General features: G+C 66.2%; 93 protein-coding genes and 1 riboswitch (2 of these 94 cut by a window edge). Of the genes, 35 read left to right on the forward strand and 58 right to left on the reverse strand.

The annotated features are described in order from the left end of the window. Positions 1-2,854, reverse strand: the 5' portion of a protein-coding gene (locus tag ACNR9O_RS20215) for a putative Ig domain-containing protein (RefSeq protein WP_473700680.1). 2,756 nt of this gene lie to the left of the window's left edge; only the first 2,854 of its 5,610 coding nucleotides appear in the window; its start codon is at positions 2,852-2,854; the stop codon falls past the left edge of the window. 284 nt (positions 2,855-3,138) lie between these two features. On the opposite strand from ACNR9O_RS20215, the gene ACNR9O_RS20220 reads away from it, so the two are divergent. From ACNR9O_RS20220 to ACNR9O_RS20235, 4 genes are read left to right on the forward strand one after another with little or no spacing between them, the layout of a single operon-like run. Next, positions 3,139-3,642: a phage tail protein gene (locus ACNR9O_RS20220; protein WP_473685421.1), complete on the forward strand. Its 504-nt coding sequence runs from the start codon at positions 3,139-3,141 to the stop codon at positions 3,640-3,642. A 14-nt stretch (positions 3,643-3,656) separates the two neighbouring features. After that, positions 3,657-4,187, forward strand: a complete 531-nt coding sequence (locus ACNR9O_RS20225) for a phage tail protein (protein WP_473685419.1) — start codon at positions 3,657-3,659, stop codon at positions 4,185-4,187. Positions 4,188-4,218: 31 nt separating this feature from the next. Next, positions 4,219-4,752, forward strand: a complete 534-nt coding sequence (locus ACNR9O_RS20230; RefSeq protein ID WP_473685417.1) for a phage tail protein — start codon at positions 4,219-4,221, stop codon at positions 4,750-4,752. Beyond that, on the forward strand, positions 4,749-5,312 hold the full coding sequence (locus ACNR9O_RS20235; protein WP_473685415.1) for a GNAT family N-acetyltransferase: 564 nt from the start codon (positions 4,749-4,751) through the stop codon (positions 5,310-5,312). Before ACNR9O_RS20230 ends, ACNR9O_RS20235 begins: the two co-directional genes overlap by 4 nt. Here ACNR9O_RS20235 and ACNR9O_RS20240 read toward each other — a convergent pair. From ACNR9O_RS20240 to ACNR9O_RS20255, 4 genes are all read right to left on the reverse strand, one after another. Then, complete coding sequence (locus tag ACNR9O_RS20240; protein WP_473685413.1) at positions 5,305-5,601, reverse strand: DUF6916 family protein; 297 nt, start codon at positions 5,599-5,601, stop codon at positions 5,305-5,307. The two genes, ACNR9O_RS20235 and ACNR9O_RS20240, sit on opposite strands and share 8 nt — an antisense overlap. Positions 5,602-5,678: 77 nt before the next feature. Further along, the gene (locus ACNR9O_RS20245) at positions 5,679-5,933 is read right to left on the reverse strand and encodes a hypothetical protein (RefSeq protein ID WP_473685411.1); all 255 of its coding nucleotides are present in this window, start codon (positions 5,931-5,933) and stop codon (positions 5,679-5,681) included. A 12-nt stretch (positions 5,934-5,945) separates the two neighbouring features. Then, complete coding sequence (locus ACNR9O_RS20250) at positions 5,946-6,563, reverse strand: glutathione S-transferase family protein (protein WP_473685409.1); 618 nt, start codon at positions 6,561-6,563, stop codon at positions 5,946-5,948. 22 nt (positions 6,564-6,585) lie between these two features. Next, positions 6,586-7,536, reverse strand: coding sequence for a threonine ammonia-lyase (locus tag ACNR9O_RS20255; protein ID WP_473685407.1), 951 nt, complete (start codon positions 7,534-7,536; stop codon positions 6,586-6,588). A 118-nt stretch (positions 7,537-7,654) separates the two neighbouring features. Between ACNR9O_RS20255 and ACNR9O_RS20260 the strand changes: the two genes are divergently transcribed. After that, on the forward strand, positions 7,655-8,125 hold the full coding sequence (locus ACNR9O_RS20260; RefSeq protein WP_473685405.1) for an Lrp/AsnC family transcriptional regulator: 471 nt from the start codon (positions 7,655-7,657) through the stop codon (positions 8,123-8,125). Between the two features lie 64 nt (positions 8,126-8,189). Here ACNR9O_RS20260 and ACNR9O_RS20265 read toward each other — a convergent pair whose 3' ends face one another. From ACNR9O_RS20265 to ACNR9O_RS20315, 11 genes are all read right to left on the reverse strand, one after another. After that, positions 8,190-8,708 carry a Dps family protein gene (locus tag ACNR9O_RS20265; protein ID WP_473685403.1) on the reverse strand — a complete coding sequence of 173 codons (519 nt, stop codon included), beginning with the start codon at positions 8,706-8,708 and terminating at the stop codon, positions 8,190-8,192. A gap of 73 nt (positions 8,709-8,781) precedes the next feature. Then, positions 8,782-9,456 (reverse strand): YoaK family protein, encoded by a 675-nt coding sequence (locus ACNR9O_RS20270; RefSeq protein ID WP_473685401.1) that lies wholly within the window; start codon positions 9,454-9,456, stop codon positions 8,782-8,784. A gap of 26 nt (positions 9,457-9,482) precedes the next feature. After that, on the reverse strand, positions 9,483-10,862 hold the full coding sequence (locus ACNR9O_RS20275) for an alginate export family protein (protein WP_473688349.1): 1,380 nt from the start codon (positions 10,860-10,862) through the stop codon (positions 9,483-9,485). Positions 10,863-10,873: 11 nt separating this feature from the next. Beyond that, positions 10,874-11,776 carry a VOC family protein gene (locus ACNR9O_RS20280; RefSeq protein ID WP_473685399.1) on the reverse strand — a complete coding sequence of 301 codons (903 nt, stop codon included), beginning with the start codon at positions 11,774-11,776 and terminating at the stop codon, positions 10,874-10,876. A gap of 29 nt (positions 11,777-11,805) precedes the next feature. Further along, positions 11,806-12,225, reverse strand: coding sequence for a DoxX family protein (locus tag ACNR9O_RS20285; protein WP_473685397.1), 420 nt, complete (start codon positions 12,223-12,225; stop codon positions 11,806-11,808). Beyond that, positions 12,210-14,093, reverse strand: a complete 1,884-nt coding sequence (locus ACNR9O_RS20290; RefSeq protein ID WP_473685395.1) for an amidohydrolase — start codon at positions 14,091-14,093, stop codon at positions 12,210-12,212. Before ACNR9O_RS20290 ends, ACNR9O_RS20285 begins: the two co-directional genes overlap by 16 nt. Then, the gene (locus ACNR9O_RS20295) at positions 14,090-14,368 is read right to left on the reverse strand and encodes a XapX domain-containing protein (protein ID WP_473685393.1); all 279 of its coding nucleotides are present in this window, start codon (positions 14,366-14,368) and stop codon (positions 14,090-14,092) included. Before ACNR9O_RS20295 ends, ACNR9O_RS20290 begins: the two co-directional genes overlap by 4 nt. Positions 14,369-14,424: 56 nt before the next feature. Further along, entirely contained in the window at positions 14,425-15,078 is a 654-nt protein-coding gene (locus tag ACNR9O_RS20300) for a hydrolase (RefSeq protein ID WP_473685391.1), read from the reverse strand. A gap of 187 nt (positions 15,079-15,265) precedes the next feature. Further along, complete coding sequence (locus ACNR9O_RS20305) at positions 15,266-16,249, reverse strand: alpha/beta fold hydrolase (RefSeq protein WP_473685389.1); 984 nt, start codon at positions 16,247-16,249, stop codon at positions 15,266-15,268. A 249-nt stretch (positions 16,250-16,498) separates the two neighbouring features. Then, on the reverse strand, positions 16,499-17,104 hold the full coding sequence (locus tag ACNR9O_RS20310) for a response regulator transcription factor (RefSeq protein WP_473700822.1): 606 nt from the start codon (positions 17,102-17,104) through the stop codon (positions 16,499-16,501). 302 nt (positions 17,105-17,406) lie between these two features. After that, on the reverse strand, positions 17,407-18,108 hold the full coding sequence (locus ACNR9O_RS20315; protein WP_473685385.1) for a pirin family protein: 702 nt from the start codon (positions 18,106-18,108) through the stop codon (positions 17,407-17,409). Between the two features lie 173 nt (positions 18,109-18,281). On the opposite strand from ACNR9O_RS20315, the gene ACNR9O_RS20320 reads away from it, so the two are divergent. The 3 genes from ACNR9O_RS20320 (at position 18,282) to ACNR9O_RS20330 (ending at position 20,810) form a co-directional block, all read left to right on the forward strand. Continuing rightward, the gene (locus ACNR9O_RS20320; protein ID WP_473700823.1) at positions 18,282-19,193 is read left to right on the forward strand and encodes a LysR substrate-binding domain-containing protein; all 912 of its coding nucleotides are present in this window, start codon (positions 18,282-18,284) and stop codon (positions 19,191-19,193) included. Positions 19,194-19,219: 26 nt separating this feature from the next. Then, positions 19,220-19,750 carry a helix-turn-helix transcriptional regulator gene (locus ACNR9O_RS20325; protein WP_473685381.1) on the forward strand — a complete coding sequence of 177 codons (531 nt, stop codon included), beginning with the start codon at positions 19,220-19,222 and terminating at the stop codon, positions 19,748-19,750. A gap of 76 nt (positions 19,751-19,826) precedes the next feature. After that, positions 19,827-20,810: an NAD-dependent epimerase/dehydratase family protein gene (locus ACNR9O_RS20330; protein WP_473685379.1), complete on the forward strand. Its 984-nt coding sequence runs from the start codon at positions 19,827-19,829 to the stop codon at positions 20,808-20,810. 9 nt (positions 20,811-20,819) lie between these two features. On the opposite strand, the gene ACNR9O_RS20335 is transcribed toward ACNR9O_RS20330, so the two are convergent. The 3 genes from ACNR9O_RS20335 to ACNR9O_RS20345 form a co-directional block, all read right to left on the reverse strand. Next, positions 20,820-21,458 (reverse strand): c-type cytochrome, encoded by a 639-nt coding sequence (locus tag ACNR9O_RS20335; RefSeq protein ID WP_473685377.1) that lies wholly within the window; start codon positions 21,456-21,458, stop codon positions 20,820-20,822. A 1-nt stretch (position 21,459) separates the two neighbouring features. Next, complete coding sequence (locus ACNR9O_RS20340) at positions 21,460-22,854, reverse strand: hypothetical protein (protein ID WP_473685375.1); 1,395 nt, start codon at positions 22,852-22,854, stop codon at positions 21,460-21,462. A gap of 161 nt (positions 22,855-23,015) precedes the next feature. After that, positions 23,016-23,840, reverse strand: a complete 825-nt coding sequence (locus ACNR9O_RS20345) for a DUF6597 domain-containing transcriptional factor (protein WP_473685373.1) — start codon at positions 23,838-23,840, stop codon at positions 23,016-23,018. Positions 23,841-23,978: 138 nt separating this feature from the next. Between ACNR9O_RS20345 and ACNR9O_RS20350 the strand changes: the two genes are divergently transcribed. Continuing rightward, entirely contained in the window at positions 23,979-24,431 is a 453-nt protein-coding gene (locus ACNR9O_RS20350) for a DUF3224 domain-containing protein (RefSeq protein ID WP_473685371.1), read from the forward strand. Between the two features lie 12 nt (positions 24,432-24,443). Here the strand turns inward: ACNR9O_RS20350 and ACNR9O_RS20355 are convergent, their stop codons facing one another. Then, complete coding sequence (locus ACNR9O_RS20355; protein ID WP_473685369.1) at positions 24,444-25,079, reverse strand: LysE family translocator; 636 nt, start codon at positions 25,077-25,079, stop codon at positions 24,444-24,446. 74 nt (positions 25,080-25,153) lie between these two features. On the opposite strand from ACNR9O_RS20355, the gene ACNR9O_RS20360 reads away from it, so the two are divergent. Both ACNR9O_RS20360 and ACNR9O_RS20365 read left to right on the forward strand, forming a co-directional pair. Further along, positions 25,154-26,143, forward strand: coding sequence for a helix-turn-helix transcriptional regulator (locus ACNR9O_RS20360; RefSeq protein WP_473688347.1), 990 nt, complete (start codon positions 25,154-25,156; stop codon positions 26,141-26,143). A gap of 140 nt (positions 26,144-26,283) precedes the next feature. Beyond that, positions 26,284-26,601 carry an EF-hand domain-containing protein gene (locus ACNR9O_RS20365; RefSeq protein WP_473685367.1) on the forward strand — a complete coding sequence of 106 codons (318 nt, stop codon included), beginning with the start codon at positions 26,284-26,286 and terminating at the stop codon, positions 26,599-26,601. Positions 26,602-26,619: 18 nt separating this feature from the next. Here the strand turns inward: ACNR9O_RS20365 and ACNR9O_RS20370 are convergent, their stop codons facing one another. The 3 genes from ACNR9O_RS20370 to ACNR9O_RS20380 form a co-directional block, all read right to left on the reverse strand. After that, positions 26,620-27,468: a lysophospholipase gene (locus ACNR9O_RS20370; protein WP_473685365.1), complete on the reverse strand. Its 849-nt coding sequence runs from the start codon at positions 27,466-27,468 to the stop codon at positions 26,620-26,622. 7 nt (positions 27,469-27,475) lie between these two features. Continuing rightward, entirely contained in the window at positions 27,476-29,476 is a 2,001-nt protein-coding gene (locus ACNR9O_RS20375) for a S1 family peptidase (protein WP_473685363.1), read from the reverse strand. 297 nt (positions 29,477-29,773) lie between these two features. Continuing rightward, on the reverse strand, positions 29,774-32,020 hold the full coding sequence (locus ACNR9O_RS20380) for a TonB-dependent receptor (RefSeq protein ID WP_473685361.1): 2,247 nt from the start codon (positions 32,018-32,020) through the stop codon (positions 29,774-29,776). 186 nt (positions 32,021-32,206) lie between these two features. Here ACNR9O_RS20380 and ACNR9O_RS20385 point away from each other — a divergent pair, with 186 nt between their 5' ends. Next, positions 32,207-36,697, forward strand: coding sequence for a DEAD/DEAH box helicase (locus tag ACNR9O_RS20385; protein ID WP_473685359.1), 4,491 nt, complete (start codon positions 32,207-32,209; stop codon positions 36,695-36,697). Positions 36,698-36,704: 7 nt separating this feature from the next. Here the strand turns inward: ACNR9O_RS20385 and ACNR9O_RS20390 are convergent, their stop codons facing one another. The 3 genes from ACNR9O_RS20390 to ACNR9O_RS20400 form a co-directional block, all read right to left on the reverse strand. Next, a complete protein-coding gene (locus tag ACNR9O_RS20390; protein WP_473685357.1) occupies positions 36,705-37,388 on the reverse strand; it encodes an HAD family hydrolase in 684 nt (227 codons plus the stop codon). Between the two features lie 7 nt (positions 37,389-37,395). Next, positions 37,396-37,770 carry a nuclear transport factor 2 family protein gene (locus ACNR9O_RS20395; protein WP_473685355.1) on the reverse strand — a complete coding sequence of 125 codons (375 nt, stop codon included), beginning with the start codon at positions 37,768-37,770 and terminating at the stop codon, positions 37,396-37,398. 82 nt (positions 37,771-37,852) lie between these two features. Next, on the reverse strand, positions 37,853-39,454 hold the full coding sequence (locus tag ACNR9O_RS20400) for a S10 family peptidase (RefSeq protein WP_473685353.1): 1,602 nt from the start codon (positions 39,452-39,454) through the stop codon (positions 37,853-37,855). 353 nt (positions 39,455-39,807) lie between these two features. Here ACNR9O_RS20400 and proP point away from each other — a divergent pair, with 353 nt between their 5' ends. Then, positions 39,808-41,304, forward strand: a complete 1,497-nt coding sequence (gene proP, locus ACNR9O_RS20405; protein WP_473685351.1) for a glycine betaine/L-proline transporter ProP — start codon at positions 39,808-39,810, stop codon at positions 41,302-41,304. 40 nt (positions 41,305-41,344) lie between these two features. On the opposite strand, the gene ACNR9O_RS20410 is transcribed toward proP, so the two are convergent. Beyond that, the gene (locus ACNR9O_RS20410; RefSeq protein ID WP_473685349.1) at positions 41,345-42,199 is read right to left on the reverse strand and encodes an EamA family transporter; all 855 of its coding nucleotides are present in this window, start codon (positions 42,197-42,199) and stop codon (positions 41,345-41,347) included. Between the two features lie 68 nt (positions 42,200-42,267). Then, positions 42,268-43,266, reverse strand: coding sequence for a transcriptional regulator FtrA (ftrA, locus tag ACNR9O_RS20415; RefSeq protein ID WP_473685347.1), 999 nt, complete (start codon positions 43,264-43,266; stop codon positions 42,268-42,270). 80 nt (positions 43,267-43,346) lie between these two features. On the opposite strand from ftrA, the gene ACNR9O_RS20420 reads away from it, so the two are divergent. Further along, positions 43,347-43,745, forward strand: coding sequence for a rhodanese-like domain-containing protein (locus ACNR9O_RS20420; protein ID WP_473685345.1), 399 nt, complete (start codon positions 43,347-43,349; stop codon positions 43,743-43,745). Between the two features lie 300 nt (positions 43,746-44,045). Here ACNR9O_RS20420 and ACNR9O_RS20425 read toward each other — a convergent pair whose 3' ends face one another. The 4 genes from ACNR9O_RS20425 to zwf all read right to left on the reverse strand — a co-directional run bounded on the left by ACNR9O_RS20425 (position 44,046) and on the right by zwf (position 48,921). Beyond that, positions 44,046-44,696 carry a bifunctional 4-hydroxy-2-oxoglutarate aldolase/2-dehydro-3-deoxy-phosphogluconate aldolase gene (locus ACNR9O_RS20425; protein WP_473685343.1) on the reverse strand — a complete coding sequence of 217 codons (651 nt, stop codon included), beginning with the start codon at positions 44,694-44,696 and terminating at the stop codon, positions 44,046-44,048. 25 nt (positions 44,697-44,721) lie between these two features. Beyond that, positions 44,722-46,542: a phosphogluconate dehydratase gene (edd, locus tag ACNR9O_RS20430; protein WP_473685341.1), complete on the reverse strand. Its 1,821-nt coding sequence runs from the start codon at positions 46,540-46,542 to the stop codon at positions 44,722-44,724. 93 nt (positions 46,543-46,635) lie between these two features. Continuing rightward, complete coding sequence (gene pgl, locus ACNR9O_RS20435; RefSeq protein WP_473685339.1) at positions 46,636-47,349, reverse strand: 6-phosphogluconolactonase; 714 nt, start codon at positions 47,347-47,349, stop codon at positions 46,636-46,638. Positions 47,350-47,451: 102 nt separating this feature from the next. Beyond that, positions 47,452-48,921, reverse strand: a complete 1,470-nt coding sequence (zwf, locus tag ACNR9O_RS20440) for a glucose-6-phosphate dehydrogenase (RefSeq protein WP_473685337.1) — start codon at positions 48,919-48,921, stop codon at positions 47,452-47,454. A gap of 218 nt (positions 48,922-49,139) precedes the next feature. Here zwf and ACNR9O_RS20445 point away from each other — a divergent pair, with 218 nt between their 5' ends. Continuing rightward, complete coding sequence (locus ACNR9O_RS20445; RefSeq protein WP_167253761.1) at positions 49,140-49,892, forward strand: GntR family transcriptional regulator; 753 nt, start codon at positions 49,140-49,142, stop codon at positions 49,890-49,892. A gap of 77 nt (positions 49,893-49,969) precedes the next feature. Here the strand turns inward: ACNR9O_RS20445 and ACNR9O_RS20450 are convergent, their stop codons facing one another. The 4 genes from ACNR9O_RS20450 to ACNR9O_RS20465 all read right to left on the reverse strand — a co-directional run bounded on the left by ACNR9O_RS20450 (position 49,970) and on the right by ACNR9O_RS20465 (position 63,344). Continuing rightward, positions 49,970-52,990, reverse strand: coding sequence for a TonB-dependent receptor (locus tag ACNR9O_RS20450; protein WP_473685334.1), 3,021 nt, complete (start codon positions 52,988-52,990; stop codon positions 49,970-49,972). Positions 52,991-53,396: 406 nt separating this feature from the next. After that, positions 53,397-56,426, reverse strand: coding sequence for a TonB-dependent receptor (locus tag ACNR9O_RS20455; protein ID WP_473685332.1), 3,030 nt, complete (start codon positions 56,424-56,426; stop codon positions 53,397-53,399). A gap of 465 nt (positions 56,427-56,891) precedes the next feature. Continuing rightward, a complete protein-coding gene (locus tag ACNR9O_RS20460) occupies positions 56,892-59,900 on the reverse strand; it encodes a TonB-dependent receptor (RefSeq protein ID WP_473685330.1) in 3,009 nt (1,002 codons plus the stop codon). A gap of 432 nt (positions 59,901-60,332) precedes the next feature. Beyond that, entirely contained in the window at positions 60,333-63,344 is a 3,012-nt protein-coding gene (locus ACNR9O_RS20465; protein WP_473685329.1) for a TonB-dependent receptor, read from the reverse strand. Between the two features lie 395 nt (positions 63,345-63,739). Continuing rightward, positions 63,740-63,960, forward strand: a riboswitch (cobalamin riboswitch). A 136-nt stretch (positions 63,961-64,096) separates the two neighbouring features. Between ACNR9O_RS20465 and btuB the strand changes: the two genes are divergently transcribed. The 3 genes from btuB (at position 64,097) to ACNR9O_RS20480 (ending at position 72,623) form a co-directional block, all read left to right on the forward strand. After that, positions 64,097-65,977: a TonB-dependent vitamin B12 receptor gene (btuB, locus tag ACNR9O_RS20470; protein ID WP_473685327.1), complete on the forward strand. Its 1,881-nt coding sequence runs from the start codon at positions 64,097-64,099 to the stop codon at positions 65,975-65,977. A 143-nt stretch (positions 65,978-66,120) separates the two neighbouring features. Beyond that, on the forward strand, positions 66,121-69,276 hold the full coding sequence (locus ACNR9O_RS20475; protein ID WP_473685325.1) for an efflux RND transporter permease subunit: 3,156 nt from the start codon (positions 66,121-66,123) through the stop codon (positions 69,274-69,276). A gap of 188 nt (positions 69,277-69,464) precedes the next feature. Further along, positions 69,465-72,623, forward strand: a complete 3,159-nt coding sequence (locus tag ACNR9O_RS20480; RefSeq protein ID WP_473685323.1) for an efflux RND transporter permease subunit — start codon at positions 69,465-69,467, stop codon at positions 72,621-72,623. A gap of 13 nt (positions 72,624-72,636) precedes the next feature. Here ACNR9O_RS20480 and ACNR9O_RS20485 read toward each other — a convergent pair whose 3' ends face one another. The 5 genes from ACNR9O_RS20485 to ACNR9O_RS20505 form a co-directional block, all read right to left on the reverse strand. Beyond that, positions 72,637-73,074 carry a DUF3617 domain-containing protein gene (locus ACNR9O_RS20485; protein ID WP_473685321.1) on the reverse strand — a complete coding sequence of 146 codons (438 nt, stop codon included), beginning with the start codon at positions 73,072-73,074 and terminating at the stop codon, positions 72,637-72,639. 107 nt (positions 73,075-73,181) lie between these two features. Further along, positions 73,182-75,230 (reverse strand): alkaline phosphatase family protein, encoded by a 2,049-nt coding sequence (locus ACNR9O_RS20490; RefSeq protein ID WP_473685319.1) that lies wholly within the window; start codon positions 75,228-75,230, stop codon positions 73,182-73,184. Between the two features lie 196 nt (positions 75,231-75,426). Then, entirely contained in the window at positions 75,427-77,064 is a 1,638-nt protein-coding gene (locus ACNR9O_RS20495; protein ID WP_473685317.1) for a multicopper oxidase family protein, read from the reverse strand. A 95-nt stretch (positions 77,065-77,159) separates the two neighbouring features. Then, entirely contained in the window at positions 77,160-78,608 is a 1,449-nt protein-coding gene (locus ACNR9O_RS20500; RefSeq protein WP_473685315.1) for an MATE family efflux transporter, read from the reverse strand. Between the two features lie 215 nt (positions 78,609-78,823). Then, complete coding sequence (locus ACNR9O_RS20505) at positions 78,824-79,405, reverse strand: DUF2239 family protein (RefSeq protein ID WP_473685313.1); 582 nt, start codon at positions 79,403-79,405, stop codon at positions 78,824-78,826. Between the two features lie 200 nt (positions 79,406-79,605). Between ACNR9O_RS20505 and ACNR9O_RS20510 the strand changes: the two genes are divergently transcribed. Beyond that, positions 79,606-80,136 carry a hypothetical protein gene (locus ACNR9O_RS20510; protein WP_473685311.1) on the forward strand — a complete coding sequence of 177 codons (531 nt, stop codon included), beginning with the start codon at positions 79,606-79,608 and terminating at the stop codon, positions 80,134-80,136. 60 nt (positions 80,137-80,196) lie between these two features. Here the strand turns inward: ACNR9O_RS20510 and ACNR9O_RS20515 are convergent, their stop codons facing one another. The 5 genes from ACNR9O_RS20515 to ACNR9O_RS20535 form a co-directional block, all read right to left on the reverse strand. Next, on the reverse strand, positions 80,197-81,783 hold the full coding sequence (locus ACNR9O_RS20515) for a DHA2 family efflux MFS transporter permease subunit (protein ID WP_473700681.1): 1,587 nt from the start codon (positions 81,781-81,783) through the stop codon (positions 80,197-80,199). A 15-nt stretch (positions 81,784-81,798) separates the two neighbouring features. Next, positions 81,799-82,989, reverse strand: coding sequence for a hypothetical protein (locus ACNR9O_RS20520; protein ID WP_473685306.1), 1,191 nt, complete (start codon positions 82,987-82,989; stop codon positions 81,799-81,801). 12 nt (positions 82,990-83,001) lie between these two features. After that, positions 83,002-84,477, reverse strand: a complete 1,476-nt coding sequence (locus ACNR9O_RS20525) for an efflux transporter outer membrane subunit (RefSeq protein WP_473685304.1) — start codon at positions 84,475-84,477, stop codon at positions 83,002-83,004. A gap of 29 nt (positions 84,478-84,506) precedes the next feature. Beyond that, a complete protein-coding gene (locus ACNR9O_RS20530; protein ID WP_473685302.1) occupies positions 84,507-84,974 on the reverse strand; it encodes a MarR family winged helix-turn-helix transcriptional regulator in 468 nt (155 codons plus the stop codon). Between the two features lie 75 nt (positions 84,975-85,049). Then, a complete protein-coding gene (locus ACNR9O_RS20535) occupies positions 85,050-85,322 on the reverse strand; it encodes a hypothetical protein (RefSeq protein ID WP_473685300.1) in 273 nt (90 codons plus the stop codon). Between the two features lie 191 nt (positions 85,323-85,513). Between ACNR9O_RS20535 and ACNR9O_RS20540 the strand changes: the two genes are divergently transcribed. Then, entirely contained in the window at positions 85,514-86,335 is an 822-nt protein-coding gene (locus ACNR9O_RS20540) for an AraC family transcriptional regulator (protein ID WP_473685298.1), read from the forward strand. A 10-nt stretch (positions 86,336-86,345) separates the two neighbouring features. Here ACNR9O_RS20540 and ACNR9O_RS20545 read toward each other — a convergent pair whose 3' ends face one another. Both ACNR9O_RS20545 and ACNR9O_RS20550 read right to left on the reverse strand, forming a co-directional pair. After that, a complete protein-coding gene (locus ACNR9O_RS20545; protein ID WP_473685296.1) occupies positions 86,346-86,615 on the reverse strand; it encodes a hypothetical protein in 270 nt (89 codons plus the stop codon). A gap of 44 nt (positions 86,616-86,659) precedes the next feature. Continuing rightward, a complete protein-coding gene (locus ACNR9O_RS20550; RefSeq protein ID WP_473685294.1) occupies positions 86,660-87,181 on the reverse strand; it encodes a DinB family protein in 522 nt (173 codons plus the stop codon). Between the two features lie 552 nt (positions 87,182-87,733). Here ACNR9O_RS20550 and ACNR9O_RS20555 point away from each other — a divergent pair. After that, on the forward strand, positions 87,734-89,320 hold the full coding sequence (locus tag ACNR9O_RS20555) for an MASE1 domain-containing protein (RefSeq protein WP_473685292.1): 1,587 nt from the start codon (positions 87,734-87,736) through the stop codon (positions 89,318-89,320). Positions 89,321-89,413: 93 nt separating this feature from the next. Here ACNR9O_RS20555 and ACNR9O_RS20560 read toward each other — a convergent pair whose 3' ends face one another. Both ACNR9O_RS20560 and ACNR9O_RS20565 read right to left on the reverse strand, forming a co-directional pair. After that, positions 89,414-89,887: a hypothetical protein gene (locus ACNR9O_RS20560; RefSeq protein WP_473685290.1), complete on the reverse strand. Its 474-nt coding sequence runs from the start codon at positions 89,885-89,887 to the stop codon at positions 89,414-89,416. Positions 89,888-90,014: 127 nt separating this feature from the next. Then, entirely contained in the window at positions 90,015-92,462 is a 2,448-nt protein-coding gene (locus ACNR9O_RS20565; protein WP_473685288.1) for a S9 family peptidase, read from the reverse strand. Positions 92,463-92,784: 322 nt separating this feature from the next. Here ACNR9O_RS20565 and ACNR9O_RS20570 point away from each other — a divergent pair, with 322 nt between their 5' ends. From ACNR9O_RS20570 to hemC, 4 genes are all read left to right on the forward strand, one after another. Continuing rightward, positions 92,785-93,450, forward strand: a complete 666-nt coding sequence (locus ACNR9O_RS20570) for an alpha/beta hydrolase (protein WP_473685286.1) — start codon at positions 92,785-92,787, stop codon at positions 93,448-93,450. 46 nt (positions 93,451-93,496) lie between these two features. Then, positions 93,497-94,549 carry a sensor histidine kinase gene (locus ACNR9O_RS20575; protein WP_473685283.1) on the forward strand — a complete coding sequence of 351 codons (1,053 nt, stop codon included), beginning with the start codon at positions 93,497-93,499 and terminating at the stop codon, positions 94,547-94,549. Then, complete coding sequence (locus ACNR9O_RS20580; RefSeq protein WP_473685280.1) at positions 94,530-95,231, forward strand: LytR/AlgR family response regulator transcription factor; 702 nt, start codon at positions 94,530-94,532, stop codon at positions 95,229-95,231. Before ACNR9O_RS20575 ends, ACNR9O_RS20580 begins: the two co-directional genes overlap by 20 nt. 77 nt (positions 95,232-95,308) lie before the next feature. Continuing rightward, complete coding sequence (gene hemC / locus ACNR9O_RS20585) at positions 95,309-96,235, forward strand: hydroxymethylbilane synthase (protein ID WP_473685278.1); 927 nt, start codon at positions 95,309-95,311, stop codon at positions 96,233-96,235. A 55-nt stretch (positions 96,236-96,290) separates the two neighbouring features. On the opposite strand, the gene ACNR9O_RS20590 is transcribed toward hemC, so the two are convergent. Together ACNR9O_RS20590 and ACNR9O_RS20595 are read right to left on the reverse strand one after the other, a co-directional pair. After that, positions 96,291-97,121, reverse strand: a complete 831-nt coding sequence (locus ACNR9O_RS20590) for a DUF481 domain-containing protein (protein ID WP_473685276.1) — start codon at positions 97,119-97,121, stop codon at positions 96,291-96,293. Between the two features lie 105 nt (positions 97,122-97,226). Next, a complete protein-coding gene (locus tag ACNR9O_RS20595) occupies positions 97,227-98,012 on the reverse strand; it encodes a hypothetical protein (RefSeq protein ID WP_473685274.1) in 786 nt (261 codons plus the stop codon). Positions 98,013-98,221: 209 nt separating this feature from the next. Between ACNR9O_RS20595 and ACNR9O_RS20600 the strand changes: the two genes are divergently transcribed. Both ACNR9O_RS20600 and ACNR9O_RS20605 read left to right on the forward strand, forming a co-directional pair. Next, positions 98,222-99,205 carry a helix-turn-helix transcriptional regulator gene (locus ACNR9O_RS20600; RefSeq protein WP_473700824.1) on the forward strand — a complete coding sequence of 328 codons (984 nt, stop codon included), beginning with the start codon at positions 98,222-98,224 and terminating at the stop codon, positions 99,203-99,205. Positions 99,206-99,233: 28 nt separating this feature from the next. Further along, positions 99,234-100,208: a patatin-like phospholipase family protein gene (locus tag ACNR9O_RS20605; RefSeq protein ID WP_473685270.1), complete on the forward strand. Its 975-nt coding sequence runs from the start codon at positions 99,234-99,236 to the stop codon at positions 100,206-100,208. Here ACNR9O_RS20605 and ACNR9O_RS20610 read toward each other — a convergent pair. The 6 genes from ACNR9O_RS20610 to ACNR9O_RS20635 all read right to left on the reverse strand — a co-directional run bounded on the left by ACNR9O_RS20610 (position 100,186) and on the right by ACNR9O_RS20635 (position 104,533). Beyond that, the gene (locus ACNR9O_RS20610) at positions 100,186-100,554 is read right to left on the reverse strand and encodes a DUF488 domain-containing protein (RefSeq protein ID WP_473685268.1); all 369 of its coding nucleotides are present in this window, start codon (positions 100,552-100,554) and stop codon (positions 100,186-100,188) included. The genes ACNR9O_RS20605 and ACNR9O_RS20610 overlap by 23 nt on opposite strands. Positions 100,555-100,641: 87 nt before the next feature. Next, positions 100,642-101,358 (reverse strand): glycosyltransferase, encoded by a 717-nt coding sequence (locus tag ACNR9O_RS20615; protein WP_473685266.1) that lies wholly within the window; start codon positions 101,356-101,358, stop codon positions 100,642-100,644. A gap of 120 nt (positions 101,359-101,478) precedes the next feature. Continuing rightward, positions 101,479-102,348 carry a ParB/RepB/Spo0J family partition protein gene (locus tag ACNR9O_RS20620; RefSeq protein WP_473685264.1) on the reverse strand — a complete coding sequence of 290 codons (870 nt, stop codon included), beginning with the start codon at positions 102,346-102,348 and terminating at the stop codon, positions 101,479-101,481. Between the two features lie 2 nt (positions 102,349-102,350). Then, positions 102,351-103,205, reverse strand: coding sequence for a ParA family protein (locus ACNR9O_RS20625; RefSeq protein WP_473685262.1), 855 nt, complete (start codon positions 103,203-103,205; stop codon positions 102,351-102,353). 76 nt (positions 103,206-103,281) lie between these two features. Continuing rightward, complete coding sequence (gene rsmG / locus ACNR9O_RS20630) at positions 103,282-103,911, reverse strand: 16S rRNA (guanine(527)-N(7))-methyltransferase RsmG (protein ID WP_473685260.1); 630 nt, start codon at positions 103,909-103,911, stop codon at positions 103,282-103,284. A 163-nt stretch (positions 103,912-104,074) separates the two neighbouring features. Next, on the reverse strand, positions 104,075-104,533 hold the full coding sequence (locus tag ACNR9O_RS20635; RefSeq protein ID WP_473685258.1) for an SPFH domain-containing protein: 459 nt from the start codon (positions 104,531-104,533) through the stop codon (positions 104,075-104,077). Between the two features lie 405 nt (positions 104,534-104,938). Between ACNR9O_RS20635 and ACNR9O_RS20640 the strand changes: the two genes are divergently transcribed. From ACNR9O_RS20640 to ACNR9O_RS20675, 8 genes are all read left to right on the forward strand, one after another. Then, positions 104,939-105,967: a LacI family DNA-binding transcriptional regulator gene (locus tag ACNR9O_RS20640; protein ID WP_473685256.1), complete on the forward strand. Its 1,029-nt coding sequence runs from the start codon at positions 104,939-104,941 to the stop codon at positions 105,965-105,967. Between the two features lie 127 nt (positions 105,968-106,094). Further along, positions 106,095-108,938: a TonB-dependent receptor gene (locus ACNR9O_RS20645; protein WP_473685254.1), complete on the forward strand. Its 2,844-nt coding sequence runs from the start codon at positions 106,095-106,097 to the stop codon at positions 108,936-108,938. A 51-nt stretch (positions 108,939-108,989) separates the two neighbouring features. Beyond that, positions 108,990-109,451, forward strand: coding sequence for a hypothetical protein (locus tag ACNR9O_RS20650; RefSeq protein ID WP_473685253.1), 462 nt, complete (start codon positions 108,990-108,992; stop codon positions 109,449-109,451). 177 nt (positions 109,452-109,628) lie between these two features. Next, positions 109,629-111,104 carry a glucoamylase family protein gene (locus ACNR9O_RS20655; RefSeq protein ID WP_473685251.1) on the forward strand — a complete coding sequence of 492 codons (1,476 nt, stop codon included), beginning with the start codon at positions 109,629-109,631 and terminating at the stop codon, positions 111,102-111,104. After that, positions 111,101-112,420, forward strand: coding sequence for a sugar ABC transporter substrate-binding protein (locus ACNR9O_RS20660; protein WP_473685249.1), 1,320 nt, complete (start codon positions 111,101-111,103; stop codon positions 112,418-112,420). Before ACNR9O_RS20655 ends, ACNR9O_RS20660 begins: the two co-directional genes overlap by 4 nt. Before the next feature lie 13 nt (positions 112,421-112,433). After that, positions 112,434-113,318, forward strand: coding sequence for a carbohydrate ABC transporter permease (locus ACNR9O_RS20665; RefSeq protein WP_473685247.1), 885 nt, complete (start codon positions 112,434-112,436; stop codon positions 113,316-113,318). Further along, the gene (locus ACNR9O_RS20670; protein WP_473685245.1) at positions 113,315-114,136 is read left to right on the forward strand and encodes a carbohydrate ABC transporter permease; all 822 of its coding nucleotides are present in this window, start codon (positions 113,315-113,317) and stop codon (positions 114,134-114,136) included. The genes ACNR9O_RS20665 and ACNR9O_RS20670 overlap by 4 nt, the downstream gene beginning before the upstream one ends. A gap of 4 nt (positions 114,137-114,140) precedes the next feature. Further along, positions 114,141-115,343, forward strand: partial view of a discoidin domain-containing protein gene (locus tag ACNR9O_RS20675; protein WP_473685243.1) — the 5' portion only. It continues 1,959 nt past the right edge of the window; only the first 1,203 of its 3,162 coding nucleotides appear in the window; it begins with the start codon at positions 114,141-114,143; its stop codon lies off the right edge, out of view.

A 115,343-nucleotide genomic window follows, 5' to 3' on the forward strand; every position in this document is an offset into this window, starting at 1 on the left:
AGTACGACTGCGTCGCAGTGAACGGCGCGCCTGCGCCGGTGCTGCTATCGGTGGCCTTGATGGTGAAGTGGAAGGGACCAGCCGCCGTCGCCGAGCCGGAAAGCACGCCCGTCGACGAGAACGTCATGCCCGGCGGTATCGAGCCCGATTCCAGCGAATAGACGTAAGGCGACGTGCCGCCGCTCGCGGCGAAGGTGTAGGTATAGGGAGATTCCGCCGTCGCGTTGGCCAGCGTGGCAGGGCCGAGCACCACATTGGCGCCACCGACGAGGCCGCTGTAGGTACCGCTGCCGGGGAAGCCCAGGCTGTCCGTCGCGGTGATGGTGAAGTTGTAGTTCACGGCGCCGGTGGGTGTACCGCTGAGCACGCCGGTGTTGCCGTCCAGCGTAAGGCCGGGCGGCAGCACGCCGCTGTATGTGTAATGGAACGTCGTCGGCGCACTTTCCGATGCGGTGAACGTCTGGCTGTAAGGGACGCCGACGGTCGGCACCGGCAGCACGCCGGGCGACACCGTAATGGTGGGCGCCACAATCGCCAGGGTGTAGTGACCTGTAGCGTGATAAGGCGCGCCGGTGCCGGCGGTGGTGTCATTGGCAACGATGTCGAAGCCCACCGTGTTGGCCGTGGTCGGCGTACCCGACAGCGTGCCGGTGGCATGGTCGAAGTTCAGGCCGCCGGGCATCGTGCCCGACGTGACGGTCAGCGAGTAGGTGTACGGCCCGTTGCCGCCGCTGGCGACGAACGACTGGCTGAATGCAGCGGTCGCGGTGCCGTTGAAGCTGCCCGATGCCGGCGCCAGCACGATCTGCGGATCGTCGACCACGATGTTGTACGTCGCCGTTCCGGTGTAAGGCCCGGTGCCGCCGGAACTGTCGGTCGCGGTCACGGTGAGGGTGGAGGCGACGGTACTCGTCGGCGTACCCGACAGCGAGCCGGTGGCAGAGTCGAAGCTCATGCCGGCCGGTGGCGTGCCGCTGTAGGAGAGGTGCAAAGGCGCCGTGCCGCCAGACGCCGAGATCACCTGGCTGTAGGCGACGCCGGCACGCGGATGCGGCAACGCACCGGGCGCAGGGCTGAGCGTGATCGTGGGCTGGTTGACGTTGAGCGTGAGCTGGGCGCTGGTGGCGCTGTACTGCGTGCCGGTGCTGTGGTCGGTCGCCGTCACACTGAAATTGAAAGGACCGCCCTGCGTGGGCGTACCCGACAACGTGCCGTCGGCACCGAGCGTCATGCCCAGGGGAATGCTGCCGGAGGCAAGCGTGTACGTGTACGGCGCGATGCCGCCACTGGCGCCCGCCAACGACTGGCTATAGGGCACGCCTACCGTTGCCGCCACCGGGCTGGACGGCGCGTAGGCGATGGTCGGCTGGGCGATCACCAGCGTGAGCTGCGCGCTGGGCGCAGAGTGGAACGGTCCCGTGCCGGTGCTGCTGTCGGTGGCCTGCACGGTGAAGTGGAAGGTACCGGCCTCCGTCGGCGTACCCGCAAGCGTGCCGTTGTCGGCAAGCGTGATGCCCGCGGGCAGTGTGCCGGTGGCAGCGTAGTGGTACGGCGCCGCTCCACCGCTGGCGCTCGCGAGCGACTGGCTGTAAGCCACGCCATCGGTGCCCGCCGCGGGGCTGGACGGCGTGTAGAGGATGGTCGGCGGCGACACCGTGATGGTCGCCGTTGCCGGCGACGACGTGCCGCCACTGTTGGTAGCCGTATAGGTGAAGCTGTCCGGACCGGCATAGCCCGCTGTCGGCGTGTAGGTGATCGTCGTGCCGCTGGCGGTGGCGACGCCGTGCGCGGCCTGCGTGCCGACCGCGACGGAAGCCGGCGTGCCGCCGGTGATGTTGAGGGTGATCGGATCGTTGGTGCTGTCGTACGCGACTGTCGCGCTCACCGGATTGGCGATCGGCGGCGGCAGGTTCTGTACGGTGATGGACAGGTTGTTGGCGGAGAAGAACGGCGTCGGCGAGCTGCTGTCCGTGACACGCACAGTGAAGTTGGTGGTGCCCAGGGTGGTGGGCGTGCCGCTGATCGTACCGTCACTCGCGAGTACCAGGCCGGGCGGCGGCGTGGTGCCGCCGTCCAGCGTGAAGGTGTACGGCGGCGTGCCTCCGGATGCGGTCAGCGTAAAGCTGTAGGGCGTGCTGATGGCCGCAGCGGTGGGCGTGTTCGTAACAGTGATGTTCGGCGCGCCGATGGTTACCGAGTAACTCGCCGTGCCGGTGACAGGGGTACTGGCGCTATCCGTGGCTGTAATCGCGAACGAAAACGTGCCTTGCGTGGTGGGCGTGCCGGAGACCGTGTTGGCGCTGAGTGTCAAGCCGGGCGGCAAGGCGCCGCTACTGACCGCGAAACTGTAAGGTGCTGTGCCGCCGGTTGCGCTGAGGGTGGCTCCAGAGTAGGCGATCGCCACCGTACCGGAAGGCATCGTCGACGGCGAAATGGTAATGGGCGAAGTCGTCGGGGCAATGTAGACCGTCACCAGCACACTGTGGGTGCCAGAACCATCATCGAAGGCGAATGTGTCCGTCGTAGCACCGTCACCATTGTTGCTGTAGGAGATGGTTCCGCTGGAGCCGCTCGTGACCGTCGCCGTGCCGTGCTGGGCGGGGCTGGTGATGCCGTTGATGCCGTATCCGGGCGCAGCCTCACATGACAAGACACTAAAGCCGATCGTGCTGCCGGCGGCCATCGGCGAACCAGGGCTCGCATTGGATGGCGTGAATGTCGTACAGGTCGCATGCGAAAGACCTGGCATGGCCAGCATGACGCATAACAGCAGGAACGTTATCCAATGGCCGAATGCGCTACGGCCGAGCCCATGGCGCATCGCGTCGCGATGCTTCGACTCCGTATGCCACATGACTTGTCCCCTGGTGCCCGCTTTCCCGACGGGCGGCGCCTGGCGGCGCATATGTGAAAGCTGCCGTGGCTCGTAACGAGCAGCCCCGGTACCGGACCCCTCCGCCGGCGGCCTAAGCCTCACCTGGCGGTCCCGCACCTTCCCCTGGACCCGCCCCCGTCTTGGGCAGGCATCGCAATATTTTGATATCCGTCACGAAGTGCTTGTCAAGCTACTGGCCTTGCGCAAGAGTTATAAGTGATCCGGCCAGGGGCCATTCGCCGGCACAACCAGGGGGAAAACTTATGTCTCAACCCTTTCTCGGGCAGGTGATGCCCGTGGCGTTCAATTTCGCGCCCAAGGGATTCGCTTTCTGCAATGGACAGCTGCTGCCCATCAACCAGAACCAGGCGCTGTTCGCCTTGCTGGGTACCTACTACGGCGGCAATGGCACCACGAATTTCCAGCTGCCTGACCTGCGCAGCCGCACACCGGTGGGCTCCTCCAACGGCACCGACATCGGCCAGATCGGCGGCGCGGAGACCGTGACGCTGCAGACGGCGCAGATTCCCACGCACAACCACACCTACAGCGCGACCACGACCGTCGGCATCACGCGCATTCCTGCCGGCAATGTCTTGCTCGGCACGGCCGGTACACAAAAGGTCTATGGCGCATCCGGTGGCGCGCAGATTCCGCTCAACGCGCTCGACAACGCGGGCCAGACGCAGCCGCACCCAAACCTGCAGCCATACACGGTGCTGAATTTCTGCATCGCGCTCACTGGCGTCTTCCCCTCGCGCGGCTGACCGGAGCTCCTGCCATGACTCAACCTTACGTTGGTGAGATCCGCCTTTTTCCCTACAACTTCGCACCGAACGGCTGGTTCGACTGCGACGGCCGCCTGCTCTCGATCTCGGATTACGAGGTTTTGTACACCCTGCTCGGCACGACCTACGGCGGCGACGGCGTGAACACGTTCGCTCTGCCCAACCTGTGCGGCCGCGTGCCGATCCATCAGGGCACCGGCCTGGGACTGGGAACCTATGTGCTGGGACAGATGGCCGGCAATGAGCAGATCACGCTGCTCTCCAGCCAGATGCCTGCTCATACGCACGCGTTCAATGCGGTGGATTCGGCGGCCAGTTCGGCCGGGCCAGCCGCCAATTTGCAGCTGGGCTCCGTCAGCGGCGACACGCTTTACACGAACAGCATCGCGGGCATCGTCAGCGGCAACCTGGCTCCGTCCGCCGTCAGCACTGCCGGAGGCAACCTGCCTCACGACAACACCATGCCCTCGCTGGTCGCGCGCTTCTGCATCGCGTGGGCCGGCGTCTTCCCCTCGCAGGGTTGACGGTCATCGACCGATTACAAGGACCAATATCATGAGCGATCCCTTCATCGGCGAGATCCAGATCTACGGCTTCAATTTCGCACCCTACAACTGGGCGATGTGCCAGGGGCAGTTGATGCCGATCCAGCAAAACACGGCGCTGTTTTCCCTGCTGGGCACGCAGTTCGGCGGCAACGGCACGTCCAATTACCAGTTGCCCAACTACATCGGCAACGCGGCCTGCGGCCAGGGCCAAGGGCTCGGTCTGACGCTACGCACGGTGGGTGAAACGTTTGGCTCCGACACTGTCACGCTGCTATCCGGCGAGATGCCGGTGCACACGCATGGAGCGCGTATCTACAACCAGCCCACGACGGCCAATCGCAGCGGTATACCGGCCAGCGGCGATGCCGTCATCACGCCGGAGTCAACGCCTATCCTGGCCACCACCACCACGGCCAATACGATTTTCCCGCCTCAGACGATTGGCCCCGCGGGCAGCTCACAAGCGCATGAGAACCAGCAGCCGTACCTGACACTGAACTTCTGCATTTCCCTCGCGGGCACCTTTCCCCAGCGCCCGTGAGCGCATCCGGAACACTGAGCTTTCCCAGGGCGCGGGCGGCCTGGCTGCCCGCGCCAACGGAAGATCTACTGCCAGGACTGGGCTGGCGCGACGCGACCGACGAAGATCTGCCGTTCTTCCGCCATCTCTATGCCGATACACGCGCTGGCGAGCTAGCGGCGGTGCCATGGTCCGATGCCATGCGGCAGGCTTTTCTCGACAGCCAGTTCACGCTGCAGCACAGGCATTACACCACTCGCTACCAGCCGGCGGATTATCTGGTGGTCGAGGACATGAGGGCGCCCATCGGCCGCCTGTACGTCCATTGCGATGGACACGAGGCGAACCTGATCGACATCGCTCTGCTAGAGACCATGCGCGGGCGTGGCATCGGCTCGGCGCTGCTGCGCCAAGTGCAGCGCACTGCGCTTCGCAATGGCCTGTCCAGCGTGATGCTGCATGTGGAACAGCGCAACGCCGGCGCGCGCCGGCTTTACGAACGCATGGGCTTCGATGTCGAGGAGGACATCGGCAGCCATTTGCGCATGCGCTGGATGGCCGCCCCGGGCGAATTCAGTTGAACAGCGCCTGGTAGATGAACCCGTCGCGATCCCGTGCGACCGGCACCAGGAAGATGCCGAACTCGCCGATCGCCGCGTGCTTCATCTGGTAGATTTTCTGCGGGAACACGATCGCCGCTTCGTGACGGAATAACAGCGAGAAGGGTGAACGCACCATGCCGTTGTAGGCCTGCACCGGCAGCGGCCGTGCCTCCACCAGCGCGAACGGCGCGTTGCCGTCGTGATCCAGGGCGACCGTGAAAGTCTCGCCTACATGCCCCGCGAAATGTTCCAAAGCGAAGAATTGCATCGCGCGCCCCCTACGTCGTCGATGGCAGGGCGCCGAGTTTCGCATAGTTGCGTGGCCAGTTCGCGTCCCCGTGCACGCTATTGCATGTGCACGAGTCCGCCACCGATGCCCTGGCACAGACGCAGCGAAAGGCGGCGGCCGTGGTCGAGCAGGCGGCGCATGGCTTCGCCGTGGGTGACCGGCCCGGCCTCGCGTGGACAAGTCGCTGGCGCGGCGGTCGTTTCCGCCACCAGCTGCCGGGCGAAGTGCGGATCGGCGACGTAGCCGTGCAGGAACAACAGGGCGGCCCAGAGCGAAGGCTCGCCGTCTGCGGAGGGCGTTTTCGATGTCATGGATGGCCTCGATCAATCGTGCGTCGCGCCGCTCAACGCCGTGGCGCGCATCGAGGGGCGCGTCTCGAAACGCTCGTACCACGCGGCCAGGCGCGGGCGGCCCGCGCGGAAGTCGTGAACGCCGCGGAACGCGATCCAGCTCAGCGCCGTGGCCAGCGCAATCGTGCCAAGGTCCGGCGCCGCATCGGGGTCCAGCTCGCGCTCTGCGTAGTCGCAGGAAGCGGCGACTTTGTCCAGATAGGCATCGCGCAGCAACGGCCAGCGCAGCGCTTCGGGCCGGCGCTCGATATCCCAGCGCGCCGCAATGCCCGCGTCCGCTACGCCCTGCGCCAGCGCCTGCATGCGTAGCACGCGCAGGCGCGCGGCAGCATCGGCGGGGATCAGCCTCGGCCCGTCGTGCAAGCCGTCGAGGTATTCGCAGATGACATTCGAATCGAACAGCGCCGTGCCGTCATCCAGCACCAGTACGGGCACCTTGCCCAGAGGATTGAGCGCGTACACCGCTTCGTTGCGGCGTGTAGGGCTGGTTTCGTGATGGATCACCTCCATGCGACCGGCCAGGCCGGTTTCGTGGGCGGCGACGAGGACTTTGCGGGCGTAGGGCGAGTGGGTCTGGTAGAGGAGTTTCATGAGGGGCCGATGGCAAAAGGAATCAGGCGAACAGCTGCTGGCGCAGGTCCGGATGGATGTTCCGGCCGCACAGCACGGTGGCGACGCGGCGCCCGGCGTAGCGTTTGGGTTCGGCGAGGATCGCGGCCACGCCCGCGGCGCCCGAGGGTTCCACGATCAGGCCCAGATGCGCATGGATCAGGCGCATCGCACGGAGCAGGTGTTCTTCGCTCACCGCCACGACACAATCGCAGCATGCGCGCAGCTGCGGCAGGCGCGAGGCGATCGGCACGCGCACGGCAATGCCGTCGGCGATGGTGTCCACGCCGGAGGTTTCGATGGGACGCTCGCCTTCCAGCGACAGCTTCATGGCCGGCGCGCCGGCGGCAACCACGGCAACGATCCCCGTCGACGGTTGGCGCGCGCGCACCACCGAACCGATGCCTTCCAGCAAGGCGCCATTGCCCAGCGGTACCAGCACGATGGACGGTTGCACGGCGTCGAGCAGTTCTTCGGCAATGGTGCCGGCGCCCTGCGCGATGGCCGGCTCGGCGCCGTCCTCGACGAAGCGCAGGCCGTGCGCCGCGGCATACTGGCGCGCGGCGGTCTTGGCAGCGTCGAAATCCGCGCCGGCAAGGCGTACATCTGCGCCCAGCGCGCGCATGGCATCGAGCTTCGCCGGGTTCGCCGTTTCCGCCGCGAACACCACGCAGGCGTGACCGCGACGTACCGCGGCGCGCGCCATGCCCTGGCCGAAGTTGCCGGCGGAAGCGCAGACGATGACTTCACCGGGACGCAACGCGGTCGCGGCGAACAGCTCCGTGCCGCGGCCCTTGAAGGAGCCGATCGGATTGTCCGTCTCGTCCTTGGCCACCAGGCGGCAGCCCAGCACCGCATTGAGGCCCGCGTCCGCACGCAGCGGGCTGCGCAGGAACACCGGATCGATCAGGGCCTCGGCAAAGGGGTGGACGGCGAGGTCGGGCAGAGCGGTCATGCGCGGGACTCGTGCAGTGGCGACGGCGGACCATGCTAGGGTGGCGCCGCGCGGCCGGGCCGCGTCCGCTTCGGGGATGGCGGGGTATCTCCCCGTTCTTGGAAAGAGCCACGCGGCCATGCCGACTGAACTGGACCGATTCGACCGCCGCATCCTGGCGATCCTGCAAGTGGATGCGCGCCGTTCCGCCGAACTGATCGGCGCGCAGATCGGCCTGTCCGCCTCCGCAGTGCAACGGCGCATCGCTCGCCTGCGCGAGGAGGGCGTGATCGTCGCCGAGGTGGCCGTGGTCGACGCCAAGCGCACCGGTCGGCCGCTGACCTTGATCGTGGACGTGGAAGTGGAGCGCGAGCGCCCGGAACTGCTGGCCAGCCTCAAGCAATGGATCGCCGCGGAACCGGCGGTGCAGGAGGCGTGGTACGTGACCGGCGCAGGCGATTACGTGCTGGTGGTGAGCGCGCGCGACGTGGAGGACTACGACGCGCTAATGCAGCGGATGGTGGCGGAGAACGCTAACGTGCGGAAGTTCACTACGCGAGTAGCGCTGGGGACCTTGAAGCGAGGCTTGCTGGTGCCGGTAGACGAATAGCAAACCAGGCAGGTTGGGCTTCGCCGGCGGCTCGCCCCAACCTGCGTCGGCTTGAGCGCTTGCGTCAGCCGGTTCGCCCTGCTTCGAACAGGAACCACACGCGACGCTCCGTCTCGTCGATCCAGTTCTCCAGCAGGCTGGCCGTGGCGACGTCGCCGTACTTGTCGCACACCTCATGCACCTGGCGCATTTCGGTCGCCACTTTCAGGTTGTCTTCGCGCAGCTCGGCGAGCATGTCCTGCGCGGTGACGAAATCCGCGTCGTTGTCGGGAATGCGCTGCAGGCGCGCGATGTGGCCGATCGAACGCAGCGTGGTGCCGCCGAGCTTGCGCACGCGTTCGGCGATGGGATCGAGCGTGGCGTAGATGCTGTCCGCCTGCTCGTCCAGCAGCAGGTGGTAGTCGCGGAAGTACGGGCCGGACATGTGCCAATGGAAGTTCTTCGTCTTCACATACAGCGCGAAGAAGTCCGCCAGCAGCACGTTGAGTTCGGCGCCGATGTCGCGGCGCGCATCTTCGCCGAGCGCGCTGGGCGTGGTCAGGGGCGCCTTGCGCAGTTGCTTGGCTTTGGTCTTGTCTTTCATCGTCTGCGTCCTCCGGTAGGGATCAGGCCGTCCGGCCATGCTGGCACGGCGGGTGCGAAAAGAGAGTTACTGCTCAAGCATCGCCAGCCGTGTCGCCATGGCACAGCGCGGCCAGCACCAGCACGGGCGGCACCACGAAGCACCACATGCCGACGAAGCGATAGCCCACCGCGGCCACCGCGCAGCCCAGCGCGAAGATCAGCACGGCGCCGCCCATGCGCGCCATGCGGCCGCGCGCGGCGGCGCGCTGCTCATCCGGCACGCCATGCAGCAGGTCGGCGACGTCCAGCATCAGCTGGGTGGTGGTGCCGGTCATCATGGTGGTGGGTGGCGCGCTGCCCAGGTGCACGCGCTGCAGCGCGTTCTGCACGGCCATGCCGGCCACCATCGACAGGCCGGCGAGCATCGCCAGCGGCGGATCGTTGCGGCCGAACGGACCGAAGCCGATCGCCACCGCGCCGCCCAGCACCAGCAGCGCGAGCTGGATCGCCAGCAAGGTGCGGAACACCGGCCGGCCGGCGGCGACCAGGCGATAGCGCAGCAGCCGCGCCAGGATCACCATCGCGCAGAACGTGGGCAGCGCCAGCAGCTTGGTGACGATGCCGGACGTGCCCAGCACCAGGGCCGCGCCGATGGTGACGAAGTTGCCGGTCACGTGGGCGGTGAACAGGCCGTTCAAGGCCATGAAACCGGCGGTGTCGATGTAGCCGGCGGCGAAGCTGAGCAGGGTCGGTACGGTGATTTTCATGATCGTTTTTCCGTGGTGTGCCGCCGCTACCAGACGAACTTCAGTTCGGCGCCAAGATAGTCGCTGTCGCGTCCGCCGGCGTGCCGCACGGCGTCGCTCACGTTGAAGCGCACCAGCTCCAGCGCCGCCGCCACGTGGCGGTTGACGGCATAGTCCGCGCGCAGCTGGCCGTAGGTACCGGTGCGGCGTCCGCCGTGCCCGGCGGTGTTCGGCACGGGAATGTTCGGCTGCGCATAGACGGCGTCGCCGGTCATCTGGCGCCACTGCAAACCCAGCGCCGCGGTCAGCGACAGGCCGGCGGCAGGCTTCACGGTGATCGACGGCTTGACGTGGATGAAGTTGGCATACCCGGTATAGCCGGCCAGCGTGACGTAGTAACCGTTGGGGAACAGCGGATTGAACGTGCCCAGCGTGCCGTCGCCGCGGCGGCGGTCGCCGGAGGCGGCATCCAGTTGCAGACCCAGGCGCGGCGTCCACGGCAGCGGTGCAAAGGTATAGCCGCCGCGCGTGCCGATGGCCCAGGCGCGAATCCGCTTGCCGCCGACGGAACCGCGCTGCGCCATGGCTTCCAGGTCCCAATCGATGCCGTTGGCGGAACCGGCATAGCGCGTGTCGAACACGCTGCGCGATTCGCGTCCGGCGGCGTCGATGAAGCGCGCGTTGTCGCGCTGGTAGATCGCCGCGTACGCGGACAGCTCGTGCTTGCCGTCGATCAGCCGCTCGACGCGCAACATGTGGAAGCGCAGATGGCGATCGGAGGTGTCGTCGAAATGGCTGGCGTCCTTGTACTGGACCGGCTGGGTGAGCAGGCCGATGAAACGCCAGCGGCCGTTCTCCCAATCCGCCCATACCGCATCGAACGCCTGCCGCACATTCGGGCCGTCGCGCAGCGAGACGAAGCGCTGCAGGTCGAAGGCGAATTCCTGCCGGCCCACGCGGGCCTTGAACGTGCCGGCATCGAACGCATGCACGTACGCCAGGAAAGCCAGGCGCAGATCCACCGCATTGCGATCCGCCGCGGTGAGGTTGCGCTTGCCGTAGGCGCGCGCATCTTCCAGTTGCACGAAGGCCTGCCAATGACTGCCGAAGCGTGCATCGGCGTGAACCTGCGCGCGCTGGATCACGTAGCTGTCGCCACGCGCGCCGCCGGCACCGAAACCGGCGGCATCGTTGCTTTCGAAACGCTCGCGCAGGTTGGCGCCCAGCGACAGGTAGCTGGCCGGATCGGCTTCATCCAGCGCGATGTACTTCAAGGTATCGCCGAGCTCGGTGCGCCGGGCGGGATCGGCCAGCGGCGACCAGACCTCCTGCCAGCGGTTGGATGCGAAGGCCGGGCGCGCGGGCGCGTCGGCGTCCTGCGCGAGGGCGGCGCGCGCCAAGGCGAGCGCCGCTACCGCGAAGGGCATCCAGCGCACGGTCAGCCGCCCGACTTCGCGTGGATCTCGGCGACGTAGCCGCCAGGGAAAGACACCATCGCGATGCGACGGCCGCCGGCCTCGTACGGTTCCACCAGCACTTTCGCGCCGCTGGCGGTGGCCTTGGCGAGCGTGGCCGTCAGGTCCGCCACCTCATAGCCGGTCAGCTCGCGGCCGTAAGGCCACGGCAGCTGACCATCGGTGACCTGCACCGACATCTTGCCGAAGTCCGATTCGATGCGGATGCGGCGGAAGCTTTCGCCCTTGCGGCCGATCTCGATGCCCGGCGCCTGCTTGTCGTCGGAGACGACCTTGCCGTGCGAGAAGGCGAGGAAGGCATGCACGAAGGCATCGACGCGATCCGGCGATACGTACACGCGGTTTTCCGGCACCGTGTCGAACGCCTTGTAGTTCGGCGTGGTGGTGTGCCAGTACAGCTGCATGTTCACGCCGCCGGGCCACTGGATGACCGCGTCGCGGCCGATCGGATCGGGAAACGGTGCCACCAGCACGTCGGCGCCGGCGGCGCGTGCGGCGCGGATCGCCACGTCCATGTCCTTGACCAGATAGCCCGTGCGCTCGGCACCGAACGGATACGGCACCGGCGTGCGGAAGCCGAACAGCGAGACGGTGCCCGCCGGCGTCTGCAAGAGCTGCGAGCTGGTCTGGCTGGGCGTGGGCGTGACCTGCACGACGACCTGCTTGGTGCTCTGTCCGCCGAAGGTGGCGGTGAAGCTCTGCACGAAACGGTCGACGTCGGCAGGATCGACGTAGACATGGGTGGTGTCGTACTGCGGCGCGACCGCAACCTGCGGCAGCGCGGGTGCGTTGCGTGCGCCCGCCGGCGATGCCGCCAGCAGGCCGAGCGATAACGCCAGAGCGGAAAAGAACGAAGCCGTACGCATGGGGAAGCTCCTGTGCGGAAAGAGTCGGATCAGCGAGCGCCGTAGCGCTCGCGCCAGTCGTGCCAGGCCACCAGCAGGAAACCGCCGGCAAGTCCCAGATGTTCGAAAAAGGTGTTGGCCGCGGGCAGGCGCTGCGGCGGCGGCAGTTCCCAGAAACGCACCGCGACGAAAGTCGCGCCGAGCGTGAACAGCGCCAGCGCCACCGCACCCGCCCAGCGCAGCACGCCGCTGAGAATGGCCAGCGACGCGCCCAGCTCCAGCACGATCACCAGCGCCGCGAACAACGCCGGTGGCGCCAGACCGAAATGCGCCATCTCGGCGATGGCGCCGGGAAAATCCAGCACCTTGTCGATGCTGCCCTGCAGATACGCGGCGCACAGCAGCAGCAGTGCGATCCAGCGTGCCGCCCGCCAGCCGGTGGAAGGCGGCGCGCTCACAGCGCCCAGCACGCGCAACCCAGCGCGCCCCAGAAGGATTTCAGATCGGCGATCGGCAGCTTGCTGGACCACGCGGTGGCGTGATCATGACCATGGATGCCGCAAGCATGCGCGCAACCGCAAGGTGCCGGCGCGGCGACGCGCGCCTGCGCCTGACCGTTGGCAGCCCACGCGCCGTAACCGCCGTAGCGATTGACCGGCGACCAGTCCGGCATCGCCGGCGGCAACGAGCCTTCATCGAGACTGGCGAAGCGGCCGGCACCGTACACGATCTTGCCGCCCACCATGGTCAGTTCCGAAGTCATGTCGGCGATTTCGCTCTCGGCGCAGGCGAAGAAGTCGCGGTCCGGCACGATCAGGTCGGCCAGCTGGCCCGCCTGGATGCGGCCCTTCTTGCCTTCCTCGTTGGAAAACCAGGTGACGTTCTCCGTCCACATGCGCAGTGCGGTTTCGCGGTCCAGGCAGTGACGCTGCGGATAGAGGCGCAGGCCACCCACGGTGCGGCCGGTGATCAGCCATGCCAGCGAGACCCACGGGTTGTACGAGGCGACACGCGTGGCGTCGGTGCCTGCGGACACGCGCGCGCCCTTTTCCAGCATGCGCGCTACCGGCGGGGTGGCTTCGGCCGCGCCCGGGCCGTAGCGCTCGACGAAGTACTCGCCCTGGTAGGCCATGCGGTGCTGCACGGCGATGCCGCCGCCGAGCGCGGCGATGCGGTCGATCGACTGTTCCGAGATGGTCTCGGCATGATCGAAGAACCAGTTCAGGCCTTGCAGCGGGATGTCCTGGTTCACCCGTTCGAACACGTCCAGCGCGCGGCTGATCGTTTCGTCGTAGGTGGCGTGCATGCGCCACGGCCAGCGGTTCTCGGCCAGGATGCGCACCACGCCTTCGAGATCGCCTTCCATCTCGGCCGGCATGTCCGGACGCGGCTGGCGGAAGTCCTCGAAGTCCGCGGCGGAGAACACCAGCATTTCGCCGGCACCGTTATGGCGGAAGTAGTCGTCACCCTGCTTGTACTTGGAGGTCTTCGTCCAATGGAGGAAGTCGTCCTTCTCTGCCTTGGGTTTCTGCGTGAACAGGTTGTAGGCGAGGCGAATGGTGAGCTGGCCATCGTCGGCCAGTTTCTGGATCACCGCGTAGTCGTCGGGGTAGTTCTGCGAACCGCCGCCGGCATCGATCGCGCCGGTGACGCCGAGGCGATTCAGTTCGCGCATGAAGTGGCGCGTGGAATTGAGCTGGTAGTCGAACGGCAGCCGGGGGCCCTTGCCCAGCGTGGCGTAGAGGATCGATGCATTGGGCTTGGCCAGCAGCAAACCCGTCGGGTTGCCGTCGCTGTCGCGCACGATCTGGCCGCCGGGCGGCTCCGGCGTGTCGCGCGTGTAGCCGACGGCACGCAGCGCGGCGGCGTTGAGCAGCGCGCGGTCGTACAGATGCAGCAGGAACACCGGCGTGTCCGGCGCGACCGCGTTGAGTTCGTCGATGGTGGGCAGGCGCTTCTCGGCGAACTGGTGTTCGGTGAAGCCGCCGACCACGCGCACCCACTGCGGCGGCGGCGTGATCGCCACCTGCGCCTTGAGCATCGCCATCGCGTCGGACAGCGAGCGAACGCCGTCCCAGCGCAGCTCCATGTTGTAGTTGAGGCCGCCGCGGATGATGTGCAGGTGGTTGTCGATCAGGCCCGGCAGCACGCGACGGCCATGCAAATCGATCACGCGCGTAGCGGGGCCGGCCAGCGCCATCACTTCGGCGTCATTGCCGACCGCGATGAAGCGGCCATCGGCGATGGCGACCGCGCTGGCGGCGGGGCGCGCGCGATCGAGCGTGGTGATCAGGCCGTGGTGCAGGATCAGGTCGGGCGTCTGGGTCGCAGCATTCATGCGTTCGGCTCCGAGGTGTTCTTGTCGCGCGTGGTGTGGGGGCCTTGCGGGAGCTGGCCGAACACATGGGGACTTACCTGTCCGCGCAACCAGGTGGTCTGCGCGCTGTCGCGATGGAACAGCTGCTTGACCAGTGGCGGGACCTGCTCGCCGATCAGGATGCCGAGCAGGCCGACCAGGGCGATGACCGGCGGGGCCGGAGAGCGCACTTTGAGAAGGGCATAGACGATGCCTACCAGCAGGCCGGCGGCGAGGGAAAGGACGTAGGGCTTCATCGGTGCCTCCTCCGGCAGTGAGGGCGACCGCACCATGCGGTCGCCCATGCGGGGCCTCAGCCCTCGTGCGCGCCAAACATGGTCTTGGCGTAGGTCACGCCCAGGCCATACGAACCGCCGTTGGTCCTGGCGATGCCGGTGGTGCTCTCATAGGTCTCGCCACGCGCCCAGTCGCGCTGCAGTTCCAGCAGGTATTGCAGCGAGGTCATCGGGCGGGCGCCGGCCTGCACCATGCGATCCATCGCGCGGTTGTGCGCTTCGGCGGAAACGTCGCCGCAGGCATCGGCGATCACGTACACCTCGAAGCCCTGGTCCAGCGCCGACAGCGCGGGGCCGACGATGCACACCGAGGTCCACAGGCCGGCGAGCACGATGCGACCCTTGCCGATCTCGTTGACCTTGGCGATCACCGCGGCGTCTTCCCAGGTGTTCATGGAGGTGCGGTCGAGCAGCGCCTGGCCCGGGAAGGGCTCGGTGACTTCAGTGAACATCGGGCCGGAGAAGCTCTTCTCCGCCACCGTGGTGAGGATGGTCGGCACCTTGAAGCTGGCGGCGGCCTTGGCCACCAGGCCGGCGTTGTTGCGCAGATTGACCGCGTCGATCGAGTGCGTGGCGAAAGCCATCTGCGACTGGAAGTCGATCATGATCAGGGCATGATCCTTCGGCGTGAGCAGCAGCTTGCCGGGGGTGGGCGTGGCGGTGGCGGACATGGGAATTCCTCGCGGCGGCGGGTGAAATGGGTGTGTCATGTGCGAATAAATCGATGCGCCGTGGCGGTGGATTTCTTCGCGACGGGCGGCAGTATCTGCGCTGTGCATCAGCGCAAAAAGCGGAAAGCTTGCCGCCCTAGCATCGAATTATTCGAATGCTGTTCGGCAAGCCTTCCACCTGTCGTCGTCAGCTCTTGATGAAGGCCAGCAGATCGCTGTTGAGCTGGTCCTGGTGCGTCACGGCCAAGCCGTGCGGCGCGCCCGGGTAGACCTTGAGCGTGGCGTTCTTCACCAGCTTGGCGGTGAGGCGCGCGGCGCCGTCGATCGGCACGATCTGGTCGTCGTCGCCGTGCACGACGAGGGTGGGCACGTCGATCTTCTTCAGGTCCTCGGTGAAGTCGGTTTCCGAGAACTGCTTGATGCAGTCGTACTGACCGGCGATGCCGCCGAGCATGCCCTGCAGCCAGAACGAATCGCGCGCACCCTGCGAGACTTTCGCGCCGGGGCGGTTGTAGCCGAAGAACGGCATCGTCAGGTCCTTGTAGAACTGCGAGCGATCGTCGAACACGCCCTTGCGGATGCCATCGAACACCTCCATCGGCAGACCGTTGGGGTGGCTCGCGGTCTTGAGCATGATCGGTGGCACCGCGCCGATCAGCACCATCTTGGCGACGCGCTTGGTGCCGTGGCGGCCGACGTAGCGGGTGATCTCGCCGCCGCCGGTGGAGTGGCCGACCAGCACCACGTCGTGCAGGTCGAGCTTCTCGATCAGCTCGGCCAGGTCATCGGCGTACTGGTCCATGTGGTTGCCTTCCCACGGCTGGCCGGAACGGCCGTGGCCGCGGCGATCGTGCGCGATCACGCGGTAACCGTGCTGACCGAGGAACAGCATCTGGCCGTCCCATGCGTCGGCCGACAGCGGCCAGCCGTGCGAGAACACCACCGGCTGCCCGTTGCCCCAGTCCTTGTAGAAGATCTCGGTGCCGTCCTTGGTGGAGAAGCGCGAGCCGGGCACCTTGCCCGGATGGTTGGACGCGGTGGCGCCCTTGGCGGCGCCTGCCGCGGCGCTGATCGCCGGCATGGCCATCATGGCGGTGGAGGCGAGCGCGGCGTGGCCGAGCAGGGCGCGGCGGCTATGGCTGACGTCGGAAGCGGATTTGGGCTGGGACATGGCGGGTTTCCTCGAGGAAAGCGGGCGATCGGGAGGGCCGGCCGGCGATGGCCCGGCGCGGCGTTCGAATCAATGCGGTCATGCGAACGACGGCGCGCCGAAAACGATGCGCCGGACCGCCACTGTGCCCGTGCGACGCATCGCGGCACACCCCGGTTTGGGCATAGTCGATTTACCCGAACGAGGGATCGCCGATACTCGCGCGCAGAGCGAAGATGATGCGTTTCGCCGGTGCGTCGAATACGCCGCTCAGGCGTCGAGGAAACCGCGGCGTATCGCGATCGTGACCGCATGCGTGCGGTCGGAAGCGCCAAGCTTGGCGGCGATGTTCTTGAGCCGCGCCTTCACCGTGTCTTCGGACACGCACAGCACCTGCGCGATGCGACGGTTACCCTGGCCGGTGGCGACCAGGCGCAACACGGCCAGCTCCTTCGCGGTGAGCATGTCGGCATCGACGTGCGAAGCCACTTCGCGTGCGATCTCGCCGACGACGACGCGGCGGCCGAGCGCGGCGCCGCGGATCGCCTGCAGGATGTCGTCACGGTTAGAGGTCTTCAGCAGATAGGCCATCGCACCCAGTACCAGCGCCTGTTTCACGCGCGCATCGCCAGGGTAGGTCGTGAGAATCACCAGGCGCGCGTCGGGAAACTCCTCGCGGATCGCGGCGATGGCTTGCAGGCCATCCATGCGCGGCATCTGCAAGTCGAGCAGGGCCACGTCCGGACGGTGCGCGCGGAAGCCTTCTATCGCGTCGCGCCCGTCGACGGCTTCGCCGACCACGCTCATGTCCGGTGCGCTATCGATCGCCGCGCGCAGGCCATCGCGCATGACCGGGTGGTCGTCGGCGATGAGCACTCTGAGCGCAGGAGTGTTGTGGTTCACGCGGCGAAGGTCGGCACAGTACGGCGGAGCACTATGATTGATCGTGGGACGGGGCGGCAATGCCTGAATGGGTGAATGAAGGTCTTCATGGTGCTGCCCTTCTCCCCTCCGGGGAGAAGGTGCCCCACAGGGGCGGATGAGGGGCGGGTGCTCGAGAAGGAGGTGCTACGAAGCGCGGCGTGCTTTTAGCTTCCCGCTTCTACGCTCCGTAGGTCCCCCTCACCCCAGCCCTCTCCCCGGAAGGGGAGAGGGATCTGTGAACGGGAGAGGGGCATTCAACGTGGCAGGTCGAATACCAGCACTTCCGCGTCGCCGGTGCCTTCCAGCTCCACCGCCGCCACATCCGCCAGCTTCACCGCATCGCCCGCGTTCAACACGGTGCTGTTGACGGTGACGCTGCCGCGCGCCACGTGCACATAGCCGAGGCGGCCTGCCGCCAGCGCATGCGAAAGCTTGTCGCCGGCGGCGAGGATCGAGGCGTACAGGGACGCGTCCTGGTTCATGCGCAGCGAGCCGTCGCGGCCGTCGGGCGAGACGATCAGGCGCAGCTGGCCGCGCTTGGAAGCCTCGTCGAAGTGCTTCTCTTCATAGCTCGGCTCGACGCCACCGCGCTCCGGCATGATCCAGATCTGCAGGAAATGCACGGTCTCTTTGGCATCGTGGTTGAACTCGCTGTGGCGCACGCCGGTGCCCGCGCTCATGCGTTGCACGTCGCCGTAACGCAGTACCGAGCCGGTGCCCAGGCTGTCCTTATGCTCCAGCGCGCCGCCGAGCACGTAGGAAATGATCTCCATGTCGCGATGGCCGTGCGTGCCGAAACCCTGGCCGCCGATCACGCGGTCCTCGTTGATCACGCGCAGCGGGCCGAAACCCATGTGGCGCGGGTCGTGGTACTCGGCGAAGGAGAAGGTGTGGCGCGAGGACAGCCAGCCGTGCTCGGCGTGACCACGATCCTGGCTCTTGCGGACTTCCAACATGGTGCCTCCTGGGCTTTCATATGCAATGAAATCGATGACTGGCTGGAGGAGGCCACCCGGCCCGACAACCACCTGTTTCGCTTGCCATCGATGCTTGATGGGCACAGTATGAGCGCCTTCGCCGGCGTGCAAAAGCGAGTGGATTGCCGGCCTATCATCGAGAATTTCGAATGCTGCGACTGAGCCTCGACGCCCTGCAGATCCTGGACGCCATCGACCGCCGCGGCTCCTTCGCCGCGGCCGGCAAGGAGCTGCACAAGGTGCCGTCCACCATCTCCTACACGGTCGCCAAGCTGGAGGAGGAATTGGGCGTGCAGCTGTTCGAGCGTGCCGGGCCGCGCGCCGACCTGACCGAGGCCGGCCGGGTGCTGCTGAAGGAGGGCCGGCACCTGCTGCGCGCGGCGCAGGACCTGGAATCGCGCGTGCGCCGCGTCGCCTCGGGCTGGGAGACGGAATTCGCCATCGAGATCGACTCGCTGTTCGCGCCGATCGCGCTGCGCGAGGACATCGAGGCGTTCTGCATCGCGGCCGACCGCACGCGCCTGCGCATCGGACAGGAAGCCTTGTCGGGCACCTGGGAGGCGCTGCTGGAACGGCGCGCCGACCTCCTGATCGGCGCCGCTGGCGAAGGACCGTCAGGCGGCGGCTACCTGGCCGAGCCGATGGGCTCGATGCCGTTCGTCTTCGCGGTGGCCCCGGCGCATCCCCTGGCACGGATCGACCGTCCGCTGGGCAAGCTGGACCTGCAGCAGCATCGCGCCATCGCGGTGGCGGACAGCGCGCGCAAGCTGATGTCGCGCACGGTCGGGCTCGCTTTCGGCCAGGAGACCGTGACCGTGCCGGACATCCGCAGCAAGCTCGCCTTTCAGCGCGCCGGCCTGGGCTTCGGCTTCCTGCCGGAGCCGTATGCGCGTGCCGCCATCCGGGCCGGCGAGCTGGTCGTCAAAGAGGTGGAGGAACCCAAGCCGGCGGAGACCTTCTACCTGGCCTGGCGCAGCGGCGAGGAAGGTGCCGCGCTGCGCTGGTGGATCGAGCGCGCGCGCCAACCCGGCATGCTGGACCGGATGTTGGCGTTATCCTGCTGACAGGTTTACGGGTGGAGAAGACGACCATGGCACCCTTCGGGCAAGCGCTGCGACGACTGCGCCAGTTGCGCGGCATGAAACAGAGCCATCTGGCGGAACTCCTCGGCGTGACGCAGTCCACCGTGTCGCGCTGGGAACGCGGCGATCTCGACCTGTCGTCGGCGCAGCGGCTGGCGGTGCAGCGGCTGCTGGAGGCGCGTCCCGCGCCGGCGCAGGACGCGGCGTTGAAGCGGCTGGTCGAGACGTCCACCCTGAAAGTGCATCTGGTGTGCGATCGCACGCATCGCCTGCTCGCCGTGTCGCCGCCGCGCAGGGCCGACTGGCGTCGCTCGCCCTCGGAGCTGCTGGGTACCTGCATGCTGGTGTACGCCACGCCGGAGATCCTTGCCGCCGAAGCGTCGCTGGATCGCCGTGGCTGGTACGAGGACCGGCACGGTGCGCTGCGCATCGATACCGGTACCAATGCGGAGCTGCCGATCCGTCCCGGCAGCGCGCTGTGGGAGCGCATCCCGCTGGCGGACGGAAGCATGGGGCGGTTGGTCACGGCACTGGAATGAGCCGCGCATAATTTATGCGTGGCCGCGTCGCGCATCGCTGGCTAGGCTTGCCTTTCAGCAGCGAGGAATACGAGCCATGACCATCCTGGTGACGGGCAGCGCCGGCCATCTCGGCGAAGCCCTGATGCGCAGCCTGCATGCCACCTCGCAGGAGGCCGTGGGCATCGACCGCAAGCCTTCGGCGTTCACCCGGCGCGTGGGCGATATCACCGACCGCGCCTTCGTGCGCAGCGCCATGCACGGCGTGCGCGCGGTGATCCACGCCGCCACCCTGCACAAGCCGCACGTGGCCACGCATGCGGCGCAGGATTTCATCGACACCAATATCAGCGGCACGCTGGCTCTGCTGGAGGAAGCGGTAGCCGCGGGCGTGCGCGCCTTCGTGTTCACCAGCACCACCAGCGTGTTCGGCGCCGCGCTGACGCCAGGGCCGGATGCGCCCGCGGCGTGGGTCACCGAAGACGTGACACCCGTGCCGAAGAACATCTACGGCACCACCAAGCTCGCCGCCGAGCAGCTGTGCGAGCTGTTCCACCGGCGTCATCACCTGCCGGTGCTGATCCTGCGCACCGCGCGCTTCTTTCCCGAGGCGGATGACGATGCGGCCGTGCGCGCCGCCTACGACCTGGCCAACGCACAGGCCAACGAACTGCTGTATCGCCGTGCGGATATCGCGGACGTAGCGGACGCGCATCTGCGCGCCGTCGAGCGCGCGCCCGCGCTGGGCTTCGGCCGCTACATCGTGTCGGCGACGACACCGTTCGTGCCGGACGACCTGGCCTTGCTGCATCGGGACGCGCCGGCGGTCGTGCGTCGCCTGTTTCCTTCCTTCGAGGCGCAGTACAACGCGCTCGGCTGGCGCATGTTCCCGCGCATCGACCGCGTCTACGTCAATGCGCGGGCGCGCCGCGACCTCGCCTGGCAGCCAAGGCATCACTTCGCTCACGTGCTGGCCTCGCTCGCCGCCGGCCACGACTTCCGCAGTCCGCTCGCCGGCGAGGTGGGCGCCAAGGGATATCACGCCGCCGCCTTCGACGACATGCCTTACCCGGTGATGTGAGGCGCGCCGTCAGATCGACTGCAGATAGGCCGCCACCGCGTCCATGTCTTCCGGCTTGAGGTTGGTGATGATGCCGTGCATGACCGGCGAGTTGCGCAGATTGCCCTGGATCACCTTCAGCTGGCGCACGATGTACGCCGCGTGCTGGCCGGCGAGGCGCGGAAAGATGGTCGCGCCCTCGGCATGTGCGCCGTGGCAACTGGCACAGGCGACCACCTTGCCTTGCTCACCCTGCTCGAACAGACGCTTCCCCCTGGCGATCAAGGCCGCATCGCCGCCGCGCCCGGGCGACGCGGGCTGGCGGGCGTAGTAGCGGGCCAGCGCGGCGGCAGTGTCGTCGTCGATCAGCGTCGTCATGCCGAGCATGTAGTCGTGCGCTTCCTGCTCGCCGCGACTGCCGTTCCGGAAGTTGCCGATCTGCGCGACGAGGTAGGCCTGCTGCTGCGCGGCCAGCTTGGGAAAGGTCGGCGACGTACTGTCCCCGCCGGGGCCGTGGCAGCTGGAACACACGTGCGTCGCCAGCTTGGCCGCCGCGTCGTCGCCGGCCGACGGCGTCTGCGCGCGGCCTGGCGGCGCGATGGCAAGAAGGAGGAGCGCGGCGATGACGGCGGCCGCGGACGGAGCGGGACGAACGGATGTCGTGCGCATGTCAGTACACCACCCAGATGTTGGCGAACAGGGTGTTGTTGTCGCCGGCGCGTCGGCCTGAGCCGTCGTAGTTCGAGCGCGCGCCGTTGAACTTGCCGTAGCCGTAGTACTGCAACATCAGGCGCACGTTCTGCACCGGCAGGTAGTCGAGTTCCACGATGTAGCCGCGGGTATCGGGCTTGCCGTTGGCGCTGCCGCCGACCGACCCTGGCGCATACAGGCCGGCGTCGGCCGTGCCATGAGTGCGGAACAGCGCCAGCGTCGCGCCGTATTTGCGCTCGAAGTAATACGTCGCCTTGAGCTTGTCGGTGACCAGCGTGTCGCGCGCATTGGCGGGCGCGGGGCCGACGCCGATCGGCGCGCCGGCGAGCGTGGCCGGGTAGCTGGCGCGATAGTCCTGCTTCTCGTGGATATGCGTGAACTGGAAGGTATAGGTGTGCGGGTCGTCGATATGCTGGAACTGCGCGTCGAAGGCCACGTCAGTGAAGCGGTCGGTGCCGGTGAAGGGCATGGTGTTGTCCGGATAGATGCGGAACACCGCGCCATACGTACCGACCATCAGCGAATTGCTGCGCCAGTCGCGGGTGTAGGCCAGCCGCCAATAGGGGTCGATGCCGCTGAGCCGGTTGACGCCGCCGGGTGTGTGGATGTCCTGGCCCTTGCGCAGCGGCGAGAAGAAACCGTCGGCGGTGCGGTAGCCGGTGACTTCCGCATAGATGGTGCGGTTCCACAACACGTAGCCGCCCACGCCGGCCACTTGTTGCGCCAGACGCCCGTCCAGCGCGGTGGTCGCCGCCTGTCCGATACCGTTGGGCGGCAACGTGAAGGGGAACCCGAAGGCGGGCGTGCTGTTCCACACGTCCTGCACGGTGGGGTTGTTGTGCACGGTCAGGCCGTACAGCCAGCGCAGGTCGGTATGGGACGGATCGGTGGAGCTGCCGGTCACTCGCAGGTCGGTGTTGTCGATGCCGCTGTGGCCGACCGTGGTATTGGCGCTGGTCGTGGCGAGGTTGTTGTAGGTCCACTGGATCCAGCCGCCGATGTGGTCGTTGACCTTGCCGGCGATGAACACGCTGGCGCCGGAGAACGCGGGCTGGTTGGTCTTGGGCACGATCTTCTGGCCCTGGTCGTCGCGATTGTTGCGCACGCTGGTCCAGCCCAGCTGGGCCATGAGTGCCACCGGCAACTTCTGGCGGGTGCCGATGGTGTAGCCGCTGAGCTTGAACATCCGGCCGTATGGCGTCAGCTCCGGAAAGCTCACGTGGCAGGCCACGCAAGCCTGGCCGGTCTGCCGGGCATAGGCGGGCACCGCCCGCGCGTCGGGCGCGAGGATGGCCAGGCCCGTCCACGCCAGGCACAGCCACAGGCCGAATCGGAAGAAACCGCTGTTGCGCATACCCCCCCCCCCTTCGCCGGATTCACGGGCGTGGCGGCATGCGCCACGCCCGTGCCGGCCCCTCGTTAACCGGTACGACCACTGGGTGATCGGATACCGGCTTGCCTAGACAGCGTCGAGGGCATTGGGCGCCGCGGCCCGGCGCTCGATGTTGATCCGGATCAAGCGCCGGTGTGGTCCGGCTTGGCGACCGCGCGCGCATAAGCCATCGGCGTGCACCCGATCAGGCCGCGGAAGTCGCGGATGAAGTGAGCCTGGTCGAAGTAGCCCAGGGTCAGCGCCAGATCAGCCCAGTCGACGTGCCCGCCCGCCTGCAGGATCGCCACCGCTTCATGCAGGCGGTAGCGCTTGACCACCCATTTGGGGCTCACCCCCACGTAGGCACGGAACAGGCGCTGGAGTGCGCGCATGCCCAGGCCCGTGCGCTCGCACAGATGCTCCACGGCCGTGATCCGCCGGTCCTGCGCCACCATCGCCACGATGGCGCCCGCCCGCTCGGCCAGCGGATCGGCGCACGGCAAGCGGCCCAGCAACAGGCGTTCCGCCGCTCCCGCCATGGCATCCATCCCGGAAGCGCCGAAGACATCGGTCTGGAAATGCCGGACCGCGTCCGTGCCGAACACCTCGGCCGGATCGCAGGAACGGTCCATGAGCAGGTGCACGTCCCGGTCGAAGAAGCCCCTGAATCCGCCGGGCTGGAACTTGATGCCGAAGACGCGCCCTTCGCCTTCCAGCACGCGCACGAAGCGTCCGCGATGTACGCCATAGATCCGCGCGGCCGGCGGCTCCACCACCAGATGCACGCTGGGGTGCGGCAGGGTTTCCTGCGTTTGCGACGGCAGGCCGCGCACATCCCAGGCAACGAACCAGTAGTGCTCGACCAGCCGCGACAGCGCCGCGCAAGGCTGGCGCCGCTCGTGATGGAAACGGCCGTGTTCGAAGCGCGGTCGCAACACGCCGCGCGGCTCGTTGACGCCGGCGGTCATGCGATGCGCGTCCGCGGTCGCGTTTTTCCAATCATCTCCCTCGCCTCTGCGCTTCAATGCATCCCCATCGCGGCGACGTGCCGCGCCACACGGCGGGACCGATCCATGACTTTCCGTTGCCCACTCGCGGTTGCGATCATGGCCGGCCTCGGCGTCATGCTCGCGCCACATCCCGCTTTATCCAAGGAGACACCCACCATGCACGCCATCGGGACGTTCGAGGTCAAGCTCGTGCCCCAGCCGGCCACGCCCGGCATCGAGGCGGCCAGTATCGGCCGCCAGACCATCGACAAACAGATCCATGGCGATCTGGACGCCACCACGCAGGGCGAGATGATGGCGTACATGACGGCGACGAAGGGATCCGGCGCCTATGTCGCGCTGGAAAAGGTGACCGGGACGCTGCACGGCAGGCAGGGCAGCTTCGTGCTGATGCACCGCGCGACGATGACGCGCGGTGCGCCGTCGATGTCCATCACGGTGGTGCCGGATTCGGGGACCGACGAACTGACCGGATTGACGGGCGACTTCGTGATTCAGATCGATGCGAAGGGCGGGCACTCGTATACGTTCGACTACACGCTGCCCTGAGGCCTGCATGGGCTACCAGAGTCGGCGCAGACCTTCGGCCATCGTCGCCAGTGCGATGCCCATCAGCAGCAGGCCCACGCCGCGCCCGACCAGACGCGCGTAACCCGGCCGCTCGGCCAGCCACTCGCGCGCGCCGCCGGCCACGCAGGCCAACGCGCCGTACACCAGCAGCTGCGTTGCCACGATCACCACGCCCAGCAGCGCGGCCTGCGGCAGCAGCGCGCCGTTCTCGCGCCGCATGAATTGCGGGAACACCGCGAGCATGAACAAGTAGGCCTTGGGATTGAGCAGGCAGGTCACCACGCCGCGGCGGAAGGTCAGCCAGCGCGAGCGCCGTTCGGCCGCCTCGGGCAGGAAGGCGCCGTCGCTGCACCAGATCGCGTAGCCGATCCATGCCACGTACGCAGCCCCGGCCCACAACATCAAGTTGAACGCAGCAGGCCACACCTGCAGCAGCACACCGATGCCGACGGCCGCCATGAGCACGTGACAAACCCCGCCGGCCATGATGCCGCCGACCGCCGCCAGACCGCCGCGACGGCCGCCGGTGAGAGCGCTGCCCAGGACGTAGGCCATGTCCAGGCCGGGCAGCACGATCACGCCCAGCACCAGCAGGAAGAACAGGCACAACTGCGCGAAAGGAATCATGGGAACGCCTCGGCAAGGAAACCGGGCCGCAGGCTAGGTCGCAATCAGGACGAATCCAGTCCTGTTTGTTGGCTATGCTCCGCACCATGCCCAGCGGCGCCACCTATCACCCCACCACCCGCGTGCTGGCGGTTCTCGAACTGCTGCAGACGCATCGGCGCATCAGCGGCGCCGAAATCGCGCGACGCCTGGGCGTGGATACGCGGACGGTGCGCCGCTACATCGCCACCCTGGAGGAGATCGGCATACCCATCACCGCCGAGCGCGGGCGTCATGGCGCCTATCTGCTGGTGTCGGGCTTCAAGCTGCCGCCGATGATGTTTACCGACGACGAGGCACTGGCCCTGTCGGTTGGTCTGCTAGCCGCGCGCAGCCTCGGACTGACCGAGGCTTCCGCCGCGGTGGCCAGCGCACAGGCCAAGCTGGAACGGGTGATGCCGGATCGGCTGAAGGGCCGCACGCGCGCCGTCACCGACACGGTGATGCTGGATCTGTCGCGCTCCTCGGCCGCGGGCGCCAGCGACGTGCTGTTCACGCTGAGCACCGCCGCGCAGCAGTACCGGCGCGTGCATCTGCGCTATCGCTCCGCCGATGGGGCGGACAGCGAGCGCGAGTTCGATCCCTATGGCCTCGCTCACCGCGGCGGGCAATGGTACGTCGTAGGCATGTGCCATCTGCGCAACGGGCTGCGCTCCTTTCGGCTGGACCGGGTGACGTCCGCGCAGCCGCGCGAGGACGCGTTCGAGCGGCCAGCCAATTTCGACGCTGTGGCACACCTGACTTTCAGCATTGCCACCTTGCCCCGCTCGATCACTGCGGAAGTACTGCTGCACACCACGCTGCACGACGCGCTCGAACGCCTGGGCGGCAGCATGGGGTTGTTCGAACCGGTGGAAGGTGGCGTACTGCTGCGCGCTCAGGTCGACGAACTGGACTGGTTTGCTCGTCAGCTGGCGCGGCTGCCGTTCGATTTCACCGTACGCGAGCCAACGGCGCTGCGTGACGAACTGCGCACACTGTCGCGACGGCTGCACGCGCTGGCGGAACATCCTGTCGCGCATTGAAAGACATGCCGGCTCATGGTCATCGAAATTTATGCGGCGGAATTTTCGATGCCTCCCTCGTGAGCAAGGCTGTGGCGCATTTTTGACGCAAGGAGACGCATAATCCGCCGCACGCTCTATCGTCACTAAGGACCGACATCATGCGCGCCTCCCGCTTCGCTCTCGCTGCAGCACTCAGCCTCGCCGTCGCCGGCCCCGCCATGGCCCAGACCGGCCTGGGCTACCTCGCCAGCAAGATCGACGTGGCCGTCAAGAATTTCGAAGCCGCCGACCGTAACCACGACGGCCTGCTCAGCAAGGAAGAAGCGCAGGCGGGCAAGACGCCGTTCATCGCCAAGCATTTCGATCAGATCGACCGCGAACACCGCGGCCAGGTGTCCAAGGACGACGTGGCCGCCTATCTGAAGTCGCTGCAACGCCCCGCGCCGGCCGGCGCAGCGTCGTCCGCCAAGCCCTGAGGCGACGTACAGCCCGGCTCAGTCCAGCCGGTCGAGCCAGTCCGCCAGTTGCTTCAGCACCTGCCCGCGCGCTGGCTCGGCCTCATTGAAAAGCTCGTGATAGAGCGTGTCGAAGAAGCGCGTCGTGAGCGCCTTGCCGGCCCAGGCGCCGGCGGCGAAATCGCGGCTGCCTGCGGGATCCATCAGGCCATCCTGGCCGGCCACCAGTAGCAGAGTAGGTACGCCTAGATCCGGCGCATCCGCGATGCAGGCGGCACCGGCACTGAAAATGAAATCGGCCAGGCGCGGCGTGACGCGTCGATGGCATAGCCCGTCCGCGCGATAAGCGGCGAGCACCGCCGGATCATGCGAAAGCTGGTCGAGCCGCAAGCCATTGCTCAAGGGCAGGTTCGGCGTCAGTTTCGCCAGCAGCTTCGCCAGCCGGCGCAGCGCGGGCGATTCGCGGCTGCGCAGCGCCGGCGACGAAAGCGCCAGCGCCGGTGGCGTGATCCGCCTGTCGAGCACCGCGCGCACCGCTACCAGTCCGCCCATGCTGTGCCCGAGCAGCAATGGCGGAAACGACAGCGCCGCCGTGTAGTCGCGGTACACCACGGCAAGGTCGTCGAGCAGATCGTCCGGTGCATTCAATGCGCCGCGCGCGCCGCCGCTCAGCCCGTGGCCGCGCTGGTCGTAGCACCGCGCCGCGTAGCCGCGCTGCCTGAACCACGCCGCCAGCGCTTCGTAGCGGCCGCCATGCTCGCCCAATCCGTGCACGAACAGCACGGCGCGCCGCGCGCCGGGCAGCGACCAGTCGCGAAACGCCAGGGCGGTGCCGTCGCGAGCCGTGAGGCTGCCGCACGTCGCGGCGCTGTCGCTGGAGTCCTTCATGCGTTGCTCAGGGCTCGATGACGCGCAGACGGCTGGTAAGCAGGTCGAGTCTGGCCTTCATCGCATCCTGAGGCTGCGATCCCGCGGCCGCATAGAACGCGGCGTACAGCACCTTTGGTTTGCCGGTGTCCTTTTGCCCCACGGGCGTGGCGATATTGGTTTCGCCATCGGTCGTATAGGCCATGCCCTCGTAGGGATGGCGCCGATTGACCAGCTTGTCCCAGTAGCTCTTGAAGTTGTCGTCCAGATCGGCCGGCGGCACGACGTTGCGCTCGATGTGCAGGCGCTCGGGTTCCTGGGGGTTGGCGCGCAGCGACAGGCCGTTGACGTCCCACACCACGTTGCCGCCATCCGGCAGCCAGCCCATGCCGAGCGTAAGCACGCTATCGGCCTCGATCTTCTGCAGCTGCGGCGTGATCTCGAATGCGAAGCGCTTGGAGGTGTAGGCGAAACGCTTCTGGTAGTCCGCCTCGATAGCGACATTCTTGATCGCATCCGGCAGCAGCTTGCCGTTCTGCAGGAACTCCTTCCACTGCGCCAGTGTGCCCTCGTAGCCCACGGAAACGTAGTCGACCAGCGCACGCATGTCGGCGAGGCTGTCGTAGCTTTCTTCGGCGCCGGCGAAGCGCAGCAGGATGGCGTAGCCATCCGGCACCGGCAGCGCGTAGGTAATGATCCGCGTGTTGGCAAACGGCAGCGCCCACACGCGTACCTGCCAGCGGCGCTGCGCATGGTCGACGTGCACGGTGTCGCTCAGCGGCTTGCCCAGCGAGGTGATGCGTACCTGCTCGGAGCCGACCGGACGAATGAACAGCCCGAGCTTGCACAGCTGCTCGGCCAGCACCACCGGGTCGCTGTACAGCTTGGCCGCCGGCAGCGTATCCGGGCGGCGCAGGTGCATGAGGAAATTGTGGCCCGACACGCTGGCCTGCAGGTAACCGTTCGCGGCCAGCGACATGCGGTTGCCTTCCTTCTGCATCAGGCCCCAGTCGCCGGCGCTGTTGCGCACGATCAGGGCGGGCACGGTGTTCATCCACGATGCGCCATACAGCAACTGGTTGGAACCGTCTCCGCGCGGGAACAGTTTGTCCGCATCCTTGGCCAGGATTTCCTTGAGCTGGCTATCTACATAGCCATTGAACACCGATTCGTAGCGCTGGAAGAACTCGGACAAGCCCAGCGGCAGGGCGAACTGGCCCTTGAGGCTATTGCTCAGCGTCGTGCTGAAGATGTCGAAGCGATAGGGCACGCGCTTGTCGATCACCGCCTGCCTGGACGCAGCGAGTACGTCGCCGATCTGCAGCGCGTAGTTGAGGTTCTCGTTGGCCGATTTCATCAGCACCACGCCGATGACCTTGCCTTCCTTGTCGAGCAGAGGGCCGCCGCTGTTGCCTGGCGAAGCGGCAGCGGAGAAGCGCATCCACTTCCACGCGCCGTCCTGCTGCTCCGGCGTATCGGAGGTGTACAGGCCGTCGCGGATCACTACGCCGGTACCCAGCGCATTGCCGACTGCGTAGACCTCCTGGTTGAGCGCCGGCTTGGTGTTGACCTCGAGGGTCGCCGGGCCAGGATTGCCCGCCACGCTGAACACGACGAAGTCCTTGCGCAGATCGAACTTCTCGATCTTGTCGATCGCATAGACGTGGCCGGCGGCGTCGCGCAGCGAAGGGGTGCCCCAGAGACTGTCGACGCCGGTAAGCAGCACGTGGCCGGCAGTGACGAACTGGTTCGGACCGACGGCGAAGGCGGTGCCGATGGAGTGGTACTTGTCGATACGCTCCTGGTACGGCAGCAGATCCAGCGGCAGGGGCTTTTCGTAAGCGAGCGGATCGTCCGCGGGCTTGGCGGCGACCACTTCGAAGGTGGCGCCCTGGATCTTCGGCAGCAGCGCCGCATCCAGGCTGGCGGCGGAGGCCGCTCCCGCACCGGCCAGCCACAGGGCCAGGCCATACATCAGTACCTGGGCGAATCCCTTGCCGCCCATCCACGACCGCATCGCTGCTTGCATACGTATCCCGCGCATGTGATCCGCCGCCGGCACCCCCTGCGGGCCTCCCGCTCGCGACGGATTGGCGCGCATAGTGACATGGCGCCATCGCGAAAGGCATCCGACCAGGAGTCCTCCTCCCCTCTGGGGAGAAGGTGCCGGTCCCACGGGACTCCCTTCGGTCGCAACGGATGAGGGGCGGGTGCTCGCCGGAGGGCTCGACGAAGCGAGGCGTGCTTTTGCCTTTCCGCTTCTACGCTCCGTAGGTCCCCTCACCCTGACCCTCTCCCCGGAGGGGAGAGGAGAGGGAGCAAGGCCTTACAGCTCGGTGCGGAACTCCACACCCACTACGCGCGGATCGTTCACGAACGCGGTGCGGTTGTTGAAGTCGATCGCGCCGGTGATGACCTTCTTGTTGGTCACGTTGCGCGCGTACAGCGCCACTTCGCGCTTGCCGAAGTCCCAGTTGTAGCCCAGGCGCAGGCCGCCTTCGAGGAACGGCTTGCTCTGGAACTCCTTCGACTCATACAGGAAGAAGTTCACGTCGCTGCGGTAGTTCCAGTCGGTGTAGACGAAGAACTCGCCGCTGTCGCCATAGGGGATGCCGTAGCGGGCGGTGAAGGTGCCGATCCACTTCGGTGCGTTCGGCAGCACGTTGCCATTGACCAGCGCGTTGCCGTCGGCATTGCGCGGATCGAGCACGGTGCAGCCGGAGCCGCACGGCGCCACAGCCAGAGTCGGGTCTTTAAGCTCCGTGTGGTTGTAGCTGCCGCCGGCGGTGACGATGAAGTTCGGCGTGAGGTAAGCCTCCAGGTCGAACTCCGCACCGTAGCCCTCGGTCTTCTTCGCGTTGAGCAGGCGGGTGATGTTGATGTCGCCGCCCACCGCGGTGAGCTGCTGGTTGTGCATGGTGTAGCTGTACACGTCCGCGTTGAAGCGCACGCGGTTGTTCATGCCGGTAGTCTTGATGCCCAGCTCGTAGGAGGTGATCGTCTCCGGCTTGGCCTGCGAAATGAAGTCGGCGAACAGCACGCGGCCCTGCACGCTCGGCGCACGGAAGCCGTTGGCGACGCGGGCGTACACGTTGACGTTCGGGTCCAGCGTCCAGGTAGCGGTCACATCGCCGCTCCAGCGCGAGTCGTGCGGCTCGGCACCCAGCGTCAGCGGACCGCCGCCGATCGGCGAGAGCAGGCGATCGACGCGGAACGTGCGCGAGTCGTGCGAATAGCGCGCGCCGGCGCGCACGTCGAAGTCGTCAGTGATGCGATAGTCGGCCGAACCGAACGCGGCCCACGCCTTGGTGCGCTGCGTCTGCCTGGCATAGCCGTCCAGCGCGTGGTTGTTGAGCGTCGCGTAGTCGTAATTGTTGATCGCGATGTCTTCGTGGAAGTAGTACGTGCCAACCTGCCAGTTCAAGCGATCCTGCGGATTACTGGCCAGGCGGAATTCCTGAGTGATCTGGCGATCGTGCGGCAGGGCGTCGGCAGTCTCCGACGGGAACGGCGTCACCGCCTTCTGCTGGCTCGGGTCGTGCGGGATGGCGATGCCGCCGTCCACGTCGCCAAGGCTGTAGGTGGTGGCCTTCTCGAAGCCGGTGATCGAGGTGAAGGTGTAGTCGCCGAGCTTCCAGTTCAGGTGCAGGTTGCTGCCCCAGGTAAACAGATGCTGGCGATTGCGGCCGTCCTGATACACCGTGTCGCGGCTGAAGCCGGGTACGAAGCTGTTTTCACCCAGCCCGATGGCGTTGGCGCGATTGACCATGGCGCTGCCGTCGAGCCAGCGTGCGTGCGTGTTGATCAGCGCGTTGAAATTGCCGTTCTCGTACAGCGCCTGCAGGCGCACGGCGCGGTCGTTGTAGCCGCCCAGCGCGTCCTTCTTGCCGGTGTAGGCGTTGTCGATCCAGCCGTCGCGGTGCTGTGCCAGCGCCGACACGCGGCCGGACCAGTGCGAGCTCAGCGCGCCGCCCAGCGCCGCTTCGGCATTGGCGGTGCCCAGCGTGCCGTAGGAGACGCGGGCATAGCCGCTGGTTTCCTGGCTGGGCTTGCGCGATTCGAACTTGATCACGCCGGCCGGCGAATTGCGGCCGAACAGCGTGCCCTGCGGACCGCGCAGTACTTCCACCTGCTCCAGGTCGAACAGCGGGAAGCCCTTGAGGATCGGGTTCTCCTGCACGATGTCGTCGTACACCATCGACACCGGCTGCGAGCCATTGAGGTCGAAGTCGCTGTTACCCAGGCCGCGGATATAGAAGCGCGGGAACTCGCGACCGTACGAGGTCTCGGCGTACACGCTGGGCGCGCGCGAAGCGAGCTGGAGCACGCCGTCGCCGGCCTGGCCGAAGGCTTCGAGCTTCTCCGACGTCAGGACGGTCATGGAGATCGGCACCTTCTGCAGGTTCTCCACGCGCTTCTCGGCGGTCACGGTCACCGCCTGCAGTTCGACCGGCTTTTTCTTGCCGCCGGCGGGCTGGTTGTCGGCGTCTTGGGCCTGGACGGCGGCAGCCGACAAGGCGAGGGCAATGGCAACGGCGAGCGCGGCGAACCGCGACGGTTGAGCAACAGACATGGGTTTTCCCTGGGAGTTGGCAACGGTGAGCGGTGCCCGGCGTACGCCGGCGCATTGCTGTGCCGCAATATTGTCATCCAAAGCTGCTAAGCGCGGAAGCGCAAATGCTTGCGCAGCCTTGCCGACCTGCTGACGCGCCCCCATCTAGAATGGCCTTCCCGCCCGGCTCCAGGCGAGCCCAAGCCCATGTCTCTGCAAGCATTTCACCCGGCCGTCCGGCAGTGGTTCGAGCGCAGCTTCCCGGCGCCTACCGCGGCGCAGCTGGCCGCCTGGCCGTCTATCCGCGAAGGCCGTCACACCCTGGTGGCGGCGCCGACCGGCTCGGGCAAAACGCTGACCGCCTTCCTGGCCGCCATCGACGGCCTGGTCCGCGAGGGCCTGGCGCACGATGGCGCCCTGCCGGACGCGACCACGGTGGTCTACGTGTCGCCGCTGAAGGCACTGTCCAACGACATCCACATCAATCTGGAAGCGCCGCTGGAAGGCATCCGCGCCGAACTCGAGGCGCTTGGGCTACCCGACGTGGCGATCCGCACTGCCGTGCGCACCGGCGACACGCCGCAGGCGGAGCGCACGTTGATGCGGCGCCAGCCGCCGCACATCCTGGTGACCACGCCCGAATCGCTGTACATCCTGCTCGGCTCCGCCTCCGGCCGCGACATGCTCGCGGCTACGCGCACGGTCATCGTCGACGAGATCCATGCGATGGCGTCGACCAAGCGCGGCTCGCACCTGGCGCTGTCGCTGGAGCGGCTGGAGGCGTTGTGCCAGCGGCCGCTGCTGCGGATCGGCTTGTCGGCGACGCAGAAACCGATCGAGGAGGTGGCGAAGTTCCTGGTAGGCGAGGGAAACGACGACGCTGCTCTTGCTCCCTCTCCCCTGCGGGGAGAGGGCCGGGGTGAGGGGGACCTGCGGAGCGTAGAAGCGGGAGCGGCAGAGCATGCGACGCTTCGTCGATCCTCCGCGAGCACCCGCCCCTCATCCGTCCTTTCGGGCCACCTTCTCCCCAAAGGGGAGAAGGAAAAGCGGTGCAACATCATCGACGTCGGCCACACGCGCGAACGCGACCTCGCCATCGAAGTCCCGCCGGTGCCGCTCGAAGCGGTGATGTCCAACGATGCCTGGGAACTGGTCTATAACCGCCTCGCTGCGCTCGCCGAGAGCCATCGCACCACCCTCGTGTTCGTCAACACGCGACGCATGGCCGAGCGCGTGGCGAGGCATCTATCCGAGCGCATGGGCAAGGAGGCGGTGGCCGCGCATCACGGCAGCCTTGCGCGCGAGCAGCGACTGGACGCCGAGCAGCGCCTCAAGCGCGGCGAGCTGAAGGTGCTGGTGGCGACCGCCTCGCTCGAACTGGGCATCGACATCGGCGACGTGGACCTGGTCTGCCAGCTGGCCTCGCCACGTTCCATCGCGGCCTTCCTGCAACGCGCGGGCCGCTCCGGCCACGCCGTCAACGGCACGCCGAAGGCACGCCTGTTTCCCAGTTCCCGGGACGACCTCGCCGAATGCGCGGCACTGCTGGATTGCGTACGGCGCGGCGAACTGGACACGCTGACGATCCCGCCGCGCCCACTGGACGTGCTGGCCCAGCAGATCGTGGCCGAAGTGGCCTGCCAGGAGTGGGACGAAGACGCGCTGTTCGCGCTGGTACGCCGCGCCCATCCCTATCGCGACCTGCCACGCGCGCAGTTCGATGCCATCGTGCGCATGCTTGCCGACGGCTTCACCACGCGCCGCGGCGCCCGGGCCGCCTATGTGCACCGCGATGCGGTCAACAAGCAGCTGCGCGCACGGCGCGGCGCGCGCCTCACGGCGGTGACATCGGGTGGCGCCATTCCCGACACCGCCGATTATCTGGTGGTGCTGGAACCGCAGGCCACGGTGATCGGCTCCGTACATGAAGACTTCGCGGTGGAAAGCCTCGCCGGCGATATCTTCCAGCTGGGCAACACCAGCTACCGCATCCTGCGCGTGGAGCGCGATCGCCTGCGCGTGGAAGACGCCCACGGCGTGCCGCCGAGCATTCCGTTCTGGCTGGGCGAGGCACCCGGACGCAGCGACGAGCTCTCGCACGGCGTCTCGCGCCTGCGCGAGGAGATCGCCGCGCGCCTCGACGATGGCGGCGTACCGGCCGCGCTCGCGTGGCTGCGCGACACATTAGGCTTGAGCGAAGCGGCCGCGCAGCAACTGGCCGACTACCTGGCCAAGGCCAGGGCCGCGCTCGGCGTGCTGCCGACCCAGCACACGCTGGTGTTCGAGCGCTTCTTCGACGAATCCGGCGGCACCCAGCTGGTGATCCACACGCCCTGGGGCAGCCGCATCAACCGTGCCTGGGGTTTGGCGCTGCGCAAGCGTTTCTGCCGCCAGTTCAACTTCGAGCTGCAAGCGGCGGCGACTGAAGATGCCATCGTGCTGTCGCTGTCCACCAGCCACAGTTTTCCGCTGATCGAGGTGGCCCGGTACCTGCACTCCAACACTGCCGAGCACGTACTGGTGCAGGCGCTGCTGGATGCGCCGCTGTTCCCGGTGCGCTGGCGCTGGAATGCCACCACGTCGCTGGCATTGCCGCGTTTCCAGGGGGGCCGCAAGGTTGCGCCGCAGATCCAGCGCATGCGCAGCGAGGATCTGCTCGCGACGGTATTTCCCGATCAGGTGGCTTGCCTGGAGAACATCGTCGGCGAGCGGCAGATTCCGGATCACCCGCTGGTCGAGCAAACGCTCTACGACTGCCTCCGCGAGGCGATGGACGTAGACGGCCTGCTGCGCATCCTGCGCGGCCTGGAGAGCGGCGAGATTACCGTGGTGGCACGCGACCTCACCGCCGCCAGTCCGCTCGCCGCCGAGGTGCTCACCGCCGCGCCATACGCCTACCTCGACGATGCGCCGCTGGAGGAACGCCGCACGCAGGCGGTGCAGACGCGCCGCTGGAACGACGTGGACGACGCGGGGGACCTGGGCAAGCTCGATCCGGAAGCGATCGACGCCGTGCGCGGCGAAGCGTGGCCCGAAGTGCGCAGCGCGGACGAGATGCACGAAGCGCTGAGCGTGCTCGGCTTCGTCACCGCCGCCGAGGCAGCGGACAACGGCTGGGAGAACTGGCTGCAGGCACTGGCCAAGGCGCACCGCGCCACTGCCCTGAGCCTTGCCGCGCAGCCTGGCTGGTGCGTGTGGGTGGCGGCCGAAAAGCTGCCGCTGTGGCAGGCGATCCATGCCGGAACGACGATGCGGCCGCCCATCGAGGCGCCGGCCGAATTCCGCGCCCAGACCTGGAGCCGCGAAGACGCACTGCTAGACATGGTGCGCGGCCGCCTGGTCGGCCTGGGCCCGGTGACCGTGGCGCAGCTGGCGGATTCGCTCGCGGTCGAAAGCACCGATGTGGAGCTGGCGCTGATCCGCCTGCAATCGGAAGGCTACGTCATGCAGGGCTTGTTCACGCCAGCGGCGAGCGTGACCGAATGGTGCGAGCGCCATCTGCTGGCGCGCATCCACCGCTACACCATCGGCCGCCTGCGCCGCGAGATCGAACCGGTGAGCCGGCGCGACTTCATGCGCTTCCTGTTCGATTGGCAGCATGTGGCGCCGGGCGCGCGGCTGAGCGGCCCGGATGCGCTGCCTGCGGCGATCATGCAGCTGGAAGGCTACGAAGCCGCTGCCGGCGCGTGGGAAACCGAGCTGCTGCCGGCACGCATCGACGACTACGCCATCACCTGGCTGGACGACCTGTGCCGCGCCGGCCGTGTCGGCTGGAACCGGCTGCGCGGCGCCACCGGCGGCAGCAGCCCCGTGCGCGCCACGCCGATCGTGCTGCTGCCGCGCAAGGAGATGACGCGATGGAACGGCATCGCCGGCGCCGCCCAGCCGCAGGAGCTGCTGTTGTCGTCACGCGCCCAGGCCGTGGCCGATGCACTGCGCGAGCATGGCGCGCTGTTCTTCGACGAACTGATGGGTATCGTCCATCTGCTGCGCACCGAGCTGGAGGATGCGCTGGGCGAGCTGGTCGCCGCCGGGCGCGTCACCGCCGACAGTTTCGCGGGCCTGCGCGCCCTGTTGCTGCCCGCCGCCAAGCGCGACGCACACCGTCACCGCCGGCTGCGCCGCCACATGCTCAGCGGCATCGAGGATGCCGGCCGCTGGTCGCTGGTGAAACCGCCGCTGGCGCTGGACGCCAACAGCGGCACCGCGCGCGGCGATGCCGTCGAACACGTTGCCCGCACGCTGCTGCGCCGCTACGGCGTGGTGTTCTGGAAACTGCTGGAACGCGAAGCCGGCTGGCTGCCGACCTGGCGCGAACTGCTGCGCGTGTACCACCGCCTGGAGGCGCGCGGTGAGATCCGCGGCGGCCGTTTCGTGGAGGGGCTGGTCGGCGAGCAGTTCGCCTTGCCCGAAGCGATCGGCAAGCTGCGTGAGATCCGCCAGCGACCGAACGATGACCAGCATGTTTGCCTGAGCGGCTGCGATCCGCTCAACCTGGTCGGCACCGTGCTCAGCGGCAACCGCCTCCCTGCGGTCATCGGCACGCGCGTGCTGTACGAGGACGGCATGGCGGTCGCCGCGCTGGTGGCGAACAAGCCGCAATGGCTGGTGGAGGCCGATACCGCGCAGCAGCAGCGGTGGAAGAACGCCTTGTTGCGGCGGGCCGAAGCGGATCCGGCGCTGGCTCGCGCGCTCTAGGCGCCGCCTAGGCGATCGCCCATGCGGCGAGCAGATCCGGCAGCACACGCATGTCGCGGAAGACATGCGTCACCCCGGTATCCAGCAAGGCCGCCGCGCTGGCATGCCCAGGCTGGTGCGGGCTGTAACCGAACACGGTCGCGCCGGCAGCGATACCCGCGGTGGCGCCGGTCACCGTGTCTTCGATCACCGCGCAACGGCGCGGATCCACACCCAACGCGGCAGCAGCGGCCAGATAGACATCCGGATGCGGCTTGCCGCGCGGAAGATCCTGGCCGCTGAACATGCGGCCGGCGAAATAGTCCGACAGGCCCACCTTGGCCAGCTGCAGTTCCACCTTGGGCAGATCGGCGCCGGACGCGACGGCGATACGGCCATCCAGCGCACGATGCAAGGTGCGCACGGCGATGGAAGCGCCAGGAATCTCCACCAGCTCGCGCTCCAGCGCGTCGTTGCGTCGCTGCCGGAACAGCGCCATCCACGCTTCGGTGACCGCGGTGCCGGTACGCTCCTCGATCAACGCGGCTTCATCCATCACCGATTTGCCAAGGAAGATGTGCATCGTTTCGGCAGGCGTGATCGCCCAGCCGCGCTCGATCAGCATCTGCGTGAGCACCCGATTGGTGATCGCCTCCGAGTCGACCAGCACGCCGTCGCAGTCGAACAGCACGGCGTCGAAGGGCAACGCCATCGGGTCGTCACTCACTGAAGTCGGCGATATAGATCAGCTTGCCTTCGCCGATGCGGTATTCGCTGCGCCCGGTCAACGCAATGCTTTGCCCGGCGCGCACGCCATTGGGCAGATCGATGGCGAAGGTGCCCTCGAACAGGATGTCCGCGGTGGCGGCATCTCCCCCATGCTCGCGGAACGCGGTGATGATCTGACGGCGCGCCGAGAACAGGTGCAGCGAGCTCTCCGCCAGGTGGCGCAGCTCCGCCGCGCCCTGGGTGCGCACGCTCAAGATGCCCTTGGTGTAGTTCTCGAACACCACGCCGGCATGCATCGTGGCGAGCATGCCGGGCACGTCCATGCGGTTGTAGGCGTCGAGGTAGCGATCGATCAGGTCGCGCATGGAAGAATCCGGAGTCGGTGTGGGGATGGCGGGCGCCGGTGTCCGCCAAGCATACCAACTCGCGCGGACGCCCGGCGGCGCCTTACTTGACGTTGTCGGTCTCGCCGATGAAGCGCGCGACGTTGTCGTGCAGTTTCTTCAGCGAATCCTCGTGGGCATAGACCATGTGCCCAGATGGGTACCAGTCGTAGCTGATGTTGTTCTGCAGTGAGGCGGGAACCGGCAGGTGGCGCATCTCGTAATCGGCCGCGAAGTACGGCGTGGCCAGATCGTAGTACCCGCCGTGCAGCGACACCTTGAGATTGGGATTGGTCTTCATCGCCATGGCCAGGTCGGGCATGACATTGGTGGACTGCTGCAGCGCCTCGCTGTTGGCGCCCGGCGGCTTGTGCGCGAAATCCCAATGATCGATCGAGGCGAACAGCCGGTACGGCTGGCCTTCGCCGTACTTGAGCTGCTTGCGCACGTAATCGTTGAACGCCGCGACATAGGCGGAGCTGATCGCGGAGGACTGCGGGTCGTACTCGGCGTCCTTGCTCAACGGATCCAGCGACGGACCGGAGAAGCGGCTGTCGAGGCGACCGGTGGTGACCCCACCGTCCCCCTGCAGCTCGTGCTCGAACATGCCACCGGTGACGCGCAGATCCGCCTTGAGCAGGTAAGCCACAGGCAGGCCGGTGTACTGATGCAGCTTCTCCGCGACAGCCTGCTTGTGCGCGGTATCGAGACGGCTGCCGGCCATCAGCGCCTGCGCATAGTCGGTCAGTGCGTACTGCTCTACCTCGCGCAGGAACGGCTCCAGCGCCGCCGGCTGCTGCGGCAGGCGATGATGGTAGAAGGCCGTCGCGGCGAAGGTGGGCAAGGCCACGACGTAGGGCAGGTCCACGCCGGGGTTGAACTGCGGTCCGTCGATGCTGCTGTCGAAGCTGAGGATCTGCGACAGCAGGATCACGCCATTGAGATCCACGCTGGCTTCGTTCTCCAGAATGTTCGCCAGCACCGCCGAGCGCGTGGTGCCGTAGCTCTCGCCGAACAGGTACTTGGGTGAGTTCCATCGGCCATACCTGGACAGGAACTGGGTAATGAACTGCGCGAACGCATGCCCGTCGCCATCGACGCTGTAGATCTCCTTGCGACGCTCCTTCATCTGCTCGTCGCGCTTGCTCTTGTCTTCGTCCGCCGCGATCAGGCGACTGAAACCGGCGCCCGGCGCATCGATGAACACCAGATCGGATGCGTCCAGCAGGCTGTAGTCGTTGTTGACCAGACGGTAGGGCGCCGCCGGCGTGTGGCTGTCGTCGGCGGTGACCACGCGCCTGGGGCCGAACGCGCCCATGTGCAGCCAGACCGTGGCCGAGCCGGGGCCGCCGTTGTAGATGAAGGTGATCGGGCGCTTGCCCGCATCCGCGCCTTTCTTCAAGTACGCGGTATAGAACATGCTCACTTGCGGCTCGTGCTCCTTGTCGCCGCTGCCGTGCAGCACCAAGGTACCGGCCACCGCCTTGTAGTCGACGCTCTTGCCTTCGACGCGCACGGAACCGGTGGTCTCGGATGTCTGAGGCTGCACCAGCGCCGCATCGGGCTTGCTTTCCTCCGGCTTCTCTTTCTCGTGCTTGTCGGCGGCATGCACGGTCACGGCGAACAGCAGCGGCGCGATGGCGGCGGCCAGCGGAAGCTTGCGCATCGGTTTTCCTCGGAGCGTGGTGATCGGGCAGCTTAGGTGCGGCGCAGTCCTACTTTCACACGCCATAAGTCATGCCTGGCCGTGCCGAAACCCTTGGCACGGCTGAGTTGCGCAGCTCGTCACGCGATGCGTTCGGTAGTTTTCTTAGTCGCCACTTTGCGAAATCTTGACACTCGTCCGTTACGATGGACGAGTTCGATGCCACAGCATCGCTTTCGCGAATCCACCGCTGGCACGCCATTGCGCGCCGCACCTTCCGGACTCGCCTCATCTCGATCCAGGGTCGCCACGAGCGACCGCCCCTGCGTACCGCATGCATGCGGTGCGTCCGTCTGCGCCACAGGGAGAGCTGCATGCCGCCTCGTCATCCTTATCGTTCCCACTTCGGCTGGTTCAAGCGTCCGCGCCAGATGCGCATGGACGACATCACCATCGTCGATCAGCCCATGGTGCGTCGCGCGGTCGGTGCCGCTGCGCTCGGCAATGCGATGGAATGGTTCGACTTCGGCGTGTACGGCTATATCGCCGTCACGCTGGGTAAGGTGTTTTTTCCCGAAGGCAATGCCACGGCGCAGTTGCTGGCCACGTTCGCCACCTTCGCCGTGGCGTTTCTGGTGCGCCCGATCGGCGGCGCGGTGTTCGGCCCGCTCGGCGACCGCTACGGCCGTCAGAAAGTGCTGGCGGCGACGATGATTCTGATGGCCGCCGGCACGTTTTCCATCGGCCTCATTCCCAGCTACGAACGCATCGGCCTGTGGGCGCCGGCACTGCTGCTCGTCGCGCGCCTGGTGCAAGGCTTTTCCACCGGCGGCGAGTACGGCGGCGCGGCGACCTTCATCGCCGAGTACGCGCCGGATCGTCGGCGCGGCATGCTTGGCAGCTGGCTGGAATTCGGCACGCTCGGCGGCTATATCGCCGGTGCCGGCGTGGTAACCCTGCTTACCACGCTGCTCAGCGAAGCAGACATGCTGGCCTGGGGTTGGCGCGTGCCGTTCCTGGTGGCCGGGCCACTCGGCCTGGTCGGCCTGTATCTGCGCCTGAAGCTGGAAGAGACCCCGGCGTTCCAGGCCTACGCGGACGAGCTGGACCGGCGCGAGCGCGAGAAGCCCGCCAGCGGTCTGCGCGAACTCATCGCGGTGCATTGGCGCCAGCTGCTGAAGTGCATGTGCCTGGTGCTGGTGTTCAACGTCACCGACTACATGCTGCTCACCTACATGCCCAGCTACCTGTCGGTGACGCTGGGCTATCCGGAAGCCAAGGGACTGCTGCTGATCCTGCTGGTGATGGCAGTGATGATGCCGCTCAACATCGCGGGCGGTTATCTCAGCGACCGGCTCGGCCGCCGGCCGATGATCATCGGCGCCTGCGCGGCATTGCTGCTCCTGTCAATGCCTTGCATGCTGCTGGTGGACAGCGGCAACACCATCTGGGTGTTCACCGGCCTGATGGTGATGGGCGTGGCGCTGACCTGTTTCACCAGCTCGATGCCCTCTACGTTGCCCGCGCTGTTCTATACGCCGGTGCGCTACAGCGCGTTGTCGATCGCCTTCAACGTGTCGGTTTCGCTGTTTGGCGGCACCACGCCGCTGATCGCGGCGTGGCTGGTCCAGCGCACCGGCGACACCATGGTGCCGGCCTACTATCTGATGGCCGCCGCCGCTATCGGCCTGGTCACCATGCTGTTCGTGCGCGAAACGGCCAATCGCCCGCTGCGCGGTTCGCCGCCGTCGGTGAGTTCCGCGCGGGAAGCGCGCGAGCTGCTTGCCGGCACCGAACCAGTCACCGTGGATCCGGTGCTGCCGGGCACCGACGTGCCGGTACCCGCCACGCCGGAACAGGAGCCGGCCTGACCGCCGGTCAGGTGCGGCGCCGGCGCCGCACCTGACTCGTTCAACCGCGCGCGGCCAGCGCGATCGCCGCGATCGCCAGCGCGACGCCGGCCAGGTTCAACCGGCTCAGCTTCTCGCGGAATACCAGCGTGCCCACGAGCGCGCCCAACGCCACCACGCCCAGGTTCATGCCGGCGAACACCAGCGACGGGCGGTCCGCCAAGGCCTGGTGTGCGCGCACGTAGAACACAATGTTGCCGAAGTTGATCAGCCCCAGCAGCAGGCCGGCGAGCGCGTCGCGCACGGTAAAGCGCGTCCTGCCCGTGAGGTGCCGCCCCAGCTGCACGGCGAAAGCCACTACCAGGGCCAGCGCGAACGCTGCCTGCAACGACGCCGCGAACGGTGCGCCGGCCTGCGCGACACGCTTGAACAGAATGTCGATCGCGGCGAAGCCGCCGAACACCGCCAGCGGCCACAGCCAGGCCCGGCGAGCGTCGGTCGCCGCCGCCTCGCTCCGCCACACCATGCAGACCAGGGCGATCAGACCCAGGGCGATGGCGGCGAGCTTGAGCGGGCTCAGCGTTTCGCCGAACAACAGGAACGCCGACAGCAACGAGATCACGAGCGACAGACGCTGCGCCGCATCGCTGCGCACGATGCCCGCATGCCGCACTGAGGCGGCGAGCGCGAAGAAGATCAGCGGCAACAGCAGTCCCAGCCCGATGAAGCCAAGCCACGGCGCATCCGCCCGTTGCAGCGCCGCCAACGGCGGCCGGAACACCAGCCAGGTCAGCACGCTGGTCGCCACATAGTTCCAGGCGATCGCCTGGCCGACGTCGATGCCCTGGCGACGCGCGAGCTTCAGCATCACCGAGACGAGCACGCTGCACAGGATGGCGAGAAGGATGAAGAGCATGGCGGCCAGGATGAGGGGAACGGGGACGGAGCTTAGCCGCGTGGCGGCGTCTTCACTACGCCAGAGGGTCAGGCGACGACGCCCGCGTGCGCGAAACGCTCCCGATAGCGCGCCGGGCTGAGCTTCAGCGCGCGACGGAAGTGATGACGCAGGGTATCGGCGCTGCCGAAGCCGCAGCGATCGGCGACCTGCTCCACCGCCAGGTCGCTGCCTTCCAGCAGCTCACGCGCGCGGGCCAGCCGCTCGTGCACCAGCCATTGCTTGGGCGAGTGGCCTGTCGCCGCCTCGAAGCGGCGCAGCAGGGTGCGCTCGCTCATGCGCGCGCGGCTGGCGAGATCGCCGATCGTCAATGGCTGGTCGAGATGGCGGCGCATCCATTCCAGCAGCTTGCCCAGCGCCTCGCCCTGCTCGGGCAGCGGCGCGGGAATGAACTGGGCCTGCCCGCCATCGCGGTGCGTCGGCACCACGGCGCGGCGCGCCACCTGGTTGGCGATGCGCGGGCCGTAATCGCGGCGGATCAGATGCAGGGACAGGTCGATCGCGGCTGCGCTGCCGGCAGAGGTCATCACCTGGCCCTCATCCACGTAGAGCACGTCCGGCTGCAACCGGATGCGCGGATGACGCGCCGCCAGCGTGTCGACATAGCGCCAGTGCGTGGTCGCGGCACGTTCGTCGAGCAGGCCCGCCGCCGCCAGCACGAACACGCCGGAACAGAACGACAGCAGGCGCGCACCGCGCCGGTGTGCCGCGCGCAGAGCCTCCAGCAGCGCCGGCGGCGGCAGCGCATCGGCGCCGCGCCAGCCCGGCACGATGATGGTGCCGGCACGCGCCAGCCCTTCCAGTCCCGTATCGGCATGCACGCGCAATCCACCGGCGGCACGCATCGGGCCGCGGTCCACCGCGCAGGAGGTGAAGCGGTACCAGTCATCCATCTCCGGTCGCGCAATGCCGAACATCTCTACGGCGATGCCGTTCTCGAAGGTGCACAGGCCGTCGTAGACCAGGGTTGCCACCTCGCGATTGGCGGGGCCGGATAATGCGCGGAATCGCTTTGGCGGTTTTTTCATGGTGCCTGGCATTCTCGCCAATAGCCACGCGCGCCGCCAGTGCCCAGACTTTGCCCTGCCCGCCACCAAGGAGTCCGCACATGAGCAGTGTCGTCCAACGCGTTCCCGCCGCCGCCAGTCCCGAAGCGCTGGCGCATTTTCAGGCCCGTCTCGCCTTCGAGACCGATTGCGCCGACGTGTATTACGCCTCCAACCACGAGACCAGGGACTTCGTGCTGCTCGACGTGCGCACGCCCACGCTGTACGCCGCCGGCCATGTACCGGGCGCGCTCAACCTGCCGACGCGCACCATCAGCGAGCAGCGCCTGGCGGAGTATCCGACCGACACATTGTTCGTGGTGTATTGCGCCGGCCCGCACTGCAATGGCGCCAACAAGGCCGCGGTGAAGCTCGCGCAGCTAGGACGTCCGGTGAAGGAAATGATCGGCGGACTCACCGGCTGGATCGACGAGGGTTTCGGGCTCGAACGCGGCGCCTGAGCGAGCGGCTGCAAGCGCGACTTGCGTGCACCTGCCGTGGATTTTCTTGCGAGGCATGCGGCGCTCTTGCGATGGCTGCCTGGAGAGGATGACCGCCCTCAGGGGTTCTTGCACAAGGGCGCCACCGGCCACGCAGTACGCCGGCGTGGAGCGCGGTCAACGTCAACTGATGCATCGCACCGCTTCAGTAAAAAGGCCGGCCCTTCATGGGTCGGCCTTTATATGGGCGATGAAACGGAAGCTTGAACGCTTCATTGGTCCTCTGTTCCTTTCCCTCTCGGCGGAGAAAGGAAGCGCTCGTCAGCGCGCCTTGAGCCCCGCGGCCTCACGTGCCAAAGCCTCGATACCCGCCCAGTCGCCGGCTTTCAGCTTGTCCGCCGGCGTCAGCCAGGAACCGCCCACGCACACCACGTTAGGCAGCGACAGGAAGTCCGGCGCGCTGGCCAGGCTGATGCCGCCGGTCGGGCAGAAGCGGATCTGCGGCAGCGGACTGGCCCACGCACCGAGCAGCTTGTGGCCGCCGGCCGGCACTGCGGGGAAGAACTTCAGGTGCCGGTAGCCGCGCTCCAGCAGATGCATCGCTTCCGAAGCCGTCGCCACGCCGGGCAGCAAAGGCAGGTCGCTGTCATCGGCCGCAGCGAGCAGCTTGGGCGACACGCCGGGCGACACCGCGAAGCGCGCACCCGCTGCGCGCGCATTCTGCAGATCCTGCGGCGTCAGCACCGTGCCGACACCCACCACCGCGCCCTCGACTTCCGCCGCGATCGCGCGGATCGCCTCCAGCGCCGCCGGCGTGCGCAGCGTCACTTCGATGGCCGGGATGCCACCGGCGACCAGCGCGCGTGCCATCGGCACGGCGGCCTTGGCGTCGTCGATGATCACCACCGGCACGACCGGGGCCAGGCGCAGGGTGGCTTCGACGTGCTGCTGCTTGGTTTCGATGTTGCTCATGGGAAGTCCTGGCACGAAAGAGAGGTCAGAGCACGCCGGCGCCGAGGTCGGCCTCGGTCGCCGCCGCACGGAACAGGCCGAACAGTTCGCGACCCATGCCGACGTGATGCGACGAAAGATCCGCGGTCGCCGGTTCGCGCGCGGCGAACTCGGCGGCATCCACCAGCACGTCCAGCGTGCCGTTGGTCGCATCGAGGCGGATGATGTCGCCGTCGCGAATGCGGCCGATCGCGCCCTGCGCAGCCGCTTCCGGAGTGACATGGATGGCCGCGGGCACGCGGCCCGACGCACCGGACATGCGACCATCGGTCAGCAGCGCGATGCGATAGCCGCGATCCTGCAGCACGCCGAGTGTCGGCGTGAGCTTGTGCAACTCCGGCATGCCGATCGCCTTGGGGCCCTGGAAGCGCACCACGGCGATGAAGTCGCGATTGAGCTCGCCGCGTTCGAACGCCTTGCGCACCGCATCCTGGTCGTGGAACACCACGGCCGGTGCTTCGATCAGCTGGCGGTCTTCCGGCACCGAGGACACCTTGATGACCGCGCGTCCCAGATTGCCGGACAACAGGCGCAGGCCACCATCGGCGCGGAACGGTTCGGCCGCACCGCGCAGCACGCCGCGGTTGCCGCTTTCCTTCGCCACCGGCTGCCAGCGCAGCGCGCCAGTGGCGTCCAGCTCCGGCACCTGCGCGTAGCCATCCAGGCCGGTGCCGAACACGGTGCGCACGTCGGCATGCAGCAGGCCCGCGTCCAGCAGCTGGTCGATCAGGAAGGCCATGCCGCCGGCCTCGTGGAACTGATTCACGTCGGCATAGCCGTTCGGATACACGCGCGCCAGCAACGGCACAACCGAGGACAGCGCATCGAAATCGTCCCAGCGCAGCTCGATGCCGGCGGCACGCGCCATCGCAACCAGGTGCAGCAGGTGGTTGGTGGAACCGCCGGTGGCATGCAGTCCCACCACGCCGTTGACGATGGCACGCTCGTCGACGATATGGCCCAGCGGCGTATGCGCCTGGCCATGCGCGCTGAGCGCGGCCACGCGGCGCACGGCTTCCGCGGTCAGTGCATCGCGCAGCGGCGTATCGGGGGCTACGAAGCTGGCACCGGGCAGGTGCAGCCCCATGATCTCCATCAGCATCTGATTGGAGTTGGCAGTGCCGTAAAAGGTGCAGGTGCCGGGCGCGTGGTACGCGGCCGCTTCGGCCTCGAGCAGTTCGCTGCGCGTGGCCTTGCCTTCGGCATAGGCCTGGCGGACTTTGGATTTCTGTTCGTTGGTGATGCCGCTGGGCATCGGGCCGCTGGGTATGAACACGCCCGGCAGGTGGCCGAAGCTGAGCGCGCCGATCAACAGGCCCGGCACGATCTTGTCGCAGATACCCAGGTACAGCGCACCGTCGAACATGTCGTGCGACAGCGACACCGCCGTGGCCATGGCGATCAGGTCGCGCGAGAACAGCGACAGCTCCATGCCTTCGCGGCCCTGCGTGACGCCGTCGCACATCGCCGGCACGCCGCCGGCCACCTGCGCGGTGATGCCGGCCTCGCGCGCGATCTCGCGAATCAGCGCCGGATATCGCTCGTACGGCTGGTGCGCCGAAAGCATGTCGTTGTATGCGGTGACGATGCCGAGGTTCGGCGTGTGGCCTTCGCGCAGCAGCGCCTTGTCGTGTGTACCGCAGGCGGCGAAGCCGTGCGCGAGGTTGCCGCAGGAAAGCCGCTCGCGATGCGTCCCCGCGGTGCCGGCGGCATCGATGCGCGCGAGATAAGCGGCGCGCGTGTCGCGGCTGCGCTCGCGCAGGCGTTCGGTGACTTCGGCGACGACGGGATGCAGTGGCGTGCTCATGCTTTCAATCCGGGAACTTTCTTTCCGAGGGAAGGGGAGAAGCGGGAAACGGGCGTTGAGGGTCGCCCGTCCCCCGCTCCTGGCGTCCGGTGCTCAGGGGCACCAGTACACGGCAACCGGCACGCGCGCCTGGGTCAGCACACTGCGTACCGGATAGTCCTTGCCCGCGCCCAGGCCGAGCCGTGCGTCCGCCAGCAGCTGGCGCTTGGGCTCGCCCTCGATATGCAGATACAGCGACTGCGTATCGAGCAGGGCAGGCAGGGTGAAGGTGATGCGCGGCTCGCCCGCGCCGGCCGCGCGCATCGGCAGCACGCGGGCGCTGCCGCTGAGGTCCAGCGCTTCGGCGAGGCGGTCGCCGCCAGGGAAGAACGAGGCCGTGTGCCCGTCCGTGCCCATACCCAGCACCACCGCGTCGAACGGATAAGGCAACGCCGCCATCCGCGCACGCACCGCGGCCATGCCCGCCTCGGGCGTCGGCGCATCCATATAGAACGGCACGAATTGCGCATCGGCGGCCGCATGCTGCAGCAATTCGGCCTTCACCATGCGCGCGTTGGACCGCTCGTGGCTTTCCGGCACCCAGCGCTCGTCCACCAGCACCACCTGCACTTTCGGCCAATCCAGCTCCGCGCGCGACAGCTGACGGAAGAAATGCACGGGCGTGCTGCCCCCGGATACGGCCAGCAGCGCCTGGCCGCGTCGCGCGATGCCCTCGCGCAGGCGCTCGGCGACGCGCTCGGCCAAGGCGCGGGCGAGCGCGTGGCAATCGGTGAAGCTGTGCGTGGTGACGTCGGCGTGGTCGGACATGGCGGTGGGAGAAAGAAATCTGCGGCTCGGGGGAATGGTCGAGTGTAGGCGCGCGCGTGCAATGCGACGGTGAAGCGGCGGTTTGCCGTCGCTGTGAGAGGCTTACTCGCTGTCCTCGTTCCAGGTGCGGCCATCGCGCTCGATCAGCGCGACGGCTGCGCTCGGTCCCCAGGTGCCGGCGGTGTACGGACGCGGCGGCTCGCCGCTGGCGCCCCAGGCATCGAGGATCGGGCCGGCCCAGCGCCAGGCCGCCTCGACCTCGTCACGACGCATGAACAGCGTCGGATTGCCGCGCACCACGTCCAGCAACAGGCGCTCGTACGCATCCGGCTGCTGCACGCCGAAGGCCTCGGCGAAACTCATGTCCAGCGGCACGTGGCGCAGGCGCAGGCCACCGGGACCGGGGTGCTTGATGGTCAGCCACAGCTTCACGCCTTCATCCGGCTGCAGGCGCAGCACCAGGCGGTTCTGCGTGAGCGGGCCGGCCGACGGATCGAAGATCGAATGCGGCACCGACTTGAACACCACGACGATTTCGGACACCCGCTCCGGCAGACGCTTGCCGGTGCGCAGATAGAACGGCACGCCGGCCCAGCGCCAGTTTTCGATCTCGGTCTTCAGCGCGACGAAGCTTTCGGTATTGGACTTGGTGCCGCCACCGAGTTCGTCGAGGTAGCCCGGCACGCTCTGCCCTTCGGCGGCGCCGGCGCGGTACTGGCCGCGCACGGTGAATTGTGCGGCATTGGATTCGTCGATCGGCTTGAGCGAACGCAGCACCTTGAGCTTCTCGTCGCGCACCGCATCCGGTGACAGCGACGACGGCGGCTCCATTGCCACCATGCACAACAGCTGCAGGATGTGGTTCTGCACCATGTCGCGCAGCGCGCCGGCACGATCGTAGTACGCCCCGCGACCGCCGACGCCCAGGGTCTCGGCCACGGTGATCTGCACGTGATCGATGTGGTCGGCGTTCCACAGCGGCTCGAACAAGGCGTTGCCGAAGCGCAGCGCCAGCAGGTTCTGCACCGTTTCCTTGCCGAGGTAATGGTCGATGCGATAGGTCTGCGATTCGTCGAAGACGCGGCCGACCGCGTCGTTGATCTGGTTGGCGCTGGCCAGGTCGCGGCCGATCGGCTTTTCCAGCACGACGCGCGACTTGCCGCGATTGAGCCCGTACTGGCCCAGGCGGTCGCAGATGTCGACGAACAGTTCCGGCGAGGTCGACAGATAGAACACGCGCACGTGTTCGGGCTGTTCGCCGATCAGCGCGGCGAACGCGTCCCAGCCTTCGTCCTTGCGCGCGTCGAGCGGGCGGTAGGCGACCTGCTGCAGGAAGGCATCGATCTTGCCTTTATCGCCGCCGGCTTCGAGCAGCGCCTTGCGGATGTTGCCGCGATAGCCGTCGTCGTCGAGCCCCTCGCGGGCGATGCCGATGATGCGGCTTCCAGCCGGGATCTGGCCGTCGAGGAAGCGATGGAACAGGGCGGGCAGCAGCTTGCGCAAGGCAAGGTCACCCGTGCCGCCGAAAATCACCAGGTCGAACGCGTCGACCAGGGGAGCAGAAGCCGTCACTTCGATCACCTCGGGGTATGGCGTGGTCGGGGGCCGGGGATTTATCCGACCCGTTCGGTACATCCTAACGTACCAGTCAAATACCAGACAACACCACTTCGCCGGAACCGCCGCCGGCCGACGTTTGTCACCTCAAAAGAGGGCAACTGGTAACCCTCGCAAGGCCCGGTTTCAACGCGCGCTTGTAGAATTGGTATGGTCATTGGTATGTTGATCGCATGGAAACCGCCCTGGTCAACGAATACTTCCGCCTGAGCCGCGACGCGGCCACCCATCAGCCGCTGGCTTATCTGCGGCTGCGCCGTGCGATCCGCAATGTGGTGGAACACCGCGATATTGAACCCGGACAGGCGCTACCCAGCGAGCGCGACCTGTCGCGCGCACTGAGCCTTTCGCGCGTCACCGTGCGCAAGGCCATTGCCGGCCTGGTCGAGGAAGGCATCCTGACCCAGCGTCATGGCGCCGGCACCTTCGTGGCCGAGCGCATCATCAAGCCGATGTCGCGCCTCACCAGCTTCACCGAAGATTTGCGTGCGCGCGGCCTCAATCCGCGTTCGGAGTTCTTCGAGCGTGGCATCGGCGAAGTGACACCTGAAGAATCCATGGCGATGAACCTGTCGCCCGGCGTGCAGGTGGCTCGCCTGCATCGCGTGCGCTATGCGCGCGAGGAGCCGTTGGCCATCGAGCGCACCGTGGTGCCTGCGAGCGTGCTGCCCGATCCGCTGATCGTGCACGACTCGCTCTATGAGGTGCTGGAAAGCCTCGGCTGCCGGCCGCGCCGTGCGCTGCAGCGCCTGCGCGCGGTATCGCTCGGCGCACAGCAGGCGCGCCTGTTGCATGTGCCCACCGGAAGTGCGGGACTCAATATCGAGCGGCGCAGCTTCCTCGATGACGGGCGCGTAGTGGAGTTCACCGTGTCGTGGTATCGCGGCGATATCTACGACTTCGTGGCGGAACTGCACACGGACTGACGCCGCAAAAAAAGGGGCCGTCGAATCGATGGACGGCCCACGGGGAAGAGGCGCCGGACGAGCCGGCGCCGAGGGATTTACATGGAGAAGTCGTAGCGCACGCCGAACTGAAAGTAGCGCGGCGACTGGAACGCCACCGGACGCAGGTAGTTCACGCTGCGCACCGGCTTGCCGGCGTCGTCTAGCGAGCTCTCGCCCACTTCGATCACCGCCAGTTCCTTCTGCTTGGAGAACAGGTTGAACACGTTGGCGGTGAAAGCCAGCGGCTGGTTCGAGCCTGCCCACATCGGCCGGTACTCGGCATTCAAGTCCAGCGACCAGGTCCAGGGCAGACGACCCTTGGAGCCGCGCGGGCTGGGCTTGAAGTTGCACTCGAAGTAGGAGGCGTCGTAATGGATCGCGTCGACCGGATCGAAGCCGATGCAGTTCTTCGGACGGCCGGAGGCCACCGCGAGGTTGGCACCGAACAGCCATTCCTTGGTCGCCTGGAAGTAGCCGTACGCCTTCAGCTGGTGCGTACGGTCGTTGGGCAGCGGACCGTTGGTGAACTGCATGATTTCTGGCGCATCCCAGTCCTGCGTCACTGACGGATCGAGCTGGCCGATATCGGACTTCAGCTGGCCTTCCGAGTTGCCGTAGCTGCGCGAGAAGGTGTAATCCACGCGACCGTACCACTGCTGGTTGAACTGGTGCTCCAGGTACAGATCCAGCGAGTAGTACTTGCGCTTCAGGTCGGGGAACGGCACGTTGCCCGGCGCCGGCGTGGTGAAATCTTCCTTGGTCAGCTTGAACGGCACGAAGTTGCCCTGGCCGGTGGTGTCCACCAGGAAGGTGTTCGACTCGCCCGGATTGAACAGGTAGCAGCCTGCGATGCGCGCGTTGCTGATATCGATGTTGTTGCGCGCGGCGTACTTCTCGAACGGGCGAGAATCGCAGAAGTCGTCGATTGAGCTCTTCAGCTTGCGCAGGGTGGCCTTGGCGCCGAAGCTCCAGCTGTCGTTGATCGCCTTGTCGAAGCCGAGGATGTACTCGTCCTGGTAATAGGCCTTGATCTTCTGCGCCGCGACGCTGCGCGTATCGGGCGTGGTGCCGTCCTCGCCGTTGAGGTAGCCGCGCGAACCGATCTGGGTAAGGCCGGTGGGTTCGCCGTTCGGCGCCACGCCGGTGAAGGTGTAGTACTCGCTGTAGTAGTTGGATGCCGATGCGCCGCGGATCGCCACGTTGGACGGAATCGCCAGGTGGTAACGGCCCGCGTTGGCATACACCTTGAAGCTCGAATCACCGAACACGTCCCAAGTGACGCCCAGGCGCGGCGCGAGCTGATGGCGCTGCTTGACGTACACCTGGCCGGCGCCGTTGAGGTTCTTGAACTGCTCGTTGCGCAGGCCCAGATAGACCAGCCAGCGATCGGTGGCCTGCCAGCGGTCTTCGATGAACTGCGCTTCCTGCTCCACCTTGACGTTGGCGCCGGTCTGGAACAAACGCTTTTCGACCCACGAGGTCGTGCCCGGCGGCGGCACCACGTCGGGACGACCGGTCACCGGACCTGCATCGCGGTACACCCAGCGGTAGCCGCCTTCGTAGATGTTGCCCGCGCGCGATTCCAGCGTCTGGTTGTCCACGCCCGCGCGCAGGTCATGCGAGCCGAGGCGATATTCCACGTCCAGGCGCCAGCCGTGCGTCTTGTCCTGCGCGCCCTTGCCGAGCACGGTGCCGTTGACCAGACCGCAGCCGACGATCGGATTGGCGACGTCATTGCGGTTGTCGAGAACCCACGGGCAGTTCGGGTTGGAGGCGTACGACAGATCGCGCACGTGTTCGGTCTTGCTGCGGCCGTACAGCGCGTTCACGGTCAGGTTGTCGGTGATGTAGCCGGTGTATTTGCCGATGTACACGTCGCCACCCGGCTGCGAGCCCGGTCCAGAATCGAAGTTCTTGGTCTTGTCCGTGCCGAGGAAATTTGTCGCCTGGAACGACTTGTAGTCGTAGGCGTAGACCTGCTTGGTGGTGCTGGTCTTGTCGGACAGCCCGGTCAGTTCGAGCAGGTGGTTATCGGTGATGTTCCAGTCAATCTTGGCCAGCCACTTGGTGGCCTTGCTGTCTTCGTTGGTCTTCTGCGGCGTGGTGACCGGCAGCACGGTGTGGCCCGAGGACTTGGTGAAATCACCGGCTGCGTACAAGAACAGCTTGTCTTTGATCAGAGGACCGCTGACGTAGCCGGTGTACTGCATCGACGAAAATTTGTTGTCGCCGCGGTATTGGTACAGCGTGCCGTTGGTGCGATAGATGCTGCGCGGGGAATCGCGGAAGTACTGCGGGATCACGTACATGCCCACGCCGCCCTTCCAGGTGTTGCCGCCACGCTTAGTTACCACGTTGATCACGCCGCCTGTGGAGCGGCCGTACTCGGCGCCATAGCCGCCGGTGTAGATCTGCTGCTGGTCGATCGCGTCATACGGCAGGCTGGTGAAGCCCAGGCCGGTGAGCGCATTGGTTACGGCATAGCCGTTGATGTAGTACTGGTTCTCCGACGCCGACGAACCGCCGAACGAAGCCACGTTGCCGTAACGCGAGTCGCCCGACACCACACCCGGCGCCAGCAGCGCGGCCGCCGTGACGTTGCGCGCCAGCGGCAGCTTCTGCAGCTGCTCGGAGGTCAGCACGGTGCGCGAGTCGACCGACGACACGTCGATCGCCGGCAGCGCATTGCCGACCACCTGGATGCCTTCCAGCGTCTGGGCGCCGGTTGCGGAGGCGCCGCCGGCGAATGAAACGTCCACGCCGCTGCCCAGCGCGACCTGTACGTTGTCGCGGCTTTCCAGCGTCTTGCCGTCTTTCTGCACGGTCACTTTGTAGCGGCCCACCGGCAGCGAGCCGGCGCGGTAGCGGCCGTCGGCGTCCACTGCGATGTCGCGGGCGAAACCGGTGTCCAGGTTCTCGATATGGATGGTGCTGCCGGCTTCGGCGGTACGGCCAAAGATCACGCCCGAGGCGTTGGACTGCGCCAGCGCCGTGCCGGCGAAGCTCATGCCCAGGGCGATGGCCAGGGCGGTACGACGGCAGGTCGCCGCGTAACGGGATGGACGGTACGTCTGCATGGTGGATCTCCCCGAAAATTCCAAAAGGACGGGCGAAAAGTCGCCCTAAAAGCGCTGCGGGAAATCGCGGCAGACCGTTCTCAAAGCAGGTCCGCAACAAGCGGCGGGCGACCCCTCGCCCGGCGCGCTTCGCAACTTCTCGCGGGTCGCTTGCCGACCTTAGAAGGGGGTCCGAAGGGGAGTCAACAAAAACTTAAGACTTTTTCTTAGGCTGGAGCGCTACTTGAGCGTCGCCCCAAGCTCATGATTTCATGCGGAATTCGCAAAATCGCCCGGCAAGAAAAAACGTGAATCAATGCTTAACGTGACCTTGCGCGAAGCCATCGAATAAAAAAATGCCGCCGGAAGGTATCCGGCGGCTACAGGGGAGATCCGCGCCGGGTGGCCCGGCGCTCGTTCTGCCTGCTTATAGCGAGAAGTCGTAGCGGGCGCCGAAGCGCACTGTGCGTGGTGCGGTGTAGCTCAGGATGCGGCCGTAAGTGCCGCTTCTTGCGCCGCTGTTGAGCTGGTAAGTCTCGATGCGGTTCTGCGCCTTCTGCTGATTGAACACATTGAAGATGTCCATCGAGAACGCCAGCTTGTGGTCTGCCCAGGCCGGACGCCATTCACCGCTCAGGTTCAGCACGTACGACCACGGCATGTTGCCCTGGCTGCCGCGCGGAGCGGTCTGGCCGTTGCAGTAGAAGTACGAAGAGCCGTACTGGTAGGGATCGGTGGGATAGATGCCCTGACAGTTCTTCGGGCGGCCCGAAGCTACCAGCAGGCTGCTGCCCACCAGCCACTCCGGCGTGATCTGGTAGAAACCATAAGCCTTCAACTGGTGGCGGCGATCGTTCGGCAGGTTGCCGCTGGAGCCGTACATCAGTTCCGGGAAGTCCCAGGCTTGGGTCACCGAGGGATCCTGCTGGCCGATATCCGACAGCAGCAGACCTTCGGAGTTGCCGAAGTTGTGCGACCACACGTACTCCACCTTGGCGTACCACTTCTGGTCGAACTGGTGCTCCAGGTACAGATTCAACGCGAGGTATTTGCGCTTCAGGTCCGGGAAGCCGAGCTCTTCCTTCGTCAGCGTGATGTTCTTGAGCGTGCCGTTGCCGTCGTGGTCGACGGTGAAGGTACCGCCCTTGCCCGGATTGAACAGGAGGCAAGGCGCGCCGTCGGTTTCCCAGTTGGTGAAGGCGGGATTAGTGATCGGCGTGCCGGCCTTGGCTTCGTGCGCAAGGAACGGACGGGCATCGCAGAAGTCGTCGATGATGCTCTTCAGGTTGCGATAGATGCCCTTGGCGCCGACGGTCCAGTTCGGCGCGATCTCCTTGTCGAAGCCCAGAATGTACTCGTCCTGGTAATAGGCGCTGATGCCCTTCTTGGCCAGCGTTACCGGATTGGGCGCCTGGCCGTTCGCACCGTTGGCGAAGAACACTGAGCTGATCGGCGTGGGATTGATCGGCGCATTGGTCACCGGATCGACGCCGCTGTACACGAAGTACTGGTTCTCGAAGCGCTGCGGACCGGCGCCGCGGATGGCGACGTTGGACGGCACGGCCAGATGGAAGCGGCCGGCGTTGGCGTAGATCTTGAAGCTGGAATCGCCGTTGACATCCCAGGTCACGCCCAGGCGCGGCGCCAGCTGGTGGCGCTGCTTCAGGAACACCACGCCATCGGTGTTGAAGTTCTTGAACTGCTCGTTGCGCAGGCCGATCTGCGCCATCCAGCGATCGGAAATCTGCCACCGATCCTCGATGAACTGCGCCTGCTGCTCCACCTTCACGTTGCCTGCAGCGCTGAAGATGGTGCGCTGGGCAACTTCGGTCGCGCCGGGCGGGATATGCATGCCAGGAACGGTGGAGAAATTGCCGCTCGCATCGTAATAGGTCCAGAGCGCACCGCCCTGAGTCGCCAGGCCGGAGAACGACTCCAGCGTCTGGTTATCCAGACCACCACGCAGTGTATGCGAGCCCAGGTGATACTCGATGTCGAAACGCCAGGCGTGCGTCTTGTCGTTCGCACCCGGTACCCGCAGATTTCCGCCTACCGGTGCGCAGCTGGTGCGGCTCGGGCGGCTCCGGCTGTCGGTGATGTTGGGACACACCACGCCGGCGGCTCCGACCACATTGTCGACATGATCCGCCGTACTGCGGCCGTACAACGCATTAATGGTGAGACTGTCGGTGATGTAGCCCGTGTACTTGCCGACATAGACCTGGCCGCCGGGCGTCGAGTTGGCGGTGCCCTGGTTCTTCTGATGCTCGGTACCCTTGAGGGTTCCCTGCAGACCTGTGTTGTAGTTGTAGTTGTAGATCACCGTGTCCTGGATGGAGTCTTCGCCGAGGCCGGTGAATTCAAGGATGTGGCTGTCGGTAATATTCCAGTCGACCTTCATCATCCAGCGTGTGATTTTGTTGCTGTCGTCGGTGGTCTTGGTGCTGTTGCCGTTGGTACCGTTGTTGGTGCCGTACTGCACGCGTCCGGTGTTGTTGGTGAACTCGCCCGTGCCGTAGAAGAAAAGCTTGTCCTTGATCAGCGGGCCGCCGATGTACGCGCCGACTTGAGTCTGAGTGAGCTTGTCGTTCGGACGGAACAACACTTTGCCGTCAGTACTGCGACCACTGCCTACCGGGTAGTAGATGTAGCGCTGGGTAGCGGCGAGCTTGGCCGGACTCCACAGCACTTCGGCGCCGGCCTTCCACTGATTGGTACCGCGCTTGGTGATGATGTTGACCACGCCGCCGGTGGAGCGGCCGTACTCGGCGCCGTAGCCGCCGGTAAACACCTGCTCCTGGTCGATCGCGTCGAACGGCAGGCTGGTGAAGCCCAGACCGGTCAGCGGATTGGTGACCGGAAAACCATTGATGTAGTACTGGTTCTCTGCGGCAGAAGCGCCGCCCATGGAAATGGAATTGCCATAGCGGCTATCGCCGCCCGTGGTGCCAGGCGCCAGCAGGGCGGCCGCATTGACGTTGTTGAGAATCGGCAGCTTCTGCAGCTGCTCGGAGGTCAGCACGGTGCGCGAGTCCACCGACGATACGTCGATCGCCGGAAGCGCGTTGGCAACGACCTGGATGCCCTCGAGGTTCTTGGCACCCGTCGCCGCGGTCGCCGCGGTGAAGGAGATCTCGGTACCCGTGCTCACCACCACCTGCACGTTGTCGCGCGAGGTGACCGTCTTGCCGTCCTTCACCAAGCTCACTCGATAGCGGCCAACCGGCAGCGACGCGGCGCGATAGCGGCCGCTCGAATCCAGAGCGATATCGCGGCTCAAACCGGTATCGACGTTCTCGATATGAACCATGGCGCCCGCCTCGTCGGCGCGGCCGAAAATGGTGCCCGAAGCGTTCGACTGAGCTTGGACCACCCCGGCAAGACTCGTGCTCAATGCCACGGCAAGAGCGGTACGCCGCCACAGCGACGCCCGACCAGCATCCTGGAACTTGATCATCTGCGTTCTCCCCAAAATGGCCTTTCAGGCCGACAGGCGCGATGCGCCGAATCGCGGATCGCAAGAACGCGGAAGGCTTCCCCAAGCCTGGTTTGAAACCGCAAGTTCCAGCGAAGCGCGGCCGAACATAAGCGCCTCGCACGGACTCAGTCAACAAAGTTTTTACGATCCGCAGCCACCCTAATTACATCAGTTGCAGCAATAACTTAGGCAGCAAAATGCGAGCTTGCGCGAGGCTGTTTCGTAGCCTTCGCAAAGCTGTCGCACGGACGCGATTGGATATCCAAAAATCGCAGGTTCACGCGCTTTGTCGCATCAGCCGAACAATGGCCGCCAAAGGCTTAGAGGTGAGCACCGGTTCGCCCGGACGCCACGATTGCCCCAAAAAAGAGGCCGCCGGAGTTGTCCGGCGGCCTAGCAGGGAGATCGCGACAGGTCTGCGCCTGGCGCTTTCTTGTCTTGTTTTTACAGCGAGAAGTCGTAGCGCGCGCCCAGGCGGAAGTACCGCGGCTGCTGGAAGCTCAGCGGACGGTTGTAGGCCGGGTCGGTTACGCCGACGTCGGTCTCGCCACCATCCACGCGGCTGGTCACGCGCTGGCTGTTGAACACGTTGAACACGTCCGCCGTGAAGGCCAGCTGGTGGTTGGCCCAGGAAGGCGACCACTGCGCACTCAGGTCGAGCTGATAGGTCCACGGCGTGCGACCACGCGAACCACGCGGCGCGATCTTGCCGTCGCAGTAGAAATACGCCTCACCGTATTGGATCGGATCGCCCGGCATCACACCGATGCAGTTCTTCGGACGACCGGAGGTGATCGCCACATTGGCGCCGAACAGCCAATCCGGGTTCATTTGGTACCAGCCGTAGGCCTTGATCTGATGGCGACGATCGTTCGGCAGCGGGCCGTTGGCGCCATACATCAGCTCCGGGGCGTCCCAGTCCTGCGTGGTAGACGGATCAAGCTGGCCGATGTCCGACTTCAGCATGCCTTCGGAGTTACCGAAGTTATGCGACAGCACGTATTCGAGCTTGCCGTACCACTGCTGGTTGAACTGGTGCTCGATGTACGTATCCAGCGCGAGGTACTTGCGCTTCAGATCTGGGAACTTCAGGTCGGCCTTGCTCAGCTTGAATTCCTGGAAGTTGCCATTGCCAGTGACATCGACCAGGAAGTTGTTGCTCTTGCCCGGATTGAACAGGTAGCAGCCGTTGAGCACGGCATTGGTCATATCGATGTTGTGAGCCGTCGCGTACGTGTAGAACGGACGGGTATCGCACATGTCGTCAATGATGTTGCGCAGATTGCGGTAGATCACCTTGCTGCCGAAGGTCCAATCCTCGGCGAGCTTCTTGTCGAAGCCGACGATGAACTCATCCTGGTAATAAGCGCCGAGTCCTTTGGCCGCGACGGTGCGCGGATCCGGCGTGACGTTGTTGGCGTTGTTGAGATAGACCGTGGGGCCATAGGCCTGGAAGCCGATCGGCGCACCGGTCACCGGGTCGATACCGGTGAAGGTGCCGTACTGGCTGCTGTACAGCGAAGCCGACGCGCCGCGGATGGCCACGTTAGCTGGCACGGCCAGATGGTAGCGGCCCGCGTTGGCATAGAGCTTCAGCGAGGAATCGCCGTACACGTCCCAGGTCACACCCAGGCGCGGTGCCAGCTGGTTGCGCTGGCGGGCATAAGCCTGCCCGGCGCCGTTGTAGTTGCTGAACTGCTCATTACGCAGGCCCAGATAGGCCAGCCAGCGGTCGCTGATCTGCCAGTGGTCTTCGATGAACTGCGCTTGCTGCTCCACCTTCACGTTCGCTGCGGCCTGGAACACGCGGTAGTCGACGTAGCTGAGCGTGCCAGCCGGGAACTGGATGCCACGGCTATCGATAACACCGTTATCCGGTGCCACGTGGTAGGTGTAGCGTTGGTTGCCCTCGTATGAGGTACCGGAGTACGACTTGAGCGTCTGGTTGTCGATACCGGCGCGGATATCGTGGCCGGCGATGCGATATTCCACATCGAGACGCAGACCATCCGTCTTGTCGATCGCGCCAGCCGCCAGCAAATTGCCGATCAGATAGCAGGACGGCGGACCGACCACCTGACCGTCGGGAAGCTGATAATGGCCGTTGGCGATCGGGCAGGCTTGGCCGCTGATGGACACCGGATCCTGTACATGGCGGGAACGGCTCTTGCCGTACAGGGCGGTCACCGTCAGATCATCGGTGATGTAGCCGGTGTACTTGCCGATGTAGTAGTCACCGCCCGGAATAGCGCCGGCGCCGCCGTCGTAGTTCTTCAGATCGATCGTACCGAGCTTGGCGCTGGTGGCGGTCGAGACGTTATTGAAACGGCTGATGACGTCGCTCTCGTTCGTCTTGTCACCGAAGGCGGTGAGTTCGAGCACGTGGTTGTCGGTGATGTTCCAGTCGATCTTGGTCAACCAACGCGACGTCTTGGTGTCGTACTGGTTCGTCGTCGTGTTGCCGTTGGCGTCCGGTCCGCCCGCGGTGAGCCGGCCGTCGCGCTTGGTGAAGTCGCCGGTGGCATACATGAACAGCTTGTCCTTGATCAGCGGACCGCTGATGTACGCGCCGTATTCGGTCGTCCAGGACTTATCCTTGTTGCGGTACTGGTAAAGCGTGTTGTCGTACGGCTGCACGATGTTGCGCGGCGAAGCCATCAGGCCGTTCGGAGTCCACAGCGCTTCCACGCCAGCCTTCCACTGGTTGGTGCCGCGCTTGGTCACGATGTTGACCACGCCACCGGTGGAGCGGCCGTACTCGGCGCCGTAGCCGCCGGTCAGTACCTGCTGCTGGTCGATCGCGTCGAACGGCAGCTGGGCCATGCCGATGCCGGTCAGCGAATTGGTCACGGCGAAACCGTTGACGTAGTACTGGTTCTCGGCCGCCGAAGCGCCGCCGAACGAGGCTACGTTGCCGTAACGCGAGTCACCCTGCACCGTGCCCGGTGCCAGCAGCGCAGCGGCGGTGATGTTGCGCGCCACCGGCACCTTCTGCAGCGTTTCGGAGGTCAGCACGGTGCGCGAATCGACCGACGACACGTCGATCGCCGGCAGCGCGCTGGCCACCACGGACACGCCTTCCAGGTTCTTCGCGGCGCCCGCCGAAGCAGCGGCGGCAGAGAAAGACACGTCGGTACCTGTACCGACTTGCACGGTGACGTTGTCGCGGCTATCCACGACCGCGCCATCCTTCATCAGGCTGACCTTGTAGCGACCGACCGGCAGCGATGCCGCACGGTAACGGCCGGACTGGTCGACAGAGATGTCGCGGGTCTGTCCGGTGTCGAGGTTCTCCAGGTGCACGGTGGCACCCGAGGCATCAGCTCGGCCGAAGATCGTGCCCGAGGCGTTGGACTGGGCCATGGCCACGCCGGCGAGGCTCAGGCTCAAGGCAGTCGCGAGTGCGGTCTGGCGCCACAGCGGCGCTCGACCCAAGAGTCGGATGTTGGTCACTTTGGTTCTCCCCGAAAAGAAATGGCCTTGAGGCCGAATAGGCGCAAGCGCCCAAATGGAACCGGCAAGCGGAGCAGCCATCCGTCATCGACTCTCGATCGTCGAAAGAACACCCCCGTGTCCTTCCGTAGCTGACGCGCCGCTTACGCGATCCGCGCTGGACCTTACGGTTGGAAAGCGACACCCGTCAACAAAAATTTTACTCCTTACGGGAGGCTTACAAATGTATATGCAACAAGAACTTACGATTTGCCGCTGATTGACGAAATCTCTTGCGATCCACCCAGCGACAGAAGTCGTCGGTGGATGGATAGATGGCCAAACGATGCAATCGCCTCATCGAACGCCTGAAAAAAGAAAAAGGCCGCCGATGTTACTCGGCGGCCTATCCGATGGCGCCGGAATAGTTATCCCGGCGCTTATGGCTTTTGCTTACAGCGAGAAGTCGTAACGCGCGCCCAGGCGGAAGTACCGCGGCTGCTGGAAGCTGATCGGACGGTTGTAGGCCGGGTCGGTTACGCCGACGTCGGTCTCGCCACCATCCACGCGGCTCGTCACACGCTGGCTGTTGAACACGTTGAACGCATCCAGCGTGAAGGCCAGCTGGTGATTGGCCCACGCCGGCGACCACTGCGCGCTCAGGTCGAGCTGGTAGGTCCACGGCGTGCGGCCACGCGAACCGCGCGGCGCGATCTGGCCGTCGCAGTAGAAATACGCTTCGCCGTACTGGATCGGGTCGCCCGGCAGCACGCCGATGCAGTTCTTCGGACGGCCGGAGTTGATCGCCACATTGGCGCCGAACAGCCAATCCGGGTTCATCTGATACCAGCCGTAGGCCTTGATCTGATGGCGACGGTCGTTCGGCAGCGGACCATTGGCGCCGCGCATCAGCTCGGGTGCATCCCAGTCCTGCGTGACCGACGGGTCGCGCTGACCGATGTCCGACTTCAGCATGCCTTCGGAGTTGCCGAAGTTGTGCGACAGCACGTACTCCAGCTTGCCGTACCACTGCTGGCTGAACTGGTGTTCCACGTACATGTCCAGCGCGATGTACTTGCGCTTGAGATCCGGGAACTGCAGGTCGGCCTTGCTCAGCTTGAACTCCTGGAAGTTGCCCTTGCCGGTCGTATCGACCAGGAAGTTGTTGCTCTTGCCCGGATTGAACAGGTAGCAACCGTTCACCACCGCATTCGTCATGTCGATGTTGTTCGCCTTCGCATACGCGTAGAACGGACGGCTATCGCACATGTCGTCGATGATGTTGCGCAGCTTGCGGTAGATCACCTTGCCGCCGAAGGTCCAGTCCTCGGCGAGCTTCTTGTCGAAGCCGACGATGAACTCGTCCTGGTAGTACGCACCCAGGCCCTTGGCCGCCACCGTGCGCGGATCCGGCGTGGTGCCGTTCTCCTTGTTGAGGTAGACGGTCGGACCGTATGGGGTGAAGCCGATCGGCTTACCGGTCACCGGGTCGATGCCGGTGAAAGTGCCGTACTGGCTGCTGTACAGCGAGGCGGAGGCGCCGCGGATCGCGACATTGCTCGGCACCGCGAGGTGGTAGCGGCCGGCATTGGCGTAGAGCTTCAGCGACGAGTCGCCATACACGTCCCAGCTCAGGCCCAGGCGCGGCGCCAGCTGATGGCGCTGGCGTGCGTAGGCTTCGCCGTCACCGTTGAAGTTGCTGAACTGCTCGTTGCGCAGGCCGATGTAGCCCAGCCAGCGATCCGAGATCTGCCAGTGGTCTTCGATGTACTGCGCTTCCTGCTCCACCTTGACGTTGGCGCCGGTCTCGAACACGCGGTGGTCCACGTAGTTCAGCGTGCCGGCCGGGAACTGGATGCCGCGGCTGGCGATCTTTCCGCTGGCGGGAGCCACGCGATAGGTGTAGCGATTGTCGCCTTCGTACTGCTGGCCCGAGAAGGACTTCAGCGTCTGGTTGTCGATACCGACGCGGATATCGTGACCGGCAATGCGGTACTCCACGTCCAGGCGACCGCCCTTGGTCTTGTCGATTGCACCGGGGCCCAGCAGCGTGCCGACCAGATAGCAGTTCGGCGGGTTCAGGCGTTGACCGGTGGCGGTGCGATACGAGCCATTGACCAGCGGGCACGGCTGGCCGTTGGCCCAATCGGCAACCTGGGTATGGCGGGCGCGGCTTTCGCCGTACAGGCCGGTGATGGTCAGGTCATCGGTGATGTAGCCGGTGTACTTGCCGATGTAGAAATCGCCGCCCGGCGTGGCGCCGGCGCCGCCGTCGTAGTTCTTCATCGACAGCGTGCCCAGCTTGGCATTGGCCGTGTGCGTAGCGTAGTTGTAGTAATTGACGTCGTCGGTTTCGTTGGTCTTGTCCTGGAACGCCGTCAGCTCCACCACGTGGTTATCCGTGATGTTCCAGTCGAACTTGGCCAGCCAGCGGGTGGTCTTGGCATCGCTCTCGTTGACCGTAGCGTTACCCTTGGCATCCGGGCCGCCGGCGACGGTGCGGCCGTCGCGCTTGATGAAGTCACCGGTCAGGTAGAAGAACAGCTTGTCCTTGACCAGCGGACCGCTGATGTAGGCGCCGTATTCGGTCGACCAGTACTTGTTCTTGTTGCGGTACTGGTAGGTCGTGTTGTCGTACGGCTGCACGATGTTGCGCGGCGCGGCCATCGTGCCGCTGGGAATCCACAGCACTTCTGCGCCGGCCTTCCACTGATTGGTACCGCGCTTGGTCACGATGTTGACCACGCCACCGGTGGAGCGGCCGTACTCGGCGCCGTAGCCGCCGGTCAGTACCTGCTGCTGGTCGATCGCGTCGAACGGCAGCTGGGCCATGCCGATGCCGGTCAGCGAATTGGTCACGGCGAAACCGTTGACGTAGTACTGGTTCTCGGCCGCCGAGGCGCCGCCGAACGAGGCCACGTTGCCGTAACGCGAGTCACCCTGCACCGTGCCCGGTGCCAGCAGCGCGGCGGCGGTGATGTTGCGCGCCACCGGCACCTTCTGCAGCGTCTCGGAGGTCAGCACGGTGCGCGAATCGACCGACGACACGTCGATCGCCGGCAGCGCACTGGCCACCACGGACACGCCTTCCAGGTTCTTGGCGGCATCAGCCGCCGCTGCAGCAGCGGCAAAGGAAACGTCGGTACCAGTACCGACCTGCACGGCCACGTTGTCGCGGCTGTCCACGACCTTGCCGTCCTTCATCAGGCTGACCTTGTAACGGCCTACCGGCAGCGACGCGGCGCGGTAGCGGCCGGACTGATCGACTGCGATATCACGGCTCTGCCCCGTGTCGATGTTTTCAAGGCGAACGCTGCCACCGGCGGCGCTGTCCACATGGCCAAAAACAGTGCCCGATGCGTTGGACTGGGCCAGGGCGACGCCCGCCAGACTCAAACTCAGAGCAGTCGCCAGCGCGGTCTGGCGCCACAGCGGCGCCCGACCCAAGAGTCGGAAATTGGTCACTTTAACTATCTCCCCAGAAAGGCCTGACGGCCGATAGGCGCGAACGCCCGAAAGTTGAATCGCGGAACAAGTCATTCGCCGTCGCCACCGGTTCTTTGACCGATCCCAAAGGCGTCCCCATGCCTCGTGGACGACGCGCGAACTTGCGCGATCCGGGCCTGACCTTACGAGGCGTCTGCGACGCGCGTCAACAAAATTTTTACTCTTGCGCGAGGCTTACATCTTTTTTAAAAACAAGAACTTGCGATTCCTTCGTCGGGCTGACGGCAAGCCTGCACGAAGCTTGCGCGAACACCCCGCCGGCCGCACTCGATGGAACCTTTGTTTGGCCGTATAGATGTCCAAACGCGCGACATCACCCGTTGGCCACATTGCCAGCCGACGAGGCCCTCCGTTAAAGTTGCGTTCGTTCGGGTGTCCCCAAGCCGTCGGCCGAAGGGATGAAACGGGAAGCCGGTGCGCCCCTCGGGGTCAGGCCGGCGCTGCCCCCGCAACGGTAAGCGAGCAATTTGCCGCGGTGACGAAGCCACTGTGCCCAAGGGCATGGGAAGGCCACTGCGGAGCGCGGCGACGCGCACTCGCGAGCCCGGAGACCGGCCCGGATTTCCAACTGGCGACTCGCGGAGGGCGAGGTCGGACCACGTGTCGGCGCTCGTTCGCCTGCCGTCGTTCCTTTCCTTCCTTCGCTTACGTTGCGCCAGCTCACGAACCGATGAGCCGTGCGAGAGGCGCGGCGCAAGGAAATGCGACACATGAAGAAGACCCTGCTCGCCACCGCCCTGCTGTCCTGCGTCGCGGTGGCGCATGCCGCCGACCAGAATCAGGCCGGGCAGCTGCCGACCGTGGTGGTGACCGCCACCCGCACCGCGATGCCGATCGACGAAACGCTGGCGCCGGTCACGGTGCTCACGCGCGACGACATCGAACGACTGCAGCCGCAATCCGTGCAAGACCTGCTGGCGGGCCTGCCGGGCGTGGCTTTCGCCAACGCCGGCGGCCTGGGACAGCAGACGTCGCTGTTCATGCGCGGCACCAACTCTTCGCACACGCTGGTGCTAGTGGACGGCGTGCGCATCGGCACCGTGGGTGCCGGCATCCCGGCGTTCGAGCAGCTGCCGGTCGAACAGATCGAGCGCATCGAGATCGTGCGCGGCCCGCGCTCCAGCCTGTACGGCTCCGACGCGATCGGCGGCGTGATCCAGATCTTCACCCGCCACGGCCAGCCCGGTGAGGCCCTGACGCCTTCCGTGACCCTGGGCGTGGGCAGCCATCGCCTGGCCGACGGTCAGTTCGGCCTGTCCGGCGGTTCGCGCAACGCGTGGTTCAACGCCAGCGTGGGCGGCCAGTACACGCGCGGCATCAATGCCTGCCGCGCCGCGGCGGCCGGCGTGGGCGGGTGCTTCGTCAACGAGCCGGACGCCGACGGCTATCGCACCTATAACGGCGCGCTCAGCGGCGGCTATCGCTGGGACGACGGCACCGAACTGTCCGCCAGCTTGCTCAAGAGCAAGGGCGACATCGAGTACGACGGCTCCTTCCAGAACTACACCCGTCGCTCGCAGCAGGTGGCCGGCGCGAACCTGCGCTTCGCCGTGCTGGACGCCTGGAAGATGAGCCTGAGCGCCGGCCAGAACCTCGACCGCGCCGACAATTACCTCGACAACGCCGCCCTGGGCGCCGACATGCTGCGCGTAGGCAATCTGTATTCGCGTCGCAACCAGGCGTCCTGGCAGAACGATGTGACGCTTGCGCCGGGCCAGCTGCTGAGCGCCGGCGTGGATTACCAGCAGGAACGCGTGCAGAGCGACACCGATTTCCTGCGCACCAAGCGCAACAACACCGGCGTGTTCGCGCTGTACCAGGGCCAGTTCGGCTCGCACGAAGTGCAGCTGTCGGCGCGCCACGACCACAACCAGCAGTTCGGCAACCACGACACCGGCGCCGCTGCCTACGGCTACCGGTTCGCCAACGGCATGAAGCTCACCGCTTCGTACGGCAGCGCGTTCCACGCGCCGACCTTCAACGACCTGTACTTCCCGCCGTTCTTCGGCTTCCCCACCGCGAACCCGGACCTCAAGCCGGAGAAGTCGCGCACGGCGGAGATTGGGCTGTCGGCGCGCCCCGGCGCATGGAACTGGGCGATCAATGCCTACCAGACCAAGGTCGACGACCTCATCGGCTACGACGCCAACTTCGTGCCCGTCAACGTCAGCAAGGCGCGTATCCGCGGGATCGAGGGCCAGTTGGGCGCCGACGTGGACGGTTGGCACGTGCGCGGCTACCTGACCTTCCAGAAGCCGGAAAACCGCGGCGAGGACGACCCCAACCACGGCAACCTGCTGGCGCGCCGCCCGGAGCGCATCGCCCGCGTCGACCTGGACCGCGACCTGGGCGCCTTCAGCGTCGGCGGCACGGTCAATAGCGAGGGCTACCGCTACGACGACGCGGCCAACCTGCAGCGCCTGGGCGGCTACGCCACCGTGGACCTGCGCGCCAGCTGGAACTTCCAGCCGGGCTGGAGCCTGCAGGCACGCGTGGCCAATGTGTTCGATCACCGCTACGAAACCGTGCGCTTCTACAACCAGCTGGGCCGCACGGCCTATCTGACGGTGCGCTACAGCCCGTCGCACTAATGCCTGGCACGGGTCGGGGCGAGCGTCGGCTCGTCCCGACCTGCGGCCTGGACGCGGGCCGAACTTCAGGCACATCCCAAGCAGCCCGTCCCCGGCATAAAGTCCCGCCCGGAGCGCCGCAGGAGGCGCCGCCCGGGGAACACGTGAACATCTTCGCTCCAATGATCCGCCGTCCGGTGGGCACTTCGCTGCTCGCCCTGGGCTTGGCGCTGGCCGGCCTCTGGACCTACATCCTGATCGGCGTGGCGGCGCTGCCGGCGCTGGAGTTCCCCGGCATGTCGGTCTATGCCGAAGTCCCGGGCGCGAGCGCACAGACCATGGCGTCCACCGTGGCCGCTCCGCTGGAGCGCCACCTGGGCCGGATCCCGGGCATCAAGGAGATGAGTTCGGAGAGCAACGACGGCTCGACCTCGGTGGTCCTGCTGTTCGAACCGGGCAAGTCGACCGACAAGCTGGCGCGCGACGTACAGGCGGCGATCAACGCCGCCCAGGTGGACCTGCCGTCGAGCATGACCATCCCGCCGCGCTACTTCAAATTCAACAACTCGCAAATGCCGGTGCTGCTGCTGTCGATGACCTCCAGCACGCAGACGCCGGACAAGCTGTTCGACATGGCCGACACGCTCATCAAGCCGGTCCTGTCGCAGGTGCCGGGCGTGGCTCAGGTGCGCATCATGGGCGGCCGGCCGAAGGCGGTGCGCGTCGAGCTCAACAATGCGCAGCTGGCGGCGATGGGACTGTCCGGCAACGATGTGCGCAACGCGCTGCGCGCAGCCAACGTCACCTCGCCGCAGGGCACGCTGAGCGATGGCGTGACCCAGATGACGGTCACCGCTACCGATGCCCTGCACGACCCGGAGGAGTTCGGCCAGCTGCTGATCTCGGTGAAGAACGGCACGCCGGTGCGTCTGTCCGACGTGGCGAAGGTCTACAGCGGCCAGCAGGACGAATACCAGGCAGCCTGGTTCAACGGTTCGCGCTCGGTGACCATCCGCGTGAGCAAGCGGCCGGAAGCCAACGCCGTGGCCACCGCCGACGCGGTGCGCGCCAAGCTGCCGGAAATGCGCTCGTGGCTGCCGGCCGACCTCAAGATCACCCCGATCTTCGACCTTACCCAGACCACCCGCTCGGCCCTGCACGAAGTGGAGATCGCCCTGCTGCTGAGCATCCTGCTCGTAGCGGTGGTGATGCTGGTGTTCCTGCGCCGGGTACGGCCGATGCTGATCGCCATGATCAGCGTGCCGCTGTCGCTGGCCGGCGCCTTCGTGGTGATGTGGTCACTCGGCTACACGCTCAACACGTTGTCGCTGGTGGCGCTGGTGCTGTGCATCGGCTTCGTGGTCGACGACGCCATCGTGGTGATCGAGAACATCGTGCGCCACATGGAGCACGGCGAGCAGGCCTTGCCGGCATCGCTGCTGGGCGTGCGCGAGATCGGCTTCACCGTGGTCTCGATCACGCTGTCGCTGGTGGCGGTGTTCGTGCCGCTGTTGTTCGGCAACAGCCAGTTCACCGTGATCATGCGCGAGTTCTCCGTGACGCTGACGTCGGCGGTGGTGATCTCGGCGGTGATCTCGCTCACCGTGACGCCGGCGCTATGCGGCTGGATGCTCAGGCAAGATAGCGCGCGGCGCGAACCGGGCCGGATCGAGCGTGCAGTCGAGCGTTTCGACCGCGGCATGCAACGCACCTACGAGCGCGCGCTGGACTGGGCCATGCACCATCGCCGCCTGATGCGCTGGCAGCCGCTGATCCTGCTGGTGGCCACTATCGGGCTGGCGATGGCAGTGGTGAAGACCGCGGGCTTCAACTTCATGCCCAAGGAAGACATCGGCCTGATCCGCGCCATGGTCCGCGCCGACACCAATATCTCGCCCACGCTGATGGCGGTGCGCGCGCAAAAGGCGGCCGAGGTCATGCTGAAGGACCCGGCCGTGCTCGACGTGACCACCTTCCTCGGCGCCGACAATGCCGGCGGTGCGGTGGGCAACCAATCGGTGATGTACGTCGACCTCAAGCCCAAGGGCGATGGCCCCGGCGAGCGCCCGGAGCATATCGACAAAGTGGTCGAACGCCTGCGCAAGCAGTACGAGCTGCTCCCGGATGTGCAGGTCTCGCTCAGTTCGTTGAGCTTCTTCAATGGCGGCGGCGGTGGCGGCGGGCAGGGCGCCGAGAGCTTCCAGCTGGTCAGCGCCAGCACCATCGACTTGCAGCCGTGGGTCTACAAAGTCACCCGGCTGATGAAGGACCGTCCGCCGTTCCGCGACGTCAGCAGCGACTACGACAACATCGACAAGCAGCAGATGCTGAAGGTGGACCGCCAGGCGGCCAGCCGCGTCAACGTGAGCATGGGCGCGGTGGATACCGCGCTGTACAACGCCTTCGGCCAGAACCAGGTGTCGATCATCTATTCGGACATCAACCAGTACTGGGTGGTGCTGACCTCCAGCGCCGAGCACACGCTTACCCCCGACACCCTGCTCAACACCTACGTACGCAATACCCGCGGCGGCATGGTGCCACTGTCGGCGGTCGCCAAGATCGAGCCGAACGTGACGCCGTCCATCGTCAATCACTACAACCAGCTCGAATCGGTGCAGGTCTACTACAACTTGCCGCAGGATTTCCCACGCGACAAGGGCATGCAGCTGATCGACCAGCTGGTCGCCGAGGCGCGGCTGCCGCCCGGCGTGAAGATCGGCTACACCGGCGAGAACCAGCAACTGCAGGAAAGCCAGGACAACTCCCTGCTGCTGCTGATCGGCTCGATCTTCGCGATGTACATCGTGCTGGGCATCCTGTACGAGAGCCTGGGTCAGCCGCTGACCATTCTCTCCACGCTGCCGGCCGCCGGCGCGGGCGCGTTCCTGGCGATGCTGGTGACGCACACGCCGATGTCGCTGATCGGCGTGATCGCGATCCTGATGCTGATCGGCATCGTGAAGAAGAATGCCATCCTGATGGTCGATTTCGCCCTGGTGCGCCAGCGCGAGCACGGCTTGCCTGCGCCGGAGGCGATCCGCGAGGCGGCGCTGGTGCGCTTCCGGCCGATCACCATGACCACGCTGGTGGCGATCGGCGCGGCCCTGCCGCTGGCGATCGGCTTCGGCATCGGCGCGGAAACGCGCCAGCCGCTGGGCGTGGCGATCGTGGGCGGTCTCCTCGTTTCGCAGCTGCTCACGCTCTTGAGCACGCCGGCGATCTACCTGTGGAACCACGACCGCAAGGAGCGCAAGGCGGCGCGGCGTGCGCGGCGTGAGGCCAAGCGTTCGCTCAAGGCGGCAGGGCAAGCGGCGTAACAACCTGCCCGCGGAGAGTTCTGCTCCCCCTGCCTTTCGACACGGCCGGACTAAAGGCACATCCGCCATGCCTCCGGCCATGGGCATATAGCCGATATGATTGATCCTGCCCCCGGCGCCTTCCGCGCTGGCATCCCCTGGCGCGCGCCACGCCGGCGCGCACCGAGAACGTTCGGTACGGAAGCCTCGTGAACATCTTTGCGCCGCTGATTCGCCGCCCTGTCGGCACTTCGCTGCTCGCCCTGGGCCTGTTGCTGGCCGGCGTGTTCGCCTATCGCCTGCTCGGCGTGGCGGCCCTACCTTCGCTGGAATTTCCCGGCGTGTTCGTGGTCGCCTCGATGCCGGGCGCCAGCGCGCAGACCATGGCCAATACCGTGCTGGCGCCGCTGGAGCGGCACCTGGGCCGGATCCCCGGCGTGGAGGAGATGTACGGCAACGCCAGCGAAGGCTCGGCCACGGTGCAGGTGCGCTTCAATTTCGGGCGCAGCGCGGACAAGGCGGCGCGCGACGTGCAGGCGGCGATCAACGCCGCCGCGGTGGACCTGCCCTCGGGCATGCCTTCGCCGCCGCAGTATTTCAAGTTCGATACCTCGCAGATTCCCATCCTGCTGGTCTCGCTCACTTCCACCGGCCTGCCCTCGGACAAGCTCTACGATCTCACCGATACCCTGCTCAAGCCCGCCGTGGCGCAGATCCCCGGCGTGGCGCAGGTGCAGGTCTTCGGCGGCACGCCGCATGCGGTGCGGGTGGAACTGGACACCAATGCGCTGGCCGCCAAGAAGCTCAGCGCCGACGACGTCGGCAACGCCCTGCGCGCCGCCAATGTCACCTCCCCGCAGGGCATCCTCACCGACGGCCGCACGCAGACCACGTTGATCGCCAATGATTCGATGCACACGCCGGAGGAGTTCGGCCAGCTGCTGATCTCGGTGAAGAACGGCACGCCGGTGCGCCTGTCGGACGTGGCCAAGGTCTACAGCGGCCAGCAGGACATCTACCAGGCCGCCTGGTTCAACGACCGCAATACCGTGGCGATGCAGATCAGCAAGCGCCCCGAGGCCAACGCGGTGGCCACCGTGGAGGAAATCCGCCGGCGCCTGCCGCAGTTCCGCCAGTGGATGCCGGCGGACGTGCAGATCACCCCGATCTTCGACCTGACCCTGACCACCAAGTCGGCGCTGCACGAGGTGGAAGTGGCGCTGCTGATCAGTATTGCGATGGTGATCCTGGTGATGCTGGTGTTTCTGCGCCGGCTGCGGCCCACCCTGATCGCTACGCTCAGCGTGCCGTTGTCGCTGGCCGGCGCCTTCGTGGCGATGTACTTCCTCGGCTACACGCTCAACACGTTGTCGCTGGTGGCGCTGGTGCTGTGCATCGGCTTCGTGGTCGACGACGCCATCGTGGTGATCGAGAACATCGTGCGCCACATGGAGCATGGGGAGACGCCGCTGCAGGCGGCGCTGATCGGCGTGCGCGAGATCGGCTTCACGGTGATTTCGATCACGCTGTCGCTGGTGGCGGTGTTCGCGCCGCTGCTGTTCGGCAACAACATGCTGATCATGCTGTTGCGCGAGTTTTCGGTAACGCTGGCGGTGGCGGTGATCATTTCGGCGATCGTGTCGCTTACCTTGACACCGGCCCTGTGCGGTTACTTCCTCAAGCTGGACGAACCCGGCGCACGTGAACCCAGCCGGATCGAACAGGCGCTGGAGCGTTTTGACCGCGGCTTCCACCGCGCTTACGAGCGCGCGCTGGACTGGGCCATGCATCACCGCCGGCTGATGCGCTGGCAGCCGCTGATCCTGCTGGGACTGACCGTGGCGCTGGCCATCGCCGTGGCCAAGACCGCCGGCGGCAACTTCATGCCGGAAGAGGACATCGGCATGATCCAGGGCGATATCCGCGCCGACGCGAATATTTCGCCGACGCTGATGGCCGCGCGTGCGCGCCGGGCCGCGGAGATCATGCAGAAGGATCCGGCGGTGCTCGACGTGCTCACCACGCTGGGTGCCAACGACGGCACCGGCGGCGTGGGCAATGCCGGCAATATGTTCGTCGACCTCAAGCCGCGCGGCGACGGGCCCAATGACCGGCATGAGAGCGCCAAAAAGGTGATGGAGCGCCTGTCCAAGCAGTACGACACGCTGCCGGACGTGAAGGTCACGCTCGACCTGGTGCAGTTCCTCGGCGGCGGCGGCAGCGGCGACGGTGGCGGCAAGTACGAGTTCCAGCTGATCGGCACCAGCGGCGACGACCTGCAACCGTGGACCCTGAAGATGGTGCGCTACCTGCGCACGCAGAAGGACATGCGCGACGTCACCAGCAATTTCGACCTGACCGGCAAGCAGCAGTTGCTGAAGGTGGACCGCGAATCCGCCAGCCGTCTGCACCTGGGGCTGGGCACGATCGATTCGGCGCTCTACAACTCCTTCGGCCAGCGCCAGGTGTCGATCATCTATTCGGACATCAACCAGTACTGGGTCGTGCTGACCTCGGCCGCGGCCGAGTCGCTGAGTCCCGAGACGCTGCTCAACATCCGCGTGCGCAACACCCAGGGCACGATGATCCCGCTCTCGGCGGTGGCGCGCGTCGAACCCAACACGGCGCCGCTGCGCATCCGCCACCACAATCAGCTGGAGGCCTCCACCATCCGCTACAACCTTGCCGACAAGGTGCCGCAGGACCGGGGTATCGCCCTGGTCAAGCAGGCGGCGATCGCGGTCGGCCTGCCGGCGGGCGTGCACGTGGAGTTCGCCGGTGAGAACCAGCGCCTGCAGCAGGCGCAGTCCAACGGCATGATCCTGCTGCTGGCCTCGATCCTGGCGATGTATATCGTGCTGGGCATCCTGTACGAGAGCCTGGGTCATCCGCTGACCATTCTTTCCACCTTGCCCGCGGCGGGCATGGGCGCGTTCCTGGCGATGCTGGTGACGCAGACCCAGCTCACGCTGATGGCGATCATCGCGATCCTGATGCTGATCGGCATCGTGAAGAAGAACGCGATCCTGATGGTCGACTTCGCCCTGGTCGCCCAGCGCGAGCGCGGCCTGTCGCCGCCGGAAGCCATCCGCGAGGCGGCTCTGGTGCGCTTCCGCCCGATCACCATGACCACCCTGGTGGCCATGGGCGCGGCGTTGCCGCTGGCGATCGGCTTCGGTGTCGGCTCGGAGATGCGCCAGCCGCTGGGCGTGGCGATCGTGGGCGGCCTGCTGGTGTCGCAGCTGCTCACGCTGCTGAGCACGCCGGCGATCTATCTGTGGAACCACGACCGCAAGGAACGCAAGGCGGCACGCCGGGCGCGGCGCGAGGCGAAGCGGGCGCTGAAGGCGGCGAATCAGGTCGCCTGAGCGTGAACCCGCATCAGTCCTTCGGGCTGGTGCAGGCCGCCATGCGATGGCCCTCGACGCGCAGTACGGTATCGCCGCCGGCGGCCGCCAACGTACCCACGTAGTGCTCCGGCGAATCGAACGCCAGCTGGCCATGCATGGAGGCCGCATCGGCGCAGCGCAGATGCCAGTTCAGCGATGTGCGGCTGCGGTGCGCGTCTTCCCGCTGGCAGGCGGCGGCGCCCGGCGGCGACATCGCGAATGACGACCAAGGATCGGCATCCTCGTCCACGCATTGCCACGCCGCCGTTTCGCGGACAGGGTTGCCGCTGCGCGTGACGATTTTCCACAGCCCGGGCATGGCCTGGAAATCGCCGGCGTCGGCATGCGCGCGCGGCGCCAGCAGCGAAGAAAGCAGCATGACGGTCAAGGCGGCGCGGCTCGCGCGCGCCAGGGCATAAGCGACATACATCGGCAAGGCATCCATCGATAGGCGTACGGCCAGCGCCGCTTCCCTGCGGCGCTGGCATCGCGAAATTCCACCGTCCCATGACGGCGGAACAGGTGGACTTGAAGCCTTCAGTCCTGCAAGGCGTTGTCGTCGTCGTCATCCTCGTGCCGTGCGACGGCGCGGCCGAAGTCGAACATGTCCATCAGGTTGCCGATGGCCGGCGCATTGACCGGCACGTACGGATCGTCGCGGCGCGCACGCGGGTTGGGCAGGTTGTCGCGTCCGCGCGGCGAGATGGTTTCGTGCAGGCGCCAGTTCGCCTCGACGAATTTGTCGAAGGAGACATGGTCGTAATAGGTATGAACGACGCGCCCGCCGGTGGAGAAGCGCGAAACCACCAGCATCGGGATACGCGTGCCGTCGCCGAAGAAATCGATCGGCTGGATGTAGCCCGAATCCCAGTAGCCGCCGCCTTCGTCGAAGGTCACCATGATCGCGGTGTCCTTCCACACGTCAGGATTGGCCTTGGCCATCTCCACGATCTTCTTCACGTAGCCTTCGAACAGACCCAGCTTGGACGAGGCCGGATGGCCGTCCAGGATGCCGTCGGGCTTGGCGATGGCCACCGCCGGCAAGGTGTTGTTCTGGATATCGCGGTAGAGATCGTTGATGTCCTGATTGTTGGCACGCAGCTTGGGATCAGTCATCACCTGCGTGGAGTACAGGAACGGATCGCAGATGTTGCAGAAGGTGCCGGCCTCGCCGTTCTCCTTGCCGCCGCCCCAGCCTTCGCCGTAGTACTTCCAGCTCACGTGATGGCGGGTGAGCAGCAACGCGAGGTTCTCCTGCCGGGTCGGCGGGATGGTGAACTGGTCGGCGCCCAATGGGGCCGGGGTGCCATCGCCGAGATAGCCGGGGTTGTAGTTGTTGACCAGGTAATAGGCGCCGCGCTTGCAGTCGCCGCCGCGGAAGCTGCGGTACGGCAGGCTACGCAGGTAGTCCTTCACCGAAGCTACGCCGGGCTGGCTTTCGTCCTCGCAGTTGACGTAGGAGCCACCGCCGTAGCCGTCCTGCGTGTACCAGTTGTCGGCGCCGGGCATCGGGTCGGGATTTTCGATCTGATTGGCCGGCGGCATCACCGGACGGCCGTTCGCGTCGGCGTAATAGATGAGGCTGCCATAGCCGAGCATGATGTGGTTGGCGCCGGTGCCGCCCATCACGGACTGGTGGAAGTTGTCGCTGAGCGCATAGTCGCGTGCCAGCTGCGCGAAGTACGGCGCGTCGCCCTTGGCCATGTTGAGGAACTGCATGGCGGTGGAGCCTTCGCCGGTGGTCTGCTCGTTGAAACTCGCGGGACGGCTCTTGCCGTTGCTGCCCGCGCCCACGCTGGTTTCCACCCACGGAAAGAGGTCGTTGCGGCAGCCGCTCGGGTTGGCCGGCGTAGCGGCGGCGCGGGAGCAGTCCAGCTGCTGCCACATCTGGAAGAAACGATGCACGGGGCTGTTGGCGTAGTCGTCGTAGCTCAGCGACGCGCTTGCATCGACCGGCGCGTTGGGCAATTGGGTGGGGAAGCGTGTATCGACGACATGTTGCGGCAACCCGGTGCCACCACTGGCGAGCTGGCCGTACTCGCCCGCGGGCAAGCCGGGCTCGACCGCTTCGGCCTGTGCGGCGGACGCGAAATACGGCTGGGTTGGCGCGCCGCCGGTATTCATCGCCGGCAAGAGGTCATAGGGCGCGGTGCGCGTCGGCGCGAGCGAGTACTTGCCGCTGTCGGTGGCGCGCCATTGCCGCGCGAGTGCCACGTTCGGACCTGGCGTGCCGTCGGCATTGACGATGCCCTCGGAGAGCAGGTTGCGCACACTCTGTCCCGCAGGCGGCGTATAGGTCGCGTAGACGTGATCGAAGGTGCGGTTCTCGCCGATCAACAGGATCACATGCTTGATCGGTGTGCGCGTGCGGTCGCTGCGATCATCCGCATCGCCCGGGCGATGCAAGGTGACGATGCCACCCGGCAGGCCGGGGCGCGGGCTGGTACCGGCGCCGGGAATACCGTGGCGGAACGCGGCATCCTGGTCGGGCGCGGTGGTCTGCGCGCCCGCCGCGCCGGCCAGTGCGGTGGCGAGCGCGACGGATAGCAACGACAGATAAGACTGACGGCCGTGAAACTTGGGCATGGCTTGGACTCCTGCAGCTTGCATGACTGCAATCGCGTGGTCCCCCTGATGCGGCATGCGCTGTGCGTATGCCGGCGCCGGAGCATGGTCTGCGCGGATGACGCTGCGTTGGCAGCGAAGCGACAGCGACGACCGCGCAGATGACAACGCGGCTACATGCGCAAGTCTTTGCGTGCACGCAAAAGCACGCGATGTTTCAGGTGCGCGGCAACAGCTTGAAAGGCCGCATCATTTCGTTGTCTTCGTGCTCGAGCAGATGGCAATGCCACACGTATTTGCCGGGCTCGCCTTCGAACCGCATGATGATGCGGGTGACCATGTCGGGGTCGGCCCGCACGGTGTCTTTCCAGCCAGCTTCATGCGGTGGTGGCGGCAGGCCAGGGCCGGTGTACCTGAGTTCCTTGCGTGCATTCCACGCGAACAGGTCGAACGGCCGACGCTCGATGATCTGGAAGCGCACCAGGTGCAGGTGGATCGGATGCGCATCACCGGTGAGGTTCACCAGGCTCCAGATTTCCACGCTGTCCTGCGTGGGGTCTTCAGTGATCGGGTCGGACCAGTGGTGGCCACCGAGTGTCATCATCATCGCGTTGCCGTTGGCGTCGTCCATCTCGCCAATGGTGAGGATGCGGTCGCGCGTCGCGGTCGCCGGATCAATGCGCGATACCGCGCGCAGCGCGGCCGGCATCGCCGTTTCATCCTTTCTGCCGCGATCGCGCACGCGGAATTGCAGCAATGCCTCCGACGGCTGGCGCAGTTCGACCGACTGGCCGTCGAGGCCGGAGAAGTCGACGACCACGTCCGCACGCTCGGCCGGATACAGCTCCACGCGCATGCGCTCGACCGGCGAGAGCAGCAAGCCCTGGTCGCTGCCGATCTGCAGGAAGGGCCGGCGGCTGGACAAGCTCAGTTCGAAGTGCCGCGCGTTGGCCGCGTTGACCAGGCGCAACCGGTAGCGGCGCGGCTCGACGTCCAGATAGGGATACAGCTTGCCGTTGCACAGCGTGGCATTGCCGTAGCACTCCGAGACCCATGGCGCCGCGGGGTCGTCGGAGACGGGATAATAGAGCTGGCCGTCGCGCCCGATCAGGCGGTCGCACAGGATCAGCGGCAGCTCGTGTTCGCCGTTTGGCAGTGCGAGCGCCTGCTCTTCCGGATCGCGCAGCAGATACGCGCCATAGAGGCCGGCGTAGATGTTCAGCCGCGTGATGCCCATGGCGTGATCGTGATACCAGAGCGTCGCGGCATCCTGCATGTTGGGGTAGCGGTAGATCAGCGAACGGCCGGGCGGGAAGGCGTCTTCCGGCCAGCCATCGCTGTCCGCCGGCACGCGTGCGCCATGCACGTGCGCCACGGTGCGCACCTCGGGCTGCTCTTTCTCCGCGCCGTGGATGCCGTGATCGACCGGCAGCAGATGGCGCGAAGGCAAGGCATTGGTCCATTCCACCAGGAACGGCTCGCCGCGCCGCGCTTCCAGCGTCGGTCCCGGGCTCATGCCCTGGTAGCCCCATTGCGTGGTGGGCGGCAGGTCGCGATGCAGGCGGGCCTGGAACGCACGCATATCCATGCGGTAGTACGGCAGCGCTCGTCCCTCATGCACGCGCTGGCTGGCCGGTCGCGCGATGGGCGGCACGGGCAGCGGATCGACGAAGCGCGCCAGCGTGGCGGGATTGATCAGCGGCCGCGAGGGTGCGGCCAACTGCGGCGCCATGCGATCGGCCATGGGCATGGCGTGCGCGGCACGCGCGACGTCAGCGGAAAGCAGATCGACGATCAGCGGCGGCACCAGCAAGCCGCCGGCGCCGAGCAGGAAGCGGCGGCGCGACGGTTTCATGCATGCCGACTCACGCAGGGGAGAGGGCGGGTCATGCGCCCCACGTTAGGCAGCAGGGATGACAGCCGCGTGGCAGCGCGGCTGTCTGCGGACGGCTATTCGGCTGCTTCGGCGACTGCGGGCGCGGATGCCGGCGAGGCCGAGGCGGGCGCAGGACCTGCCGCTGGCGCCGACAGCATGTGCGCCTGGCGCCAGCCGCCCCAGCGGTAATAAGCCAGGGCCATCAACATCGAAGCCATCGAGCCCAGCGGAAAGCTCCACCAGATGGCATCGGGGCCCAGACGCGGCAGCAGGGCGAAGGCGAACGGCGGGCGGATCAGCCACATCGAGATGGTCAGCACGATCAGCGGCGGCCACACCGCGCCGGTGGAACGCACCACGCCGAACAGCACGAACGTGACGCCGAAGAACAGGAAAGACCACACGGCGATCACATTCAAATGCTGCGCCAGCGCCAGCGCCTCGCCATGCCCGGGCAGGAACAGGTTGAGCGCGGTGCGGTTGAACACATAGATCAGCCCGATCAGCGTGCCGCCGAGCAGGAAGTTGTAGGCCACGCCGATCTTGGCGATACGGTGCACACGATCCCACAGCCGCGCGCCGACATTCTGCGCCGCCATCGACGACACCGCCGCGCCGATGGCCATCGCCGGCATCTGCACGTAGTTCCACAGCTGTGTAGCCGCGCCATAGGCCGCCGTGGCGTGCGAGCCGAAGCCGTTGACCAGACGCATCATCAGCATCGCCGAGGAGGAGATCACGATCATCTGCAGACCCATCGGCAGGCCCTTGAAGACCAGCGCACGCAGGATCGCCGGATCCGGCTTGAGATACGCCAGCTCGCTGCCGGTCAGGCGCAGGAAATGCTTGCGCCGGTACAGCGTGACGAGCAGCGCGACCAGCGCCACGGTCTGCGAGATCAGCGTGGCGAAACCCGAGCCGGCCGTACCCATCGCCGGTACCGGGCCGACGCCGAACATGAACAGCGGATTGAGCGCAATGTCCAGCAGCACCGACATCGCCATGAACACGAATGGCGTGCGCGCATCGCCGGCGCCGCGCAGGGTCATCATCAGGAAGTTGTAGAAGTACAGCGACGGCATGGCGACGAACACCATGCGCAGATAAGGCACCGCGTACGGCATCGCGTCCACCGGCGTGCCCAGCTTCTGCAGCATCCACGCCGTGTTGACGAAGCCGAAGATCGAGACGAGCGTCGACAGCGCCACGAAAAAGGTCACCCCGGTGCCCACCACGCGCTTGGCCTCGATCATGTTGCGCGCGCCGAGGCTCTGCCCGACCAGGATGGTGCTGGCCATGCTCACGCCGAACACGGCCGTGAGCATCAGGAACACGATCAGGCTCGCGTTGCTCACGGCGCCGAGCGCGGATTCGCCCAGGTAGTGGCCGATCCACATAGCGTTGACCGAGGCATTGAGGGACTGCAGCACGGTGCTGCCCAGGATGGGCAGCGCGAAGGTGAGCAGGGTGCGGGCGATCGGCCCTTCGGTGAGCAACGGCTGGCGTGCGGCTAGCGCAGACATGGGACTGGGGATTCCGTGCGGGTGAGACTGGTGATCGCTGCGCGCTCCGCGCGCAGCGGGAAAGAGCGGTGAAGTTTACGTCGGTACCCGTCTGAGGGATGACGCCGCCCCTGGGATCAGGAGATGGCCGTTGAGTGGTCGCCAGGGGCGCCACTCAACGGCACGCCGGTCTGCGTGTGGACCGGCGACGGGGCATAGAAAAACCCCGCCGGGATTCAGGCCATGGCGTCCGCGTCGTTCCACGCGGGAGCGGCAAGACGCCGTGCGTGATCGCGTACGTCGGCAGGCCAGGTGTCGATCAAGTCGTCGAAACGGTCGCGCTCGCCACGCCAATAGGCGCGCGAGGCTTCCTCGTAGTGCGGCAGGTCGCCGGCCATCGCCTGCATGAAGCGCTCCAGGGCTTCGCCGGCGCGGCGCGAGCGGTCGTCGCTGCCGCGGCGGGCTTCTTCGACGAGGCGGCGCAAGGTCGCGGACGCGCCGCCCGGCTGGGCGGCCAGCCACTCCCAGTGGCGCGGCAGCAGGGTGACCTCGCGCGCCACCACGCCGAGGCGGGGACGGCCCGGACCGCGCGGCGCGCTGTCCGCCGCAGGAGTGAAGCGCGACAGCACGTCGTCCACTGTGCCGCGGAAGTCGATCTCCACGGGAAGGCTGGTCTGGTCGTCGAACACGAGTACGGGGCCCTGCGCGCCCGCGTCGATCGCGCGCTTGGTGGCAGCGGCCACCTCGCGCAGCGAGCCCGAGGCGATCAGGCGATGCCCATCGAAAGCAGTACAAGTCTGACTCTGGCTGGGGTGCATGATTTTAATCCGGGAAAAATTGGGGATGAGGGAATTTTGTCCGGGTTAACGGATGGATGCAATATCTACCGGGTAAAACATTGGTATGGCTTTTGGAACAGTGCGTCGAACGAAGGTGGGATTTACGGATTCACTCTGGATCGACGACACTTATTGAACCATATAGTTCATAAAAGAACTGTCCCCCAAAAGGCATCCCCATGCGTTACCAGAAGATTTTTCTTGGCGTTCTCTCCCTGGCACTTGCCGGAACGACATCGATCACGTCCGCGGCTACCCGTATCGAAGTCCAGGGCGGTCGCAGCTACATGGATTCCCACGGCGCCAACGCCGCCTTCGTCGAGGCAGTGTTCGACGCGCATCCGATCGGCAGCACCCGCTTCACCTGGGCCCCGGACGTATCGGCGGGCTGGATCGGCGGCCGCGATCTGCGCCGCTACGACGGCAACCGCTATGAGACACGCGACGACGTCTGGCTCGTGGCCGGCGGCGCCCGCTTCCGCTACGGCAGCGAGGCCGACTGGTACCACGGCTTCTTCTACAGCCTGCAGGGTGCGGTCCAGAAAGGGCGGACCATGGCACTGAGCAGCGTGGGCGAGTTCGTCAATACGGTGGGCTGGCAAGGCAAGTACCTCAGTTTCCAGATCCGGCACATTTCCAATGGCGGCACCCACGGTCCCAACCGCGGCGAGACGATGGCGCTGGTGGGCGTGGGGTTCGATCTCCAGTAAGACGCTTTACCCCCCCCGAAATTGCAACGGCCCCGCAAGGGGCCGTTCTTTTTTGGGGATTCAGTGCCCGCCGCCGGCCGCGGGACCGGCCTTCGCCGTGAACGGCGGTTTGGTCATCCATACGACAAGGATCAGGCTGACGAAGATCCAGCCGAGCACATGGAAGACCTCATTGAACGAGATCTGGTAACCCTGCTGGGTAATCATCTGGTTGACCACGGCCGCAGCGGTCTGCGGATCGCCCCCGCCCAGCTGGCTCAGCGCCTGCGTCGCGGTGGGGTCGTACGGTGTGATGTGCTCGCTCAGCTGGGCATGATGTACCACCGCGCGGCGATCCCACATGAAGGTAGTGAGCGACGCGGAGAAGCTCGCCCCCAGCGTGCGCAGGAAGGTAGCCAGGCCGCCACCCGCGGCGATCTCGTGCGGCTGCAGGTCCGACAGCAGGATGGTCGTCACGGGCATGAAGAACAGCGCCACGCCCAGGCCTTGCAACAACTGCACGCCGGCGATGTGCATGAAGTCGATGTCCAGGAAGAAGTCCGAGCGCAGGAAGCTGGTGATGCCCATCACAAGGAACGACAGCGAGGCGATCAGGCGCAGATCGAACTTGGTCGAGTACTTGCCCACCACGAAGGTCAGCAACACCGGCAGGATGCCCAGCGGCGCGCTGGCGAAGCCGGCCCAGGTAGAGGTGTAGCCGAGGTTGCGCTGCATCCATTGCGGCACCAGCAGGCCGATGGCGAAGAACGCCGCATAGGCCAGCACCAGCGAAAGCGTACCCATGCGGAAGTTGCGATGCCGGAACAGGCGCAGATCGACGATCGGCTCCTTGTCCGTGAGCTCCCAGATCAGGAATACCAGGATGCCCAGCACCGCGACGATGCTGGTGATCACGATGAAGGTGGAATTGAACCAGTCTTCGTCGTTGCCCTTGTCCAGCACGATCTGCAGCGCGCCCACGCCGACGATCAGCGTGATCAGGCCGACGTAGTCCATCTTCGGCCGCATGGTGACATCCTTGCGCTCCTTCATCTGGGCGCCGATGACCATGCTGGCGAAGATGCCGATGGGGACGTTGATGAAGAAGATCCACGGCCAGGAATAGTTGTCGGTGATCCAGCCGCCCAGGATCGGGCCGGCGATCGGCGCCACCACCGTGACCATCGCCAGCAGCGCCAGCGCCATGCCGCGCTTGGCTGGCGGATAGATCGAAATCAGCAGCGCCTGCGTGACCGGATACATCGGTCCGGCCACCGCGCCCTGGATGGCGCGGAACAGGATCAGCATGCTCATGCTCTGCGAGATGCCGCACAGGAATGACGCGAGCGAGAACAACAGGGTCGACCAGATGAACATCTTCACCTCGCCGAAGCGGCGGGTGAGGAAGCCGGTGAGCGGCAGCGAGATCGCCATGCTCACCGCAAACGAAGTGATCACCCAGGTGCTCTGGTTCACGCTCACGCCAAGGTTGCCGGCGATGGTGGGCAGCGACACGTTGGCGATGGTGGTGTCCAGCACCTGCATGAAGGTCGCCAGCGACAGGCCGACCGTCGTCAGCGCCATGTTGGGTGGACGAAATTGAGTGCTCATGGTGTCGGGACGGGCCGTCGTGGGAGGGGTGCGCGCAGGAAGGCGGCGGGAGTTCATCCCGCCGCCGGTTCCTCAGGAATGGCCGCCGGCCATGTTGGCGTGGATGATCTGGTTGATCACACCGTCGGCCTCGGCCAGCTGCTTGGCGTATACGTCGGTGTTGAAGGCCGGCTGGGTCGGCGCCTGCTTGGCGAGCATCGGGCCGGTCTGGTCGTGCAGATTCACTTCCACGTCGGTGGACAGGCCGATGCGCAGCGGATGGTCATCCAGTTGCTTGGGATCGTCGAAGAACACGCGCACCGGCACGCGCTGCACGATCTTGATCCAGTTGCCGGTGGCGTTCTGCGCCGGCAGCAGCGAGAAGGCGCTGCCCGTACCCACGCCAAGGCTCTGAACGTGGGCCTTATAAGTGACCTTGCCGCCGTAGACGTCGGCGCGCACTTCTACCGGCTGGCCGATGCGCATGTGGGTCAGCTGGGTTTCCTTGAAGTTGGCATCGATCCATACCTGATGCAGCGGCACCACCGCCATCAGCGGCGCGCCGGTGGCGACGCGCTGGCCCAGCTGCACGGCGCGCTTGGCGACGTAGCCGTCGACCGGCGCGACGATCGTCGTGCGCAGGTTATCCAGGTAGGCGGCACGCAGCTTGGCGGCGGCCGCCTGTACGTCCGGATGCGACGCGACGACCGTGTCGTCGACCAGCACCTTGCTGGTCTCCAGTTGCTGCTGCGCGGTGACCAGCCCGCTTTCGGCAGTGGTCAAGGTGTCCTGCGCGTGTGACAGCTCCTCGGCGGAGATGGCACCGGACTTGGCCAGGTCGCGGCGACGGTTGTAGTCGGCACGAGCCTTGTCCACGGCCACTTTGCGCGCGGCCACGTCGGCCTGCGCACCGGAGACATTGCTATACAGACCGCGCACGCGGCGCACGGTGCTGGCGAGGTTGGCCTTGGCTTCGGAAAGAGCGACCTCGGTATTGCTCCCATCGAGCTTCACCAGCACGTCGCCAGCGTGCACCAGGTCGCCGTCGTCGGCGCCGATGGTGACCACGGTGCCAGGCACCTGCGGAGTGATCTGCACCACGTTGCCGTTGACGTAGGCGTCGTCGGTACCTTCGTACCAGCGGCCGTCGAGGAAGTACCAGGCGGTCCAGCCGGCGGCGGCGAGGATCACCGCCACGCCGAGCAGGCGGAGCAGGAAGCCGCGGCGACTCTTCGGCGGCTGGGGAGCGGCGTTGTCGGCCGCGAGCGGGGTTTGGCTAGACATGGCGAAAAGCCTTCAGAGAGAACGTGCGGAAACGGAGGAGGAAGAAGCGGGGGCATCGGCCAGCGCGTGCGTGTCGCCCTGCGGGCGGAAGCCGCCGCCGAGCGCCTGGATCAGCTGCACCGACAGATCGACCTGCTGCGCCTGCAGCGCGGCCATGCGCTGCTGCGCCTGCAGCAGCTGCTGGCGGACGATCAGCGCCTCGAGGTAATTGCCGACACCGGCCTTGTAGCGCTGCTCGGACAACTGCCAGGCTTGGGTAGCGGCATCGAGAGCGCGCTGCTGCGCATCGATCTGCTGCTGTTGCGATTGCAGCGCGCTGTAGTCGTCGGCTACTTCGTTGGTAGCCGATACCAGGGTCTGGTTGTACTGCGCCACGGCCAGGTCGTACTGCGCATCCTTGCCGGACAGATTCGCGCGCAAGCGGCCGCCGTCGAAGATCGGCAGACTCACCGACGGCGCCAGTTCGTAGAACCGGCTCCTCATGCTGAAGAGGTTGCCGCCGCCCAAGTTGAGCAGGCCGGCCATGGCGCCGATGCTCACGTTGGGCAGGAATTCGGTCTTGGCGGCCTTGATGTCCTTGCTCGCCGCTTCGACGCGCCAGCGCGCGGCGACCAGATCGGCGCGATGGCCGATCAGGTCGACCGAGAGGTTGCCGGGCACGGCCAGCGCCGCGGGCTTGAGCGCCTGCGGGCGGGCGATATCCAGGCCACGGTCCGGGCCCTTGCCCAGCAGCACCGACAGCGACGAGCGCGCCGCGTCGATGGCGCGGCCGGTGGCGGCCACCTGCTGTTCCGCGGAGGCTACTTCGGTATCGGCCTGCTTGAGTTGCAGCTGGTTGTCGATGCCCGCTCCGACGCGCTGGCGGGTCAGGTCACGCGCACGGCTGGCACGCTCCAGTTCGGCCTTGGCCACATCTTGCTGGGCGAAGGCGTAACCGAGCTGCGTATAGGCGCGGGCGACGTTGGTCGACAGCGTGATACGTGCGGCCTGGCGATCGATCTCGGCGGCGCGGGCCTCGCCCAGCGCGGCTTCCCACGCGGCGCGCTTGCCACCCCACAGGTCCAGGCCCCAGTTGAAGCTCGCATAGCCGTACTTGGCCCAGGCGAAGTGGCCATTCGGGCCGAGCAGGCCATCCGGCGGACGGGCGCCGGCAACGCTGGCCCCGGCATTCACCGTCGGCCCGCGTGCCGCGTCGGCGCTGCCCGCTGCGGCCTGGGCCTGCTGGGCGCGCGCGTCGGCCGCGGCCAGGGTCGGGTTATCGCGCAGGGCTTCGCCGATCAGCGCATCGAGCTGGTTGTCGCCCAGCCCGGTCCACCAATCCTGGGCGGGCCAGGCCGCAGGCGACACTGCGATGCCGGCGAGGCTGCGCTCGCTCTTCAGCGAAGAGGCTTCGGTGAGCGTGCCTGACGGATGCAGGCCGCCGCTGCTGACGCAACCGGCCAACGCCAGGGCCAGTCCGGTCGCCGCCGCCATAGTGTGCAGACGCATGGTCGTGTTCCAGAGGTTGAAGTGTCGGATCAGTGCTTGTCGCGCAGTGCATGAAGCACGCGCGTGAGGTAGTCGCGCAGTTGCGCCCGCTCGGTCTCGTCCAGCGAGCGCTGGGCGGCCTTGAGGACGCGGGTGTTGCAGTTCATCAGTTCTTCTGTCAGCGCGCGGCCTTCGTCGGTCAGCTCGATACGCAATGCACGGCGGTCCTGTTCATGCGGCCGGCGACGCAGATAGCCCTTGCCTTCGAGCTGGTCGAGCTGGCGTGTCATGGCGCCGCCATCCAGCTCGATCGAGCGCGCCAGCTCACCGGCGGTCATTGGCCCGAGCGCGGACAGGCGCTTGAGGATCAGGAACTGGGTGAAACGCAGTCCCATGCCCTTGGCCGCCAGTTCGGCCTCCATCGCACGGACGATCTCCGTGCGAACTGCCGCCAGCAGCACGCCGATGCTTTCCTGCGTCGGAGAAGAGGAATCCGTCGGAGCAGAGGTGTCGTTCATGGACGTGCATTCTATTGCCCATCAAATAATTGTCAAGGCAAATATATTGCAGACATATTCTGCTTTCGCAAATGTTCATGCGACGGCACGCGGCCGAAGGTTCGCCGGCACACGCCGTGCGGCCAGTTCATCGGCCACCATCGCCCCCAGGGCCGGATCGCGGATGGCGAAGAGGTCGAACACGCCCAGCGCCTGTAGCACAGGCAGTGCGGCGAGCAGCTTCGGCTCCACCTGGCGGCGCAGGCTTTCCGGGGTGAGCGGGTCGAGCATGAGTTGGGCGCTGACCACGAAACGGGTCAGGACTTCGGCGGCGTCCATCGGAATGGACGGCGAGTCGTTGACGGACATGCCGGTCTCCTTCTGGAAGGTTCTTTAAGACAGGACGTCCGCGCTGGCTTCAACGTGACTGCGCATGGCTGTGGGACGTACGGCGCGCCCCGGGGTAGGGCGGCGGCTTATTAGGCTAGGAGCAGACCCGCATGGCCTGATATCGTCATAAGGCCAATTTGTATCTAGAAGACGTCATTTGATATATCGCCATGGACACTGATTCCCAGGCATACGGCCAGCATTTCCAGTGGCTGGAGAGCGCAGACGGCCCGGCCCTGATCGCCTATGTGCTGGACGGCACCGAAGAGAACCGCGTGTTCCACACCGTGGAATCGGGCTGGCACAGCCATGTGCGCGGCCAGTTCTTCTACCTGGAAAAAGGCCTGCTCAGCGTGCGCACTTCCTATGGTGCCTGGACGCTGCCCCCGCATCGGGTGGGCTGGATGCCGCCAGGCGAGCTGCACACCGTGCGGGTGGCCGAGGCGACCCAGGGCTGGGGGGTCTATGTCGCGCCGAATGCTTCGGCGGGCCTGCCCGAGCGCACCTGCGTGCTCAACGGCAACGAGCTGATGCGCGCGCTGGTACTGCGTGCGGCCACCTGGTCCGGCCAGCAGCAGCTGGCCGACGAGCAGGAGCGCGTGCTCGCCGTGCTGATGGATGAGATGCGCCGGGCGCCGGAAGAGCCCCTGCATCTCGTACTGCCGAGCGACCGCCGCCTCCTGCGTATTGCCCATGCCGTGCTTGAGCATCCGGATGACGTACGCACGCTGGAAGACTGGGCCGCGTGGGCCGGCCTTTCCCCGCGCACGGTGACACGCCTGTTCCGCCAGGAAACCGGCTGCAGCTTCGCGCAGTGGCGCCAGCAGGCTCGACTGGCCCGCGCGCTGGAGCGGCTGGCGGCCGGCGAGGCGGTAGCCAGCGTGGCCGATGCGCTGGGCTATGCCAGCGTCAGCGCGTTCGTGGCGATGTTCCGGCGCAGTTTCGGTCTTTCGCCTGGCCGCTATTTCGACAGCCAGGCGGTCATCGCCTGAACGCGGGCGCTCAGGACGCTTTCGGCTTGCGACCGCGCCGCGGCTTGGCCTCGCCGGCGGCGATCAGTGCCTGGATGTAGCCGATGCCATCTTCTTCCGGGAAGAACGCCACCACATCGGCCACCGAGAGGCCATAGCGCTTGCGCAGCTCGAGAAACTCTTCGCGCGCCCGGGCCATGCGGGCGGCGCCGACCGGTTGTCCGGATTCCGCTTCCTTCTTGGTGTCTAGTGCGGCGAGCTCTTCCTGGAAGCGCCGGAATGCGTCTTTAGGGATGGTCATGAAGGCAGACGTGTCAACCGGATTTCCCCATTCTCGCACGAGCGTCAGGCCGCGGGACCAGCGTACTGCGCGATTTCGCGCAGGTAGACCGGCAGGTCTGTCGTAGGCGGAAACACCGGCACCTGGTACATCAGTGCCGCCACGTGGCCGCGGTGGTAGGTCCGGTGGTTGGCCACATGCAGCAGGATTTCTCCCCGGGTCATGTTGCCGCGGTCGCCGTCGATAAAGGCGAAGTCCACATGCTCGTTGAGTGCCGGTGGCGCCAGTTGCTCGATGTAGTCCAGGTACCAGCGATCCATCTGGACTTGGGCGTCGCGCAGTTCGGCAAACGGCGGGCAGTAATCCGGATTGCGTGTCGCCAGCCCATGCGCCACGCCCAGCAGATGGGACTTCCACACGAAGTCCATGGCATGCACGTGGTTGAGCGTACGAAGGATATTTCCGAAGACGATATCGCGGTCTGCGACCAGCTCCCGTTCGGGAACCGTCGCCAGCGCGGCGAATAGCCTTTCGTTGGCCCATACGCTGTAGCGCATGAGCAGATGCAGATGGCGCGCGTCGGACATGGGTTTGGCGGGACCCGTGCAGGACGGCCGGACGGCCGCGCGCGTAGCTTAGCGCCGCAAAATGTCCATGAGAGGCGAAGTGCGCCCGGTGCAGACGCCTTCACTAAAGTGAAAGCGCAGCCGTTTCGCATGGGCCCGCCCAGAACGCTCATCTGCGACGAGATTGGCGATATGGCGCGCCAAGGCGCAGTACAACTTCGCACCGGTACGCTCGCGGTCGGCCATGGGATGGCCGGGATGCTTCGCGATCGCACGCATGACGGGAGGCCAGGCACGCTGCGTGCATGGCATGGAAGCAAAGCGCGACGACCACTTGGTGCGTCGCTGCGCGGGCTATGGGAAGGGCGCGCTCTGGATGTCGCGGGAGGGGAAAACCGTGCGTGAGCCTTCCGCCGGCAAATGAGCATGCGCAAGTCCGGATTGCTGCAATGAGATGATCGTGATCCTTCACCATGGTTTCACGGCATCCGCTGTCCCATTCGATAATTTGCTGTATCCGCATGGCGGCCGACCGGTCAGTCAGCCGTCCCATCAAAGCTCAGGGGAGCCAGGATGCAATCGAGAGCTGAGGGAAATCCGTTGCTGCGCCATGGACTGGTCGCATTGCTATACGCCGTGGGATTCGTCCTGCTGCGACAAGTCTCGTTTTCTTACTGGGTCTTGTTCGCCGGGTATCGCCTGACGGTCCTGCTGCTGGTGCCACGCCGCTATTGGCCCGCGCTGGCCGTCGGCGAACTGGGACCGCTGGCGTTTACCGCCATCCGCTGCCTGCCGGAGTTCGGCGGGATTTGGTCCGCCGTGATGGTGGTGCCGCCGATCGCGCTGGCCATGCCGATCGTCAACGCCTGCCGCGAGCGAGGCCAGTTGTTCACCGGCCGCCACAGCGTGCGTATCAGTGTGCTGCTGCTGTGCGCCCTGGCCTGCTCGCTGGTGTGGACGCTGGCTAACCTCGCCGCGGTGTCGGTGTCGATCAAGCCGGTGGGCTATCCGCCGATGGACTACCCGCTGCTGACCGGCCGCTGGCTGATCGGCAATTACCTGGGCGTGCTGACCGTGGCGCCGCTGGTGCTGATGCTGCGTGAGGCATGGCAGCGCACGCCCGCGCAGGAGCGCTGGACGCGCGTCATGGACAGCCGCCTGTTCCTGGAAAGCGCGCTGGGCCTGCTGCCGGTGCTGATGATGCTGGCCTGGATCGGCGAGGGCGGCATGGGCGAGCAGGCGCGCCAGGTCGCACGCATGTGCATGTTCATCCCGGTGGTCTTCCTGGCCCTGCGCCATGGCTGGTACGGCGTCGCCATCGGCGGCACTCTGGCGAGCACGGCCGTGGTGCTCACCATGCCGGCCGTGTTCGATCCCGGCACGATGCAGGCGGAAGTGCTGATCGCCTTCACCATCTCCACCATGATGCTGTTCGGTGCGCGCATCTCCGTGCTTAACCAGCGCGACCAGCAAGAACGCCTCGACGCGCGCCAGACCCTGGCCCTCGCACAGCGCACGCTGTTCCTCGGCGAGCTGCGCATGCGCCAGACCGCGATGGCGATCGAGCAGGTGCGCGGCAGCATCCAGCAGACCGACAACCTCATGCTGGACCGGCTGCGTTTCGTGGTGCCCTCTACCGAGGAGCGCCAATATCGCCGCCAGGCCGCAGTGAACCAGGAGCAGCTGTTCCGCCTGGCCGACCATCTGCATCCGGTGAGCTGGCGCCAGCGCGGCCTGCCCGCGGCACTGCGCGAAGGCGCGATCGCCCGCACGCTGGAAGCTGCCGGCGTGCGCTACACCTGCGACATCGAAGGCCGCGGCCTGAGTCAGCTCTCCACCGGCATCCATCTGGTGCTGTACCGGACCATCGGCGAGATCGCCGGCAGCCTGTGCAACGGCCGCGATGTCAGCTGGATCCGCGTACGCCTGCGCGGCGGCGTGTTCGGCGGGCGGCGCTGGGTGGTGATGAGTATCGATGGCTATCGCGACGAAGCGTCCGCGCTCACGGTGCGCTGGGGTGAACTGATGCAGGGCCTGTCCACCACCGGCACCGGACTGGACGCGATCCGCGACCAGGTCGCCCTGTTCGAGGGCCAGGTCCGCGAGCGCCGCATGGCGCACGGCACGAGGATCAGCCTCATCCTGCACAACCCCGAGTAACCGACAGATACCCGCAGCAAATGACGAAGGGCGCGTCGATGACGCGCCCTTCGTTTTTCCATGGTTTTCTGTTTCCGGCTTACGCCCGCCGAATCACTGGGCCGTGCGGCTCTGGATATGCGTGCTGCATTCCACTGGATCGGTGCAGGGCGTCGACTCCGCATCGAGCGCCGTCGCGCCGTTGGCCAGGTACGTCGCGGTGACGCGCATGTCACCGTCACGGTAGACCGTCTCGCCATTGGAACCGGTCGCCGCCGCAGTCAGCGCCGAAGCATTGGGCCCGGCCGAGGCGTTGGCTGCGTCGGTACCGATCGGCAGCACCAGGAACTGGCCGTTGGCCGCCGCGAATGCACCGCGCACCTTGCCATTCAGATCGTTGACCTGGACATAGCGGACCCCGTCCTTGACGAACACGTAGACGTGGAAACGCGGGCTGGAGCTGACGTCGGAGGCGTTGGGCCAGGACTGGCCCAGGCCGGTCGCCGGGAACTGGCGGGCCATGACGGACGTGGAGACGGCGAGGGCGGCCAGCAGGGCCACCCGGACAGCATTACGTGGATTCAGCATAAGAGGCCCTTCCTGTGTCGGTGTCCTTGACGCGATCCGTCCCACTCTATCAGCGAAATCCGTGATGAATCTGTGAGGGATACGGGCCAAAACGGCTCCCGGACCGACTGCCACATGAATGCCAGGATCAGCGCCCCGTCGTACTTTCCTTCGCCCGCCCGGGCTTGACGTAAGTGTCGAACAGCTCATCGATGCGCCGGTATTCGTCGTACCAGGAATCGGGATGCACGAAGCCGTGCCGCTCCAAGGGATACAGCGACATCCAGAAGTTCTTCTTGTGCAGCTCGATGAAGCGCTGGTACAGACGGATCGAATCGCTGGCCAGCACGTTGTCGTCGATCAGGCCATGCTGGATCAGCAGCACGTCCTGCAACTTGTCCGCATATTCGATCGGCGAGCTGGCCGCATAGGCCTCCGGATCGAGTTGCGGATCGTTGAGGATGTTGGACGTGTATTCGTGGTTGTAGCTGGACCAGTCGGCAACCGGGCGCAATGCGGAACCGGCGGCGAATTCGCCGGGCGCGCGCAGCAGCGCCATGATGGTCATGAAACCGCCGTAGCTGCCGCCGTAGATACCTACCCGACGCGGATCGACGCCGTGGTTCTTGACCAGCCAGGCCTTGCCGTCGAGCAGGTCTTCCAGCTCCGGATGACCCATGCGGCGGTAGATCGCGGTACGCCAGTCGCGGCCGTAGCCCTCGGAGGCGCGATAGTCCATATCCAGCACCACATAACCCTTCTGCACCAGCAGGTTGTGGAACATCTGCTCGCGGAAGTAGTTGGACCAGCTCAGCGTGACGTTCTGCAGATAGCCCGCGCCATGCACGAAGATCACGGCCGGCCGCGCGGCGGCGGATTCATCGGCGGGCCCGTAATACTTGGCCCAGATGGTGCCCGCGCCATGCGAGGAAGGTACGCCCACGATCTTCGGCATGATCCACGCGCGCTGCGTGAAGGCTGGCTTCATCGTCCGCGTCAGCTCGCGCGGCTCGCCGCCGGCGGCGTCCTGCACAGCCAGCTGTGCCAGCTGATAGGGCGATGAATGCAGCACCGCCAGCTGTTTACCGTCCGGCGACAGCGCGAAGTCGTCCATGCCCTGGTATTGCGTGACGCGAGTCAGTTCTCCGCCCTGCGCCGGCACGCGATAGACGTCGTAGCTGTAGGGCGCCACGCGGTTGGCGCGCAGATAGAACCACCGGCCGTCTTCGCTCAGCACCGGATGACTGACTTCGAAGCTGCCGCTGGTCAGCGCCTCGGCCTTGCTGCCGGGCCGCTTCGCATACAGCTGCGACCAGCCGGTTTCCTCACTGAGGTACCACAGCGTACGGCCATCCTTGAGCCAGCCGAAGTCATTGAAGTTCCAGTTGATCCACGCGTTATCGGTGAGACGGTGCTGGTTGACCAGCGCGTGGCGGTCGAAGTCGACGGTGGCGATCCAGCGGTCCTTGTTGTCGATTGCGCGCAACTGGATCGCGACGTTGCCGCCTTCATCGCTCCATACGATGCCACCGCCACCGCCGTCGTCGGCATCGGAGATGATGCGCACCGCGCGCCGCTCCGGCGCCTTGAGCGCCTTGGCTTCATCCTCGCGGCCGGCTTTTTCCTGCGCGGCGATGGCCTTGGCGCGCAACTCTTTCAGCGGATCGTCCTTGATGCCAGGCAGCGGATCGGTTCCGAGCGGCCAGGTTTTGCGCTCCCGCAGATCGACGAGCAGCACCGATTGCGGCGCAGGATCACGGCGGCCGACATAAGTGCGCGTCGGCTGCTGCTCGGCGTAACCCGATTCGGTGACGTAGTGAGTGACCTGCGGCTGCTTGCCGGTCTTGTCGTCCTTGGGCTGGGTGATCACCAGCATCCAGCGCCCGTCGGGCGACAGCTCGGTATCGACCAGCTGGCCCACGTCGCCCAGCCATATGGGCTTGGGCGCGCGTCCGGGGTCGGCCGCGGCCAGCTCGTCCTCGTTGGCGAGCGCGGCATCCTTGTCGGCCTTGATCGAACGCAGCGTCTTGAACAGGCGCAACTGGTCGCGTTCGAGCTCGCCCGGCCGCTTGGCCTGCGGATCCTCGCCCACGTTCAGCACGGCGGCCGGCGCGGCAACGCCGGCCGTGATGTCGTAAGCGAACCACTGATTGCCCTGGCGGTACTGCAATACCCGGCCGTCACTGGAAAAGCGCGGCGCAGTCTCGGTCTCCGGCGTGCGCGTGACCTGCACGCGACGGCCGCTGGCCAGATCGAGCAGGAACACATCGCCGTGCAGCAGGAAAGCGGCTTGTCGGTGCACGCGGTCGAATACCAACGGGCCCTGCGCCTGCGCGATGTCCTCGGGGCTGAGCTTCTCGCTTCGGCCGCTGGCGACATCGACGCGATAGCGGTCGCGCACCTTGCTGCCGTCGCGCTTGAGCGAGTAGTACACGCTGCGGCCGTCCGCGCCCCAGTATGGCGACTGCACCGCTGCGCCGATCCAGTCCGGGTTGGCCATGATGGTTTCCAGATCCGGCGCGCCGGCGGGCGTATCGGCGAGGAGGGCGGGACTGGTCGCGAGGGCCACGAGCCCGGCGAGAAACATTCGGCGCATGGGTTGCTCCGCAACAAAAACGTCCGAGCATAGCCAACGCGGTCTCGCCCGCAAGCGCCATGGGTCCTGTATGCAGGTATCCGCGAGAGGACTAGGCTGCACGATCCGAGAAATCCCAGCCGCATCCGCCAGGAGGCACCATGCGCCAGCCGATCCGCCCGCTCCCCGCTCCCCCGGCGGCCGGCTGTGTTTGCGCCCATACGCCCTAGACCGCCTGCTGTCCGCTTCGCGTAAGCGAAAGCGAGCATGGTGCGTTCCTGGAAGACGCTGCGCCCGGCCCATGGCCCGGGCTCATTTCCCCATCCCCTTCGCGCGCCCCCGCATGCCCCTGCCTACTGTCGAGCACGAAACCGCCCCCCTTCTCACCCATAGCGTGATCTGGCTGCATGGCCTGGGCGCGGACGGGCATGACTTCGCCCCGATCGTGCCCGAGCTGGTGGCGCAGGAGTGGCCTGGCCTGCGCTTCGTGTTCCCCCATGCACCGGTACGGCCGGTCACCTTGAACGGCGGCATGCCGATGCGCGCGTGGTACGACATCGCCGGGGTGGATCTCACCTCGCGCCAGGACGAGACCGGCATGCGGGCATCCATCGAGGCGGTGCAGGGACTGATCGCGCGCGAAAATGCGCGCGGCGTGCCGGACGAGCGCATCGTGCTGGCCGGTTTCTCGCAGGGTGGCGCCATCGCGCTCGCCGGCGGCCTGCGTCATCCGCGCCGGCTCGCCGGCATCATCGCGCTGTCGACGTACCTGCCCATGCAAGGCTCGTTCGAAGCGGAACGCAGCGCGGCCAACGCCGCCACGCCGATCTTCTGGGGCCACGGCACCGCCGATCCCATCGTGCCGCTGACCCGCGGCGTGCAGTCGCGCGATGTCCTGCAGGGCCTCGGCTATCCGGTCGAATGGCACACGTATCCGATGCCGCATTCGGTCTGCGCCGAGGAAATCGTCGATCTGCGCACCTGGCTGGGCAAACGCCTGGCCGACTGATCGCGCGCACGGTCGGCCTCCTGGCGCTTGGGCATACTGTGCGCCCATGCGCCGACCACCCTCCCGCCACCTCGAACCCAGTCCGCTGCCGGATTTCTGCAGCGCGCCGGTGTTGTTCGCGCTGCTGGTAGTCGCCGCGCTCTCGGTCACCCTGATGCTGCTGGCGCCGGACAGCACCCGCGGCTGGCGCGGCTACAGCGTAGGCATGCTGTTCGCCGAATGGATGGCCATGGTCATCGGCGTCGCACTGTGCAAGCTGCGGCCGGTGCTGCAGCGGCTGCCGGGCCGCCTGCCTTATGCCGCGGTCTGGCTGCTGATGCTGGTCATCGTGGTGACCGCGAGTCTGCTGGCGGGATGGATGGACGGCGCCCTGCAGATGGATCTGCTGCGCGCCGGAACCCTTCCCTTCGTGCGCGACAATGCTGCGATCGCCGCACTTCTGGGCGCCGCGATGCTGCGCTACTTCTATGTGCTCGCGCAGTGGCAGGCGCGTCTTGCCGCGGTGGCGCACGCGCAAGTCGAGGCGCTGCAGGCACGCATCCGTCCCCACTTCCTGTTCAACAGCATGAATACGGTGGCGGCGCTGGTGCGCGTGGACCCGGACGCGGCGGAACGCACCGTGGAAGACCTCTCCGAATTGTTCCGCGCCGCGCTGGGCCAGCACGACTCACGCGACGGCACGCTGGGCGAGGAGTTGAACCTGGTCGACCGCTACCTGGCGATCGAGCAGCTGCGCCTGGGCTCGCGCCTGCGCGTACGCCGCGAACTGGACGGGCTGACCGCGGATTTCCCGTTGCCGCGCCTGTTGCTGCAGCCGCTGGTGGAGAACGCCGTGCGCCACGGCATCCAGCCGTTGCGCGAAGGCGGCGAGGTGATCTTGCGCGGACGCCGCGCGGAACGAGCCATCGAAATCGAAATCGACAATCCGCTTCCTGAAACACCCGCGCGCGGCGGCAACGGCCATGGCCTGGACAATGTCCGCCAGCGCGTGGCCTATCGCTATGGCCCGCGTGCGGACGTGCAGGCTGGTCCGCGCGGCGAACGTTTCGTGGTGCGTCTGCTGCTGCCGGAAGACCCTCATGCGCGTACTGATCGTTGACGACGAACCGCTGGCACGGGCGCGCCTCGCCGCGCTGCTCGGCGAATGCGAAGACGTGGAAATCGCCGGCAGCGTCGGCGACGGCGAGGAAGCGCTCGAAACGATCGCCGGGGCGTCGCCGGATCTGCTCCTGCTCGACATCAACATGCCCGGCCTCGACGGCACTGCGCTCGCGCGGCGCCTCGCCGGTCAGGCCAGGCCGCAGGTGGTGTTCTGCACCGCCTACGAAAATCATGCCGTCCAGGCCTTCGAACTCGGCGCGGTGGACTACCTCTTGAAGCCGGTGCGGCTGGAGCGCCTGCGCGATGCCCTGCAGCGCGCACGCCAGCGCCTGACTGCGGCGCCGCGCGAACCCAGCTATCTGTTCGGTCGCCTGCGTGGCGAGCAGGTACGCATCGCGCTGGACGAAGTGGTGTGCCTGCTGGCGGAGGAGAAGTACGTCGTGGTGCAGCACCGCGGCGGCCAGTTGCTGCTGGAGGAATCGCTGCGCCAGCTCGAGGAGGCCTATCCGGACCAGCTGATCCGTCTGCACCGCAATTGCCTGGTGCCGCCGCAGCGGCTGCTCGGCCTGAAGACCCTCGGCGACGGACGGGTGCTGGCCCGCCTGGGCGGCACCGAGCTGATGCCGGAGGTCAGCCGGCGCAACCTGCCGGCGGTGCGCCGGCTATTGCGCGTGAACTAGGACCCTGCGGCAGCGGTGCCCCTGCGGGCCGCGAGGGTTTACGCGACAATAGAAGCCTTTACGCCGCTGAGATCTCCATGACGCCCTCCATCCTGCGCATCGCCACCCGCAAGAGCGCGCTCGCCCTGTGGCAGGCCGAACACGTCGCCGCCGAACTGCGCGCAGCGCACCCGGGCCTGGCCGTGGAACTGGTGCCGATGACCACGCGCGGCGACGAGATCATCGACAAGCCTCTGGCCACCATCGGCGGCAAGGGCCTGTTCCTCAAGGAGCTGGAGGTGGCCATGCTGGAAGGGCGCGCGGATCTGGCAGTGCATTCGCTCAAGGACGTGCCGGCCGAACTGGAGCCAGGCTTCGCGCTGCCGGCAATCCTGCCGCGCGCGGATGCCGCCGACGCCTTCATCAGCAACGATTACGCCGACCTGGCCGCGCTGCCGCACGGCGCGCGCGTGGGCACCTCCTCGCTGCGGCGACAGGCGCAGCTGCGCGCGCTGCGCCCGGACCTCGAGCTGCTCGACTTGCGCGGCAACGTGGGCACGCGCCTGGGCAAGCTGGACGCGGGCCAGTACGACGCGATTCTGCTGGCTTGCGCCGGCCTCGAACGGCTGGGCTTGGCCGAACGCATCCGCAGCCGCCTCGCCGCACCCGACTGGCTGCCGGCGCCAGGCCAGGCGGCCATAGCCATCGAGGCGCGCAGCGATCAGCCCGAGGTGCTTGCGCTGCTGGCCGCCCTGGACGATCCGCATACGCGCCTGGCGGCGAGCGCGGAGCGCGCGATGAATCAGGCCTTAGGCGGCAGCTGCACCGTGCCGGTGGGTGCGTGGTGCGTGGTCACCGAGCGCGGCTTGCACCTGTATGGCATGGTGGGCGATGTAGTCAGCGGCCGCCTGCTGCGCGCCGAAGCGGCCAGCGGCACCGACGAGGCCGAGGCGCTAGGCCGCCAAGTAGCAGCGCAGCTGTTCGAACAGGGCGCGGCGCAGTTCCTTGGATCGGGCACGCACTGACGCGGACAGAAAAAAGCCCCGCGCGAGCGGGGCTTTTTTGCCATGAACCGTCGTGTCAGAAGTTGTACACGAGGTTGGTGGTCATCAGCGTATCGGTGTTCTTGGTGCCCGGCTGCACGTCGCTGTTGTAGCGGACCTGGTAGCCGACCTTCAGCGCCATCTTCCGGGTCATGCTGACCGACAGGCCGATGTCGTTCTGGTAGTACTGGTTCTTGGAGCCGGCTTCGACCAGCAGCGTGTCTTCCACGGCCGTGTTCGGGGTGAGGCGGTACTTGTAGTTGACCAGGCCTCGGCCTACGGCTTCGCTCTGCGAATCCTGGCGCTGCTTCACATCCACGCCATCTACCTGCACGGTGCGGTCGGCGGGGCGGTAACGCTTGTAACCGGGGCCGGCTTCGAACGAGAGCTCCGTGCGATCGTTCTTCAGCGCGATATAGCCGTAGCCGATCGAGACGATGCCCTGCCAGATGTTGGCGCCGAAGTCGTCGTGCTCGTAACGCGCCGCGCCGACGATATAGCTGCGCGGGTCGAGCTTGTAGCCCACCGAAGCGCCGGTGTCGTAGCGGTTGGCGGTGGTGCTGAACTTGTCGATGGTGTTGCCGTTGCTGTCCTGCACCTGGACTTCACCCTTCGAACGCATGCCATTGAGGAAGAAGTTGTTCTTCCAAAGCTCGTTCTCCTGATTCAGGCCGAGCTTGGCGTTGACGTTCTCGGTGCGCGAATTGCCATGGGCCGAGGCGAAGCCGAATTCACCCGAACCGCTCCAGCCACCGTTGGTGGCGGGGTTGCTGGCGGCGGCATCGGCGGGCGGTGCGGTGTCGTCGGCATGCGCGGCGACACAGGCAAAACTGGCCAATAGGACGCTGGTGATCAGGGCTTTCTTCATGTGAATCGATCCATATTCGTTAAACAATTGTGATGTGGCACCTTAGCCCACGGGTTTGAAACTCGCAGTGAATATTCCGACCCGGTCGGAATGGCCAAATTCCCCTCAGGCGGACCGGGACGCGCCACGGCGGTGCGCCGCAGACGCATCGTGCAGACGCTGCTCAACGCTTTTACCCGCGACACAGCTGACAATGGCCAAGGCCACCAGCAGTGCGCGCGGCTCGTGCAGTTGCGCCAGCAACACGATCAGGCAGGGCACCAGATAGACCAGCACCGCGGCGAACAGGTATCCCGGCCACGTCTGGCCCAGCCTCGGCTGACGAAGGGCGTGCGCCATGTCGGTCAACAGTGCGGCGAGCAGAAGCACCAGGATCCAGGGCTCCGAATTGATCAGCCGCGGCTCCGCGCCATCCTGCGAAATCAGGCACAGCCATAGCCATAAGCCGCCGGCGTAACAGGCGGACACCACCCGACCGAGGATACGCAGCCGGCCTTCTGGCCGGCCGGGCGTGCCCGACATCACATAGGCGAGGCACGCTAGGCTGCAGCACGCCAGCACGGCGCCCGACAGGCGGGTAGCCCAGAACTGGTTGTCGCCGCGGACCAGGCCGGCCAGCCCCAGCATCGGCAGGAAAGTGACCATGGCGAGCATGGCGCGGCGGTTGGGGCGGCTGCCGCGGCCGAAACGCCAGCCGAGCCAGTCCGGCGCCAGCGGCAGGTGCAGCAGCGACGCCAGCGCGCCGCCGCCGACCAGCCCCGCGCCGAGCGCCAGAGGGACCAGGGCATCGCCGCGCCCCGACGGATAAAGCTTCAGGGCCAGCGCCGTGCCCAGCAGCAGCCACAGACCATAACCACCCTGCGCCAGGACCTGCATGGCTCTGGCGGGCAAACCCGGGGCAACGGGAAAAGCGTCGATGTGGTGGTCAGGCGTAGGGTCGCCGCGCATCTCGGCTCGCTCTGCGTCCTTCGGAGGGAGGGAGCTTCCGGAGTCTAGGCGATTTCACACCGCGATGGGCGCCATACATGCCAGACTTCGTGGACTTGCGCACCCTGCTGGGCGATGCGCATGCTAGACGAAGCCACGCGTCACTCGAAGCCATGGACCGTTACGAGCGCATTCTCACCCTGCACCGTCTGCTGAAGTCGGCGCACTACCCGGTACCACTCCCTCGCCTGATGGACGAGCTGGAGTGCTCGCGCGCGACGCTCTATCGCGACGTGGCCTTCCTGCGCGATGCCCTGGGCGCCCCGATCGAAAGCGCCGGCGGCGAACATGCGGCATTCCGCTACGCGGCCGGCGAGGGCGAGCGGTTCGAACTGCCCGGCCTGTGGCTCACCTCGGACGAGCTGGCCGCGCTGCTGGCGCTGAACGAACTGATCGGCCGCAGCGGTCCCGGCGTGTTGGCCGGCGCCCTGGCGCCGTTCAAGGCGCGCATCGAGCATTTGCTGTCCGACCAGGGCAGCGGCAAGGCACTGCCAATCGAGCGCATCCGCGTGATCGCCTGGGGCGAGCGCAAGCTCGACCAGCAGGTGTTTCGCATCGTGGCCGGCGCCGTGCTGGAACGAAAGCAGCTGCGCTTCCGCTACCGCGCCCGCACCACCAATTCCGACAGCAAGCGCACGGTGTCGCCGCAGCGCCTCACTCACTACCGCGACAATTGGTACCTGGACGTGTGGGACCACGATCGCGAAGCGCTGCGCAGCTTCGCGGTGGATCGCATCGCCGAGCCGCAAGCCTTGGACGCGCCCGCGCGCGACGTGGCCGAGACCGAGCTCAACGACATGCTCGCTTCCAGCTACGGGATCTTTGCGGGCAAGCCCAAGGCCTGGGCCACCATCCGCTTCTCCCAGCACGCCGCGCGCTGGGTGGCCGACGAGCACTGGCATTCCCAGCAGAAAGGCATCTGGCTGCCCGACGGGCGCTACGAATTGCAGGTGCCGTACTCCAACTCCAAGGAGCTGCTGATGGACGTGCTCAAGTACGGCCCGGATGCCGAAGTGGTCGCGCCGCTGTCGCTGCGCGAGGAGATGAAGATCCAGCTGCAGCTCGCGCTCGGCGGCTACCAGCAGGCCCCGCGCTGAGCGCGGCCGGCGCCTCTTCCCCGCCCGCATGACCAGTTCGCTTCCCATCGATGCCACGGCCACGCCGGCGGCGCGCAAACCGACAGTGGCGCTGGCCCTGGGCGCAGGCGGTGCGAAGGGGCTGGCGCACATCGGAGCGATCGAGGAGATCGAACGGCAGGGCTACGAGATCGTCGCCATTGCCGGCACCTCGATGGGTGCGTTGATCGGCGGCATCTATGCCATGGGCAAACTGGACACCTACCGCGACTGGGTGTCGGCGCTGGCCAAGATGGATGTACTCAAGCTCGTCGACTGGACCTTTTCCGGCGGCGGGCTGATCAAAGGCGAGCGCATCATCGACACCATGCGCGAGCTGATCGGCGACGCACGGATCGAGGATCTGCCGCTGGCCTACACGGCCGTGGCCACCGACCTGGACCGCGAACGCGAGATCTGGCTCACCCGCGGGCCGCTGTTCGACGCGATCCGCGCCTCCATCGCTATTCCCACCGTGTTTCGCCCGCAGCTTCTCGGCGGTCGCCGGCTGGTGGATGGCGGCTTGCTCAATCCCGTGCCAGTGACGCCACTGATTCGCGAACCGGCCGACTACCTGTTCGCGATCAGCGTGGACGGCGCGATCGAGGCGACCAAGCCGGAAGTGGCCAACGATCACGCCATCGACCCTCAGAACGGCTACCGCCACCGCATCGGCGAATTCATCGGCCGGCTGATTCCCCATGGCGAGCGGCCGGCCGAACCGCCGCGCCCGCGTGACCCGGGCATGCTCGATCTGCTGGCGCAGTCGATGGACCTGATGCAGGCCAATCTCGCGCGCCTGCGCCTGGCGGCGTACGCGCCGGACTTGCTGATCCAGCTGCCGCGAAACATCTCCATGGCGTACGAGTTCTACCGCGCCCGCGAGCTGATCGAACTGGGGCGCGAACGCGCCCGCGTCGTGCTGGCCGACTGGAAGCCGGCGCACTTCCACCAGTCCCCGTTCAGTGGGGACCGTGGCCCTTGAGCCAGGCGTCCAGATAGGCCTTCAGCGCGACGGCGTTGTTGTGTTCTTCGTCCTTTGCGCCGTAAATCAGGGTCACGCGGTGACGCGCGGCCTCTTCAGCCAGCGGCCGCCAGCGCTCGACCTTGGCGTCCAGTTCGGCGGCGTAGCGGTGGCGGAAAGTGTCCCATCGGCTGGGATCGTGGCCGAACCAGCGGCGCAGCGCCGACGAAGGCGCCAGCTCCCTGACCCAAAGGTCCAGCGCGGCTTCCTCCTTCTTCATGCCGCGCGGCCATAGCCGGTCCACCAGCACACGCCTGCCGTCGTTTCTGGCGGCAGGCTCGTAGACACGTTTGATGGCGATGCTCATGGAGCGGCCCCGCAGCATGGGAGTGCGACCGCTGAGCATACGCCGGTCACCTGTGCAGGGCATGCCAAGGCCGGGCCTTGGCGGGCGTCAGAGTTCCTCGACGCGGGTGACCTTGCCCCGGCGCATCAGCCAGGCGACGCCACGCAGATCGGCGATGCCCACCCACAGCCGATCCAGCATGCCGTACTTGGAGCTGCCGGCGGTGCGCGGACGATGGCCGACCGGCACGCTGCGGCTCTGGAAGCCTGCGCGCTTGACCAGCGCCGGCAGGTAACGATGCATGTGGTCGAAGTAGGGCAGGCGCAGGAACACCTCGCGCTCGAACAGCTTCAGGCCGCAACCCGTGTCCGGCGTGTCGTCGCGGAGCATGCGCGAACGCACCGCGTTGGCGATCTTGGAGGAAATGCGCTTGTTGAAGCTGTCGCGGCGCGTGGTGCGCCAGCCGGCGAGCAGGCGCACGTCCGCGGCCGCTTCGTCGCGCGCGGCCAGCAGCTTGGGTATGTCGGCCGGGTCGTTCTGGCCGTCGCCGTCGAGCGTAGCGATCCATGGCGAACGCGCGGCGCGCACGCCATTCCACACGGCGGTGCTTTGCCCGCTGCGAGTGAGGTGGCGCACGATGCGCAGCTCCGGATAACGGGCTTTCTCCGCCGCCAGCACCGCCACGCTATCGTCGCTGGAATCATCGTCCACGTAGACGATCTCGAAATCGATCTTGCCGCGCAGCGCGGCAGCGATTTCGGCGAGCAGCGGCGGGATGTTGTCGCGCTCGTTGAACACCGGCACGACCACGGACAGTTGCGGCATGAGAGCAGCCTTTGCTTGCGGAAACGGAGGCGCACGGCGCCTTGGGGCGCATTCTAGTGCGTAGGGGAGGCCCCGGCGAGCGCGGGGCGGCAGCAGCGGGGCGCCAGGCCCCGCCGCGCGTCAGCGAATCTTGCCGAGGATGCCTTCCAGCTCGTCGTTGCTGTGGTAGTGGATCACCAGCTTGCCGCGTCCGCCCCGGCCGTGGGCCAGCTCGACACGGGTCGCGAAGCGGTCGCCCAGCTCACGTTCCAGCGCATCGATGTTCGGATCGCGCGCGGGCGCGCTCTTGGCCTTGCCCTTGGGGGCCGTCTGGGCGCGGCGGGCGGCTTCTTCCAGCTCGCGCACGCTCCAGCCATTGCGCGCCGCTTCCAGGGCCAGGCTCTCGGCATCGCGCTCGGGCAGGGTAAGCAGGCAACGGGCGTGGCCCATCTCCAGCTTGCTCTCGTCAAGCAGCTTCTTGATCGAAGCGGGCAGTTCGGTAAGACGCAGCAGGTTGGACACCGCGGCGCGCGAACGCCCCACCGCGTCAGCCGCCTGCTGGTGGGTCAGGTCGAAATCGTCGATCAGCCGCTTGAGCGCATCGGCCTCTTCCAGCGGGGTGAGATCCTGGCGCTGGATGTTCTCGATCAGCGCCATGGCCGGCACGGCCACCTCGGGCACGTCCTTCACCAGCGCGGGCACTTCGCTCAGTTGCGCGCGCTGTGCGGCACGCCAGCGGCGTTCGCCGGCGATCAGCTCGTAGCTGTTCTTGCCCAGCGCGCGCACCACCACCGGCTGGATCAGTCCCTGCGCCTTGATCGACGCCGCCAGTTCGTCGAGCGCTTCCTCGTTCCAGTGCCGGCGCGGCTGGTACTTGCCGGGCTGGATGTACTGGATCGGCAGCATGCGCAGCTCGCCCTCCTGTTCGATCACCGAAGGCGCGCCTTCGTCGCCGCCGCCCAGCAGGGCGTCGAGCCCGCGTCCGAGGCCTCGTTTCTTCGCTGCGGCCATGCTTACTCCTGGTGGATGTCGACGGCGGCATCGGCCGCAACGTCGCTATCGTCGTGCGCCGCTTGCGGCGCCTCGGCGGCGGCGCCCGCGGCGAGGCCGCGCTCGCGCCGGATGATCTCGCCGGCCAGGCCGATGTAGGCGATGGCGCCGCGCGAGCTGCGGTCGTACAGGTGGATCGGCTGGCCGTGGCTGGGCGCCTCGGCCAGGCGCACGTTGCGCGGAATGATCGAGCGCAGCACCTTGTCGCCGAAATGCGTGGTCAGCTGCGCCGAGACTTCGTTGCCGAGGTTGTTGCGCACGTCGTACATGGTGCGCAGCAAGCCTTCAATTTCCAGGTTCGGGTTGAGCCGCTGCCGGACCGCCTTGACGGTGTCGAGCAGGCTGGAAAGCCCTTCCAGCGCGAAATACTCGCACTGCACCGGGATCAGCAACCCATCCGCCGCGGCCAGCGCGTTGAGCGTGAGCAGGTGCAGCGTGGGCGGGCAGTCGATCAGGATCGTGTGGTAGCGGTCCGCCACCTTCGCAAGCTGCTCCTTCAGCCGCATCTCGCGCGCGATCGCGTCCATCAGTTTCAGCTCGGCCGCGGTGAGGTCGCCGTTGCCGGGCAGCAAGTCGTAGTGCGCCTCGACGGTGACGATGGCGCGCTCGATCGGCGCCTCGTCCAGCAACACCTCACAGCCATTGGGCTTGGCTTCGCGCTTGTCCACGCCCGACGCCATGGTCGCGTTGCCCTGCGGATCCAGGTCGACCAACAGCACCTTGCGCTTCGCGGCGGCGAGCGCCGCGGCGAGATTGACGGCGGTGGTGGTCTTGCCGACGCCGCCCTTCTGGTTGGCGACAGCGATGATGCGGGCCATGGTGTCGTCGATGCCGTGAGCGTGGGAAAAGGGCGCTAGGTTACCATCGGAGCCCGGCCCGGACAGGCCCGCCGGCTCAGCTGCGCCCGAGCACCACCAGGTGACGCTCCGCGTCCAAACCGGGCACGTTGAGTTCATGCATGCCGCGCACGGCGAATCCGGCCGGCACGCCAGGCAGCTCGTCGTCCGGCCGCTTGCCCTTCATCGCCAGCCAGATCCCGTCGGGCGCCAGCAGATGGCCGCCCCAGCCGAGCATGTCCGCCAACGTGGCGAAGGCACGGGCCGTGACGCAGTCGAACTGCCCCTCGACCTCCTCCACCCGCGACTGCACCGCACGCACGCCCTCCAGCTTGAGCGCGCGGATCGCTTCACGCAGGAAACGGACCTTCTTGCCGTTCGAATCGACCAGGAGAATCTCCCGCCCCGGCGCCGCAATGGCCAGCGGGATGCCGGGCAGACCGGGGCCGGTGCCCAGGTCGGCGAGAGTGTGGCCCTGCACGTAAGGCAGGATCGCCAGCGAATCGATCAGGTGACGGGTGATCATCTCGCCCGGATCCCTGATCGCCGTGAGGTTGTAAGCCGCATTCCAGCGTTCGAGCAGGGCCTGGTAGTCGAGCAACCGCTGCACCGCGTCCTCGGGCAGGGCCAGACCAAGCGCGGCGATGCCCTGTTCCAGTCGGGACTGCAAGACGGCGCGGTCGGCCATGGACGAGGTTTCCTGCGAAGTGAAAAGGGCGGCAGTGTATCCGGGCGTCACGGCCGCGGCGCTCGCCGAGTCAAAGAAAAACCCGCCGAAGCGGGTTTCAAAGAGTCTCAAGTCCCCTTTTTGCGCGGGCGCTCTAAGGCTGCCTCGCGAATAGCGCCGTCCCTCAGGCGAGGTCCAGATCTACGCGGGTGACCATCATGCCGCGCTCACGCAGCGCCTGATTCATGGCCTGTTTCAGGCTGGCGCCGAGCGCGCGGCGATCCGCCTCGATCGCCGGCTGCGCTTCGCGCAGCGCAGCCAGCGCACCGCCGCGGATCAACTGGTCGGCCTGCTCGATGACTTCGTCAGCGCGCTCCGGCTCTAGCACCTGCCAGTACACGGTGCCGCGAACGTCATGCGCATCCGGCAGCGGCTCTTCGAAGCGCAGCACCTGGCCGCCGAGATCGATGCGGTGTCCGACGCGATCCAGGCCCGGCACCATGAAATGCGTACCCGGCTGCAGCAGGCGCCGCGGCTTGCCATGGCGATAGACGCTGACCACTTGGCCGGCCGGCACGCGCTTGACCGCGACGGCGGCCAGGCCAAACAGGAGGAGAGCAATCGAAAGTACCAGGGCGATCATGATTCTTACTTCTATATCAGTAGGTTATGCATCTTTTCTCAGATAAAGCGCAGATATATGCTACATCCAGCTGGTGACAGTTGGATTAACCGTCATTTAACTGCGGCCTTATGGATTTTTACAATCCCCAGGAAGTCCTATTCGCCGTGGAAAAGGAAGCAAGCCCCATTCCATGCGGGTTTCGGTGCTTGCCGATGCTGCAGCGCCACAGCGACCTTCCATGCCTGTCCGATGCAGGTTTCGCCTTCCACGGCCTCAATTTCGTTCGATTCCGGCCCTAGGCCATCCGGCCGAACTCTTTTGCGTCGCAGCAAAACCCTTGATTTGCAAATGCTTTACAAGCGTTGATGAAAACGTTTACGTTCCGCCGACAGTGACCTTCCGGGCGTAGCTGGAGCGGCAGACGTGGGAGTGACCATCAAAGACGTTGCGCGCGAAGCCAAGGTGTCCGTGGCTTCGGTCTCCCGTGCGCTCAACGGCCACGGCGGCGTCACCGCCGAAACGCTCGAGCGCATCCGCGAAGTGGCCGCGCGCCTGCACTACATCCCCCACGGCGCCGCCCGCAGCCTGATCACCCGCCGTACTCACACTATCGGCGCGTTGCTGCCGGACCTTTATGGCGAGTTTTTCTCGGAACTGATCCGCGGCATCGACCTGGCAGCCCGCGCGCACGGCCTCCAGCTCCTGGTATCCAGCTCGCACGACGGTTCGGCCGAGGCGGCCACCGCGCTACGTGCCATGCAGGGTCGCGTCGATGGCCTGCTGGTGATGTCGCCGCACGCGGACGCCGCCTTCCTGCGCCAGAACCTGCCGGTGGGTCTGCCCACCGTGCTCATGAACACCATGCTCGAACGCGACGACTTTCCCGCGCTGTCGGTGGACAACGCCGGTGGCGCACGTCTTGTCGTCGAGCATCTGGTCGACGCGGGCTATCGCCGCATCGCTTTCGTTCGTGGTCCGACCGGCAACCACGACGTAGCCGAGCGCGAACGTGCCTACCTCGAGACCCTGGCCCGGCGTCTTCCGGACGCCGAACCCATCGTGCTGCCCGGCGAGTTCGACGAGTCCTCGGGCTATCGCGCCGGCCAGCGCATCGCGGCGATGAAACCACGCCCGGACGCGGTGTTCGCCGCCAACGACATGATGGCGATCGGCTGCATGGCCGCGCTGCGCGAGGCAGGTCTGCGCATTCCCGAAGACGTCGCCGTGGCCGGCTTCGACGATGTGCCGATGGCGCGCTACATCAGCCCCGCGCTGACCACCGCCGGTGTGCGTATCGCCGAACTGGGCAAGGCAGCGCTCGATCAGCTCGCCGCGCAAATCGAGGGCAGCAGCGCATCCGCGCCACCCGCGCATGTGCGCATCCCGGCCGAACTGATGGTTCGCGCCTCCAGCGCCCGCAAGAACTCAGGCAAGACGGCGACCGGAGACTGACGCCGCCACAACATCAGGGGGCCGGCCACGGAGGCCGGTTCGACGCCACCGGCGCGGGACCGCGGCGGCGGCGCATCCACAACCACAACACAGCCGTATCGAACCCTTGAGGGAGGGTGTCCAAGCCATGGCACGCAAACACGTACCAACTCTGAAGAAGATCCCGCTGGCCCTGGCCAGCCTGCTGACCGCTGCGGCGCTGTTGCCGGCCACCGGCCTCGCGCAGAACAGCACGGCCACGGTGCGCGGCCACGTCAATGCGCCGCAGGGCCAGTCGCCCACCGAAGTGGTCGCCACCAACCTGGGCAACGGCTTCACCGTGCGTGCTCCCGTCAACGCGGCCGGCAACTACACCCTGCCCAGCCTCGCGCCCGGCAGCTACCGCATCGAAGCGAAAGGCAACGGCGCCAGCGCCAGCCAGGATGTCAAAGTGCAGGTCGGCCAGGCCCTGACCCTGAACCTCGATGCCGCCGCTGCGGCCAGCGCCGCCAATGCGCAGAATCTGCAGGGCGTCACCGTCACCGCCGCCTCGCTGATCGAGACGCGCACATCGGAAGTCGGCACCAACATCACCCAGGCGCAGATCAACACGCTGCCGCAGAACGAACGCAACTTCCTCGACTTCGCCAAGCTGGTGCCCGGTGTGGTCGTGTCGCGTGACCCCAACACCAAAACCTTCTCGGCGGGCGGTCAATCGGCCGAAAATGTAAACGTTTTCATCGATGGCGCGAGTCTGAAGAACAACGTGCTCAAGGGCGGCATCGCCGGCCAGGATTCCACGCGCGGCAATCCGTTCTCGCAGGAAGCCGTACAGGAGTTCCGCGTACTCACGCAGAACTACAAGGCCGAATACGAGCAGGCCGGCACCGCGATCATCTCCGCCGTCACCAAGTCGGGCACCAACGAGTTCCACGGCTCGGTGTACGACTACTTCCAGAACAAGGCGATGATTTCGCAGAACTCGTTCGACAAGAAGAACGATGTGAAGAAGCCGGACTATCGCCGCCAGCAACGCGGCTTCTCACTTGGCGGTCCTGTGCTGAAGGACACGCTGACCTTCTTTGTCAATTACGATGAGCGCAAAGACGTCAGCGCCAATGCGGTGCGCATTACCGATCCACGTTTTTCGCAGTACAACGGGACGTTCTCCGCGCCGTTCAACGAGAAGACCTTCTTCGGAAAACTCAGCTGGCAGGTCAACCAGGACAACAACGTCGATCTCAGCCTTACGACTCGCCGCGACAACGAAGTGCTCGGCTTTGGCGACAAGATTACCTATGACGGCCGCACCAACCGCAAGAACCGCGTCGATGACCTGCTGTTGAAATGGCAGTCGCGCGGTGACAGCTGGACCAACGATCTGCTCCTCGATGCAGGCCGTGCCAAATGGAATCCGGGTGCAGCCAATCCCGACATGGTCCAGCAGGTCTACGAGAACAACGTTGCCACGCTCGGCGGCGCCGTCGGCTTGCAGAACAAGGGACAGGATCAAACCACCATTCGCGACGACCTGACTTTGACCGGCTTGTCCTGGCATGGCGATCACACGGTAAAGATGGGGGTGAAGTACACCGCACTGGGCATCACCGTCGAGCAGAACAACAACGCGGTCCCGTCTTACTTCTATCAGGAAGGGCGCACCTTTCCGGGCGGTTTCCTCGTCCCCTACAAAGCGGTGTATTCGCCGAACGGCGCCAACGCCAATCTCCATACCAATCAGTTCGGTGCCTATATCCAGGACGATTGGGACGTCACCGATCGCCTGCAACTGAACCTGGGCCTGCGTTGGGATTACGAAACCAATTCCATCAACAACGACTATGTCACTCCGCTGGCGCAATACGAGACACTGAAATATTTCGGCCTGCAGGACTACATCAGCACCGGCAAAGAGCGTGACGGCTACAAGGGTGCCATTCAACCGCGCCTGGGCTTCTCTCTCGATGTCAGCAAAGCCGGCGACCAGAGCACGACGCTGTTCGGCGGCGCAGGCCGCTACTTCGATCACACGCCGTTCGATTGGATCGCGCAGGAGCCCATCCACTCGGCGGTGCCGAACTATGTCTTCAACTTCAGCCCTGCCAATCCGGATGGGACCCCATCACAACCAGGGACGATCCCTTGGAATCCGGCTTATCTGACCAAGGCTGGACTTGATTCGCTGCTGTCCTCCGGAGTCGCCGGTCTGGGCCAGGAGATCGACGTCATCAACAATAAGACCAAGCTCCCATACACGGATCAGTTCAGCTTCGGCGTCAGACAGGTGATCGGCGATTGGACGGGCTCGCTCACGCTTTCCCGTGTGCTCGGGTATCGCCAGTTCACGTGGATCTGGGCCAATCGATTGCCGATTGCCGCGCCCTATGAACAAACCTTCGTCACTGCGCCTGGCAGTCCCTACTCTCGCATCCTCAAGAACGGATACAAGAAGACTCAATCCAGCAGCGTGCTGGTCAGCCTGGACAAGCCTTACACGAAAGCGAGCGGTTGGGGTGTAGGCGTCGCTTACACCTATCAGAAGGCACGTCAGCAAGGAAACGACAACTACTCGCTGGATTACGTGTCCCCGTCGGGATACCCCGGTGGCTATGTGGGCGAAAAGCACCATCTGGTCGTCAATGGCATTGTGTCCGGTCCCTGGGATACACGCGTAACGGGCATCCTCACTTACGGCTCTGGCATGCCGTTTGACGTGTACAAATCATCTCCGGCCTGTGACTACAACTGCGCCTACTACCACAACGGCGAATACGGGCGAACCTATCTGAATCTGGATCTCTCGATCGCCAAGGAATTCCGCTGGGGTGAAAGCCAAGCCCTCGAACTGCGCTTCGATGTCATGAACGTTTTCAATCGCGATGTCTACAACGCCTACGAGAGCAACTTCTACAGCCCCAATTTTGGTAGACCCACCAATGCGGATCCCAACCTGACCCGCCGCTTTCAAATCGGCGCTAGGTATTCGTTCTGATGCAAGGCGCGCGGACAGGTGTACTGCCACTCTCTGCTCAAGGAGAACACGATGAGTATCAAGGCATATCGCACTGGAGCATTTCGCAGCAAGACCGCGAGATCCTTGTCACTGGCTTTGCTTGCTTTCGTCAGCACTTCGGCTTCCGCCGGAACTTGCGGCGTAGTTGACTGCCTGCCGCGCCCCTCTTATCCGAGAGTCACCAGCCTGCAAGCTTATGTCATCGGTTCGGAATGGCACGTCGGTGCCCCTATAAGTGCGATCGCTAATCTGCATCTTGATGGCACGTGCGGAGATACCTGCTCCAATTTCCACAACAGCTACGCGAACGTCGCCAATGTGACCTTCTACGTTAATGGAAACCCGGTTTGTCAGGCTTATACGATGATCTATCAATGCCAGTTCTTCATTAATACACCTGGGACGTATGTCATCTCGGCCACCGCGTTCAATGTGTATGGCATGACCGGCGTAAACTCGATGACCGATCAAACATTCACGGTTAGCCTCTAGACCTGTACTGCGAAAGCCAAGCCTGCGAATCGGGCTTGGTTTCACACAAGCCCGCCTCCGCGCGGGCTTTTCAAAGGCCGAGCGCGTAAACGTTTACTCGCTTGATTCCCGGCTCGACCTGTTCTTCAAAGGACATCGCGGCTTCCGCACTTCCCCATCGATGAAGGCTGTTCCCTCATGCTCGTGAAGAAACGCACCGGAATCTCCCTCGCGCTCGCCGCTCTGCTGGTCTGCGTCGCACCGCACGAGGCCCAGGCGAAAGAGGGAACCAGGCATGCGCGACCGACCGTTGCCGCGGCAGCCGCGCGCGCGAAGGTGCCGCCCATGGTCGACGACCTCGAGCGCCGCACCTTCGACTGGTTCTGGGACGCGGCCAACCCGCAGAACGGCCTGGTCCCGGACCACTACCCGACCAAGTCCTTCGCCAGCATCGCCGCCGTCGGCTTCGGCCTCACTGCGTACGGCGTGGGCGCGGAGCGCGGCTACGTCACGCGCGAACAGGCGGCCGAGCGCACGTTGGCCACGCTGCGCTTCTTCCACGATGCGCCGCAGAACGACAGCGAGGACGACGCCACCGGCTACCGCGGTTTCTTCTATCACTTCCTCGACATGGAGTCGGGCAAGCGCTATTCGCGCTGGGTCGAGCTATCCACGGTGGACACCACGCTGCTGCTCGGCGGCGTGCTGTTCGCGCAGTCGTACTACGACCGTGACACGCCACAGGAAAAGGAGATCCGGCAGCTCGCCGACGACATCTACCGCCGCGTCGACTGGACCTGGGTGCAGGCGCGCAAACCACTGATCACCATGGGCTGGACGCCGGGCGGCAAGTTCATCCCGCACGACTGGCAGGGCTATAACGAGGGCATGCTGGTCTACATCCTCGCCATGGGATCGCCCACGCATCCGGTAGGCGAGGATGCGTGGAAAGCGTGGACTTCGACCTACGAGCGCACCTGGGGCGAATTCCACGGCCAGACCTTCCTCAACTTCGCACCGCTGTTCGGCCACCAGTACAGCCACGTGTGGGTGGATTTCCGCGGCATCCGCGATGCGTGGAATCGCGAGAAAGACCTCGACTACTTCGAGAACAGCCGCCGCGCCACCTATGCGCAGCGCGCTTATGCCATTGCCAACCCCGGCGGCTGGACCGGCTACGGCGCCAACGTCTGGGGACTCACCGCCAGCAACGGCCCCGGCGGCCTGGTGGTGAAGGCCGGCGACAAGGAACGCACCTTCCAGGGCTATACCGCGCGCGGCGCCGGCCTGGATTACATCAGCGACGACGGCACCATCGTGCCCACCGCCGCCGGCGGTTCGATCGCCTTCGCGCCGGAGATCGTGGTGCCCGCGCTGGAAGAGATGAAGCGCCGCTACGGCAAGTCCATCTACACCAGGTACGGCTTCGTCGATGCGTTCAATCCCAGCTTCCACACCCAGACCGAACTGCGCACCGGCAAGCTGGTGCCGGAACTGGGCTGGGTCGATACCGTGCACCTGGGCATCGACCAGGGCCCGATCCTGCTGATGGCCGAGAACTGGCGCAGCGGCTTCGTGTGGAACGTGATGAAGAAGAACCCCTACGTCCGCAAGGGCCTGCAGCGTGCAGGCTTCACCGGCGGCTGGCTGGACGAAGCACCGGCCAAGCCATGAGCCACCGGTCGCGCCAGCGCGTATTCGGCGCCCGCCGCCTGCTGCTGCATGCGCTGGCATGGAGCTGCGCCGGCATCGCCGCGGCGCTGACTGCCGGTTGTCAGGCGGGCGGCGACGGCGATGCGCGCACGCTTACCTTCTGGACCATCGGCCGCGAAGGCGAGGCGGTGGCTCAGTTGCTGCCCGCGTTCGAGCGCGAACACCCCGGCCTGCACGTCAAGCTGCAACAGCTGCCGCTCAGCGCCGCACACCAGAAACTGCTCACCGCGATCGCCGGCGGCTCGACGCCGGACCTCACCCAGCTGGGCAATACCTGGATTCCCGAGCTGGCCGAGCTGGATGCGCTCGAGCCGCTGGAAACGCGCGTGGATGCCTCCAAAGTCGTTCGCCAGGACGATTACTTCACCAACATCTGGGCCACCAACCGCATCGACGGCACGCTGTACGGCGTGCCCTGGTACGTGGACACGCGCCTGCTGTTCTATCGGCGCGACCTGCTCAAGCAGGCCGGCTTCGATGCGCCGCCGCGCGACTGGCGCGAATGGCGCCGCGCACTCGCCGCGCTCAGCTACCCGGAACGTGGCAGCTACGGCATCCTGATGCCGACCGACGAGTTCGAGCAGCTGCTGGTACTCGCCCTGCAGCAGGACGAACCGCTGCTGCGCGACGGCAACCGCTATGGCAATTTCCGCAGTGCCGGATTCAAGCGCGCGCTGGCGTTCTACGTGGACACCTTCCGCCTGCACCAGGCGCCGGCGATCACCCGCGTGGAAGCGGGCAATCCATGGCTGGAGTTCGGCCGCGGCGTCTACGCGTTCTATCTGTCCGGCCCGTGGAACATCGGCGAATTCCGCAAACGCCTGCCGGCGTCGCAGCAGCAGGATTGGGACACCGCGCCCTTGCCTGGCGAGCACGGCCCCGGAGCGTCCAACGCCGGCGGGTCCAGCCTGGTGATCTTCCGGCGTTCGCCGCGCAAGGACGAAGCGTGGCAATTGGTCGAATACCTCTCCCGCCCCGACGTGCAGCAGCGTTTCTACGAACTGCTCGGCGACATGCCGCCGCGCCGTTCGTCCTGGGAAGGCGGCGCCTTGCGTGACGACCCCAAAGCGCGTGCCTTTCGCGATCAGCTCGAACGCGTGAAGCCCACGCCGCCGATTCCCGAATGGGAGCGTATCGTTACCGAGATGCAGCTGGTCGCCGCGCGCGCCGTGCATGGGGACCTGAGCGTCGACCAGGCGGCCGCCGAGATCGACCGGCGCGTCGACCTGATCCTGGAGAAACGTCGATGGGTAATGGATCGCAAGGCCAAGCCATGAGTGCAGACCACGCATGAATCCGCCACGCGCCGCCTGGCTGTTCCTCGCGCCCGCACTGCTGGTGCTGGGGCTGTTTTTCCTGCTGCCGGTGATCGCCGCCTTCGTGCTGAGCCTCACCGACTACGACCTGTACGCGCTGGCCGACCTGCGCAACCTGCGCTTCGTCGCGCTGGGTAATTACTGGGAGCTGCTGCATCGCCCGCTGTTCTGGTCTGCGTTGGGCCACACGCTGTACTTCGTGGTGGTCGGTGTGCCGCTGTCCATCGCCGCCTCGCTGGGCGCCGCACTGCTGCTCAATTCGCCGCTGGCGCGCTGCAAGCCGTTCTTCCGTACCGCGCTGTTCGCGCCGGTAGTCACCACGGTGGTGGCGGTGGCCGTGATCTGGCGCTACCTGTTCAACACCAAGTATGGCCTGGCCAACTACGTGCTCGGCGGCATCGGCATCGATCCGGTGAGCTGGCTGGAAGACCCGCGCTGGGCCATGCCCACCATCATCCTGTTCGCCGTGTGGAAGAACTTCGGCTACAACATGATCATCTTCCTGGCCGCGCTGCAGGCGATTCCCGCCGACCTGTACGAAGCCGCGCGCATCGATGGCGCCTCGCCGCTTCGGCAATTCCGCCACATCACCTTGCCGATGCTGGGTCCGACCCTGCTGATGGTGAGCATCCTGACCGTGTCCGGCTATTTCCAGCTGTTCGCCGAACCGTTCGTGATGACCGAGGGCGGCCCGCTGCAAAGCACCGTGAGCGTGCTGTACCTGATGTACGAAGAAGGCTTCAAATGGTGGAACCTCGGCTCCGCCTCGGCAGTCGCTTTCCTGCTGTTCCTGATCATGTTCGCGGTGACGGCGCTGATGCTGCGAGTGTCGCGCGCCAAGAGCGGGGCCGAGGCATGAGCCCACGCCTGGCCAAGGCCCTGGTCAACGGCCTGCTGCTCGGCGGCGCGGCCGTAGCGCTGTTCCCGCTGCTGTGGATGCTCTCCGTGTCGTTCATGCGGCCCGGCGACGCCAGTGCGCTGCCGCCGCCGCTGTTGCCGGCGCAGCCTACGCTGGCCAACTACCGCGAGCTGTTCGAGCGTGCCGGCATGGGCCGCTATCTGCTCAACAGCCTGGGCATTTCCAGCGCCATCACGCTGCTGTCGCTGGCCTTCAACCTGATGGCCGGTTATGCCTTCGCCAAGCTGCGCTTCCGCGGCCGCGAGCGGCTGTTCCAGGCGCTGCTCGGCGCATTGGTGATTCCGGCCCAGGTGGCCATGCTGCCTTTGTTCCTGCTGCTGAAATACCTTGGCCTGGTGAACAGCTACGCGGCAGTGGTGGCGCCAGCGATGGCGACGGTGTTCGGCATTTTCCTGGTGCGCCAGTACACGCGCGGCATTCCCGACGATCTGCTGGAAGCCGCACGCATCGATGGCGCGGGCGAACTGCGCATCTTTTTGCGCATCGTGCTGCCGCTGCTCAAGCCGATCATGGTGACGCTGGCGATCTTCACCTTCCTCACCGCGTGGAACGACTTCATGTGGCCCCTGATCGCCCTGACCGGGCAGGAGCACTACACGCTGCCGATCGCGCTGGCGTCGCTGTCGCGCGAGCACGTGCAGGATTCGGAGCTGATGATGGCAGGCTCCGTGGTGACCGTGCTGCCCGTGCTGGTACTGTTCCTGGCGCTGCAGCGCTACTACCTGCAAGGCCTGCTGCTGGGCAGTGTGAAAGGGTGAACCGATGAAGCTCGCCGTGTTCTCCGTTCTGCTGTCGTTCGCTGCGCTGGTGCCGGCGGCCGCGCTCGCTGGCGACGACGCGCGCGTGCTGGACGACTTCAGCCGTCCCGCGGCCTGGAAGGCCGAAGGCACCGACGATATCGGCACGCGACTGCAAGTTACCGATGGCAAAGCTGGCAAGGCGATCTGCCTGGCGTTCGATTTCCATGGCGTATCCGGCGCGGCCATGCTGCGGCGTGAGTTGCCCATCGACTGGCCGGATAATTTCGCGCTGTCCTTCGACGTGCGTGGCGCGATGCCGCCCAACGACCTGCAGGTGAAGCTGGCCGATGCCAGCGGCGACAATGTGTGGTGGTACCGGCGCGACGCCTTCCAGCCAACCGCCGACTGGCAGACGCTGACATTCCGCCGCAAGCAGGTGGCATTCGCCTGGGGCCCGGCCAAAGACCGGACGCTGCACCGCACCGCGGCGCTGGAGTTCACCGTGTACGCCGGACAGGGCGGGCAGGGCGAGCTATGCCTGAGCAACCTGAGGCTGCAGCCGCTGCCGCCGGAACCCGACCATTTTCCGCGACCGCGCGCCGAGGCCAGCTCCAGCCTCGCCGGCTATGCCGTGCAACGCATGATCGAAGGCAAGGGCCAGTGGCGCAGCGATCCGGCATCCGCCGGTGCGCAAAGCCTCACGCTCGATCTGGGCTTCTCGCGCGAGTTCGGCGGCCTGCTGATGCAGTGGCTGCCCGGTGAGCAGGCATCGCACTACGAAGTCGAGCTTTCCGATGACGCCGAGCACTGGCGCTCCGTGTCGAGTGTTGCTGGCGGCAATGGCGGTGACGATGCGCTGTTCCTGCCCGACGCCCAGGCCCGCTATCTGCGTCTGCGCCTGCTGGAAGGCCCGGGCCGTGCATACGGCCTGTCGCGACTGGAGGTGAAGGGTCGCGCCTGGGGTGCCTCGCCCAACGTGTTCTTCCAGGAGCAGGCCCGGCAAGCACCCCGCGGCATGTACCCGCGCGGCTTTTCCGGCGAGCAGAGCTACTGGACCCTGGTCGGCGCGGACGGCGGTGCCAGCCACTCGGCCTTGATCTCCGAAGATGGCGCCGTGGAAGTGGGCAAGGGCGGCTGGTCGGTCGAGCCGATGCTGTTCGCCGGCGGCAAAGTCATCGACTGGGCCACCGTGCGCAGCTCGCAAAGCCTGCTCGAAGGTTACCTG

Source organism: Dyella sp. CR10, assembly GCF_055814425.1.

Excerpts from the sequence above, each read along its gene's own strand:
- ACNR9O_RS20220 (WP_473685421.1), top strand. The coding sequence starts at position 3,139 with ATGTCTCAACCCTTTCTCGGGCAGGTGATGCCCGTGGCGTTCAATTTC.
- ACNR9O_RS20225 (WP_473685419.1), top strand. The coding sequence starts at position 3,657 with ATGACTCAACCTTACGTTGGTGAGATCCGCCTTTTTCCCTACAACTTC.
- ACNR9O_RS20230 (WP_473685417.1), top strand. The coding sequence starts at position 4,219 with ATGAGCGATCCCTTCATCGGCGAGATCCAGATCTACGGCTTCAATTTC.
- ACNR9O_RS20240 (WP_473685413.1), bottom strand. The coding sequence starts at position 5,601 with ATGCAATTCTTCGCTTTGGAACATTTCGCGGGGCATGTAGGCGAGACT.
- ACNR9O_RS20245 (WP_473685411.1), bottom strand. The coding sequence starts at position 5,933 with ATGACATCGAAAACGCCCTCCGCAGACGGCGAGCCTTCGCTCTGGGCC.
- ACNR9O_RS20250 (WP_473685409.1), bottom strand. The coding sequence starts at position 6,563 with ATGAAACTCCTCTACCAGACCCACTCGCCCTACGCCCGCAAAGTCCTC.
- ACNR9O_RS20255 (WP_473685407.1), bottom strand. The coding sequence starts at position 7,536 with ATGACCGCTCTGCCCGACCTCGCCGTCCACCCCTTTGCCGAGGCCCTG.
- ACNR9O_RS20260 (WP_473685405.1), top strand. The coding sequence starts at position 7,655 with ATGCCGACTGAACTGGACCGATTCGACCGCCGCATCCTGGCGATCCTG.
- ACNR9O_RS20265 (WP_473685403.1), bottom strand. The coding sequence starts at position 8,708 with ATGAAAGACAAGACCAAAGCCAAGCAACTGCGCAAGGCGCCCCTGACC.
- ACNR9O_RS20270 (WP_473685401.1), bottom strand. The coding sequence starts at position 9,456 with ATGAAAATCACCGTACCGACCCTGCTCAGCTTCGCCGCCGGCTACATC.
- ACNR9O_RS20275 (WP_473688349.1), bottom strand. The coding sequence starts at position 10,862 with ATGCCCTTCGCGGTAGCGGCGCTCGCCTTGGCGCGCGCCGCCCTCGCG.
- ACNR9O_RS20280 (WP_473685399.1), bottom strand. The coding sequence starts at position 11,776 with ATGCGTACGGCTTCGTTCTTTTCCGCTCTGGCGTTATCGCTCGGCCTG.
- ACNR9O_RS20290 (WP_473685395.1), bottom strand. The coding sequence starts at position 14,093 with ATGAATGCTGCGACCCAGACGCCCGACCTGATCCTGCACCACGGCCTG.
- ACNR9O_RS20295 (WP_473685393.1), bottom strand. The coding sequence starts at position 14,368 with ATGAAGCCCTACGTCCTTTCCCTCGCCGCCGGCCTGCTGGTAGGCATC.
- ACNR9O_RS20300 (WP_473685391.1), bottom strand. The coding sequence starts at position 15,078 with ATGTCCGCCACCGCCACGCCCACCCCCGGCAAGCTGCTGCTCACGCCG.
- ACNR9O_RS20305 (WP_473685389.1), bottom strand. The coding sequence starts at position 16,249 with ATGTCCCAGCCCAAATCCGCTTCCGACGTCAGCCATAGCCGCCGCGCC.
- ACNR9O_RS20315 (WP_473685385.1), bottom strand. The coding sequence starts at position 18,108 with ATGTTGGAAGTCCGCAAGAGCCAGGATCGTGGTCACGCCGAGCACGGC.
- ACNR9O_RS20325 (WP_473685381.1), top strand. The coding sequence starts at position 19,220 with ATGGCACCCTTCGGGCAAGCGCTGCGACGACTGCGCCAGTTGCGCGGC.
- ACNR9O_RS20330 (WP_473685379.1), top strand. The coding sequence starts at position 19,827 with ATGACCATCCTGGTGACGGGCAGCGCCGGCCATCTCGGCGAAGCCCTG.
- ACNR9O_RS20335 (WP_473685377.1), bottom strand. The coding sequence starts at position 21,458 with ATGCGCACGACATCCGTTCGTCCCGCTCCGTCCGCGGCCGCCGTCATC.
- ACNR9O_RS20340 (WP_473685375.1), bottom strand. The coding sequence starts at position 22,854 with ATGCGCAACAGCGGTTTCTTCCGATTCGGCCTGTGGCTGTGCCTGGCG.
- ACNR9O_RS20345 (WP_473685373.1), bottom strand. The coding sequence starts at position 23,840 with ATGACCGCCGGCGTCAACGAGCCGCGCGGCGTGTTGCGACCGCGCTTC.
- ACNR9O_RS20350 (WP_473685371.1), top strand. The coding sequence starts at position 23,979 with ATGGCCGGCCTCGGCGTCATGCTCGCGCCACATCCCGCTTTATCCAAG.
- ACNR9O_RS20355 (WP_473685369.1), bottom strand. The coding sequence starts at position 25,079 with ATGATTCCTTTCGCGCAGTTGTGCCTGTTCTTCCTGCTGGTGCTGGGC.
- ACNR9O_RS20360 (WP_473688347.1), top strand. The coding sequence starts at position 25,154 with ATGCTCCGCACCATGCCCAGCGGCGCCACCTATCACCCCACCACCCGC.
- ACNR9O_RS20365 (WP_473685367.1), top strand. The coding sequence starts at position 26,284 with ATGCGCGCCTCCCGCTTCGCTCTCGCTGCAGCACTCAGCCTCGCCGTC.
- ACNR9O_RS20370 (WP_473685365.1), bottom strand. The coding sequence starts at position 27,468 with ATGAAGGACTCCAGCGACAGCGCCGCGACGTGCGGCAGCCTCACGGCT.
- ACNR9O_RS20375 (WP_473685363.1), bottom strand. The coding sequence starts at position 29,476 with ATGCAAGCAGCGATGCGGTCGTGGATGGGCGGCAAGGGATTCGCCCAG.
- ACNR9O_RS20380 (WP_473685361.1), bottom strand. The coding sequence starts at position 32,020 with ATGTCTGTTGCTCAACCGTCGCGGTTCGCCGCGCTCGCCGTTGCCATT.
- ACNR9O_RS20385 (WP_473685359.1), top strand. The coding sequence starts at position 32,207 with ATGTCTCTGCAAGCATTTCACCCGGCCGTCCGGCAGTGGTTCGAGCGC.
- ACNR9O_RS20390 (WP_473685357.1), bottom strand. The coding sequence starts at position 37,388 with ATGGCGTTGCCCTTCGACGCCGTGCTGTTCGACTGCGACGGCGTGCTG.
- ACNR9O_RS20395 (WP_473685355.1), bottom strand. The coding sequence starts at position 37,770 with ATGCGCGACCTGATCGATCGCTACCTCGACGCCTACAACCGCATGGAC.
- ACNR9O_RS20400 (WP_473685353.1), bottom strand. The coding sequence starts at position 39,454 with ATGCGCAAGCTTCCGCTGGCCGCCGCCATCGCGCCGCTGCTGTTCGCC.
- proP (WP_473685351.1), top strand. The coding sequence starts at position 39,808 with ATGCCGCCTCGTCATCCTTATCGTTCCCACTTCGGCTGGTTCAAGCGT.
- ACNR9O_RS20410 (WP_473685349.1), bottom strand. The coding sequence starts at position 42,199 with ATGCTCTTCATCCTTCTCGCCATCCTGTGCAGCGTGCTCGTCTCGGTG.
- ftrA (WP_473685347.1), bottom strand. The coding sequence starts at position 43,266 with ATGAAAAAACCGCCAAAGCGATTCCGCGCATTATCCGGCCCCGCCAAT.
- ACNR9O_RS20420 (WP_473685345.1), top strand. The coding sequence starts at position 43,347 with ATGAGCAGTGTCGTCCAACGCGTTCCCGCCGCCGCCAGTCCCGAAGCG.
- ACNR9O_RS20425 (WP_473685343.1), bottom strand. The coding sequence starts at position 44,696 with ATGAGCAACATCGAAACCAAGCAGCAGCACGTCGAAGCCACCCTGCGC.
- edd (WP_473685341.1), bottom strand. The coding sequence starts at position 46,542 with ATGAGCACGCCACTGCATCCCGTCGTCGCCGAAGTCACCGAACGCCTG.
- pgl (WP_473685339.1), bottom strand. The coding sequence starts at position 47,349 with ATGTCCGACCACGCCGACGTCACCACGCACAGCTTCACCGATTGCCAC.
- ACNR9O_RS20445 (WP_167253761.1), top strand. The coding sequence starts at position 49,140 with ATGGAAACCGCCCTGGTCAACGAATACTTCCGCCTGAGCCGCGACGCG.
- ACNR9O_RS20450 (WP_473685334.1), bottom strand. The coding sequence starts at position 52,990 with ATGCAGACGTACCGTCCATCCCGTTACGCGGCGACCTGCCGTCGTACC.
- ACNR9O_RS20455 (WP_473685332.1), bottom strand. The coding sequence starts at position 56,426 with ATGATCAAGTTCCAGGATGCTGGTCGGGCGTCGCTGTGGCGGCGTACC.
- btuB (WP_473685327.1), top strand. The coding sequence starts at position 64,097 with ATGAAGAAGACCCTGCTCGCCACCGCCCTGCTGTCCTGCGTCGCGGTG.
- ACNR9O_RS20485 (WP_473685321.1), bottom strand. The coding sequence starts at position 73,074 with ATGTATGTCGCTTATGCCCTGGCGCGCGCGAGCCGCGCCGCCTTGACC.
- ACNR9O_RS20490 (WP_473685319.1), bottom strand. The coding sequence starts at position 75,230 with ATGCCCAAGTTTCACGGCCGTCAGTCTTATCTGTCGTTGCTATCCGTC.
- ACNR9O_RS20495 (WP_473685317.1), bottom strand. The coding sequence starts at position 77,064 with ATGAAACCGTCGCGCCGCCGCTTCCTGCTCGGCGCCGGCGGCTTGCTG.
- ACNR9O_RS20500 (WP_473685315.1), bottom strand. The coding sequence starts at position 78,608 with ATGTCTGCGCTAGCCGCACGCCAGCCGTTGCTCACCGAAGGGCCGATC.
- ACNR9O_RS20505 (WP_473685313.1), bottom strand. The coding sequence starts at position 79,405 with ATGCACCCCAGCCAGAGTCAGACTTGTACTGCTTTCGATGGGCATCGC.
- ACNR9O_RS20510 (WP_473685311.1), top strand. The coding sequence starts at position 79,606 with ATGCGTTACCAGAAGATTTTTCTTGGCGTTCTCTCCCTGGCACTTGCC.
- ACNR9O_RS20515 (WP_473700681.1), bottom strand. The coding sequence starts at position 81,783 with ATGAACTCCCGCCGCCTTCCTGCGCGCACCCCTCCCACGACGGCCCGT.
- ACNR9O_RS20520 (WP_473685306.1), bottom strand. The coding sequence starts at position 82,989 with ATGTCTAGCCAAACCCCGCTCGCGGCCGACAACGCCGCTCCCCAGCCG.
- ACNR9O_RS20525 (WP_473685304.1), bottom strand. The coding sequence starts at position 84,477 with ATGCGTCTGCACACTATGGCGGCGGCGACCGGACTGGCCCTGGCGTTG.
- ACNR9O_RS20530 (WP_473685302.1), bottom strand. The coding sequence starts at position 84,974 with ATGAACGACACCTCTGCTCCGACGGATTCCTCTTCTCCGACGCAGGAA.
- ACNR9O_RS20535 (WP_473685300.1), bottom strand. The coding sequence starts at position 85,322 with ATGTCCGTCAACGACTCGCCGTCCATTCCGATGGACGCCGCCGAAGTC.
- ACNR9O_RS20540 (WP_473685298.1), top strand. The coding sequence starts at position 85,514 with ATGGACACTGATTCCCAGGCATACGGCCAGCATTTCCAGTGGCTGGAG.
- ACNR9O_RS20545 (WP_473685296.1), bottom strand. The coding sequence starts at position 86,615 with ATGACCATCCCTAAAGACGCATTCCGGCGCTTCCAGGAAGAGCTCGCC.
- ACNR9O_RS20550 (WP_473685294.1), bottom strand. The coding sequence starts at position 87,181 with ATGTCCGACGCGCGCCATCTGCATCTGCTCATGCGCTACAGCGTATGG.
- ACNR9O_RS20555 (WP_473685292.1), top strand. The coding sequence starts at position 87,734 with ATGCAATCGAGAGCTGAGGGAAATCCGTTGCTGCGCCATGGACTGGTC.
- ACNR9O_RS20560 (WP_473685290.1), bottom strand. The coding sequence starts at position 89,887 with ATGCTGAATCCACGTAATGCTGTCCGGGTGGCCCTGCTGGCCGCCCTC.
- ACNR9O_RS20565 (WP_473685288.1), bottom strand. The coding sequence starts at position 92,462 with ATGCGCCGAATGTTTCTCGCCGGGCTCGTGGCCCTCGCGACCAGTCCC.
- ACNR9O_RS20570 (WP_473685286.1), top strand. The coding sequence starts at position 92,785 with ATGCCCCTGCCTACTGTCGAGCACGAAACCGCCCCCCTTCTCACCCAT.
- ACNR9O_RS20575 (WP_473685283.1), top strand. The coding sequence starts at position 93,497 with ATGCGCCGACCACCCTCCCGCCACCTCGAACCCAGTCCGCTGCCGGAT.
- ACNR9O_RS20580 (WP_473685280.1), top strand. The coding sequence starts at position 94,530 with ATGCGCGTACTGATCGTTGACGACGAACCGCTGGCACGGGCGCGCCTC.
- hemC (WP_473685278.1), top strand. The coding sequence starts at position 95,309 with ATGACGCCCTCCATCCTGCGCATCGCCACCCGCAAGAGCGCGCTCGCC.
- ACNR9O_RS20590 (WP_473685276.1), bottom strand. The coding sequence starts at position 97,121 with ATGAAGAAAGCCCTGATCACCAGCGTCCTATTGGCCAGTTTTGCCTGT.
- ACNR9O_RS20600 (WP_473700824.1), top strand. The coding sequence starts at position 98,222 with ATGGACCGTTACGAGCGCATTCTCACCCTGCACCGTCTGCTGAAGTCG.
- ACNR9O_RS20605 (WP_473685270.1), top strand. The coding sequence starts at position 99,234 with ATGACCAGTTCGCTTCCCATCGATGCCACGGCCACGCCGGCGGCGCGC.
- ACNR9O_RS20610 (WP_473685268.1), bottom strand. The coding sequence starts at position 100,554 with ATGAGCATCGCCATCAAACGTGTCTACGAGCCTGCCGCCAGAAACGAC.
- ACNR9O_RS20615 (WP_473685266.1), bottom strand. The coding sequence starts at position 101,358 with ATGCCGCAACTGTCCGTGGTCGTGCCGGTGTTCAACGAGCGCGACAAC.
- ACNR9O_RS20620 (WP_473685264.1), bottom strand. The coding sequence starts at position 102,348 with ATGGCCGCAGCGAAGAAACGAGGCCTCGGACGCGGGCTCGACGCCCTG.
- ACNR9O_RS20625 (WP_473685262.1), bottom strand. The coding sequence starts at position 103,205 with ATGGCCCGCATCATCGCTGTCGCCAACCAGAAGGGCGGCGTCGGCAAG.
- rsmG (WP_473685260.1), bottom strand. The coding sequence starts at position 103,911 with ATGGCCGACCGCGCCGTCTTGCAGTCCCGACTGGAACAGGGCATCGCC.
- ACNR9O_RS20635 (WP_473685258.1), bottom strand. The coding sequence starts at position 104,533 with ATGATCGCCCTGGTACTTTCGATTGCTCTCCTCCTGTTTGGCCTGGCC.
- ACNR9O_RS20645 (WP_473685254.1), top strand. The coding sequence starts at position 106,095 with ATGGCACGCAAACACGTACCAACTCTGAAGAAGATCCCGCTGGCCCTG.
- ACNR9O_RS20650 (WP_473685253.1), top strand. The coding sequence starts at position 108,990 with ATGAGTATCAAGGCATATCGCACTGGAGCATTTCGCAGCAAGACCGCG.
- ACNR9O_RS20655 (WP_473685251.1), top strand. The coding sequence starts at position 109,629 with ATGCTCGTGAAGAAACGCACCGGAATCTCCCTCGCGCTCGCCGCTCTG.
- ACNR9O_RS20660 (WP_473685249.1), top strand. The coding sequence starts at position 111,101 with ATGAGCCACCGGTCGCGCCAGCGCGTATTCGGCGCCCGCCGCCTGCTG.
- ACNR9O_RS20665 (WP_473685247.1), top strand. The coding sequence starts at position 112,434 with ATGAATCCGCCACGCGCCGCCTGGCTGTTCCTCGCGCCCGCACTGCTG.
- ACNR9O_RS20670 (WP_473685245.1), top strand. The coding sequence starts at position 113,315 with ATGAGCCCACGCCTGGCCAAGGCCCTGGTCAACGGCCTGCTGCTCGGC.